General features: G+C 71.5%; 85 protein-coding genes, 1 tRNA gene, 2 pseudogenes and 3 riboswitches (1 of these 91 only partly in view). Of the genes and pseudogenes, 50 read left to right on the top strand and 38 right to left on the bottom strand.

All coding sequences use genetic code 11. The features are described from left to right. Positions 1-33 precede the first annotated feature (33 nt). From cmtR to CWN80_RS06130, 8 genes are all read left to right on the top strand, one after another. Complete coding sequence (gene cmtR, locus CWN80_RS06165) at positions 34-414, top strand: Cd(II)/Pb(II)-sensing metalloregulatory transcriptional regulator CmtR (RefSeq protein ID WP_007926778.1); 381 nt, start codon at positions 34-36, stop codon at positions 412-414. Positions 415-416: 2 nt separating this feature from the next. Beyond that, a complete protein-coding gene (locus tag CWN80_RS06160; protein ID WP_128277014.1) occupies positions 417-2,381 on the top strand; it encodes a heavy metal translocating P-type ATPase in 1,965 nt (654 codons plus the stop codon). Then, the gene (locus tag CWN80_RS06155) at positions 2,378-3,022 is read left to right on the top strand and encodes a DsbA family protein (RefSeq protein WP_007926780.1); all 645 of its coding nucleotides are present in this window, start codon (positions 2,378-2,380) and stop codon (positions 3,020-3,022) included. The genes CWN80_RS06160 and CWN80_RS06155 overlap by 4 nt, the downstream gene beginning before the upstream one ends. Then, entirely contained in the window at positions 3,003-3,635 is a 633-nt protein-coding gene (locus tag CWN80_RS06150; RefSeq protein WP_007926781.1) for a vitamin K epoxide reductase family protein, read from the top strand. The genes CWN80_RS06155 and CWN80_RS06150 overlap by 20 nt, the downstream gene beginning before the upstream one ends. A 144-nt stretch (positions 3,636-3,779) precedes the next feature. Then, positions 3,780-4,373 (top strand): TlpA disulfide reductase family protein, encoded by a 594-nt coding sequence (locus tag CWN80_RS06145; RefSeq protein WP_007926783.1) that lies wholly within the window; start codon positions 3,780-3,782, stop codon positions 4,371-4,373. Further along, complete coding sequence (locus CWN80_RS06140; RefSeq protein ID WP_128277013.1) at positions 4,370-5,128, top strand: cytochrome c biogenesis CcdA family protein; 759 nt, start codon at positions 4,370-4,372, stop codon at positions 5,126-5,128. The genes CWN80_RS06145 and CWN80_RS06140 overlap by 4 nt, the downstream gene beginning before the upstream one ends. A gap of 1,728 nt (positions 5,129-6,856) precedes the next feature. Further along, positions 6,857-7,474, top strand: coding sequence for a DUF305 domain-containing protein (locus CWN80_RS06135; RefSeq protein WP_128277012.1), 618 nt, complete (start codon positions 6,857-6,859; stop codon positions 7,472-7,474). A 197-nt stretch (positions 7,475-7,671) separates the two neighbouring features. Next, a complete protein-coding gene (locus tag CWN80_RS06130) occupies positions 7,672-8,109 on the top strand; it encodes a DUF411 domain-containing protein (protein ID WP_157986916.1) in 438 nt (145 codons plus the stop codon). Positions 8,110-8,879: 770 nt separating this feature from the next. Here CWN80_RS06130 and CWN80_RS06120 read toward each other — a convergent pair. Continuing rightward, positions 8,880-9,821 (bottom strand): GlxA family transcriptional regulator, encoded by a 942-nt coding sequence (locus CWN80_RS06120; RefSeq protein WP_040881704.1) that lies wholly within the window; start codon positions 9,819-9,821, stop codon positions 8,880-8,882. Positions 9,822-9,928: 107 nt separating this feature from the next. Between CWN80_RS06120 and CWN80_RS06115 the strand changes: the two genes are divergently transcribed. From CWN80_RS06115 to CWN80_RS06085, 7 genes and pseudogenes are all read left to right on the top strand, one after another. Continuing rightward, positions 9,929-10,240 carry a putative quinol monooxygenase gene (locus CWN80_RS06115; protein ID WP_007929439.1) on the top strand — a complete coding sequence of 104 codons (312 nt, stop codon included), beginning with the start codon at positions 9,929-9,931 and terminating at the stop codon, positions 10,238-10,240. 448 nt (positions 10,241-10,688) lie between these two features. Further along, positions 10,689-11,855 (top strand): glutathione-independent formaldehyde dehydrogenase, encoded by a 1,167-nt coding sequence (locus CWN80_RS06110; RefSeq protein WP_040881699.1) that lies wholly within the window; start codon positions 10,689-10,691, stop codon positions 11,853-11,855. 1 nt (position 11,856) lies between these two features. Continuing rightward, positions 11,857-12,417: a type 1 glutamine amidotransferase domain-containing protein gene (locus tag CWN80_RS06105; protein WP_007929437.1), complete on the top strand. Its 561-nt coding sequence runs from the start codon at positions 11,857-11,859 to the stop codon at positions 12,415-12,417. 5 nt (positions 12,418-12,422) lie between these two features. Then, positions 12,423-12,725 carry a putative quinol monooxygenase gene (locus tag CWN80_RS06100; protein ID WP_007929436.1) on the top strand — a complete coding sequence of 101 codons (303 nt, stop codon included), beginning with the start codon at positions 12,423-12,425 and terminating at the stop codon, positions 12,723-12,725. 141 nt (positions 12,726-12,866) lie between these two features. Next, entirely contained in the window at positions 12,867-13,997 is a 1,131-nt protein-coding gene (locus tag CWN80_RS06095) for an NAD(P)/FAD-dependent oxidoreductase (protein WP_192899843.1), read from the top strand. A gap of 67 nt (positions 13,998-14,064) precedes the next feature. After that, a pseudogene (locus tag CWN80_RS15950) lies at positions 14,065-14,181 on the top strand (LuxR C-terminal-related transcriptional regulator); the annotation flags it as partial. A gap of 34 nt (positions 14,182-14,215) precedes the next feature. Then, positions 14,216-14,554, top strand: coding sequence for a TraR/DksA family transcriptional regulator (locus tag CWN80_RS06085; protein WP_007929433.1), 339 nt, complete (start codon positions 14,216-14,218; stop codon positions 14,552-14,554). A gap of 74 nt (positions 14,555-14,628) precedes the next feature. Here the strand turns inward: CWN80_RS06085 and CWN80_RS06080 are convergent. Together CWN80_RS06080 and CWN80_RS06075 are read right to left on the bottom strand one after the other, a co-directional pair. Next, positions 14,629-15,375, bottom strand: a pseudogene (locus tag CWN80_RS06080) (aldo/keto reductase); the annotation flags it as partial. Between the two features lie 52 nt (positions 15,376-15,427). Next, complete coding sequence (locus CWN80_RS06075) at positions 15,428-17,518, bottom strand: heavy metal translocating P-type ATPase (protein WP_007929431.1); 2,091 nt, start codon at positions 17,516-17,518, stop codon at positions 15,428-15,430. Positions 17,519-17,659: 141 nt separating this feature from the next. On the opposite strand from CWN80_RS06075, the gene CWN80_RS06070 reads away from it, so the two are divergent. Continuing rightward, complete coding sequence (locus CWN80_RS06070; protein WP_007929430.1) at positions 17,660-20,944, top strand: DEAD/DEAH box helicase; 3,285 nt, start codon at positions 17,660-17,662, stop codon at positions 20,942-20,944. Positions 20,945-21,077: 133 nt separating this feature from the next. Here CWN80_RS06070 and CWN80_RS06065 read toward each other — a convergent pair whose 3' ends face one another. Continuing rightward, positions 21,078-21,419, bottom strand: a complete 342-nt coding sequence (locus tag CWN80_RS06065) for a DUF2200 domain-containing protein (RefSeq protein ID WP_007929428.1) — start codon at positions 21,417-21,419, stop codon at positions 21,078-21,080. Between the two features lie 336 nt (positions 21,420-21,755). Here CWN80_RS06065 and CWN80_RS06060 point away from each other — a divergent pair, with 336 nt between their 5' ends. After that, a complete protein-coding gene (locus CWN80_RS06060; protein ID WP_007929426.1) occupies positions 21,756-22,364 on the top strand; it encodes a TetR/AcrR family transcriptional regulator in 609 nt (202 codons plus the stop codon). Beyond that, positions 22,361-23,908 (top strand): MFS transporter, encoded by a 1,548-nt coding sequence (locus CWN80_RS06055; RefSeq protein WP_007929419.1) that lies wholly within the window; start codon positions 22,361-22,363, stop codon positions 23,906-23,908. The genes CWN80_RS06060 and CWN80_RS06055 overlap by 4 nt, the downstream gene beginning before the upstream one ends. 13 nt (positions 23,909-23,921) lie before the next feature. Here the strand turns inward: CWN80_RS06055 and CWN80_RS06050 are convergent, their stop codons facing one another. Then, on the bottom strand, positions 23,922-24,842 hold the full coding sequence (locus tag CWN80_RS06050; RefSeq protein WP_007929415.1) for a hypothetical protein: 921 nt from the start codon (positions 24,840-24,842) through the stop codon (positions 23,922-23,924). Continuing rightward, a complete protein-coding gene (locus tag CWN80_RS06045; RefSeq protein WP_007929413.1) occupies positions 24,839-25,369 on the bottom strand; it encodes a hypothetical protein in 531 nt (176 codons plus the stop codon). Before CWN80_RS06045 ends, CWN80_RS06050 begins: the two co-directional genes overlap by 4 nt. 139 nt (positions 25,370-25,508) lie before the next feature. On the opposite strand from CWN80_RS06045, the gene CWN80_RS06040 reads away from it, so the two are divergent. The 4 genes from CWN80_RS06040 to CWN80_RS06025 are packed head-to-tail and all read left to right on the top strand — an operon-like array spanning position 25,509 to position 28,924. Beyond that, complete coding sequence (locus CWN80_RS06040) at positions 25,509-25,883, top strand: hypothetical protein (RefSeq protein ID WP_007929411.1); 375 nt, start codon at positions 25,509-25,511, stop codon at positions 25,881-25,883. Positions 25,884-25,908: 25 nt separating this feature from the next. Continuing rightward, positions 25,909-26,682, top strand: a complete 774-nt coding sequence (locus CWN80_RS06035; RefSeq protein ID WP_007929409.1) for a HEAT repeat domain-containing protein — start codon at positions 25,909-25,911, stop codon at positions 26,680-26,682. A gap of 30 nt (positions 26,683-26,712) precedes the next feature. Further along, positions 26,713-28,605 carry an NHL repeat-containing protein gene (locus CWN80_RS06030; RefSeq protein ID WP_007929408.1) on the top strand — a complete coding sequence of 631 codons (1,893 nt, stop codon included), beginning with the start codon at positions 26,713-26,715 and terminating at the stop codon, positions 28,603-28,605. A gap of 10 nt (positions 28,606-28,615) precedes the next feature. After that, positions 28,616-28,924 carry a GNAT family N-acetyltransferase gene (locus CWN80_RS06025; protein ID WP_007929407.1) on the top strand — a complete coding sequence of 103 codons (309 nt, stop codon included), beginning with the start codon at positions 28,616-28,618 and terminating at the stop codon, positions 28,922-28,924. Positions 28,925-28,927: 3 nt separating this feature from the next. On the opposite strand, the gene CWN80_RS06020 is transcribed toward CWN80_RS06025, so the two are convergent. From CWN80_RS06020 to CWN80_RS06000, 5 genes are all read right to left on the bottom strand, one after another. Then, positions 28,928-30,337, bottom strand: coding sequence for a dihydrolipoyl dehydrogenase family protein (locus CWN80_RS06020; RefSeq protein WP_007929406.1), 1,410 nt, complete (start codon positions 30,335-30,337; stop codon positions 28,928-28,930). 43 nt (positions 30,338-30,380) lie between these two features. Then, positions 30,381-30,800, bottom strand: coding sequence for an ankyrin repeat domain-containing protein (locus CWN80_RS06015; RefSeq protein WP_007929405.1), 420 nt, complete (start codon positions 30,798-30,800; stop codon positions 30,381-30,383). A 19-nt stretch (positions 30,801-30,819) separates the two neighbouring features. Beyond that, the gene (locus tag CWN80_RS06010) at positions 30,820-31,797 is read right to left on the bottom strand and encodes an intradiol ring-cleavage dioxygenase (RefSeq protein ID WP_007929404.1); all 978 of its coding nucleotides are present in this window, start codon (positions 31,795-31,797) and stop codon (positions 30,820-30,822) included. Positions 31,798-31,902: 105 nt separating this feature from the next. Further along, a complete protein-coding gene (locus CWN80_RS06005) occupies positions 31,903-33,096 on the bottom strand; it encodes a winged helix DNA-binding domain-containing protein (protein ID WP_128277010.1) in 1,194 nt (397 codons plus the stop codon). Continuing rightward, a complete protein-coding gene (locus CWN80_RS06000; protein WP_007929754.1) occupies positions 33,093-33,746 on the bottom strand; it encodes a class I SAM-dependent DNA methyltransferase in 654 nt (217 codons plus the stop codon). Before CWN80_RS06000 ends, CWN80_RS06005 begins: the two co-directional genes overlap by 4 nt. A gap of 126 nt (positions 33,747-33,872) precedes the next feature. Between CWN80_RS06000 and CWN80_RS15520 the strand changes: the two genes are divergently transcribed. Beyond that, on the top strand, positions 33,873-34,886 hold the full coding sequence (locus CWN80_RS15520) for an excalibur calcium-binding domain-containing protein (protein WP_007929755.1): 1,014 nt from the start codon (positions 33,873-33,875) through the stop codon (positions 34,884-34,886). 76 nt (positions 34,887-34,962) lie between these two features. Continuing rightward, on the top strand, positions 34,963-35,601 hold the full coding sequence (locus tag CWN80_RS05990; RefSeq protein WP_007929757.1) for a class F sortase: 639 nt from the start codon (positions 34,963-34,965) through the stop codon (positions 35,599-35,601). 9 nt (positions 35,602-35,610) lie between these two features. Here CWN80_RS05990 and CWN80_RS05985 read toward each other — a convergent pair whose 3' ends face one another. The 4 genes from CWN80_RS05985 to CWN80_RS05970 form a co-directional block, all read right to left on the bottom strand. Then, complete coding sequence (locus CWN80_RS05985; protein WP_007929759.1) at positions 35,611-37,350, bottom strand: AMP-dependent synthetase/ligase; 1,740 nt, start codon at positions 37,348-37,350, stop codon at positions 35,611-35,613. Between the two features lie 104 nt (positions 37,351-37,454). Next, complete coding sequence (locus tag CWN80_RS05980) at positions 37,455-38,276, bottom strand: C40 family peptidase (RefSeq protein ID WP_007929762.1); 822 nt, start codon at positions 38,274-38,276, stop codon at positions 37,455-37,457. Then, positions 38,275-38,432, bottom strand: a riboswitch (cyclic di-AMP (ydaO/yuaA leader). It overlaps the preceding gene by 2 nt. Positions 38,433-38,747: 315 nt before the next feature. After that, entirely contained in the window at positions 38,748-39,509 is a 762-nt protein-coding gene (locus CWN80_RS05975; RefSeq protein WP_128277009.1) for a C40 family peptidase, read from the bottom strand. 6 nt (positions 39,510-39,515) lie between these two features. Beyond that, positions 39,516-39,684, bottom strand: a riboswitch (cyclic di-AMP (ydaO/yuaA leader). A 97-nt stretch (positions 39,685-39,781) separates the two neighbouring features. Continuing rightward, complete coding sequence (locus CWN80_RS05970; protein ID WP_007923839.1) at positions 39,782-40,462, bottom strand: GTP pyrophosphokinase; 681 nt, start codon at positions 40,460-40,462, stop codon at positions 39,782-39,784. 117 nt (positions 40,463-40,579) lie between these two features. On the opposite strand from CWN80_RS05970, the gene CWN80_RS05965 reads away from it, so the two are divergent. Both CWN80_RS05965 and CWN80_RS16000 read left to right on the top strand, forming a co-directional pair. Continuing rightward, a complete protein-coding gene (locus tag CWN80_RS05965) occupies positions 40,580-41,089 on the top strand; it encodes a DUF4919 domain-containing protein (protein WP_007923841.1) in 510 nt (169 codons plus the stop codon). Continuing rightward, positions 41,086-42,045 carry a GNAT family N-acetyltransferase gene (locus CWN80_RS16000; RefSeq protein ID WP_007923843.1) on the top strand — a complete coding sequence of 320 codons (960 nt, stop codon included), beginning with the start codon at positions 41,086-41,088 and terminating at the stop codon, positions 42,043-42,045. Before CWN80_RS05965 ends, CWN80_RS16000 begins: the two co-directional genes overlap by 4 nt. 3 nt (positions 42,046-42,048) lie before the next feature. On the opposite strand, the gene CWN80_RS05955 is transcribed toward CWN80_RS16000, so the two are convergent. Further along, positions 42,049-43,029: a WXG100 family type VII secretion target gene (locus tag CWN80_RS05955; protein ID WP_007923845.1), complete on the bottom strand. Its 981-nt coding sequence runs from the start codon at positions 43,027-43,029 to the stop codon at positions 42,049-42,051. A 124-nt stretch (positions 43,030-43,153) separates the two neighbouring features. Here CWN80_RS05955 and CWN80_RS05950 point away from each other — a divergent pair, with 124 nt between their 5' ends. Next, positions 43,154-43,648, top strand: coding sequence for a hypothetical protein (locus CWN80_RS05950; RefSeq protein ID WP_007923847.1), 495 nt, complete (start codon positions 43,154-43,156; stop codon positions 43,646-43,648). Here CWN80_RS05950 and CWN80_RS05945 read toward each other — a convergent pair. Beyond that, positions 43,635-43,901: a metal-sensitive transcriptional regulator gene (locus CWN80_RS05945; RefSeq protein ID WP_007923848.1), complete on the bottom strand. Its 267-nt coding sequence runs from the start codon at positions 43,899-43,901 to the stop codon at positions 43,635-43,637. The two genes, CWN80_RS05950 and CWN80_RS05945, sit on opposite strands and share 14 nt — an antisense overlap. 25 nt (positions 43,902-43,926) lie before the next feature. Continuing rightward, the gene (locus CWN80_RS05940) at positions 43,927-44,328 is read right to left on the bottom strand and encodes a DUF302 domain-containing protein (RefSeq protein WP_007923850.1); all 402 of its coding nucleotides are present in this window, start codon (positions 44,326-44,328) and stop codon (positions 43,927-43,929) included. 135 nt (positions 44,329-44,463) lie between these two features. Here CWN80_RS05940 and CWN80_RS05935 point away from each other — a divergent pair, with 135 nt between their 5' ends. From CWN80_RS05935 to CWN80_RS05925, 3 genes are all read left to right on the top strand, one after another. Next, a complete protein-coding gene (locus tag CWN80_RS05935; RefSeq protein ID WP_007923851.1) occupies positions 44,464-44,649 on the top strand; it encodes a rhodanese-like domain-containing protein in 186 nt (61 codons plus the stop codon). A 291-nt stretch (positions 44,650-44,940) separates the two neighbouring features. Next, positions 44,941-45,978: an NAD(P)-dependent alcohol dehydrogenase gene (locus CWN80_RS05930; protein ID WP_007923852.1), complete on the top strand. Its 1,038-nt coding sequence runs from the start codon at positions 44,941-44,943 to the stop codon at positions 45,976-45,978. 234 nt (positions 45,979-46,212) lie between these two features. Continuing rightward, positions 46,213-47,382, top strand: a complete 1,170-nt coding sequence (locus CWN80_RS05925; protein ID WP_007923853.1) for an endonuclease — start codon at positions 46,213-46,215, stop codon at positions 47,380-47,382. A gap of 3 nt (positions 47,383-47,385) precedes the next feature. Here the strand turns inward: CWN80_RS05925 and CWN80_RS05920 are convergent, their stop codons facing one another. After that, positions 47,386-47,793 (bottom strand): hypothetical protein, encoded by a 408-nt coding sequence (locus tag CWN80_RS05920; protein ID WP_007923854.1) that lies wholly within the window; start codon positions 47,791-47,793, stop codon positions 47,386-47,388. 102 nt (positions 47,794-47,895) lie between these two features. Here CWN80_RS05920 and CWN80_RS05915 point away from each other — a divergent pair, with 102 nt between their 5' ends. The 3 genes from CWN80_RS05915 to CWN80_RS05905 are packed head-to-tail and all read left to right on the top strand — an operon-like array spanning position 47,896 to position 50,758. Continuing rightward, the gene (locus tag CWN80_RS05915) at positions 47,896-48,738 is read left to right on the top strand and encodes a MerR family transcriptional regulator (RefSeq protein WP_007923855.1); all 843 of its coding nucleotides are present in this window, start codon (positions 47,896-47,898) and stop codon (positions 48,736-48,738) included. A 44-nt stretch (positions 48,739-48,782) separates the two neighbouring features. Further along, on the top strand, positions 48,783-50,039 hold the full coding sequence (locus CWN80_RS05910; protein ID WP_128277008.1) for a glutaminase: 1,257 nt from the start codon (positions 48,783-48,785) through the stop codon (positions 50,037-50,039). Next, entirely contained in the window at positions 50,039-50,758 is a 720-nt protein-coding gene (locus CWN80_RS05905; RefSeq protein WP_007923857.1) for an alpha/beta hydrolase, read from the top strand. The genes CWN80_RS05910 and CWN80_RS05905 overlap by 1 nt, the downstream gene beginning before the upstream one ends. 26 nt (positions 50,759-50,784) lie before the next feature. Here CWN80_RS05905 and CWN80_RS05900 read toward each other — a convergent pair whose 3' ends face one another. The 3 genes from CWN80_RS05900 to CWN80_RS05890 all read right to left on the bottom strand — a co-directional run bounded on the left by CWN80_RS05900 (position 50,785) and on the right by CWN80_RS05890 (position 52,588). Beyond that, positions 50,785-51,570: a GTPase domain-containing protein gene (locus tag CWN80_RS05900; protein ID WP_238148095.1), complete on the bottom strand. Its 786-nt coding sequence runs from the start codon at positions 51,568-51,570 to the stop codon at positions 50,785-50,787. 10 nt (positions 51,571-51,580) lie between these two features. Beyond that, on the bottom strand, positions 51,581-51,802 hold the full coding sequence (locus CWN80_RS05895) for a mycoredoxin (RefSeq protein WP_040880435.1): 222 nt from the start codon (positions 51,800-51,802) through the stop codon (positions 51,581-51,583). A gap of 108 nt (positions 51,803-51,910) precedes the next feature. Next, positions 51,911-52,588 (bottom strand): SprT-like domain-containing protein, encoded by a 678-nt coding sequence (locus CWN80_RS05890; protein WP_007923863.1) that lies wholly within the window; start codon positions 52,586-52,588, stop codon positions 51,911-51,913. Positions 52,589-52,709: 121 nt separating this feature from the next. Here CWN80_RS05890 and CWN80_RS05885 point away from each other — a divergent pair, with 121 nt between their 5' ends. The 4 genes from CWN80_RS05885 (at position 52,710) to CWN80_RS05870 (ending at position 56,182) form a co-directional block, all read left to right on the top strand. After that, positions 52,710-53,708, top strand: coding sequence for an LLM class flavin-dependent oxidoreductase (locus tag CWN80_RS05885; protein ID WP_007923865.1), 999 nt, complete (start codon positions 52,710-52,712; stop codon positions 53,706-53,708). 169 nt (positions 53,709-53,877) lie between these two features. Further along, on the top strand, positions 53,878-54,687 hold the full coding sequence (locus CWN80_RS05880; protein WP_007923867.1) for a M57 family metalloprotease: 810 nt from the start codon (positions 53,878-53,880) through the stop codon (positions 54,685-54,687). A 480-nt stretch (positions 54,688-55,167) separates the two neighbouring features. Then, positions 55,168-55,674 carry a hypothetical protein gene (locus tag CWN80_RS05875; protein ID WP_007923870.1) on the top strand — a complete coding sequence of 169 codons (507 nt, stop codon included), beginning with the start codon at positions 55,168-55,170 and terminating at the stop codon, positions 55,672-55,674. Between the two features lie 25 nt (positions 55,675-55,699). After that, positions 55,700-56,182, top strand: coding sequence for an ASCH domain-containing protein (locus CWN80_RS05870; RefSeq protein WP_007923876.1), 483 nt, complete (start codon positions 55,700-55,702; stop codon positions 56,180-56,182). A gap of 17 nt (positions 56,183-56,199) precedes the next feature. On the opposite strand, the gene recD is transcribed toward CWN80_RS05870, so the two are convergent. The 6 genes from recD to CWN80_RS05835 all read right to left on the bottom strand — a co-directional run bounded on the left by recD (position 56,200) and on the right by CWN80_RS05835 (position 67,309). Continuing rightward, positions 56,200-57,945 carry an exodeoxyribonuclease V subunit alpha gene (recD, locus tag CWN80_RS05865; RefSeq protein WP_007923878.1) on the bottom strand — a complete coding sequence of 582 codons (1,746 nt, stop codon included), beginning with the start codon at positions 57,943-57,945 and terminating at the stop codon, positions 56,200-56,202. Continuing rightward, a complete protein-coding gene (locus CWN80_RS05860) occupies positions 57,942-61,409 on the bottom strand; it encodes a UvrD-helicase domain-containing protein (RefSeq protein ID WP_083853570.1) in 3,468 nt (1,155 codons plus the stop codon). The genes recD and CWN80_RS05860 overlap by 4 nt, the downstream gene beginning before the upstream one ends. Beyond that, entirely contained in the window at positions 61,406-64,831 is a 3,426-nt protein-coding gene (gene recC, locus CWN80_RS05855) for an exodeoxyribonuclease V subunit gamma (protein WP_157986915.1), read from the bottom strand. Before recC ends, CWN80_RS05860 begins: the two co-directional genes overlap by 4 nt. A 182-nt stretch (positions 64,832-65,013) precedes the next feature. Further along, entirely contained in the window at positions 65,014-66,018 is a 1,005-nt protein-coding gene (locus CWN80_RS05845; RefSeq protein ID WP_007923891.1) for a threonine ammonia-lyase, read from the bottom strand. A 29-nt stretch (positions 66,019-66,047) separates the two neighbouring features. Continuing rightward, positions 66,048-66,677 (bottom strand): DUF305 domain-containing protein, encoded by a 630-nt coding sequence (locus CWN80_RS05840; protein ID WP_007923892.1) that lies wholly within the window; start codon positions 66,675-66,677, stop codon positions 66,048-66,050. After that, on the bottom strand, positions 66,674-67,309 hold the full coding sequence (locus CWN80_RS05835; protein WP_007923893.1) for a DUF3105 domain-containing protein: 636 nt from the start codon (positions 67,307-67,309) through the stop codon (positions 66,674-66,676). Before CWN80_RS05835 ends, CWN80_RS05840 begins: the two co-directional genes overlap by 4 nt. Positions 67,310-67,401: 92 nt before the next feature. Between CWN80_RS05835 and CWN80_RS05830 the strand changes: the two genes are divergently transcribed. Genes CWN80_RS05830 through CWN80_RS05820 form a run of 3 tightly spaced genes read left to right on the top strand, consistent with a single transcriptional unit; the run spans position 67,402 to position 69,322 of the window. Continuing rightward, positions 67,402-68,337 carry an alpha/beta hydrolase gene (locus CWN80_RS05830; RefSeq protein WP_128277005.1) on the top strand — a complete coding sequence of 312 codons (936 nt, stop codon included), beginning with the start codon at positions 67,402-67,404 and terminating at the stop codon, positions 68,335-68,337. 5 nt (positions 68,338-68,342) lie between these two features. Then, positions 68,343-68,708 (top strand): hypothetical protein, encoded by a 366-nt coding sequence (locus tag CWN80_RS05825; protein WP_007926475.1) that lies wholly within the window; start codon positions 68,343-68,345, stop codon positions 68,706-68,708. Next, on the top strand, positions 68,705-69,322 hold the full coding sequence (locus tag CWN80_RS05820) for a DUF998 domain-containing protein (RefSeq protein WP_007926474.1): 618 nt from the start codon (positions 68,705-68,707) through the stop codon (positions 69,320-69,322). Before CWN80_RS05825 ends, CWN80_RS05820 begins: the two co-directional genes overlap by 4 nt. Here CWN80_RS05820 and CWN80_RS05815 read toward each other — a convergent pair. Next, entirely contained in the window at positions 69,306-70,292 is a 987-nt protein-coding gene (locus CWN80_RS05815; protein ID WP_007926473.1) for a LysR family transcriptional regulator, read from the bottom strand. The two genes, CWN80_RS05820 and CWN80_RS05815, sit on opposite strands and share 17 nt — an antisense overlap. 86 nt (positions 70,293-70,378) lie before the next feature. Between CWN80_RS05815 and CWN80_RS05810 the strand changes: the two genes are divergently transcribed. Beyond that, positions 70,379-71,581, top strand: coding sequence for a Glu/Leu/Phe/Val dehydrogenase dimerization domain-containing protein (locus CWN80_RS05810; protein WP_051987923.1), 1,203 nt, complete (start codon positions 70,379-70,381; stop codon positions 71,579-71,581). Between the two features lie 59 nt (positions 71,582-71,640). On the opposite strand, the gene CWN80_RS05805 is transcribed toward CWN80_RS05810, so the two are convergent. After that, positions 71,641-72,306 (bottom strand): GntR family transcriptional regulator, encoded by a 666-nt coding sequence (locus CWN80_RS05805; protein ID WP_007926467.1) that lies wholly within the window; start codon positions 72,304-72,306, stop codon positions 71,641-71,643. Positions 72,307-72,369: 63 nt separating this feature from the next. Between CWN80_RS05805 and CWN80_RS05800 the strand changes: the two genes are divergently transcribed. Continuing rightward, on the top strand, positions 72,370-73,359 hold the full coding sequence (locus CWN80_RS05800; RefSeq protein WP_007926465.1) for a D-2-hydroxyacid dehydrogenase: 990 nt from the start codon (positions 72,370-72,372) through the stop codon (positions 73,357-73,359). Beyond that, positions 73,356-74,726, top strand: coding sequence for an amidase (locus tag CWN80_RS05795; RefSeq protein ID WP_007926464.1), 1,371 nt, complete (start codon positions 73,356-73,358; stop codon positions 74,724-74,726). Before CWN80_RS05800 ends, CWN80_RS05795 begins: the two co-directional genes overlap by 4 nt. A 511-nt stretch (positions 74,727-75,237) precedes the next feature. Here CWN80_RS05795 and CWN80_RS05790 read toward each other — a convergent pair. Beyond that, positions 75,238-76,479 (bottom strand): aspartate aminotransferase family protein, encoded by a 1,242-nt coding sequence (locus tag CWN80_RS05790; protein ID WP_128277004.1) that lies wholly within the window; start codon positions 76,477-76,479, stop codon positions 75,238-75,240. Between the two features lie 90 nt (positions 76,480-76,569). Between CWN80_RS05790 and CWN80_RS05785 the strand changes: the two genes are divergently transcribed. Together CWN80_RS05785 and CWN80_RS05780 are read left to right on the top strand one after the other, a co-directional pair. Beyond that, positions 76,570-78,051, top strand: coding sequence for an NAD-dependent succinate-semialdehyde dehydrogenase (locus CWN80_RS05785; RefSeq protein ID WP_007926462.1), 1,482 nt, complete (start codon positions 76,570-76,572; stop codon positions 78,049-78,051). 25 nt (positions 78,052-78,076) lie between these two features. Next, positions 78,077-78,409 carry a DUF952 domain-containing protein gene (locus CWN80_RS05780; protein WP_007926461.1) on the top strand — a complete coding sequence of 111 codons (333 nt, stop codon included), beginning with the start codon at positions 78,077-78,079 and terminating at the stop codon, positions 78,407-78,409. Between the two features lie 15 nt (positions 78,410-78,424). Here CWN80_RS05780 and ybaK read toward each other — a convergent pair whose 3' ends face one another. Both ybaK and CWN80_RS05770 read right to left on the bottom strand, forming a co-directional pair. Continuing rightward, the gene (gene ybaK, locus CWN80_RS05775) at positions 78,425-78,931 is read right to left on the bottom strand and encodes a Cys-tRNA(Pro) deacylase (RefSeq protein ID WP_007926460.1); all 507 of its coding nucleotides are present in this window, start codon (positions 78,929-78,931) and stop codon (positions 78,425-78,427) included. 12 nt (positions 78,932-78,943) lie between these two features. Beyond that, the gene (locus CWN80_RS05770; protein WP_007926459.1) at positions 78,944-80,404 is read right to left on the bottom strand and encodes a protein adenylyltransferase SelO; all 1,461 of its coding nucleotides are present in this window, start codon (positions 80,402-80,404) and stop codon (positions 78,944-78,946) included. Positions 80,405-80,588: 184 nt separating this feature from the next. On the opposite strand from CWN80_RS05770, the gene ppk2 reads away from it, so the two are divergent. The 3 genes from ppk2 (at position 80,589) to CWN80_RS05755 (ending at position 83,045) form a co-directional block, all read left to right on the top strand. Further along, the gene (gene ppk2, locus CWN80_RS05765; protein WP_007926458.1) at positions 80,589-81,479 is read left to right on the top strand and encodes a polyphosphate kinase 2; all 891 of its coding nucleotides are present in this window, start codon (positions 80,589-80,591) and stop codon (positions 81,477-81,479) included. 226 nt (positions 81,480-81,705) lie between these two features. Further along, positions 81,706-82,392: a membrane protein YczE gene (yczE, locus tag CWN80_RS05760; RefSeq protein ID WP_051987921.1), complete on the top strand. Its 687-nt coding sequence runs from the start codon at positions 81,706-81,708 to the stop codon at positions 82,390-82,392. 38 nt (positions 82,393-82,430) lie between these two features. After that, positions 82,431-82,545, top strand: a riboswitch (SAM riboswitch). Between the two features lie 32 nt (positions 82,546-82,577). Continuing rightward, the gene (locus CWN80_RS05755; RefSeq protein WP_007926456.1) at positions 82,578-83,045 is read left to right on the top strand and encodes an OsmC family protein; all 468 of its coding nucleotides are present in this window, start codon (positions 82,578-82,580) and stop codon (positions 83,043-83,045) included. A gap of 21 nt (positions 83,046-83,066) precedes the next feature. On the opposite strand, the gene CWN80_RS05750 is transcribed toward CWN80_RS05755, so the two are convergent. The 3 genes from CWN80_RS05750 to CWN80_RS05740 form a co-directional block, all read right to left on the bottom strand. Next, the gene (locus CWN80_RS05750; protein ID WP_040881008.1) at positions 83,067-84,962 is read right to left on the bottom strand and encodes a SelB domain-containing protein; all 1,896 of its coding nucleotides are present in this window, start codon (positions 84,960-84,962) and stop codon (positions 83,067-83,069) included. Next, positions 84,959-86,311, bottom strand: coding sequence for an L-seryl-tRNA(Sec) selenium transferase (gene selA / locus CWN80_RS05745; RefSeq protein WP_007926452.1), 1,353 nt, complete (start codon positions 86,309-86,311; stop codon positions 84,959-84,961). The genes CWN80_RS05750 and selA overlap by 4 nt, the downstream gene beginning before the upstream one ends. Positions 86,312-86,352: 41 nt before the next feature. Next, positions 86,353-86,448, bottom strand: a tRNA-Sec gene (locus CWN80_RS05740). An 81-nt stretch (positions 86,449-86,529) separates the two neighbouring features. On the opposite strand from CWN80_RS05740, the gene selD reads away from it, so the two are divergent. After that, on the top strand, positions 86,530-87,531 hold the full coding sequence (selD, locus tag CWN80_RS05735; RefSeq protein ID WP_007926451.1) for a selenide, water dikinase SelD: 1,002 nt from the start codon (positions 86,530-86,532) through the stop codon (positions 87,529-87,531). Then, positions 87,528-87,920, top strand: a complete 393-nt coding sequence (locus tag CWN80_RS05730; protein WP_007926450.1) for a rhodanese-like domain-containing protein — start codon at positions 87,528-87,530, stop codon at positions 87,918-87,920. The genes selD and CWN80_RS05730 overlap by 4 nt, the downstream gene beginning before the upstream one ends. 99 nt (positions 87,921-88,019) lie before the next feature. Here CWN80_RS05730 and CWN80_RS05725 read toward each other — a convergent pair whose 3' ends face one another. Next, positions 88,020-88,448 (bottom strand): hypothetical protein, encoded by a 429-nt coding sequence (locus CWN80_RS05725; RefSeq protein ID WP_007926449.1) that lies wholly within the window; start codon positions 88,446-88,448, stop codon positions 88,020-88,022. Positions 88,449-88,540: 92 nt separating this feature from the next. Continuing rightward, positions 88,541-89,003: the end of an L-lactate MFS transporter gene (locus CWN80_RS05720; RefSeq protein ID WP_007926448.1), read on the bottom strand. 809 nt of this gene lie beyond the right edge of the window; only the last 463 of its 1,272 coding nucleotides appear in the window; its start codon lies beyond the right edge, outside the window — the gene reads right to left on this strand; it ends in the stop codon at positions 88,541-88,543.

Genomic DNA, 89,003 nt, shown 5'->3' with positions numbered 1-89,003 from the left:
TAAACCCGGGGCGATCCAGTGTATGGTCACTGCATGCTGAACAGTGCTGCTCTCCTGGACGTGCTCAATCGCTTGGGTAGGGCGATGGCGGATCCGACTCGAGCGCGGATCTTGGTGTCGTTGTTGCAGGAGGCGAGCTATCCGGCCCAGTTGGCTCGTGATCTCGATCTGAGCCGCACGAATGTCTCCAATCACCTCGCGTGCCTGCGTGGCTGCGGGATCGTGATCACCGTGCCGGAAGGCCGTCGGACCCGCTACGAGATCGCCGATGCGCATCTGACTCGGGCGTTGGAGTCGTTGATGGACGTGGTCTTGGCGGTCGACGACGGGGTCCCCTGCATGGACGCGAACTGTGACGTGCCGTTGTGCTGCGGGACTACACCTGCGCTGGTTGCCGATGAGCAGAGGGTCTGACGATGAGTGATGTGTGCTGCGGAACGGACGGGCCCGTCGCTGAGGATCTCGCGCCGTGGTGGCGTGATCAGGGCTTGGCACTGCCAGCCGCCGCTGGAGTGCTGTGGCTGACCGGACTGCTGCTGGAATTCGGCGGCGCCGAGGGCCTGAGCGTGCTGTCCTACGCGATCGGCTTGGCTGCGGGTGCCTGGACGTTTGCTCCGGCAGCGATCCGCCGCCTAATCACGGGGCGTGGGCAGGGCCGGTTGGGTGTGGGCCTGCTGATGACGATCGCCGGTACAGGCGCCATCCTGCTGGGGCACGTGGGCGAGGCAGCAGCGTTGGCCTTTCTGTTCTCGATCGCCGAGGCACTTGAGGACCGCGCCATGGACCGGGCCCGTCACGGGCTGCGGGCGTTGTTGTCCCTCATCCCGGAAACCGCTGTCGTTTCACGAGCGGGAACGGACGAGCGGATCCCCGCCGAGCAGGTTCGGCGGGGCGATGTTCTTCTCGTCGGCGCTGGCGACCGGGTCAGCACAGACGGCGTCGTCGAGGCGGGTCACTCGTGGCTGGACACCTCGGCAATCACCGGAGAGTCGATCCCCGTCGAAGTCGCGCCCGGCGACGAGATCGCGGCCGGATCGGTCAACACCTCGGGCACGTTGCGCATCACAGCAGTCGCCGACGGGCGCGACAACTCCCTGACCCAGATGGTCGAGCTCGTCGAGCAGGCTCACGCGAACAAGGGCGATCGTGCGCGCCTGGCTGACCGCATCGCCCAACCACTCGTCCCATTGGTGCTGCTGGCCGCTGCTGCGATCGCGGCGTACGGCTTCGTCGTGGACGACCCACAGACGTGGATCGAGCGTGCGCTGGTGGTGCTGGTCGCGGCCTCACCCTGCGCCTTGGCGATCGCGGTCCCGGTCACGGTGATCTCAGCGATCGGCTCGGCCAGCAAGTTCGGGGTGATCATCAAGTCCGGAGCGGCCTTCGAGCAGCTCGGGACGATCCGCACGATCGCCTTCGACAAAACAGGCACCCTGACTCGCAACGAGCCCCGGGTGGTGGCCACTCACGCGGCCAACGGTCACACCGACGCGGAGGTGCTCTCCTTGGCAGCGGCACTGGAGGCCACCAGCACCCACCCCCTGGCGGCGGCGGTGGTCGCTGCCTCACCAGATCATCCTGCGGCGAGCGACGTCCACGAGCACGCCGGACACGGTGTCACCGGGTTGGTGGACGGACTCCGGGTACGCGTTGGCAGCCCCCGCTGGGTCGCCCCGACCGACCTGAGCGGGCAGGCCGACGCTATGGCCAGTCAAGGCATGAGCCTCATTGTGGTCGAGGTCAACGATCAAGCGTGCGGCGTGATCGGCGTCCGCGACGAGCTGCGCCCTGAGGCAGCCCAGGCCATCTCCGCCCTGCACCAGCAGGGGGTGTCCACCGTGATGCTCACCGGTGACAACGCACGCACCGCGCAGGCCATCGCCAGTGAAGCCGGCATCCGAGAGGTTCACGCGGAGACCCTGCCCCAGGACAAGGCCGACCACATACGCGCCTCGATGGCCACGGCCCCGACGGCGATGATCGGCGACGGCATCAACGACGCGCCCGCGCTGGCCACGGCCACCGTCGGTATCGCGATGGGCGCCAGCGGTTCCGCCGCCGCAGTCGAGTCCGCAGACGTTGCCTTCACCGGCCACGACCTGCGGCTGCTGCCACAAGCCCTCGCACATGCCCGCCGCGGACGAGCGATCATGACCCAAAACGTCGTCCTGTCCGTGGCCCTGATCGCGGTCCTCTTCCCGCTCGCCCTGTTCGGCGTGCTGGGTCTGGCCGCGGTCGTGCTGGTCCACGAGGTCGCCGAGGTCATCGTCATCGCCAACGGTTTGCGAGCCATCCGCACCCAGCGCCATTCCCAGCCTGAGGCCAGAATCGATGACTACTCTGCGCGCCAGCAGCGCCCTTCGATGATTGGAACCCGATGAGCAAGAGCCTGAAACTGTCCATGGCCATGATCGTGGCGGTTCTGGTGGCATTGGTCGCTGCGGTGACGTTCAGCCGGGCCGGCGAAGAAGCGGCACCCACGGGGTCCGGAAGCGGGGCGTCCGCGCCCTTGGTGCGCGATGACAGCCCCCGCCTGACCTCCGGCAAGAAGGCAGTGTTCGTGGAGTACCTCGACTTCGAGTGCGAAGCGTGCGGTGCAGCCCACCCCGTCATGACAGACCTGCGAGAGAAGTACGGCAAAGACGTGACCTTCGTGGTGCGCTACCTCCCCCTCCACGGAAACTCGATGAACGCGGCACTGGCTGCCGAGGCCGCCCGTGAACAGGACAAGTTCGAGGAAATGCACGACAAGCTCTTCGAGACGCAGGCCGAGTGGAGCCACTCTGAATCGTCCAAGGAGAAGACCTTCGAGGGATATGCCCAGGAGCTGGGGCTGGACATGAAGCAGTACCGCGCCAGCCTGAAGGACCCCGCCGCCGCGCAGCGCATCGAGCAGAGCAAGAAGGACGCCCAGACACTGGGCGTCACCGGCACCCCCACGTTCTTCCTCGACGGCGAAAAGATCGAGCCGACCACCATCGCCGACTTCGAGACCAAGCTTGATGCCGCAATCGAAGACTGAGCCGACCGTCGTCACTCCGGCGGCTGCATTCAACGCACGCGGACTGGGCTGGCTGTACCTCGTCGGGGGCCTGGTCGGGCTGCTCTGCGCCGTCGTGCTGCTCGTGGAGAAGATCGAGCTGCTCAAGAACCCGGACTACGTCCCCTCGTGCAGCATCAACCCGATCCTGTCCTGCGGCTCGGTCATGGTCACCCCTCAAGCCGACGCCTTCGGTATCCCAAATCCGCTTATCGGAGTCGCGGGGTTCGCAGCCCTTGCCATGCTTGGAGCAGTCCTGGTCAGTGCCACAAGCCTTCGTGCATGGTTGTGGGTGGCGACCCAGGCCGCGGTGACCCTCGCGGTGGTGTTCATTCACTGGCTGATCTTCCAGAGTCTGTACGTGATCGGCGCACTGTGTCCCTATTGCATGGTCGTGTGGGTCGTGACCATCGCCGTCTTCTGGCACACCACCATTCACAACCTTCGGCGTCACCGGGGCACCGTCGCTTCGCCCACGCGCCGCGGTGTGGCGATGCTCATCGAGTACCGCGCAGCGGTCTTGACCGCTTGGTACCTGGTGATCGTCGTGCTCATCGCTATCAGGTTCTGGGACTACTGGGTCACGCTCCTGTGATCACTGACCCGTGGACCGAATCGCCATCACGCCGAGAGGCCGAGCGGCATCCTCCAGCCGCCTCGGCGCTGACGAACGACGACCCCGATACCTCGCCGCGCATCCACGCACGCGCGGCGACGACCTCAGGAGCATGAGACCCGAATGACCGCACGCTGCCCCTCCCGCCGAAGTCTCCTCGCCGCGGCCGGTGCTGTCGCTGCCACCGGTGGTCTCGCCGCGTGCTCCTCATCCGGTGCCAAGGATGAGCAAGACCTCGGCTATCGATCCGGGGACGGCAGCGTGACCGCTTTCGACGAGACCCAGCGCGGCGAACCCGTCGAGCTCGCTGGTGAAACGCTTGACGGCCAGACGTGGGACAGCGCCGATCACCGCGGCCAGGTCGTCGTCGTCAACGTCTGGGCCAGCTGGTGCGGACCCTGCGCCAAAGAGGCCCCACACCTCGTCGCGCTCAACAAAGAGCTCAAGGGCGATGACGTGCAGCTCGTCGGGATCAACTTCCGAGAGTCCTCCGTGGAGACCGGCAGATCACAAGCCAAGACGTGGGGCTTCACCTGGCCCTCGATCTACGACAAGTCCGGCACCACCTCGATCGCCATGCAAGGCAAAATGACCACCCAGCCCTCCACCGCTGTCCTCGACCGCCAGGGTCGTATCGCTGCGGTTGTCCTCGGAGCGACCACGCAGTCGACCCTTCAAGGCCTGATCGAGGACACCCTCGCCGAGGAGGACCGATGATCGTCGCTTTCACGACCGGGCTCAGTGACCAGGTCGCCAGTGGGGCTCTGCCTCTCGCGGCGCTCGTCGCGGCCCTCGCGGGGCTCGTTTCCTTCGCCACGCCCTGCGTGCTGCCCCTCGTACCGGGCTATCTCGGCTACGTCACTGGCCTGTCCGACGTAGCACTGGAGAGGCGCAGCCGTGGCCGGATGGTCTTGGGTGCGTTGCTGTTTATCCTCGGCTTCACCATCGTTTTCGTTCTTGCCTCGATGTTCGTGGCCACCGCCGGCCGCGCGCTCGTGGAGCACCGAGAGCTACTGATGCGCATCGGGGGCGTAGTGGTGATCCTCATGGCCCTGGTCTTCCTCGGCGCCGGTTCGCAGCGGACCTTCCGCCTGACGATCAAGCCCGCCACTGGCCTGGCCGGGGCCCCTGTCCTCGGGGCCGTCTTCGGCCTGGGCTGGGCGCCCTGCATGGGCCCGACTATCGCCGCGGTCCTCGCGCTCAACCTCGCCGGCGACGCCTCGATCACCCGAGCTGTCGTTCTCGCCGTGGCCTACTGCCTCGGGCTGGGACTGCCCTTCATCCTCATCGCCGCGGCCTACGAGCGCTGGGCCCCGGTCTCGTCGTGGCTGCAACGACACCAGCGCGCGATCCAGGTCGTCGGCGCCACCCTGCTGATCATCGTCGGGACACTCCTGCTCACCGGCGGCTGGGATGCGATCGTCCAGCGGCTGCAAACCAGACTCATAAGCGACTGGGAAGTGCCCCTCTGATGTGAAGGAGCATGGCTCACTGCTGTCAGGGCGTGAGTCGGGTCCCGAGCGCTCACGGCCGTCGGCTGCGCAGGCGGCTCAAGTGCCTCGGCCCAGTGTCGGCAGCGCTCAAAATGAGGCCGAAAGTTCTGGCTCGGCTACTTTGCGCGACGCCCTCCCCAAGGCGAGGTTCGTGCAAAGTAGGCCGCGTGTCGTATGCAATCTGCGCTGCATCTCGACACTAGTGTCGAGAAGCGCCCTAAATCAGAGCAAGACGACTTCTATCTAAGATGCGAGGATCCGACGGCACTAGGACGCCAGACTTCTGGTGCTCGGACGCCGCGCGGGCAGGGGCTACTGCCGACCGCGTCTCCCTCGGTCTGCTTGCGGTACTGAAGCTCGAGTGGGGGGAGCGCTTGGCTGGCCGTAGATGGGCGGCTGTTAGTCACCGCTGGGTGAGGCTGGGTCGTCGTCGACTTGGCGGTCTGTCGCGTTCACGGTTGAGATTCGTCGCTCGGCCGACCCTCATCGACAATGGCGTTCAACTGGACTTTCGGGCGGATCGCCTCAGCCTCGTCGACCGCAGCGCGCTGCAATTACGACCTAGCCGCTGTGACTCCCACGGCCAAGACCGTCGCGACTCCAGCCCCCGCCACGAAAGCCTTCGGCATGGCCCTGAATGCTGCCGACCTCTCGATGCTCTCGATGAGCATATCAACGCCGCCCGCTTCCTTCGCGCGGACCACGATGTCTTCGTACGCGCCTAGGTTTCCCACTTGCCACTCCCATCTCGGGCGCGCTGGTCACGGGCCCGTCGACTGCATCGGCTGTTGATTCCAAGCTCGCCCGAATGAGGCTGGAATACCTGGGCTCCTGAGCTGTGCTGTCAAGAGGTGCCAAGGGGCGGGCCCGTGGTTCCTGACACGGAGGCGCGAAGCGTGAACTGTTGAGCGTGTTGCCAAGCACGATCGATGTAGGGCTTTTCGGTGGATATGTCGCATTCTCTAGTCTATTTAGTCTATCGATTCTTTCTGTTCAATTCGAGCGAATCCTGCGACATTGAGCGACGAAGCTCACTGAAACATCTTGTGCTCACCGGGACTGCTGCACGCGTAGGTGACATCTGATCTGGCTTGCCCGCAGCCTCCTCGCCGCGCCGACCACGTGCCGGCGCGGCGAGGGGTCCTGCCGCCGACATCCCACGACAGGCGACTCATAGAATGTGGGCCATGGCCCCCGACCACAGCGCGCGCACGCAGGTTGGTCGCACGCTTCAGCCTCCATGGGGCCTGCTGGTTCTGGGGCTGGCCACCGCGGTGGTCGCAGGCATACTTGCCATGCACGGATTCTCCGTCGGCCATCACATGCCGGGCGAGGTCTCCACGCAGCAGGTGGACTCGAGCACGAGCCACCACACGCATCAAGACCCAGCGAGCTCGGGCGCACATTCATGTCCGTCCCCCGGCTGCGACGAGCAAGGCTCAATGGCCGCGATCTGCTTGTTCATGCTGCTGTGGCTGGTGACCCTCGTGCCACGGCGCGGTGGCTCCTCGTGGCGATGGCAACCCCCGTGGGTGACCTGGCTCGCTGCCCAGTCACCACCCCCACCGGGGCACCTGTCACGCGTTTCGTTGATTCGGCTGTGCATCAGCCGAACGTGAGCATGCGTCTCGCGTCCGACCACGCCACACGGCGTCGCCGGACGCAGTCCTGCCCGATCAACACCAGACAAAGGAACCGCGATTTCGCATGCGCAAGAACACCATCACCAAGACATTGGCGACCGCCGCGGCAGCCACCCTCATCGTCAGTGGCTGCTCCCAAGGCAGTAGCAGCCACGGCTCCCACGGCGGCAGCGAGAGCGGCAGTAGCCAGGCGTCGGCACAGTTCAACGACGCCGACGTCACCTACGCCGAAGGCATGATCATGCATCACCAGCAGGCCGTGGAGATGTCCGACATCATCCTCGACAAGTCCGGGGTCAACCCCGACGTGGTGGAGATGGCCAAGCAGATCAAGAAGGCCCAAGGGCCAGAGATCAAGGAGATGCAGACCTGGCTCAAGGACTGGGGTCAGGACGACTCCGGCCACAAGGGCCACGGTGGTGACTCCGGCTCCGGAGACGAGATGAGCCATGACGGCATGGTCAGCCCCGAGGACATCAAGAAGCTCAAGGCGGCCGACGGCGAACAAGCCTCCACGCTGTTCCTCGACCAGATGATCGAGCACCACCAAGGCGCCGTGAAGATGGCCAAGGACCACCGCCGGGACGGGGAGAACCCCGACGCGGTGGAGCTGTCCAAGAACGTCATCAGCGACCAGAACGCTGAGATCAAGGAGATGCGCACCATGCGCGACTCGCTCTGACTGCTCCCAACGGGCCCGGCCGGCTGTGCGCCGGCCGGGCCCCCCCACACATCGAAGGTCCTGATCCAATGTTCACCAGTTCACGCACCCCCCAACAGATCAGCCGGCGCACCCTCCTCCTGGCCAGCATCGGGTCGGCGTCCTTGCTGACCGCCTGCGCGGACGAGGGCCCGGCGCCCACCGCGAAAGAGACGTCGATGCCCGCGAAGGTCGCCGACTACGGAGTCGACCCGGAACAACTGGTGATGACTGTGTACAAGGATGCCTCCTGCGGGTGCTGCGGCGGATGGGTCGCCCACGCCGAAGACAACGGGTTCACCATCACCACCGAGCACCCCGAAGCCCTCCACGAGGTCTGGGAACGCCATGACATCGCCTTGGACATGCAGTCCTGCCACCTGTCGCTCACCTCCGACGGAGACGTCTTCGTCGGACACGTCCCGGCACGATTCGTCCTGAAGTACCTAGCCGACCCACCGAAGGGCGCACGCGGCCTGAGCGTGCCAGCCATGCCTGTCGGGACGCCCGGCATGGAGCAGGAAGCCGAGTTCGACCCCTACAAGGTCATGCTGCTCACCGACGGCGAACCAAAGGTCTTCGCCGATGTGAGGAAGGCATCACAACAGCGGGTCTGACTTCCGACCGAAGGTGGCTCAGGAGGAAACAGTCAACGTCCCGCAACCACTCCTAGGTCGGGGTGGGCATGCCCACCAGGCAACCGTGATGGAGCCGAACGGCCGACGAAGTTGGGCAGGGCTGCGGAGGCCTACTTTGCACAGCCGTGCCATCAGGGGCGGTCTGTCCAAAGCGGGACGCGTGTCGTGGGCAATCTGCGCTGCTTCTCGACATCTAGTGTCGAAATGCAGCGAAGACTGCAGAGAGGGCCTTCGTTTGCAGCAAGAACCCAATGTTATGAGTTTGCATAATCTTCGCTTATGACTTCGGGTACGGAGCCCTGAATCGTGATGCCTCCGGGTTACCCCTCGCGGCATCAGCGAGCGAGGTATCCCGGCTCTTCCCCAGATGACGGTGTAGGTCGGCCGGGCGCGTCGGTCCGCAGATAGACGTCGAGATCTCCCGGCGAGGGAGGTTCCGACGCCATCCATCCGAAAGACCTCGACGTGACCGACGCTACCCCGCCGGCCGGCTTCGGCGGCCCTGACCTGACCGCCTTCGCGTCTTATCCCAATCGACTCTGATCGGGTCTGCTGATCCTCTCGACGAGAACGCAGCGACACCACAGCCACCCAACCCCGACCGTCCGGGAAGCCGGGACACGTCACACGGCCTGTGCGGCGGGCGTGTCGAGTGGGTCGTCCAGGGGCGACGCAGGAGCGTTGACGCGACGTGCTGAGAGGTGGTTCCAGTCGAGCACTAGCACACCGGCTACAGGCATGGCGAGAGGTCAGGAACGCCGTCGCTCCCTACGCAGGAGGGAGCGCAGAGTCTCGGCGTTCGCGTAGCCGACTCGTAGCGCGATCTCGGCGGAGGTGAGGTCCGTGGTTGCTGAGAGGTGCCGAGCTCGTTCGATGCGAAGCCGTTGGACGAAGCCGAGCGGAGTGAGGTTGAGCGCCGCACGGACTCGTCGTTCGAGGGTGCGCCGGCTGGTGCCAAGTGACTGCGCGACGAAGGCGACGTTGAACGGTTCGTCCAGGCGGGCGCGCACGAAGCGTTCGAACTCGACGACGATCGGGTCCTCGTGCCGGAGATGTTCGTAGGCGACGAAGGCCGCCTGCGACGGGCGCTCGTCGATGATGAGGAGCTTGGCGACATGTTGGGCCAGGTCGGGGCTGATCGATCGCACGAGTGAGAGCACGAGGTCGATGTGGGCGAACGCGGCGCCGGCGGTGACGAGGTTCCCGTCGGCCACGACCATGGTGTCGAGATCGAGGGCGACGGTTGGATAGCGCTTCAGGAACTCCGGCCCCAGGAACCAGCTGGTCGTCGCCCGCCGATGATGCATCCGTCCGGTCTCGGCGACAGCGAACACGCCGGTGCACGCCGCGGCGATCCGGGTGGTCGCCTCGTCGAGGCGCCCGAGCGAGGCGATGACCGAACGAGCATCTCGGCTCTGGAGGGCGTCGTTAGTAGCGGCGCCCGTAAGGGTTCCAAGCGCAGGGACGACGACCACGTCGAACTCTCCGGACTCCGACAGCGGGTGGTCCACCGACAGGGTCATCGATGCCGTCGTGGTCACTCGCCGTTTCGGTCCGAGGATGGCGAGTTCAATCGGGTCGATCCGCGGGTCGACATCGCCGCGGGCTCCGTCGGCCACCCGCACGATGTCGATGATCGACGCGATAGCCGAACCGAAGCAGCCGTCGATCGCGATCAGTCCGATACGCATGACGTAAACAATAGCAATACTGCCGTATACGCCACTCCCCACCGGCCCTCGCTCGTCATACGCTGAACTCGTCCCACGAAGAACCCCGATTTCAAGGAGAGTCCCTCATGTCCACACCCGCATCACTTCCGTATGCCTTCGTCGCCAAGATCGTCGCGGCCGATGGACAGCACGACGCGCTCGCCGATCTGCTCGCCGGCGCTGTCGCACTCGCCAACGAAGAAGTAGGAACGATTGTCTGGTTCGCGGTCAGGACCGACGCCGACACCTTCTGGATCTTCGATGCATTCCCCGACGAGGCCGCTCGCGACGCCCACGCCAACGGCGACATCGTCGCAGCCCTGATGGCCAACCAGCACCTCCTCGGCGCAGCACCCGAGATCCTGGCGGCCGACGTCCTCGCGTCCAAGCTCCCGTAGTCCGCCAACGCACGAGACGATCGCGCCCCGCCGAGCCGTCGCCAGGTCGCGACGCAACGCCATGCTGCGTAGCCGAGCGGTGCGAGGCCTATCGGCACACGGACAGGATGCCGGCCGCGAGCGTTCGGCCGGCGAGGGGTCCGTCGCAGAGGAGAGCGACGTCGGTGTCGGGCAGAGCCGTGAGGCCAGCGCATCGCGCGACCACCAGAACCGAACAGCCCCTGACCTGCATTTCCGCAGGTCAGGGGCTGTTCGCCGTGGCCGAACTATGCGATCTCGGCGACCACGACGACGGCGAGCACCATCGCGACCGCGGGGGCATGACGTGCCGCCGCCGCGGACAATCCAGATCATGTCGGGTTCGGTGACACGCGCTTGACTCGGCCGTGACGCACTGTGAGTGTGAAGGAGTCAGAAGTTCACCACGCACCACAATTGGAGACTCGCCATGAAGGCTGTTGTCTATCAGGGGCCCAGAGATGTCGCGGTCACGGATGTTCCGGACGCGAAGATCGAGCGCCCCACCGATGTGCTGGTCAGGATGACAACGACCAATATCTGCGGCTCGGACCTGCACATGTACGAGGGACGGACCTCCTTCGAGGAGGGCCGCACCTTCGGCCACGAAAACATGGGGGAGGTGGTAGAGATCGGTAAGGGCGTCGAGAAGGTCCAGGTCGGCGACCGGGTCGTGCTGCCCTTCAACATCTCGTGCGGATTCTGCAAGAACTGCGAGCGCGGGCTCACGAACTACTGCCTCACCACCCAGCCTGACCCGTCTGCCGCCGGTGCGGCCTACGGTTTTGCAGAGATGGGCCCGTACGGCGGCGGCCAGGCCGAGCTGCTCCGGGTGCCCTTCGGCGACCACAACGCACTGCGCCTGGGCGAGGACGCGGAGGAGAAGGAGAATGACTACGTCATGCTCTCCGACATCTTCCCCACCGGTTACCACGCCACCGAGATGGCTGGCGTGATCCCGGGCGACAGTGTCGTGATCGCTGGAGCCGGTCCGGTGGGTCTGATGGCTGCGCTGTCCGCGACGATCAAGGGCGCCGCGAAGGTCATGGTGGTCGATCGCCACCCCGACCGGCTCGCGCTGGCCGAGCAGATCGGAGCGATCGCCATCGACGACTCCAAGACCGACCCCGTGCAGGCTGTGCTGGACGAGACCATGGGGCTCGGAGCCGACCGTGGCTGCGAGTGCGTGGGCTACCAGGCCCACGACCCGCAGGGGAACGAAGACCCGGCTGCCACCTTGAACATGCTCATCAACTCGGTGCGTTTTACCGGCGGGATCGGCACCGTCGGCGTGTTCGTCCCCGAGGACCCGGGGGCCAAGGGCGAATTGGCCAAGCAGGGCAAGGCGGCCATCGACTTCGGCACCCACTGGTTCAAGGGACAGACCATGGGCAACGGTCAGTGCCCGGTCAAGAGGTACAACCGCCGGCTGCGTGACCTGATCGCGGCTGACAAGGCGAAGCCGTCCTGGATCGTCTCCCACGAGATCTCGCTGGACCAGGCCGCCGACGCCTACAGGAACTTCGACTCCAGGTCCGAGGGCTGGACCAAGGTCGTCATCAAGCCGGGTATGTCCGACGGAAAGAAGGCAAACTGACATGGCAGCAAATCTGCAGGGCAAGAGAGTCGCGATCCTCGCCGCGGACGGGGTCGAGCGCGTCGAACTCGAGCAACCCCGCGAGGTTCTGGACAAGGCCGGCGCTCGGACCGAGGTCCTCTCGCTCGATGAGGGCGAGATCCAGGCCCGCGAAAACGACCTGGACCCGGCGGGGACGTTCGGCGTCGACGGGCTGGTGGCTGAGGCCTCGGTGGCCGACTACGACGCCTTGGTGCTTCCGGGCGGCACGGTGAACCCCGACCAGCTCCGGGTCGACAAGGACGCTGTCGCCTTCGTCCGGGACTTCGTCGAGAGCGGCAAGCCGGTGGCGGCGATCTGTCACGGACCGTGGACGTTGATCGAGGCGGGCGTGGCCACCGGTCGCACCCTGACGTCCTTCCCGAGCATCCGCACGGATCTGCGCAATGCCGGCGCGAACGTCGTTGACGAAGAGGTCGTGGTCGACAAGAACCTCATCACCAGCCGCTCGCCTGAGGACCTGCCGGCGTTCTCCGCGGCGATCGTGTCCCAGCTCGAGGGCACCACGACGAAGGAAGAGTAGCAGTCATGAGTGTGACCAAGGGACTGCTGGTCAGGTTCGACGCGCTGCCCGGCAAGGAGGACGACGTGAAGGAGTTCCTTGACAGCGGCCGTGCGCTTGTTGGGGAAGAGCCGGCGACCACTGCGTGGTTCGCGATCCGCCTCGGGCCCTCCTCCTTCGGGATCTTCGACGTGTTCCCCGACGACGCCGGACGTGACGCTCACCTGTCCGGTGCTGTTGCGGCAGCTCTCGGCGAAAACACCGGCACGTTGTTCTCCGAACCGACGATCGAGAAGCTCGACGTGTTGGGCTTCAAGCTTCCCGCCTGACACGACAAACCGGGATTACTGACCCCGACATGAGGGGCCGCTGCGCGCGGTGACTTCGGGCTGACACAGTCCGTTGACGTCGTGGCAGCGGCCCCTTCTCATGCGGCCTATCGCACATCCCTAACAGATCGAGGAACCGCGATGACAGGAACTGACAACGACGTTGCCACGACGCGTTCACCCGAGGTAGCAGTGATCGGGGGCGGGATCGTCGGTCTGTCGACGGCGTACGCGCTGCGGGAGCAGGGCGTTCCGGTCCGCTTGTACGAGGCCGGTGTGCCCGGCACGGGTCAGTCCGCAGGCGAGTCGCGGATCTTCCGGCACGCCCACGACGACCCGCGACTCGTCGCTCTCGCGCGCGAAAGCCGCGGCGTATGGGATGAGTGGGCCGAACACTTCGACGTCGAGCTGGTCTCATCAGATGGTGTCGTGGCGATCGGCGACAGCGCCCTGGCGCGGCTGCGGGTGCTCGACCAGGTCGGCGGCGTGGAAGCGCACGAGATCGATGCCGCCGAGCTCGCCCAGCGAATGCCGCTGCTCGCTGGGTACTCGGGGCCAGCGGTGCTCGACGAGTCGGGCGGCGCGATCCGCACCCGCACCGCGATCACGGCACTCGCGGGTGGCCTCGCAGATGCCGTCACCACCTCAGAGGTCATCTCCATCGATCCCCGTGCCGATGGGACGGTCGAGGTGCGCAGCGTCACCGACCGGGCTGTCTACTCCAAGGTCGTCGTGTGCGCCGGCCGCGAAACCGCCCGCCTGGCCCGCAGCGTCGGCCTGTCGCTGCCGGTTCGCCTTGCCGCACACGTCCGGCTGACCTTCGACGTGAAAGCCGCCGCCCCGGCACGAGTCGCGTGCCTGCAGGACAGCAGCGGCGTCTTCGGCGAAGTCGGCGTGTACGCGACCCCGCTACCGGGTAACAGCAGTTATTCGGTCGGACTCAGCGAAACCGTCGGCGTCCGCGACGACGGAACGTTCATCGACCCTGCGGCGATTCGATCGCTGGACGAGCGCGCACGCGAATACGTGACACGGGCGCTGCCCGGTCTCCACCCAGAGCCGCGCGATTTCCTTCACTGCTGGGTGACCGACCTCCCGTGGAGCGAGGACGGCGTGGCCGTGTGGGAGGCAGGCTCTGTCTTTTTTGTGGCCGGTCACAATCTGTTCAAGCAGGCACCTGCGCTGGGTCGCGCTCTTGCCCGGGCTGCGACCGGCGGCGGTCTCAGGGGCGAGCTCACGCCCGACGCGCGCCTCGGCGAAGCCCAGGACTAGTGGCCGTTGACCCACGGATGCGACGCCAGCGCTAGCTGGGGCGAGGTGGTGGAGTTGGTCCGCGGGCAGGGGCAAGGCCACCATCGCCCACGAGCTGATGATCAGCCTCAAGACCGTGCGCAACCACGTCTCCAACATCTTCGCCGAGCTCCACGTCTCCGACCGCTCCGCCGCCATCGGTTAACTGCCCGAAACGAGGGGGGTGCCATGATGCGTGGATGCCTGACCCACGGACACTTCTCGACGCAGAGCGAAGGGAGACCCTCGCTCGTCTCGCGACCCTCACCGGTGACTTCGATGCGCTCGTCGAGGCCAGCGAGGGGAGCAACGCCGACGACGAGCACGACCCGGAGGGGGCGACGATCGCCTTCGAGCGCTCGCAGGTCGATGCGCTCGCTCGGCAGGCGCGCGAGCACCTCCGCGAGATCGACGCTGCTCTGGCCCGCCTCGACGCAGGCGACTACGGCACCTGCGAGCGGTGCGGTCGCCCCATCTCGGCGGGTCGGCTCGAGGCGCGACCCACGGCGCGGACCTGCATCGATTGCGCTGCCCGCTGATCGCAGGTGGTGCGGATCAAGGACATCCCGTGCGCGAGCACGCGGGATGTCTGTGTCTTGGGCCAAGCGTCCCATCATGCCTCCGGGATCTCCCGGCCAAAGCTCTCCAGCGTGATGTCCTCCGGCTCGGGGCCACCGCGCTTGCCGGTGTCGAGGCCGTCGATGGCGGCCAGCTCGGTCTCGGAGAGCTCGATGTCGAAGACGTCGAAGTTCTCGGCGATCCGCGCGGGGGTCACGGACTTCGGGATGACCTGGCGGCCCTGCTGCAGGTGCCAGCCGAGCATGACCTGCGCGGGCGTCCTGCCGTGTGCGTCCGCGATCGAGCGGATCGTCTCGTTCTCGAGTGTGCTCGTGTGGCCGGAGTCGCGGTAGAAGGTGATGCCGCCGATCGGGGACCACGCCTGGCTGACGATCCCGAGCTCGTTGTTGCGGTCGAGCAGCGCCGACTGGCGGAAGTACGGGTGCACCTCGATCTGGTTGACGGCCGGCACGACCTCGGTCTCCGCGAGGAGCCGGTCGATGTGCTCGTGCATGAAGTTCGAGACGCCGATGGCGCGCACCCTGACGTCGGCGAGCAGCCGCTCCAGCGCTCGGTAGGCGCCGATCGTCGTGTCGAACTCGCCCGGCAGAGCCTGGTGCAGGACCAGCAGGTCGATCTGCTCGACGCCGAGCTTGCCGGCGCTCTTGTCGAAGGAGTGCAGCGTCTCGTCGTAGCCGTAGTCGCTGATCCAGATCTTCGTCTCGACGAAGACCTCGTCGCGGGCGAGACCGAAGCGGCGGATCGCCTCGCCGACCTCGCGCTCGTTGCCGTAGGCGGCGGCTCGGGCTGGCCACGGGTGTGGCGCTCAGCCGCGCAGCTTCGCCGCGCTCCGCTCAGCCGCGCAGCTTCGCCGCGCTCCGCTCGGGTGCCAGGTCCAGCCGCCGCAGCAGTTGCGCGTTGAGCGCGACGACGATCGTCGAGAGCGACATCAGGATCGCGCCGACGCTCATCGGCAGGACGAAGCCGATCGGGGCGAGCACGCCGGCGGCCAGCGGCACGGACAGCAGGTTGTAGCCGGCAGCCCACCAGAGGTTCTGCTTCATCTTGCGATAGGTCTCGCGCGAGAGGTCGATGACCGACAGGACCGAGCGCGGGTCGGAGCTGGCGAGCACGACTCCGGCAGAGCCGATCGCGACGTCGGTGCCCGCGCCGATCGCGAGGCCGACGTCGGCCTGCGCGAGGGCTGGGGCGTCGTTGACGCCGTCGCCGACCATGGCGACCTTCCTCCCTTCGTCCTGCAGCTGCGCGACCTGGGCCGCCTTGTCCTGCGGACGCACGCCGGCGAGGACGCGGTCGATGCCGAGCTCGGCGCCGACGGACTCGGCGACCGCCTGCGCGTCGCCGGTGATCATGACGACCTGGGCGCCGACGGCGTGCAGGGCGTCGACGGCTTCGCGGGACTCGGGGCGGATCTCGTCGGCGAGGCGCAGCGCCCCGATCACGTCGCCGTCGGCGAGGACGTGGAGGATGATCGAGCCCTCCTCCCGCCAGGCGTCGGCGACGGGCAACTCACCGAGAGAGTGCTGCTCGAGCAGGTAGGGGCCGCCGACCTCGACGGTCTCGCCGCCGACCTCGGCCCTGACCCCGACCGCCGGCGACGAGGTGAAGCCGCTCGCGGACGGCACCGTCAGCCCGCGGCGCTCGGCCGCGCCGACGATGGCCCGGGCGAGCGGGTGCTCGCTGTCGGCCTCGGCGGCCGCTGCCAGCGTGAGGACCTCCCCTTCGTCACGCCCGTGGGCCTCGATGCCGGTGACCGTGGGCTCGCCGCGCGTCAGCGTGCCGGTCTTGTCGAAGAGCACCGTGTCGACCGTGCGCATCGACTCCAGCGCGAGCCGGTCCTTGACGAGCACGCCTGCGCGAGCGGCGCGCTCGGTCGCGATCGAGACAACGAGCGGGATCGCCAGGCCGAGTGCGTGGGGGCAGGCGATGACGAGGACGGTGATCGTGCGCACGACCGCGTCGTCGGGCAGGCCGATGAGTGTCCAGACGAGTGCGGTGATGATCGCCGCGCCGAGGGCGAACCAAAAGAGCCAACCGGCCGCGGTGTCTGCGAGGCGCTGGGCCCGTGACGATGAGGACTGGGCGTCGGCGACGAGACTCTGGATGCCGGCGAGCATGGTCTCGTCGCCGGTCGCGCTCACCTCGACCCGCAGGCCGGAGTCGGTGGCGACGGTGCCCGCGACGACGGTGTCGCCGACCTCGCGCCGCACCGTGCGCGACTCGCCGGTGACCATCGACTCGTCGATGCTCGCCGATCCCTCGACGACCCGCCCATCGGCGGGGACGGACGCGCCGGGCCGGACCACGACGACGTCACCGACCGCGAGGGACGAAGGGGGGACCGTCACGATCTCGTCGCCCTCCACGCGCTCCGCCTCGTCGGGCAGCAGTGCGGCGAGCGAGTCGAGGGCGGAGGTCGTCTGGGCCAGGGAGCGCATCTCGATCCAGTGGCCCAGCAGCATGATGACGACGAGGAGCGCCAGCTCCCACCAGAAGCTCAGCTCGTGGTGCAGCAACTCGAGGCTCGCGCCCCACGACGAGACGAAGGCGACGGTGATCGCCAGCGCGATGAGCAGCATCATCCCGGGCCTGCGAGAGCGGATCTCGTCGACGGCGCCGGTGAGGAAGGGGCGTCCGCCCCACGCGTACATCACGGTGCCCACGAACGGTGCGATCCACGTCGTCCAGCCGTGGTGCGGCAGGTCGTAGCCGACGAGGTCGGCAAACATCGGGTCGAAGCCGACGACCGGGACGGCCAGCACGAGCATGATCCAGAAGAGTCGGCGGAACTGCGCGACGTGGTCGCCGTGCCCCGCGTGCCCACCGTGGTCGCCGTGCCCACCGTGCCCGGCATGGGTGTCGTGCTCGGCGTGCTCGTGGTGCAGGTCCTCGTGCACGTCATGGTCCGGTTGGTCGGTGCTCATGCCCAATGAGGATACCCCATGTGGGTATAGTCTCAGCTGGCGGTTGTCCACAGCCGGTGGTCGTCGTCGGGCAGTGACGGGGGAGCGGCCTACGGTGGGGACATGCCGATCCTCCCTTCGCCCTCGCAACGGGGCTGACCTGTGGTCTGGGACGTCGAGGACGCCGCGTGGGTGCGCGGGCTGAGCGATGTCGCCATCGTCGAGGCGACCGACCCGGGGTCCTTCGAGCGGGGCGTCGACTACGCCGAGAGCGGCATGGTGCAGCAGGTCGCCACGCTCAACCGTGGCCGCGTCCTCGTGGCCCGGGTGTCCGGCTCGGGGCGCGAGGCCTACCAGACGATCGTCTCCCTGCGCGGGGACCCGGCCGACGCCGTCGTCGAGTGGGGCGCGCGCTGCAGCTGCCCCGTGGCGCAAGACTGCAAGCACGCGGTGGCCGTCGTGCTCAGCGTCCGCGACGCTCTCGGGGGCATCCAGCAGGTCGAGCCGAGCCGACCGTGGGAGGACGCGCTGGCCTCCCTCACCACCGAGCCGCCACCGGAATCGCTGGACCAGGGGTCTCCCGTCGCGCTCGTCGTCGAGCGGGTCCAGTCACCGGTGCACACGTGGGGGCATGAGCGCGCACCACGCGTGCGGGTGCGTCCGACCCGCCGCACCAAGGCGGGCCACTGGGCGAAGAAGTACTCGTGGAGCGAGCTCCTCCAGCCCAACTACTTCAACGCGGCGGCGGTCCGCGAGGACCACCGCAGTGCTCTCACCTCCCTCTTCACCCTCCACGAGGCGCGCACCGGCGCCCGCCGCTACTCCTACGGGTCGGGCGGCGACGTCCACCTCGACGTGCTCGGGCCCGATGTCTGGACGGCACTGCGGCGGGTGCGCGACGCGGGCGTCGCGCTCATCGCGAGCGAGGCTGGCGATGAGGTCGAGCTGCTCGACGAGGCGGTCGACGTGGTCCTCGACGTGACGGCCGTCGACGAGGGGCTCCTGCTGCGCCCTTCGATCGACGGTGCCGGCCCGGACGCCGGTGATCTCCAGCTCGTCGGCGAGCCGGCGCACGGAGTCGTCTGGACCGAGGCGGGCGACGACGGCGAGCGGGTGCGGCTGGCGCCCTTCGGTGCGGATCTGACACCCGAGCTGGGTGAGCTGGTCGCCGGCCGTGACATCCTCGTGCCCGAGGCAGATGTCGAGCGCTTCGTCGCCCTCTTCCTCCCCCGGCTGCGGGAGCGGGTCACGGTGATCTCCTCCGACGACAGCGTCGACCTGCCGCAGCCCGAGCCGCCGCAGCTGTACGTCCACGTGCGTCGTGACGGCCACGGCGTGCTGCTCGACCTGGGCATCGCCTACACGGCGGGAGAGCACACCCATGTCGTCGGTGCCGACAAGCAGGGGTCGCTCCTTCGCGATCGGCGGGCCGAGCGCGCCCTGCTGGAGGGCCTCGAGGCGCTCGCCGACCTGCCGGGCGCGAGGATCCGGTCTCAGCACGGCTGGCGACTGCGCTCGCCGATGCGGCTCCACGGGCCCGCGGCGGTTCTCGCCCTCACCGAGGTCGTGCCGCGGCTCGACGACGACCCGCGCTGCATCGTGGTCGTCGACGACGACGTGTCGAGCTTCGAGGAGCTGGACGCCGAGCCCGATGTGTCCCTCCACCCGGCGAGTGACGACGGCGGCTCCGACTGGCTCGACCTGCACGTGCGCGTCACCGTCGGCGACGTCGAGGTCCCCTTCGAGCCGCTCTTCGCCGCGCTCGTCGCCGGCGACGAGATCATGCAGCTCGAGACCGGTGAGTGGTTCCGGCTCGGCCACCCGGTCCTCGACGACCTGCGGGCGCTCATCGAGGAGGCGCGGGCACTCGTCGAGCCGGAGGCGGGCGAGGTGCGGCTGAGCCGCTACCAGGTCGACCTCTTCGACGAGCTCGCGGCGATCGCCGACGTCGAGGTCGAGCGCGAGCACGTCTGGCGCTCAGGTGTCGAGACCCTCCGCGAGATCGACAGCCGCCCGGTGCCCGAAGCGCCGGCCTCCCTGCAGGCGACCCTGCGGCCCTACCAGCTCGAGGGCTATCACTGGCTGACCACGCTCTGGGACGCCGGTCTCGGGGGCGTCCTCGCCGACGACATGGGCCTGGGCAAGACCGTGCAGACCCTGGCACTGCTCGCCCGCGCCCACGAGGCGGGCGAGCTCGACCGGCCGGTGCTCGTCGTCGCCCCCACGAGCGTCGTCGGCACGTGGGCCAGCGAGGCCGCGAAGTTCGTCCCCGACCTCGTCGTGCGCACCCTGCCGCACACCCACCGCCGCCGCGACGAGTCCGTCGCCGAGGCGGTCGACGGCGCCCACCTCGTCGTCACCTCCTATGCGGTGCTGCGCATCGACTCCGCGGAGTTCGCCGAGGTCGGCTGGCGTGGCGTGATCCTCGACGAGGCGCAGTTCGTCAAGAACGACCGCTCCAAGACCCATCAGGCCCTGAGGAGGCTGTCCACCCCCTTCGTCCTCGCGGTGACCGGCACCCCGCTCGAGAACTCGCTCATGGACTTGTGGTCCCTCTTCGCGCTCGCCGCGCCCGGGCTCTACCCGCGGCGGGACCGCTTCGGCGACCTCTACCGCAAGCCCATCGAGTCCGGCGAGCAGCCCGAGCTCCTCGACCGGCTGCGCCGCCGGATCCGCCCGCTCATGCTGCGTCGGACCAAGGAGGAGGTGGCGATCGACCTGCCGCCCAAGCAGATTCAGGTTCTCCCGGTGGAGCTCTCCTCGACCCACCGGCGCATCTACGACCGACACCTGCAGCGCGAGCGCAAGCGGGTGCTCGGGCTGCTCGACGACCCCGACGCCAACCGCGTGGCGATCCTTGCCTCGCTGACTCGGCTGCGGCAGCTGAGCCTCGACCCCGGTCTCGTCGACGGCGAGCACCGCGGCCAGGGCATCTCGGCCAAGCTCGACGTGCTCGTCGAGCACCTGGGCGAGCTGGCTGTGGAGGGCCACCGTGCACTCGTCTTCAGCCAGTTCACGAGCTTCCTCGCGATCGTGCGCGAGCGGCTCGAGGGCGAGGGCATCACGACGAGCTATCTCGACGGGGCGACGACCGACCGCGCGAGCGTCATCGACGCATTCAAGCAGGGTGAGCAGACCGCCTTCCTCATCAGCCTCAAGGCCGGCGGTGTCGGCCTGACCCTCACCGAGGCCGACTACGTCTTCGTCCTCGACCCGTGGTGGAACCCCGCCGCCGAGGCGCAGGCCATCGACCGGGCCCACCGCATCGGGCAGGACAAGCCGGTCATGGTCTACCGCCTCGTGTCGACCGGCACGATCGAGGACAAGGTCGTCGAGCTGCAGGAGCGCAAGCGAGATCTCTTCCAGCGGGTCGTCGACGACGGCGGCGAGCTGTCCGGGGCGATCACCGCTGCCGACATCCGCGCCCTCCTCGAGCCCGACGGGTGAGCCACCCCCCTGCAGGGGCTCACCTGTCGGTGGGGGCACGAGATCGCCTCCGACGTCGGGGACCCACCAGTCCGTATTGTCCTCGGCAAATGCGCGCGGGGTCCGTATTTCCCTAGGGAAATACGGGGCAGGGTCAGGCGCGCAGCACCTTGTCCATCGCCTTGCCCTTGGCCAGCTCGTCGACGAGCTTGTCGAGGTAGCGGATCCGGCGCATCAGCGGGTCCTCGACCTCCTGCACCTTCACCCCGCACACCGATCCGGTGATGAGCTCGGAGGCCGGGTTGAGCTGCGCCTGGTCGAAGAAGTCCTCGAAGGTAGTCCCCTCGGCCAGGTGCCGCTCGAGCGCCGCCTGGTCATAGCCGGTGAGCCAGCAGATCACCTCGTCCAGCTCGTCGCGGGACCGCCCTTTGCGCTCGACCTTGGTCACGTAGTGCGGGTAGACGTCGGCGACGGCGGTCGTGAAGATCCGGTGCATGTGGCCAGCCTAGGTCGGGATCCGCAGGGCAGCGGTGGTGCCGACCGGGTGGCGCGGTCGGCGTGAGGGCGCCACGCGCAGCCCGTCTGCAGCTGGCAAGGCCGGGCGTCGGGGCACGGTGAGTCGATCCGCTGGGGCCGGGCGGAGAGCCCCTCGGCCGCACCGCGGTCGAGCTCCCCGGTGGCCACGTCGAGTCGCTGGGTCAGCCCGTCGAAGGTCACCTCGACCTCGAGCTCGTGGTCCTCGTCGGCGGCGACGAGCACCGGGGTGGCGTTTCCCCCCTTCGATCCTGTACACATGTACATGTACGGATGTACAACAACGAAGGGAGGGGCCGTGGGCTCCACGCAGGACCGGCCGGCACCCGGGCGGCGCGACCCCGAGGGGCGGCGCCGCGCGATCATCGATGCGGCCGCAGAGCTGATCGTCGAGGGCGGCGCCTCCTCGCTCACCCACCGCGCCGTCGCGGCCCGCGCCGGGGTCTCGCTCGGCTCGACGACGCAGTACTTCTCCTCCCTCGACGAGCTGCGCGAGCTGGCCCTGCAGTCGCTCTCCGACCTCATCGACGCGGGCCTGGCCGAGGTCGAGGCGCAGCTGCTGCCGCTCGACGACGCCCCCGAGCGACTGGCGCAGGAGATGCACGCCTTCCTCAGCGACGAGCGGGCGGTGCGCGCCGACCTCGAGCTCGTCCACTCCGGGCTCGGCGACGACCCGAGACTGCGCGAGCTCGCGCTGCGCTGGACCGACCGGCTCGTCGAGATCCTCGCCCGTCACCTCGACCCCTACGTCGCCGAGGCGATCGGCCTCTACCTCGACGGCGCCACCCTCCACGCCGGGCTGCACGACGAGCCCGTCTCCGCCGAGACCCTCGCCCGGGTCTTCCGCGCCCTCATGTCCGCCCCCACCACAACCACCACCACGACCGAAGGGAGTGACCCCCGATGACCACGACCCCCACCTCGACCGACACCTCCACCCAGGTGTCGACCCGCCGCGCCTGGGCGGCGGTCGCCGTCCTCAGCGCGAGCCTGCTCGTCATCACGATGGACATGACGATCCTCAACATCGCGCTGCCGGACATGGCGGCCGAGCTGCGACCCACGGCCAACCAGCAGCTGTGGATCGTCGACGTCTACTCCCTCGTCCTCGCCGGGCTCCTCGTCCCGTGGGCGGCGGTCGCCGACCGATGGGGCCGGCGGCGCATGCTGCTGCTCGGCTACGCGATCTTCCTCGTCAGCTCGCTGCTCGTCCTCGTCGCCGACACGGCCGAGGCGGTCATCGTCCTGCGCGCCCTGCTCGGCATCGGCGGCGCGATGATCATGCCCAACACGCTCTCGCTCATCCGGGTGATCTTCACCGACGCCGCCCAGCGAGCCACGGCGCTGAGCATCTGGGCGGCGGTCTCCGGTCTCGGGGCGGCGGTCGGGCCGCTGGTCGGTGGATTCCTCCTCGAGCACTTCTCCTGGCACGCGGCCTTCCTCGTCAACGTGCCGCTGATGGTGGCGGCGATCATCGCCGGCCTGGTCGTGCTGCCCGAGTCCCGGGTCGAGGGAGCCGGACGGTGGGACGTCACGGCCGCCGTGCTCGCCCTCGTCGGCATGGTCGCCTTCGTCTGGTCGGTGAAGTCCTTCGGCAAGGAGGCGAGCTTCACCCACCCGCCGGCCCTGCTGGCCCTGGCGATCGGCGTCGGCGCGCTCACCGTCTTCGTCCGCCGCTGCCTGCGCAGCGACTCCCCGCTGCTCGACGTCGGTCTCTTCCGCAGCCGGCCCTTCTCCGCCGGCATCATCGCGGCGCTCGGCACCACCTTCGCCATGCTCGCCGCCATGCTCCTGCTCACCCAGTGGTTGCAGCTCGTCGAGGGCGCCAGCCCCATCGAGTCCGGCATCAAGCTCATCCCCGTCGCGCTCGCCGGTGCGGTCGCCTCGCTCGCCGCGCCGCCGCTGGCGCGGGTCGTCGGGGCCCGGACCGTGCTCGCCTCGGGACTGGGGCTGGCCGGGATCGGTCTGCTCGCCGTCGGGCTGGGGCCCGACGAGGTGACCTACCCGCTCGTGCTCACCGCCATGCTGCTCGTCGGTGCCGGTACCGGGTCGCTCGCCATCGCCTCGGCGATGGTCATGATGGGCTCGCCCGAGGACAAGGCCGGCAACGCCGGCGCCCTCGAGGAGACCTCCTACGAGCTCGGCGGCACCCTCGGCGTCGCGGTCCTCGGCAGCGTCTCGGCGCTCGTCTACCGCACGCACCTGCAGGGCTCCGCGGCGCTCCAGCAGGCTGGGCCCGAGGCCGCCCGGCACGCCGAGGACTCCCTCGGCGCGGCCGTGGCGACCGCCGACGAGCTCGGTCTGCCCCGCCTGGCCGCCGACGCGGGCGAGGCCTTCACCGCCTCGCTCCAGGTCGCCGGCGTCGCCGGGGGCCTGCTCATGCTCGCCGTCGCCGCCACGGTCTTCGTCCTCACCCCGCGGGGGACCGACATCACCGGCGCCGCCCACTGAGCGGGGTCGGAGCCTACTTCGACGCCTCGAGCAGCCGCTCGAGCTCCTCCGGGGTCATCCCCTCGACGAACTCCGCGCCCTCCTCACGAGCGTCGACCTCGACGGGCTGCTCGAAGTACCGGTCGTACTGCTCCTGCGCCGCCTCCGGGTCCTCCTCCCAGTCCTCCTCGCTCGGGGCGGACTCGTAGTCGTCGAAGTTGTCCTCCCACTCCTGGACCTCCTCCGGCGTCATCCCGTGGTGGTACTCCGGGTCCTCCCACCACCAGAAGGTGTCGGCGTCGTCGATCGCCTGGTGCTGGGCCGCGTGCCGCATCTCGTGGTAGACGGTGTGCAGGATCATCGGGTCGTCGAGGATGTTGGGGTTGATGTAGACCTCGTTGGCAAACCACCAGTCCTCGAGCCAGGCGCCGTTGCCGCTCATGTCCTCGTCCCAGTTGATGTCCGGCATCCCCGTGCCGTAGTGCTCGGCGCGCTCCTTGATGATCTGCTCGACGATCGCGCGCCGCTCGTCCTCGCTGTAGCCCTCCCAGGCCTCGCGGACCTCGGGCGGCAGGTCGCCATACTCCTCGGGGTCGCGCGACTGCCCCTCGTCGGCTGCGCCTCCGGTGCCCGAGCCTCGGGGCGGTGGGCCCGCGGGAACGCCGCTGCCGCCGCCGGTCCCTGCGCTGCCGTCCTCCTGCTCGCCCGCATTGCGCTCGGCGGTCGAGGAGACCTCTTCGAGCGTGCGGGCGGCCCGCTCCAGCCCCTGGGCCGCCGCGGGCCAGTCCGACCCGATGAAGTGCTCGCAGTCGGGGCCGGACCACACCTCGGCGAGGACCCGGGATAAGGCGTGCCCGGACGTCACCAGCCCGTCGAGGTCGCTGCTCGACCGCTGCAGCGACCGGGCGATCTCGTGCAGGCGTGCGGCGTCGGCGCCGTGGCTGACGGGGCTCATCTGGCGCCCGCCGGGTCGAGGACGAACCACGTGACCTGCCCGTCGGGGCTCTCGTGGCGGTCGAGGACGCGCCCCTCCTCACGACGGGTCGACTGGCTGCCGACGCGGACCTTGCGGGTGCGCAGGATGTCGTACTCGTCGGCGACCCGCAGGACCGACCACGGGCGCTCGTGGGAGCCGTCGCCGGTGGCGAGCACGCTCGACACCGACAGCCGCGACATCCGGGCCTCGCGCTCGGAGGCGGCGTGCTCGCCGAGCGCCGCGAGCGCGAAGGACAGCAGCCGGTGCGCCGACGGGTTGAGCGCCGCACCGGGCATCTGCTCGGTGATGCCCGTGACGACGGCCACGTGGTCCCCGCGGCGCAGCAGCGGCGCCATCGCCGAGTGCAGCTCGAGGTCCGGGTCGAAGCTGCTCGAGCGGGTGACCGCCTTGCGCAGCGCGTGCAGTCGCTCCTCGTCAGGGTGTCGTACGTAGTCCCTGACGAGGTCGCCGAAGGTCTGCGCCCCGGCCTCGGTGTCGTGGTCCATGGTGTCTCCCGGTGGTCGTCGTCGCGTCCCAAACTAGGGCGCGCCGACCCCGCCTGCCCAGGGGAGCACTCCCCGCTGCGGCGGACCGGAGCGTCGGCGAAGATGGTCGTGCCCACCCCGCCGACAGGAGGCTCCCGTCATGTCTCGCACTCCCTTCGCCCTGGTCGCCGTCATGCTGCTGCTCGCCCTCACCGCGTGCGGCGGCGCCGAGCCGGACGAGGGCGGGACGAGCGGGTACCCCTTCCGCCTGCGCATCGAGCCCGGCGCCGGCGGCGACCCGGTCAAGCTCCTCGCCGTGGAGGGCCAGAGCGTGGACCTCGGCGCAGGTGACGAGCCGCACACCCTCACCGTCGAGACCGTCGAGGGGGACACGGCGACCGTCACGACGAGCGAGCCGGTGACCTCCGACGGTGCCGAGGTCTCCCACGTCACCGTGACGAAGGGAGAGCCCGTCACCTTCACCGCCGGTGACGAGCAGTGGACGGTGACGTACGAGGAGATGTCGGTCGAGTAGCGCCGAGCCGGTAGCGTCGGTCGACGTGAGCGGCACTCCCTTCGACCAGGCCCTGCAGGCGGCGCGGCACGACGACCCCTCGGTGCGGCAGCGCGCCGCGCTGTGGCTCGGCACCCACGCCGACGAGACGGTGGCCGCCGACCTCGTGCGACTGCTCGTCACCGAGCCGGACTTCTACGTCCGCGAGACCCTGACCTGGGCCGTCGTCACCCGGCACACCTCCACCTACCCGTTGCTCGTCCAGGCGCTGCGCGACGACTCCCTCGCCGAGGGGCCCGGCCGGGTCCAGGTGCTCCACGCCCTGAGCAAGATCCGCCGGCCCGAGTCGGTCGCCGAGATCCTCCCCCTGGCCGACGACGAGGACGACGCGGTCGCGGCCAAGGCGTGGTGGGCGCTGGGCCGCATCGGCACCCCGGGCGCCGTCACCGCACTCGTCGACGCCCTGGGGGTGGAGGAGGAGTTCCGTCGCCGCGAGCTGACCCGCGCCCTCGAGCAGGCCGGAGAGGCCGCGGTCGAGGGCCTCGCCGGCCGCCTGTCCGACCCCGACAGCTCCGTGCGCCGGCACGCCGCCGAGGCGCTCCTGGGTATCGGTGACCCCGCGGCCCGCCCGGCCGCCCCGGAGCTCTTCCACGTCGTGGCGACGGACGACAAGGAGGTCGTGCTGCCCGCCGTCGAGGCCCTCGCCGCCCTCGATCTGCCCGAGGTCGACGACGTGCTGCGTCGGCTGCGCGACGGCGACGACGCCTGGCTGTCGATCACCGCTGGATGGTTGCTCACGGACCGGTCCGGGACCGCCTGAGCCGCCTGGGCTCACGCTTCAATGGGGCGCATGCGCTCCCGGACCCGACTCCTCCAAGCCTTGATCGGCCTGCAGGCCCTGCTCGTGGCCTCGCCGATCGCGACGATCGACAACCTGCTCACCTCGCCGCGGGCCGTCGGGGCCCAGGGCCGGCGCGCAGACCTGCCGGCGACGATCGCGTCGGGCCTCCCCTTCGTCGTGGCGCTGCTGCCCGTCGCCATGGTGGCGGTGGCCGTCGCCCTGCACCGGCGCACCACCGGCTCCCGCCGGGCCGCCGCCGTCCTCTCGGTCGTCGCCCTCGTCGTGGCCCTCGCGCCCGGCCAGCGCGGCATGACCACGGCGGCCCCGATCGTCCACGGCATCCCGCTCGCGGTCGTCGCCGCGGCGACCCTCCTCGTGCTCTGGCGTTCGCGCGCCGAGAGGACCCGCGAGCTCGGCCGCTCCCGCGCCGGTCGGGTCACCGTCGTCCTGCTCACCGTCTGGGTCCTCGTGCTCGCCGCGCTCGGGGCGAGCAGTCGCGCGATCCCCGTGGGGCCGCTGTCGAGCGCCCTGAGCACCGAGCTCGACGTCGATCGGGTCACCCCGCAGGGCGAGCTCGCGGGCGAGCCCGCCGAGCAGTCACCGCAGCTCGCGCCCAACCCCGACAGCAACATCCACGGCGACGCCGCGATGACCGACACCTACACCGACCGCGACGTCCTCGACCCGCGGCAGGCCCGGGTCATCCGACGTCACCTCGGCGGGGTGTGCGCCTCGGTCCTGCGCGACGAGCACGAGCGCCTCGTCGCGGTCTGTGTCAACGCCACCCGCGTGACGCTCAACGTGCTCGACCCCGACACCCTCGACGTGCTGGCCCGCGAGCACGTGGCCGACCGCCCCTTCCGGGCCGACTTCGCGACGAACTTCGCGGGCGGCGGCTACGCCGTCCTCGACGCCGACCAGCGCGTCGTCCTGCCGACCTCCGACGGTCGGATCACTCGGTGGCGGGTCGCCGACGACGCGGGCGACCCGCAGATCGCGCCCGTGGACGAGTTCGACATCAGCGACGGTCTCGCCGACGGCGAGGGCATCAACTCCGCCGTGCCCGGCACCGACGGACGGATCTGGGTCGTCGGGCAGCTCGGCTCGGTCGGTCTCCTCGACCCCGAGACCGGGCGCGCCGGGTGGACCCGGTTCGAGGCGGCGGACATCGAAAACTCCTTCGCCGTCGGCGCCGACGGCCGGGCCTGGGTCGTCACCTCCCGCGAGCTCGTCGCCCTGAGCGGGGAGACCGGCACACCGCGCGTCGTCTGGGAGCAGACCTACGACGCGGGGTCGCGGCGCAAGCCGGGGCAGACGAGCCGGGCCTCGGGCACGACTCCCACGCTCATGGCCGGTGAGCGGCACGTGGCCATCACCGACAACGCCGACCCGCGCATGCACGTCGTCGTCTACGACACCTCCGCCGGGGCAGGGGACAAGGAGGTCTGCCGCGTGCCGGTCTTCGCGCCGGACCGCAGCGCCGGTGACAACTCGCTCATCGCCATCGGCCGGTCCCTCTTCGTCGAGAGCAACTACGGGTACAACCTCTTCGACGCGACCTTCGGCCGGTCGACCCAGCCGGGCCTGACGCGCATCGACGTCACCGACGACGGCTGCGAGGTCGTGTGGGCCAACGACGAGATCCGCATCCCGTCGACGGTCTCCAAGGGGACCTCGTCCGGAGTCATCGCGACGTACACCAAGGAGGAGTCGGCCGCCGGCATCGACGCCTGGTACTTCACCGCGGTCGACGCGACGACCGGCGAGATCATGTGGCGTCGCCTGGCGGGCACCGGCTCGATGGTCAACAACCACTACGCCGCGACGTACGTCGGCCCGGACGGCTCGATGCTCGTGGGCGTGACCGGTGGGCTCGTCGCCCTCGTGCCCGAGCAGCCCTAGGCTGGCGAGCGTGGCCGACGTGCAGATCACCCACCGCCCCGACGAGACCCGTTTCGTCGCCGAGGTCGACGGTGCCCCTGCAGGCTTCGCCGAGTACCAGCTGACCGACGACCTCTACGTCTTCACCCACACCGAGGTCGACCGAGCCCACGAGGGCCTGGGGGTTGGTGGGGCGCTCGCGCGCGCTGCCCTCGACCACGTGCGGGCCGAGGGTCGCCGACGCGTGCTGCCGGTCTGCCCCTTCATCGAGGGGTGGATGGCGCGCCACCCCGACTACGCCGACCTCCACTTCAGGTCCCGCTCGACTGCCACCGACTGACGGTCAGGGGCGGCGCAGCCCCACGGGGAGAGCCTCGAGCAGGCGGAGCCAGATCTCACTCGCATCGGGGAAGCTCGGCACCGCGTGCCGCAGCACGTGCACGGGCACGGCGCCGGTGATGGCGATGGTCGCGGCGTGCAGCAGCTGGCCGGCGTCCGTCCCGACGAAGGTCGCTCCGAGGACCAGCCCGGTCTCCCGGTCGACGACGAGCTTGGCCCGTCCGGGCGCGTCGTCGCGCAGCAGCGCCGCGCCGCCGACCTGGGCGAAGGGGACGTCGCTCACCTCGACGTCGTGGTCGGCCTCGCGGGCCTCGGCCTCGGTCATCCCGACCCGGGCCACCTGGGGATCGGTGAAGACGACCTGCGGCACGGGCGCGTGCGCGGGCGCGGGTAGGGGGTCACGGCCGGTCGCGGCGGCGGCGATCGCGTCCCCCAGGACGCGAGCCCGGTACTTGCCCCAGTGGGTCAGCGGTGGCTCGCCGCTGGCATCACCGACGACGTGCAGCCACGGCGGCAGGTGCCCTGCGAGCACATCGTCCGCCGTGAGCCCGACGGCGTCGAGCCCCACGTCGTCGAGCCGGGGGCGGCGTCCGGTCGCGACGAGCACCTCGTCGGCCTCGACCGAGCCGCTGTCGGTGGCGACGGTGACCGGGCCACCGTGGATGCGTCCGACACCGGTGTCCTTCGCCGCCTCGCGGTGACAGGCGGTGACCGACGTGGAGAGGCGCACGTCCACCCCCTTCGCCTGCAGGGCCCGGCCGACCGCGGTGCCGGCGACGTCCTCCTGCCCGGCGAGCAGGCGCTCCCCGCGCACGAGCATCGTCACCCGGCTGCCGAGCGCCGCCATCCAGGTTGCGGCCTCGACCGCGACGACCCCGCCGCCGACAACGACGAGGCGGTCGGGTACCTCGGTCACGGCGGTCGCGTCGCGTGATCCCCACGGGTGCACGTCGGCGAAGGGAGCGGGCACGACCGGCACGCTGCCGGTCGCGAGCACCACCGCGTGCCGCGCCCGCACCCGGACCGGCCCGTCGGCGCCGGTGACCTCGACCTCGCGCTCACCCACGAGTCGTCCGTGCCCGCGGACCGGTTCGATGCCCAGCCCCTCGGCCCAGTGCACCTGCCCGGAATCGTCGAAGCCGCCGACCCACTCGTCGCGGCGGGCGAGCAGCCCGGCCCGGTCGACCTCGGCGGTCGTCACGCCGGCCAGGTGCGCCGTCGTGTCGGCGACGGCCACGGGGCGCAGGAGCGCCTTGCTCGGGATGCACGCCCAGTAGGAGCACTCACCGCCGTAGAGCTCGCCCTCGACGAGGGCCGCGGTCAGGTCGGTGCCCTCGATGGCGTACTGGGCGATGTTTTCGCCGACGGGGCCGGCGCCGATGACGACGACGTCGTACTCGCGGATCTGCGTCATGGGTCTCTCCCGGGGGCGTGGGGCAGGTGGTGCCGGTGTCGTCTCAGCGGTCGGGGAGCAGGTCGGTGCGACCGAAGGCCTCGGCCGTCGCCCGCGCCGAGGGCGCTCCGGCGTCGAGGTCGGCGCCGCGCTCGAGCAGTGCGGCCACGACCTCGGCCTCACCCTTGAAGACCGCGCCGGCGAGGGGCGACTGACCGCGCGCGTTGAGGGCGTCGACGTCGGCGCCGCGACGGGCGAGCTCGCCCACCAGGCTCGCCTGCCCGTGGTACGCGGCGAGCATGAGCAGGGTGTTGCCCGCCTCGTCGGCCAGGTCGACCGGGGCACCGGCGTCGAGGTAGGGCACGAGGCCGTCCACGTCGCCGGTCCGCGCGAGGTCGAGCAGGCGGTGGGCGAGCGCGACCGCCTCGTCCTGCGGCTGGTCGGCCCCTGTGGCCCGGGCGTAGGCGTCGTCGACGTCGCTCATGCGCCCAGTCTGCCCGGCGTCACCCCTGCGAGGGCGGCTGACCGCCCGACGGCGGCTGACCGCCCTGGCCACCCGAGGGCGGCTGGCCGCCGCCACCGCCCATGCCGCCACCCACGCTGGGCTCGGTCGTCGTGTCGACGTGGACCGCCAGGCTGGCGGTGTACCCCTTCGAGACGCTCCCGGTGATCGTGGCCAGCTGCTGGTCGAGGCTGTCGGCGAAGATCCCGTCGTCCTCGACCGAGCCGACGCCCTCGAGGTTGCGGGTCGACCCGTCGTACTCGTCGCGGGCGTAGACCTGGGTGAGCATGTCCTGCGGGAAGGCGACCTGCGAGGTCGCGATGACGTTGTCGACGTCGGTCGCGGAGTCGACGTCGGGGTAGACCTCGAGGTGGATGTGCGGCCACCGACCGGAGTAGCAGCCCGGCACGATGGTCGTGAAGCTCACCCGGCCGTCGTCGTCGGCGACCTGCACCCCGCGCAGCCAGGTCTGGTCCTCGACGCCCTGGGTGTACATCGAGTAGCGGCCCTGCGCGTCGCAGTGCCAGATGTAGACGGCCGCCCCGGCGAAGGGAGCCCCCTGCGCCATGTCGGTGACGGTGAAGTCCATCGTCAGCGGGACGCCAACGACGCGGTCACCGCCGTCGAGGCTCGTCGTGATGTCCTGCCGGACGATGCCCGACTCGGAGAGGACGTTGACGTCGTCGACGGTGCCGTCGGCGGGGTAGGGGCCGTTGGTCTCCTCGGGGATCTCCGTCGACGAGCCGGCGCTGCTCGTCGCGGACCCCGAGGTGGCGCTGCTCGTCGACGAGCCCGATCCGTCGGCACCGCACGCGGCGAGCGCCGCCGAGCCGAGCCCGAGCCCGAGGACGCCGAGCGCCCGACGGCGCGTGAGCAGGGTCGCGACGTCAAATCCGGCGCCCTGGTCGACGAGCTCGTCGTCGGGGCGGGGGAGGGCCCGGCCCTCGTAGGTGGGGCGGGTGCGCTGCTGGCGGGTCATGGTCGGCTCCTGACGTGGTGGTCGCTGCACGAGCAACACTCGCGGCTCGCACCGTGGCGGTGCTGTGGGCTCCCTGTGGCCCTCCTGTGGCGGGTCGGGAGCCGATCAGGGCAGGGGCTCGCCCTTCATGAGGCGGGACGAGTAGACGTTGGTGATCCGCACCCCGTCGAGCATGGCGGTGAGCCGCGCCGCCTCGGCGGCGAGGGCGGACCTCCCTTCGCCGGAGAGGTCGGTGCCCGGGCACTCGACAACCGAGACGACCCCGTCGTCGTCCTGGACCCAGGCGCCGACGATCCGCCCCTGCCACCACGCGGTCGTGCCGCCGTTGCCATTGCTGTCGAAGAGCAGGTCGCGGTGGGCGGGGTCGAGGTACCAGTCGCGGTGCTTCCACCCCATCGTCGTCGGGTCGAGGGTCGGCAGCAGCGCGGCCCACGGCCCGACCTCGTCGACCGGGTCGAGGTCGTCCGGCAGGAGCCACCCGGTGCGGCCGCCCTCGAGGTCGACCTCGACCGCGCCGACGTCCTCGAGGGCGGTGCGGGTCGCTCCCTTCGTCGCGCCGAGCCACCACTGGACATCGTCGAGCGTGCCCGGGCCGTACTGCTCCAGCCACCGCCGGACGAGCTCGGCGTAGCCGGCCGCGAGGTCGGGGACGCTGGGCTCCTCCCCGAGCCACGGGGCCATGAGGGTCCACGCGGGCTTCGACAGGCGCCAGTGGCCGGCATTGGGCCCGCGGGTGATCCGCCCTTCGGCGCCGAGCCAGGTGAGCACGCGGGGTGCGAGGTTGAAGGTGCCGCCGTAGCGCTTGCCCTCGTCGACCGTGATGGCGCCGGTGAGCTCGGGCAGCTCGGCGCGCAGCGTGGCGGCCGTGAGCGCCTCGCCGCCGGCCAACCGCCGCTCGACCGCCGCGCCCGCGGTCGCGAGCCAGGCCTCGCCGTCGTCGGCGATGCCGTGGCGGGCGGCGTCGCGCGAGACGAGCCGGTGCTGCTCGGGCGCGATCCGGCCGCGGGCGACGGCGAGCGCGGCGGGCAGCAGGTCGCGGGGGAAGGCGAAGAGCGTGCGGCGCATCGCCAGCTGCTTGACGATGCTGCGGTCGTCGTAGAGGGCCCCCTCGACGTCGGAGGGGGTGACCCCCGTCGTCCGTGCCCCCACCGCGAGGTGCACGGTGGCCGCCTCCGTCGCGTGCAGGCAGACGACCGCCCGGGCCGCAGCCACGACGTCGTCGGCCCGGTGCTCGGGGTGGAGCGCCTGCCGCGTCGTGAGGCGGGCGCGCCGCTCCGCATCGGTGACGAGCCGGGTCATGGGCGTCGGCCGACCGCGAGGAAGACCGGGTACCCGCGGCCTCCCTTGACGACCCGGCCGGCGTCACCGACGGTCACGTCGGCGAAGCCCGCGGACTCGAGCCGCGCGGCGACCTCGCTGCGGTCGAAGCCGTGGTGCCCGCCGAAGTCGTGGTCGTGGAAGCTGCCGTCCTCGCGGTCGAGGTCGGCGACCGCGACGTGCCCACCGCTGTCGAGGAGCTGGGCGAAGCCCGAGAGGACCCGGTCGAGCTCACCGACGTGGTGCAGGACGTTGGAGGTGACGACGAGGTCGAAGCGCTCCGGAGGCACCGGCTGGGCCTCGAGGTCGAGGCCCCACACGCGTGTCGGCGAGGGCAGCCTGCCGTCGGCGGCCTTGTCGGCGAGCACACGCCGCATCCCCGAGGAGCTGTCGACGAGCGTCACCTCTGCCTCCGGCAGGTGCGGCAGCAGCGCCGTGGTCACCAGCGCGGTGCCGGCGCCGTACTCGAGGAGCCGGACGCGCGGGCGAAGGGGGACCCTCGCCGCGATCGCCGCCGCCACCTCACCCGACTGCCGCTGCTTGTCCGGGTCGTCGTCCCAGGTCGCCGCCTTGTCGTCGAAGTGCGTCCCATCGCCTCGGTGCTGGTGGTGCCCCTCGTGAGTCTCGCCCATGGGCCCAGCCTGCCAGCCGCCACCGACGGCGGGGCTTCCCGGCTGACCCCGGGCGGGTATATCTTGCCGATCACCGGCGCGCCCGCGGGGGGAGCGCCTTGTCGCTTCGTCATGGGGAGAGCAGACGTGCGCACCATCGTTGCCAGGACCACCATCGCCGGACTCATCGCCTCGGGCGGCCTCGCGCTGACACTCGCCACTCCGGCGTGGGCTGCCGCGCCGACCGACCTGTGCACACCGGGCGCCAGCTTCACGCTCACGAGCGCCGAAGGGGTCGATCCCGCACTGGTGACCTCGGTGCGGGAGGCACTCACGGCGCGCGGGCTCTCGGTTGCGGCCGACGATGCCGACCTCACCGCGGTCATCGCCCCGGCGGCCGAGATCGTCGAGGGAGGCGATGCATCGGTCATGGCGGTCGCGCTGACTGCCGGCGAGCTTGATCCGTCGACGGCGGAGGAGGGCACCGACTGGGCTCCAGCGATGTGGACGGATGGTGCTACGCCGGTCAACGCGCTGCTGAATGCGTCGTGCGGCTCGCCCATGGCGGCCGACGAGCAGGACGGGTCCGGAGATGGGGTCGGCGAGGCCGCCGCCGCTCCCGCCGCCGCCCCTGCCACGGTGGCTGCCGCGCCGGCGACTCCTCCTGCCACGGCAGCCGCCGCCCCAGCTGCCCCGGCACGGGGCGCGGTGCCAGCGGCTCCAGCTGCCGCAGCGGCCCCGCAGGCGGCACAGGCTCCGGCTGCCGCTGCGGCACCGGCAGCTCCTGCCGCACCGGCCACAGCTCAGGCGCCTGCGGCGCAGTCGGCTCCCGTGGCCGCAGCTGCCCCGGCTCGGTCGACCGTCCCGATCGGTGACAAGGACTGCAAGGACTTCATCTCGCAGGCCGAGGCGCAGGTCTTCTTCACCAGCCAGGGTGGCCCCGCCGTGGACCCGCACCGGCTTGATGCCAACAACAACGCCGTGGCTTGCGAGGCCCACTTCGGTACCGACAGCTCCCAGGCGTCCCAGCGCAGTCAGGCCCGCACGATCAACGCCGGCGTCCCGGACGTCGCCGGCCCGAACGTGCTGGGTCTGCTCGGCGGCGGCCTGCTCGTCCTGAGCGGCCTCGGGGTCGCCGTGCGGGCCCGTCGCGCCGACTGACCGGGCGGGCCGCAACCTGAGACGCCTCGTCCTGCTGCTCGTCGCCTTCGGCCTCGTCGCCGGGGGCGCAGGGCTGGTGCGGTGGTCGCTCGCGGGGGGCGATGAGCCCGCCGCGGCGCCGGTCCCGAGCCGGACCTACGCGGTGGCGTCACCGACACCGGACACGACGCGTACGGCGACCGTCGACGCGATCCCGGACGACCCGGCCCCGGCGACGAGCGCTTCGTCCAGTGCGTCGAGCCCCGGCCTCGTCATGTCGCCCGAGCGGATGGGGCCCGACCGGCTCTATGTGCCGTCGCTCGGGATCTACGCCAGTCTCGACGGGGTGAAGTTCAGCGGCGGCTCCTTGGCCATCCCTCGGGAACCGTGGCGCGTGGGACGCGACGTGTGGTCGGCCCCACTGGGCGGCGGCGCGGGGACCACCCTGCTCGCTGGTCACGTCGACCTGTCAGGTACCCCGGGAGCTCTGGCCCGACTCAGCGAAGCTCGCGCCGGCGCACTCGTCTACGTCACCGACGGCGCAGGGAGGCGCTCGGCTTTCGTCACGACGAGTCTGCAACGCTACTCCAAGGTGTCGCTGCCTCGATCGCTCTTCGCCGTGGACGGTCCCCGCCAGCTCGCTGTCGTCACCTGCGGTGGCCCGGTGATGACGATCGACGGGGAGCAGCACTACCGGGACAACGTCGTGCTCACGGCCGTGCCGGCCGACGTCTGAGGCCGGCCGTCAGCGTCGGCTGTAGAGCCCCTCGATCACGTCGGCGCGCTGCTGGGTGATGACGTGCCGCTTGAGCTTTTGCGTCGCTGTGAGCTCGCCGCTCTCCTCGGTGAAGTCGTCGTCGAGGACCACGAAGCGCTTGATCCCCTCGGCCTTGGACACCAGGGCATTGGCCTCGTCGACGACCTGCTGGAGCTCGGCCTGCGGGTCGGCGGGTCGCTCGCGCTCGGGGTCGAGGGTGATGAGCGCGCCGACGAAGGGGCGTCCGTCGCCGACGACCATGGCCTGGGAGACGAGGGGGTGGGTGCGCAGCACGTCCTCGAGGGGGCCCGGGGAGACGTTCTTGCCGCCGGCGGTGACGATGATCTCCTTGGCCCGCCCGGTGATCGTCAGGTAGCCATCGTCGTCGAGCGTGCCGAGGTCGCCGGTGGCGAACCAGCCGTCGACGATCGCCTCGCGAGTGGCCTCGTCGTTGCCCCAGTAGCCGTCGGTGACGACGGCGCCACGGACGCTGATCGCCCCGTCGTCCGCCACCCGCACCTCGTTGCCGGGCAGCGGCCGCCCGACCGTGCCGACGCGCTGGACGCCCGGGCCGTTGACCGTGATGGCCGCGCAGGTCTCGGTGAGGCCGTAGCCCTCGTGGACGGGCACGCCGACTCCGCGGAAGAAGTGCCCGAGGCGCTCGCCGAGCGCCCCGCCACCGCTGATGACGTACTCCATCTCGCCGCCGAGCGCGGCGCGGACCTTGGTGTAGAGCAGTCGGTCGAAGACCGCGTGCGCGAGGCGCAGCGGCAGGCTCGGGCGACCCTCGCCCTCGCCGATGGCGCGGCTGCACGCGAGGGCGACCTGCTCCCCCTTCGTGAAGACGACGGCGGACACTCGCTGCCCCGAGGCCTGGCTGCGGACGCCGTCGTGGACCTTTTCGAAGACGCGCGGCACGCCGACGACCATGTGCGGGCGGAAGGAGCCGAGCTTGTCGACGATGCTGCCGAAGTCCGCCCAGAAGCCGACCGTCGCGCCGGACTGGGCGGCGATGTAGGCGACCGATCGGGCGAGGACGTGGGCCATCGGCAGGAAGATGAGGATACGCCGCCCCGGTCGGCCCACCGAGCCGATGGGGTGGTCGAGGCACCCGGCGACCTCGGCCGCGAGGTGACGGTGGGTGAGGACCACGCCCTTCGGCCGGCCGGTGGTGCCGGAGGTGTAGACGATGCCGGCGAGGTCGTCGAGGGTGACCGCGTCGCGACGCTCGATGACGCGCGCTTCGGGCACCTGCCGGCCGCGCTCGCCGAGGACCTCGAGGGCGTCCTCGTCGATGACGAGCACCTCGACGTCGAGCCCGAGGCCGCGGGCGGTCTCGGCCTGGTCGGCCGTGCCGACGAGCAGCAGGCGGGCGCCGGAGTCGCGCAGGATCCACTCGAGCTGCCCGGCCGAGGAGGAGGGGTAGACGGGGACGGTGCCCGCGCCGACGGCCCAGACAGCCTCGTCGAGCAGCAGCCACTCGTAGCGGGTGTCGGCCATGAGCGCGACCCGGTCGCCGGCCTCCACGCCGCTCGCGACGAGCCCGCGGGCGGCGGACGTCAGGGCGACGAGGTGGTGCCGTGCCGTGATGGTCTCCCAAGCGTCGTCGACCCAGCGGGCGAAGGACGGATGGGCGGGCTCCTCGTGCGCGCGACGCCAGGCGCGAAGGGGGAGCAGGTCCGCCTGGGTGAGCTCGAGCGGGCCTCCGGTGGCGTGGGTGCGGGTCACGGCCGGTCTCCTCATGGTGCGACTACAAGTGTAGAAGTCTAGTGTCTCACGACACGACGCAGGCCCACGACCGCTGGGGTCGGGGGCCTGCGTCATCGCATCGCTCAGAAGCGGCCGTAGGACACGTCGTCGGTCCAGATCTCGCGCTCGGTGACGCCCGTGCTCGAGTTGCCCGCGTCGAGGATCTTGCCGTCGCCGGCGTAGATCCCGTTGTGGTACGCAGGGTTGCCGAAGAAGACGATGTCGCCGGGCTGCGGGTCGGAGACCGGGGTGGCCGCCGCCTGCTGCTGGTCGGTCGTCCGCGGCAGCTCCTTGCCCGCCTTGTCGTAGACGTACTGGACGAAGCCGGAGCAGTCGAAGCCGGACGGGCTCGTGCCGCCCATGACGTAGGGCGAGCCGATGAGGCTGCGGGCGGTGCTGACGATCGAGGAGTCGGAGGTGCTCGCGGTCGAGATCTCCGCGGTGCCGCCGTCGGTCGAGGCCGCCGCGGTCGCCTGGCCGCTGGTGGAGCCGCTCTCGGTCAGGCCCATCTCGGAGCCGGTCTCCGGGCCCACGACGCCGTCGGCGGCCAAGCCGTGCTCGGCCTGCCACTGCGTGACGGCCTGCTCGGTCTCGGAGCCGAAGACGCCGTCGGCGCTCACGCCGACCTCGTCCTGGATCTGCTCGACGACACCGCCGGTGTCGCCGACGCGGACGATGTCGGTGAAGCTGCTGGAGCTGCTCGTCGAGTCGCTGCTCTGCGCGCCGCCGGCGGTCGAGGACTGCGTCGTCGGGGCCTGCGGCCCGCCGTTGGCGGAGGCGCTGCCGGCGAAGGCGGTCGAGGCGCCGAGGCCGAGGGCCGTGGCCGCGAGGACTCCGGCGCCGACGCGGGAGGCGGCGGCGCGGGCTCGGGGTGCGCCGTGACGCGGGGTGTGGAAGGTGATCATGCTGTGTCTCCTGGCGCCTGCGGAGTTAGCTGTCGGGTTGGGGTGGAGACCACCCCGTCCGATGGCTCGGCAGGGGCCGAGCCGGTGGACTTCACCCCGAGGCCTCGCGGCCAGAGGTTGGGTCCTCCGCTCCCACCGGTTCTGCAGGGGATCCGTCGGGGTGGTGGGACTCGGCGTGCCCCGACGGTGCCCGACATGCGTCCGGGCCGCGGTCGACCATAGATCACATGGTCACGGATTGGTAACGCGCCCCGGCTGCCCGCCCTCTCCTACCCCGCCGCTCCCACCCCGCATTTCCCTAGGCAGATACGGGCGGGGGTGCGCATTTCCCTAGGGAAATGCGGGCTGGGGTGGCCGTCAGGGGGGTGGGGTGGTCATTTCCCTAGGGAAATGCGGTGGGGTGGCATGACGAAGGGCGGTCCCGACCGTGGTCGGGACCGCCCTTCGTGGCGTACGGCTGGGCCGGTCGGATCAGACGCGGCCGTAGGTGACGGCGCTGGTCCAGATGGCGCGCTTGGTCGTGTCGACGCGCGAGTTGCCGGCGTCGTACATCTTGCCGTTGCCGGCGTAGATGCCCACGTGCCACGCCGGGGCGCCGAAGAAGACGAGGTCGCCGGCGCGGGGCGAGGAGACGCGGGACGTGGAGCGACGCTGCTGCTCGGCCGTACGCGGCAGGGTCTTGCCGTGGCGGGCGTAGACGTAACTGGTGAAGCCCGAGCAGTCGAAGCCGGAGGGCGTCGTGCCGCCGGAGCGGTACGGGGTGCCGACGAGGCTGGAGGCGGTCGAGAGGACCGAGCTGCTGGAGACCGAGCGGGTCGAGGTGCGCGAGGAGCGGGTCGAGGTCGAGCGGCTGCTCGACGACTTCAGGCCCATCTTGGTGCCCGTGCGCGGACCGACGACGCCGTCGGCGGCCAGGCCCTTGCGCTTCTGCCAGCGCTTGACGGCCGCCTTGGTCTTCGGGCCGAAGACGCCGTCGGCGGTCACGCCGACCTTGCGCTGGATCTGCTTGACGACGGTGCCGCGTGAGCCCTGCTTGACCAGACCGGAGAAGGAGGCCTTGGCGGTGGCCGACTGGGTCGACTGCGTCGCGGGGGCGGCGGTCGCGCTCTGCGCACCGGCGGTGGCGGTACCGAGGCTGACGGCCGCGACGGCGACCATGGTCGCGCCCGCACGCTTGCCGGTCTGGGAGGACTTGCTGGGGGCGCGGTGGCGCCCGGTGTAGAACATCGACATGGCGAACTCTCCTGCGCCTACGGAGTTAGCTGTCGGGTTGAGGTGGAGAAGCACCCCGCCCTTCCGGTCCGAAGACCGAGAGGACTGCACCCCAAGGCACGAGTGCCGTGGATCGGTGGGTCCCCCGCTCCTGCCGTGACGTGTCAGGGGCCATTCGGGCTGGCAGGATTCGGCGACCCGGTGGCAACCCCCGTGTGTGGGGTCGGGAGAAGAGTAGGGCATGTGGACACGAATTGGTAACAGGGCCTGTGGACGGGATGCCCGGGACCTGCTCAGTCCCCGTGCACCGCCCGGTGCAGCTGCGCCATCTCCTCGTCCATCCGGGCCGCCGTGCCGGCCGCGTCGGTGATCCGCTGCCGCAGATCGGCCGGGACGTCCCCTTCGTACTTGTAGAAGATCTTGTGCTCCGTGCTCGCCCAAAAATCCATGGCGACCGTGCGGAACTGCACCTCGACGGGCACCTGCACCGGACCCGAGGAGAGGAAGACGGGGATCTCGAGGATGACGTGCAGCGAGCGGTAGCCGTTGGGCTTGGGGTTGGCGATGTAGTCCTTGACGACCCGCACCGTGATGTCCGGCTGGTCGGTGAGCGCGGCCATGAGTCGGTAGACGTCGGCGACGAAGGAGCAGATGACCCGCACGCCGGCGATGTCGGTGATGTGCTCGCGCAGCTGCGGGATGTCGAGCTCGACGCCCTGACGCGCCGCCTTCTCGAGGATCGACTCGGGGGACTTCACCCGCGTCGAGATGTGCTCGATCGGGTTGTCGAGGTGCAGCTCGGTGAACTCCTCGCGCAGGATCTCCAGCCGGGTCGCGACCTGCTCCATCCCGAAGCGGTAGCCGAGCATCATCCGGGTGAACTCGTCGCGGATCTGCGCGAACCGTCGGATCGCCTCCTCGGGCAGCACGGCGGTCGGCTCCGTGGGCGGGGGCGCGGCGGTGGGCTCGGTCATGGCGTCTCCGGGATGGGGTGCGTGACAACCCTAGGCATCGTGTCTGGGAGCCAGCCGAGCGTGGCCTGCACTCCCGCGCGGCGGATACGGTCGGGGCAGACCACCCGAGGAGGGACGATGACCGAGGCCCACGCCCAGACGCTGCGCGAGCTCGTGACGCGGTACCTGACCGAGCAGACTCCCGCCAACCTGGCCGCGCTGCGCCACGCGGTGCGGTCCTCAGGCAGCTTCGACCCCGACGTCGACCTGCGGGGGGTCATCCCGCTGCTCGAGGCGGGGCGTCACCGCGAGGCGCTCGACGCGGTCCACGCCAAGATGCCCGGTGCCGCCCTCAACCCCCTGGCCCACCGCCTGCTCGCCGCAGCGCACGAAGCGCTGGGTGATGACGACGCCGCCCGTCGCGAAGCCACCCTGCACACGCTGTCCGTCGCGAGCGTCCTCGCCACGGGCGACGGCACGCAGGAGCGCCCGTGGTCGGTCCTGCGCGTCGCCGACGAGTACGACGTCATGCGAGCGAAGGGGGTCACCCCCCGTCGTCAGGCCACGCGCACCGTCGACGGTCGGGTCGTCGACGTGCACGAGGTCGTCGACGGCCCGGACGTGTGGTTCGTCCTCGACCCGGCATGACGGGTTCGACCTCGCTGCTGCCGATCACCACGGAGCGGCTGCTGCTGCGGCCATACACCCACGCCGATCTCGACGCCAGCCTCGCGTACTACGGCGACCCGCAGGTGGCGCATCACCTGCTCGAGCCCCCGTGGACCCCGGCCATCGCCCGGGAGCGCATCGCCGAGCGCGTCGAGCGGACCGGGCTCGACGGGCCACGACGGAGGCTGGCCCTCGTCGTCGAGCACGAGGGGCGAGTCGTCGGTGACGTCGCACTGTGGGCCAGGGACGCCAGCGGAGCCACGTGCGAGGTGGGCTGGGTCTTCCACCCCGACGACGCCGGGCGGGGTTTCGCGACGGAGGCCGCCGCGGCGGTGCTCGACCACGCCTTCGACCACCACGGCGTGCACCGCGTCGTCGCCGAGCTCGATGCCCGTAACCTCGCCTCGGCCGCGCTGTGCGAGCGCCTCGGCATGCGTCACGAGGCCACTCACCGGCAGGACCTCTTCAGCAAGGGCGAGTGGACCGACACCCTCGTCTACGCGGCGCTCGCGAGCGACCGGCCCCGTGAGGTCGGTGACGCGATCGTCGTCAGCGCCGTCGACCTGCGCGATGCCGGAGGGCGGGTGCTCACGGTGCGCAAGCGTGGCACCGCCGCCTTCATGCACCCCGGCGGCAAGCCCGAGCCGGGCGAGACCGCCGCGCAGTGCGCGCTGCGCGAGGTCGAGGAGGAGCTCGGCCTCGTGCTCGACGCGGAGCGCCTCGAGCTCGTCGCCGTCCACCGCACCGCGGCCGCCAACGAGGCGGGGCGACCGCTCATCGCGAGCGTCTTCCGGCACCCGCACCTGTCGCACGTCACGGGGCCGGTCGTGCACCCGGCCGCCGAGATCGACGAGGTCCGCTGGACGGCCGTCGACGAGCCGCTGCCGGACGACGTCGCGCCGCTGCTCCGCTGGCTCGTCGACCGGGAGACGTGAGGGTCAGCCGGACTCCGAGGCCTCGAGCAGCCGGTCGAGCTCCTCGGGGGTGAGCTCCTCGGCACGGCGACGCTCCTCCTCGAAGGCATCGGCCTCGAGCGGCTGGTCGACATAGCCCTGCGGGTCCTCGTCCCACTCGGTGTAGTCGCCCTGGTTGTCGTGCCACGCCTCCACCTCTTCCGGCGTCACCCCGTTGTCGTAGGTCGGCTCGATGCCGCGCCAGTCCTCCCACCAGCTCGTCGTGCCGTCCTCCACGGCCTGCTGCTGCATGGCGTGGCGGGTCTCGTGGGACGCGGTGTTGAGCACGTCGGGGTTGGCCAGGTCGGAGTCGTCGATGACGACCCGGCCGCGACCGCGGTTCCACAGGTTGGGGTCGTAGTACGCGCCGGCATCGCCGTCCGCATCACCGAACTTCACGAGCGGGGGTGGGTCGATCCCGTACTCCTCCGCCTGCTCGAGGACCATCTGCTCGAGGATCGCCCGGCGCTCGTCGTCCGTGTAGGTCTCCCACTGCGCGGCGACCTCGGGCGGGATCTCGCCGAGCTGCCCCTCGAGCGGGTCGTCGGAGGGCGGCGGGGGTGCTGCCGGTGCGGTGATCTCGTTGGCGAGCGGCAGGTCCGGCACGCCCAGACCGATCGGCGCCCGCGGTCCGGCGAGGGAGTCGGGCGCGCCCGTGCCGAGCGCGCGCCCGGTGCTCGCGCCCGCGCTGGCCCGCGCCGCGCTCCCGCGCTCCTGGTCGTCGGCCTGCTGCTGCAGCTCGGTCGCCATTGTGCGGCACGAGGTCTCTGCCCGGGCCAGGGCCGACCGGGCATCGGGCCACGCGTGCGCGAAGCCCTCCGCGTCGGGGCCCGACCAGCTCGCGAGCAGGAGGGCCAGCTGTCCGGTCCCGCGCTGGGCGATGTCGTGGATCAGGCCCGCGCTGTCGGCGAGCTGCCCGCTCACCTCGTGCATCCGCTGCGGGTCCCCGCCCTCCGTCACGGCCACGTCTGCTCCCTTCGTCGCGACGGACGCTATCGGACGGTCACGGCCGGTCTCGATGGGGAGCGCTCCCCACGGCGCGCGGCGCCCGCGCTGGCAGGGTGGGGCCCGACAGGACGAAGGGAGAGCCATGAAGGTCGTCGACCCCAAGGGCAGGACGTGGCGGGTCTCGAGGCGCTGGATGCCGTGGCGCCGCAGGTCGAGCATCGGGGACTGGTGGCAGGTCCCCAGCGGGTCGGGGCTCGGCGACGACCCGATCAGCATGATCATCGGTGTCCTGCTGCTGCTCCTCATCATCCCCATCGCCATCGTCGCGCTGGTCGTCGCCCTGGAGCTGCTCCTGCTGCTGCTCGTCCTGCCCTTCGCCCTGCTCGGCCGGATGGTCTTCGGGCGGCACTGGCACGTCGAGGTGCGTGAGGGCTGGACCTTCGTGTGGGAGACCGAGGCCGGCGGCTGGCGCAGCAGCGGTCGTGCCATCGAGCAGATCGCCGACGGGATGCAGCGCGGGCTCACCCCGTGGCAGGCCGCGGGTCCCGCTGCGGCGCAGGCCTCCCCGCACCCTCCGGGTGTGGGTGGGCCGCCGCCCGGTCAGCCGCCCCCGCCGCCGGGCGTCAGGCGAGGGTGAGGAAGAGCTTTTCCATCGCAGCGCGGTCGTCCTCGTCGACCCCGTCGGGCGAGGAGAGGCACTCTCGCAGGCCAGAGGAGACGATGGCGAAGCCCGCGCGGTCGAGGGCGCGGCTCGCTGCGGCGAGCTGGGTCACGACCTCCTTGCAGTCGCGCCCCTCCTCGATGAGGCGGATGACGCCGCCGATCTGACCCTGGGCGCGGCGCAGTCGGTTGACGACCGGGCCCATGTCCTCCATGTCGAGGGTGACCATGTCTCTCTCCTTCGGGGTCGGTGGGTCAGGAGACCCTGCTCGGCAGCGAGGCCAGAGCGGTGTCGAGGCGGGTGCGGGCGTCGGCTGCGACGTCCTGCAGCTGCTCATTGTCCGTCACCCCGACCATCATGTCGGGGTCGAGGGCCTCGACGACGGTGCGGACGTCGCCGTCGGCGCGCACGACGACATTGCACGGCAGTAGGAGCCCGATCGAGGGCTCGTGGGCCACCGCCTGCTGCGCCAGCTGGGGACGGCAGGCACCGAGGATGACGTAGGGGGGTAGGTCTGCGTCGACCTTCGCCTTGAGCGTGCCGGCGAGGTCGATCTCGGTGAGGACACCGAAGCCTTGGTCGGCGAGCGCCTCGCGCGTCGCAGACAGGGCCAGCTCGAAGGGGGCGTCCACGGTGGTCGTGATGCCGTACTGCATGTCCGTCCTCCCGTTCCGTCTGCGTGTCGTGACAGACGGAGTATACCCCGCGGGGTATCGGTGGGACTGAACTCACCCTCCCTTCGCCCAACCCACCAACGTTGTGCGCGCATGGCTGCCCGGAGAGGGGCAGCCATGTGGCAACAGCGACGCCTGGCCAGGTCTGCGACCGCCGAGCTGGGTTGGACAGATGCCCCCGGGGGTATTAACGTCCGTGCCCTGCGCATCGCGGCGAGCCTGCTGCGCTCGGTCGGCCACCCGGACGTCACCGACCTCGTCTGCGGGTACGCGGCCTGGGAGCAGCAGACCGTCGACGCGTGAGCGCCAGAGGTGACCTCACCTCGACCAGAGAGGTGGGGTGAGAGGCGGATGGTGGGCGGAGTGAAGGCCCTCTGTCGTCCCGTCTCGACGTCCTGGCGCAGTTGTCGACGATGGGCGCGGCAATGACCGCGTCCATCGTCGATATCCACGCCCAGGGGCGAGGGGGTGGCGCGCCCCGAGCCGTCAGCGCCCGAGGGGGCACGCCACCGGGCTCAGGCCGCGTTTGGTCCTCGCGGGGAGCAGGAGTTGACTGAGGGGGTTCCCCCTTCGTCCACTCGAGAGGAGCGCCCCGTGCGCACCGTGAAGGCCTGGGCGGCCCCGTCCGCCACCGAACCCCTGACCGCGACGACCATCGAGCGTCGGGACGTCGGCCCCAACGACGTCCTCATCGAGATCGCCTACGCCGGCATCTGCCACAGCGACATCCACACCGCCCGCGCCGAGTGGGGCGACGTGCCCTACCCCATCGTCGTCGGCCACGAGATCGCCGGCACCGTCGCCGAGGTCGGCTCCGAGGTGACGAAGCACGCCGTCGGTGACCGCGTGGGCGTCGGCTGCCTCGTCAACTCCTGCGGCGAGTGCGATGCCTGCCGGGCGGGCCACGAGCAGTACTGCCCCGACGCGATCGGCACGTACAACGCGACCGACCGCGACGGCACGACCACGCAGGGCGGCTACTCGACGCACGTCGTCGTCGACGCCGACTTCGCGCTGAAGATCCCCGAGGGCCTCGAGCTCGACGTCGCCGCCCCGCTGCTGTGCGCCGGCATCACGACGTGGACCCCGCTGCGCCGCTGGGGCGTGCGCGAGGGCTCCAAGGTCGCGGTCGTGGGTCTCGGCGGACTCGGGCACATGGGCGTCCAGCTGGCCGTCGCCCTCGGCGCCGAGGTCACCGTGCTCTCGCAGTCGCTGAAGAAGCAGGAGGACGGCGTCGCACTCGGCGCCACCGACTACCGGGCGACGAGCGACGCCGAGACCTTCACCGACCTGCGCGGCAAGTTCGACCTCATCCTCAACACCGTGAGCGCCGACCTGCCGATCAAGAAGTACCTGTCGCTGCTCGCCCCCGAGGGCACCCTGGTCAACGTCGGCGCCCCGGCCGAGCCCTTCGAGGTCCCGGTCTTCTCCCTCATCGGAGGCAGCAAGGCGCTCGCTGGATCCAACATCGGCGGGATCCCCGGCACCCAGGAGATGCTCGACTTCTGTGCAGAGAAGGGCATCGGCGCCAAGATCGAGGTCATCCCGGCCGACAAGGTCAACGAGGCCTGGGACCGCGTCGTCGCCTCCGACGTGCGCTACCGCTTCGTCATCGACGCCGCGACGATCTGAGGCACGCACCCCCGAGCACCGGAGGGCGTCCTGGTGCATCTCGTGGCGGCATCCGCCGTGAGATGCACCAGGGCGCCCTGGTGTGCACGCACAGAGGGTGCACGGCCAGCCGGCCGACGGTCTGGCTCGGACGAGGGGAAACCCGGACCGGGCCCTGACCTGCTGTTCACCCACGGGGCCCGGAGCGTCGCGAGCATGGGGGCGACCCCCTTCGCCCACCCGTGAGGTCCACCCATGTCCCGCACGATCCGCCGGCTCGTCGGCATCTCCGCCGCGGCCGCCCTCGTCGCCCTGCCGAGCCTGCCCTCGCAGGCGCTCACGGTCACCGCCGCCACCAGCCAGGCTGCCGCGACCCCGCTCACCGTCACCGCGGCCCTCGGTCAGCAGGACGGCGCGACGCAGACCGTCCGTGGCTACGTCGTCGGCCAGCCGACCGCGACCGACCGGGTCGTGACGAGCGGCTTCCCCAACGACTACGCCATCGCGATCGCGGCGACGCCGGGCGAGACGGACACCGGCAAGATGCTCTACGTGCAGGTCCCCTCGGCGCTGCGCTCGCAGTGGGGGCTGGCCAGCAACCCCGACCTCGTGGGACAGCAGGTCGACGTCACCGGCGCGCTCGAGGCCTACTTCTCCCACGCCGGGGTGACGGGCACCAGTGCCATCGCGCTCGCCGACGGCACCGCCCCCGAGGAGCCCGAGGATCCCGGCGAGCCGACCGACCCCGGCAGCTACTACGACGGCACCGCCGGCCTGACCGGCTCGGCCCTCAAGTCCAGGCTGCACGACATCATCAGCACGCACACCGTCCTGTCCTACGACCAGGTCTGGGACGGCATCAAGGACGTCGACGAGGACCCGCAAGACACCAGCAGCGTCGTCCTGCTCTACAAGGGCACTTCCTCGCCGAAGTCGAACAACGGTGGGGGAGTGGACAACTGGAACCGTGAGCACGTCTGGGCCAAGAGCCACGGCGACTTCGGCACGTCCAACGGCCCGGGCACCGACCTGCACCACCTGCGCCCCACCGACGTCACCGTCAACAGCGACCGGGGCAACCTCGACTTCGACAACGGCGGCAGCGAGAACGGCGAGGCTGCCGGCAACTACTCCGACAGTGACTCGTGGGAGCCGCGCGACGAGGTCAAGGGCGACGTGGCCCGGATGATCTTCTACATGGCGGTCCGCTACGAGTCGGGCGACCGGATCGATCTCGAGGTCAACGACCAGGTCAACAACGGCTCCAACCCCTACATGGGGCGGCTCTCGGTCCTCAAGCAGTGGAGCCAGGAGGACCCGCCCGACGCCTTCGAGCAGCGGCGCAACGAGCGGATCTTCGACAACTGGCAGGGCAACCGCAATCCCTTCATCGACCACCCCGAGTGGGTCGAGTCGATCTGGTGAGGCTCAGTCGGTGAGGGTCAGCTCGTAGGTCGTGCCCGCGTCCGTCGTCGGGGTGGCGAGCTCGAGCGGGGTCCCGCGATCGACGGTGAAGTCGTGCTCCGGGTCGAGCAGGTTGATCCCGCCGCCGTCGTTGACCGGCGACATCGCTTCGGTCGTGCGGATCTCGACCTCGCCGTCGTCGACGTCGGTGAAGGTGATCTCGAGGTCGTCGTCGACGCGGACGGTCTGGCCCTCGACCGCCTCGACGTCGGTCGTGGTGTCGGTGGACTCGTGGTCGGGGTCCCAGCCGTTCCAGTCGCTCGCGGTGATCGTCAGCGGGACGGGGTCCTGGTCTCGGTCGAGCACCCCGCATCCGCCGAGGGGCAGCGCGAGGGCGAGGGCCGTCGTGAGGGTGAGGTGCCGCCGGGTCATGGTCGCTCCTGTCGTCGCTGTCGGGGATGGGACGGGTCGGAGCCGGTCCCGGTTCCACTGCGTCCTTGACCCTCACACCGTGTGAGGCGACAGGGTGGGCCCATGACCGACACCCCGGACCTCATGTCGATCGGCGAGTTCTCCTCCCGGTCGCGTCTCAGCGTGCGGATGCTGCGCCACTACGGCGAGCACGGGATCCTCGTGCCCGCCGACGTGGACGCGGCCTCCGGCTACCGCCGCTACGCGCCCGAGCAGCTCGCCGAGGCCGCCCACGTGAGGCGGCTGCGCGACGTGGGCTTCACGGTGTCCGCCATCTCGGTCCTCCTCGCCGCCCACGGCACCGAGAGCTACCGGCAGGCACTCGCCCTGCAGCGGGAGTCCCTCGGCGACGAGCTGCGCGCGGCCCGGGAGCGGCTGGCACTCATCGACCAGCTCCTCGACCAGGAAGGCACTGCCATGTCCACCATCACCGTCACCCGTACGACCGTCCCCGCCCGCACCGTCGTCGCCCTGCGCGGCACCGTCCCCGCCTACGACCAGGAGGGTCGGCTGTGGGAGCGGCTGCTCCCCGAGCTCGAGCGTCAGGGGCTGGTCCCCACCGGTCCGTGCGGCGTCTTCGAGCACGACCCCGAGTACCGCGAGGCCGACCCGACCCTGTCCATCTGGTTGCCCGTGCCTCCCGGCACCACCGCGCAGGCGCCCCTCGAGGTGCACGAGCTGCCTGAGCAGGAGGTCGTCCTCGCTCGCGTCGAGGGGCCGTACACGCTGATCAGCGAGGCCCATGCCCGCATCGACGAGCTGGTCCGGTCCGAGGGGCTGACCCTCGCCCCGCGCTCCGGCCTCGACGACGACATCGCCGTCCTCGGCTTCAACTGCTATCTCGTCGACCCCTCGCAGGCCGCCCCGGAGGACCTCATCACCGAGGTGTGCGTGCCGCTGGGGTGATGCACGCTCGCCCCCCCTGCGTCCTCGCCTGACAGGATCGGGACATGCGCTCTCCCGTGCCCGACTACCTGACCGAGGTCGCCGAGGCCTGCTCCGCGCCGAAGGGGGGCGAGCCCGCTTCCTACATCCCCGAGCTGGCGAAGGTCGACCCCGACCGCTTCGGCATCGCGCTCGCGACGATCGACGGCGAGGTCTACGCCGTCGGCGACGCCGAGCACGAGTTCACGATCCAGTCGATCTCCAAGGCCTTCGTCTACGGGCTCGCCGTGCGCGACCACGGACTGGAGCAGGTCCTGGAGAGGATCGACGTCGAGCCGAGCGGCGAACCCTTCGACGAGCTCTCCCTCGACGCCAGTGGCCGCCCGCGCAACCCGATGATCAACGCCGGGGCGATCACCGCCCACTCCCTCGTCGGCGAGCCCGACACCGCGCCCCACGAGCGGGTCGAGCGGATCATCCGGCTCCTGTCCGACCTCGCCGGTCGTGAGTTGTCCGTCGACGAGGACGTGTGGCGCTCGGAGGTCGCCACCGCCGACCGCAACCTGGCCATCGCCCACATGCTGCGTAGCCACGGCATCCTCACCGACTCGGCGGAGGAGGTCGTGAGCGCCTACTCACGCCAGTGCGCCGTGCTCGTCACCGCGAGCGACCTCGCGCTCATGGCGGCGACCCTCGCCAACGGCGGCATGCAACCGGTGACCGGCAAGCAGGTCTTCACCGGCGCCCAGGTCCGCCACGTCATGTCGGTCATGCTCACCTGCGGCATGTACGACTCCGCGGGCGACTGGGTCTCCTCGGTGGGCATCCCGGCCAAGAGCGGCGTCGGCGGCGGCATCATCGGGGCGCTGCCCGGGCAGGCTGGCCTGGCGACCTTCGCGCCACCGCTCGACGAGCACGGCAACAGCGTCCGCGGCGTCGAGGCCTTCGCGCGGCTCTCGAGGGACATGGGCATGCACCTCATGCAGGTCGCGCCGCCAGCCCGCTCGGTGATCCAGTCGACGCGGGTCGTCCAGCGCGGCGGCGAGTCCATGCGCACCTACTACCTGTCGGGCACCATCGGCTTCAGCGGCGCAGAGCTCGTCGCGCGCCGGCTCTCGCAGGACCCGCCCGAGCAGCATGCCGTCGTGCTCGACCTCACCGGCGTGCACTCGGTGACCGACGTCGGCAGGCGGATGCTGCTCGAGACGGCGCGCCGGCTACGCCTCGACGGGCACGAGGTCTACCTCGTCGACACCGACGACGTCATACCCGATGCCGACCCCGGCGACGGGCGGCGCCTCCCGCTCCTGGCCGACCAGTGATGCTGCGCCGACTCATCTACCCCGTCCCCGCGTGGGACCCGGAGGGCGGCCTGCCCGTCGAGACGACGGCGGCAGGCACCCACCTCGTCCACGCGCCGGCCCCCGAAGGCGGTCGCACGATCGTCTACTTCCACGGCAACGGCTCTGATCTGGCCTCGATCAGCCCGCTCGCCGGGCTCTTCGCCCGGCACGGCCTCGGCTTCGCGGCCGTGGAGTACCCCGGATACGGCCCGGCGGCCGGGCGTCCGCACCAGGAGGCGATCCTCGCGGCCGCGCGCGACGGGCTGGCGCACCTCTCCCTTCGCGCGGAGCGGACGGTGCTCGTGGGTGAGTCGCTCGGCTCGTCGGTGGCCGCACACCTGGCCGCGGAGGGAGTCCTCCACGACGGAGGGGCCTCGAAGGGGAGCGGGCGTCTCGTCCTCGTCTCGCCCTTCACCTCGATGACCGCGATGGTGCAGCGGGTCGCGCGGGTCTTCCCGCGCCGGCTCGTGCCGGACCGGTGGGAGACCGACGTGCTGGTGGGCCGCATCGACGTCCCCACGCTGCTCGTCCACGGCGAGCGTGACGACCTCGTGCCGCTGGTGATGAGCGAGCAGCTGGCACGAGGGATCTCGTCGTCGCAGCGGGTTGTCGTGCCGGGGCGGACGCACAACAACCTGTGGGAGGCGCCGAGCACCTGCCTCGAGGTGGTGGCGGCCTTCGCCAGCGCAGGGGGCTGAGTCGTCCGATGCCGGTGCGGCGAGGCTCAGACGTGCCCGGACAGTTGGGCCATGCGCGACTCGAGGGCGGTGAGCATCGTGCTGCACCGCTTGTCGGCGTCCTTGCGGGCGGCCTTGGTGCCCCCTTCGGCCGGCTCGGTGCACATCGGCAGCACGTCGACGGACAGGCGGGCCCCGCCGGCGAGCGAGCGCAGCTCGTCGAGCTTGGCCGCGAAGGGGGAGCCGCTGCCCGGGCTGTAGTACCGGACCGCGTCGTCGACCTCGTCGGGGAAGAGGTCGGCCTTGGTGACGACGATGACGAGCCACACCGGTCGGTCGCGCCGCAGGGCCATGGAGGCGATGCGGTGGGCCGTGATCGTCCAGTCCTCGAGCTCGGCGGCCAGCTGCTCCTCACGGGTCGCGGCGGCGTCACCGCTCGTGCCGGCGGTGCGCCGTGGGGTCGCGTGCCCCCACGCGACGACGTGCAGGACACCGTCGACGGGGTCGTCGTGGAAGACCTCGTCCAGGGCGCCCAGGCGCGTGGCCGCGTTGTCACCGGGGACGACGCGGAAGCGGAAGCCCTTGCCCTTCGCCGAGCGCCGGGTGCGCCGCTCCATCGTCGCGGAGCCGACCTCGACGGTGCTCTCCGCGGTGGTGCGCCGGGCCAGCCGGTCGGCGAGCCGGGTCTTGCCGACACCAGTCATGCCGGTCACGGCGACGGCGGGGAAGCGCCCGCGGAAGAGGTGACCCAGCTGGTGCGGGGCCCCCGACAGCGCCGAGAGGGCGGTTCCGGCGAGGGTCGTGCCCATGGCAGTGCGGGTGGCGGAGGACATGCGCGCCATCTCAGCCCAGCGCCTTCTTCACGTCGGCGAGGGAGGGGTTGGTCGCGGAGGAGCCGTCGGGGTAGAGCACGGTCGGCACCGTCTGGTTGCCGGCGTTGATGACCTCGACGAGCTCGGCAGTGCCGGGAGTCGTCTCGATGTTGATCTCGGTGTAGCCGATGCCCTCGCGGTCGAGCTGGGACTTCAGCCGGCGGCAGTAGCCGCACCAGCTCGTGGAAAACATCGTGACCGTCCCGTCAGCGGGCAGGTCGACACCGGGGGGCAGGATCTCGCGAACGTTCACCCCTCCAGCCAACCACGAGTCGGCGCCCGGACCATCACTCGGGGCGGGTCAGGCGGCCTCGACGTCGTCGAAGGGGACGGTGAGCACCATGCCGCGACCACGGACGTGGTACCGGGAGCGGCCTCGTTTGGTGACGACGCCGACGAAGCCCTCGTAGCGGCCCGGCGTGAGGACCCGGACCCGGTCGCCGATGGCGACGGGGACGCTCGACGGGGACCGGGAGGCGCGGCGCTCGATGGTCGTCAGCTCGCGCTCGTAGGCCGGGCTCATCACGGCGGGGACCCCGTCGTGGGTCCAGGTGAAGACGGCATCCGCCGAGAACCCAGCACTGCACTCGCGGCAGGAGGTGACCCGCGACGGGCGGCGGTGCCGGTCCACGGTGTGCCCGGCCGGGCAGGTCCCCACCCAGGCGCCCGGGATCGTCGCAGCCTCCTCCGGCAGGCACCGTCGGGGGCTGGCCCCGATGCTCACGGCCATCGCCTGCCAGCGGGGGCCGTGCCCGTGGCGTGGGCCGACGAGAGCATGGGCGATCTCGTGCAGGACGGTGTCGCGCACCTGCTCCCGGTCGTGCAGGCGGGTCAGCGGCGCGCTCAGCCCGATCGACCGGCGACCCCAGCGGCAGACGCCGGCGCGCTTCTTGGCCCGGTCGAGCTCGAGCTGCCAGTCGTGCAGCCCGTGCTCGTCCATGAGCTCCCGCGCCATGCGCTGCGCCTCGCCGATGTCCATGGCAGGAGAGTAGGTCGTGCGGCCGACGGGCCGGCGCGGCCGCGACCACCTGTGGACCGCTCCCTTCGTGCGGTGCCGGGTGTGGAATACCTGCGCTCCGCACGGGGTTGCCGCCAACGTGATGCCGAAGCTCTCTCTCCTTGACCTGGCCACCGTGGGCCGCGACCAGCCCGTCCGAGACGCGCTCGCGGACACCGTCACCCTCGCCCAGCGGGCCGACGAGCTGGGCGCCTTCGAGCGTCTCTGGTTCGCCGAGCACCACAACATGGGCCGGATCGCCTCTGCCGCCACCTCCGTGCTCATCGGCCACGTCGCCGCCCGCACCGAGCGGATCCGCGTCGGCTCCGGCGGCGTCATGCTCCCCAACCACTCGCCGCTCGTCATCGCCGAGCAGTTCGGCACCCTCGCCGAGCTCCACCCCGGTCGCATCGACCTCGGGCTCGGCCGCGCACCCGGCACCGACGGCGCGACGATGCGCGCGCTGCGCACGGACCCGCGCGCCGCCGAGTCCTTCCCCCAGGACGTCCGCGAGCTGCAGGGCTACCTCGCCGACGAGTCGATCGTCGACGGCATCCACGCCTATCCCGGCCGCGGCACCCGGGTCCCCCTCTACATCCTCGGCTCGTCGCTCTTCGGTGCCCAGCTCGCCGCCGCCTACGGGCTGCCCTACGCCTTCGCCAGCCACTTCGCGCCTGACGCGCTCGAGCAGGCCGTGCAGGTCTACCGCGAGCGCTTCACCCCGAGCGAGCAGCTCGACGCCCCCTACGTCATCGCCGCGGCCAACGTCATCGCCGCCGACGACAGCGCCACGGCGACCGACGCCGCGGACCAGGTGCTGCGGGCCCGGGTGCGCATGCTCGCCGGCCGGGTGGGCGGCAGCGACTCCCGCCTCGACGACGACATGGTCACCGCCCTCCTCGACACCGCCGTGGGCGCGCAGGCCCGTCACATGCTCACCCACACGATCGTCGGCGACGCGACCCAGGTGGCCGAGGGGCTGCGCCAGTTCGCTTCTCTCGCAAGGGCGGACGAGGTCATGCTGACCAACCCGGCGCCTGCCCTCGACCTGCGGCTGCGCACCCTCGAGATCCTCGCCGGCATCCACACGGACGGCGACTGACGCCCCCTTCGGCCTCGCCCGCGACCAATGCTTGGTGGTCCTGACGAAGTCCTGAAGCGCCCTTCCGCATCCCTGACGCGCTGGGGATGGAGTCGAGGGACGGTGCGCGCATAGCGTCCAACCCACCGAGGCAACGCAATCGCGAGGCCGGAGATGAAGGGTGAAGCACATGAAGCGCACCACCAAGCGCGCTACCACCGTCCTGGCGCTCGCCGCCGTCGTCTCGCTCGGCGGGGCCGGGCTCGTCCAGGCGGACCAGGTCGACGAGCCGTCGTACTCGGAGTTCAAGTCCGGGACCTACCAGGACCCGACGGACGGCCAGTACATCGTCAACGGTGACATGCCGCTCAAGGGTGAGAAGCAGCTGCGCGACTTCTACCAGGACCTCGTCAACCCGCAGTACGAAAACCAGCTCATCGTCAACACCGTCTACGGCAAGGACGACATCTGGAGCGCCAGCCAGGCGCAGGATCTCACCTACTGCGTGAGCACCGACTTCGGCTCCGACCACGCGGCGATCGTCGACGCCATGGAGGCTGGCGGTAACCAGTGGGAGAGCGCGAGCTCCGCGGTCGACTTCACCTACGACTCCAGCCAGGACGCCAACTGCTCGACGAGCAACGACAACGTCCTCTTCTCGGTCGAGCCGGTGCAGGGCGCCAGCTACATCGCCCGTGCCTTCTTCCCGAGCACCTCGAAGTCCGCGCGCAACGTGCTGGTCAACACCGACCAGATCTTCTCGTCGGGCTCCTGGACGGCCGACAACGTCCTGGCGCACGAGCTGGGTCACGCGCTCGGCTTCCGTCACGAGCACACCCGCCCTGAGTCGGGGACCTGCTTCGAGGACAACAACTGGCGTCCGCTGACCCCGTATGACTCGTCGTCGATCATGCACTACCCGCAGTGCAACGGCTCGAGCGACGACCTGAGCATGACCGAGGCGGATCGCGAGGGTATCCGCTCGGTCTACGGTTCCTGAGCCTCCCTGGGCTCCGGGACCACCCCTGGAAGGGATGCCCCCTTCGCGCCGGACTTCCTCCCCGGACGCGAAGGGGGTTTCTCATGCCCGCGACTCGTCCCTGACCGGATAGCTGCTGGTCGGGCCCTGCCGCTGGCGGCGGCCGCGGTCAGTCGGTGGGCGGCACGCGGGAGGGGTCGGTGACGAGCAGGGGGTGGACCGCTGCGCACGCGCGTCGATGGCCTGCCACCCCGGGGCCGCGTCGTCGTCGACGTGCTCCTCGGGCTCGGGTTGCTCGTCCTGCCTCTACTTCTTGCCCCACCTGGACATGCGGCCAGTCTGGCAGTCCTCCGGCCCGGTGGGCCTGCGCCGGGCCGGAGGGCCGGCGACGATGAAGGGATCCTCACGAGCGACTCATGGTCACCTCATGGTGGCTCCCTAGCGTGCAGTCATCGGGGTCGGCCGCAGGGGCAGGCCCGGGACGTCGAAAGGCACGCCACCATGAAGCGCATCCTCTCCACCCTCGCCGCCTCCGGGCTCGTCCTCACCGCTGCCGTCGCGACCGCTCCGTCAGCCGCGGCCGGCGACCGCACCTGCCGCGGCACGATCGGCAAGGTCACCGTCGACGACGTCAAGGTCCCGAAGGGAGCCACCTGCACGCTCAAGGGCACCCGGGTCAAGGGCAACATCACCGTCGGCTCCAAGGCCGTGCTCAAGGGCCACAACATGCGCGTCGACGGCAACATCCAGTCCTCCGGTCACAGGTCGGTCGCCCTGGGCTACAACACGATCGACGGCAACATCCAGCTGAAGTCCGGCGGCAGCATGAGCATCCGCAAGAACACCGTCGACGGCGACATCCAGGTCTTCAGCAACAAGAGCGGCGCGAAGAACATCTACGACAACCGCGTCGACGGCAACCTGCAGTGCAAGAGCAACTCGCCCGCCCCCAAGGGCGCGCGCAACAAGGTCAAGGGCAACAAGGAGGACCAGTGCCGCCGCTTCTGAGGCACCGCGCTGGCACCATGGGCTGATGGATGACATCGAAGCCTTCTGGCAGCGGGCGCAGCAGCACGCCGACCTCGCCTCGGTGAGCTCGTACACGGGTGAGAACCCGCTGGCGCTGCTGCGTCCGCCAGCCTGGGGCTTCGGTGCGACGCCGGCCCAGGCGGACGAACTGCTCGACCTCGTCCTCGCGGGTACCAAGACCGCGACCGCCTCGTCGCAGTGGGAGTACGAGGCCGAAGGGGAGGAGCTGCCCTCGGCCGGCACGCTCGGCATCGTCGTCGACGGCTCGGGCACGCCCCGCGCGCTCGTCGTGACGACTCGGGTGCGGGTGCTCCCCTTCGACGAGGTCGACGAGGAGCACGCCCGCGCCGAGGGCGAGGGCGATCGCACCCTGCGCCACTGGCGCGAGGTGCACGAGCAGTTCTTCACCGAGCACGCGGGCGGGCGGGACTTCGCCCCGGACATGCCGGTGGTGCTCGAGGAGCTGCGCGTGGTGTACGCGGAGTAGCCCGGCTCCTCGGAGCCTCAGACCCGGTGCCGCAGCCCCGTCGCGCGCTGGGTGCGCCGCTCGACCGCGGCCCGCACCGCTGCCTCGGAGCCGACGAGGGTCACCGACTCCTGGGCCCGGGTGATCGCGGTGTAGAGCAGCTCACGGGTGAGCAGGCGTGAGTCGGCGTCGGGCAGGAGCACGGTGACCGAGCGCGCCTGGCTGCCCTGGCTCTTGTGGATCGTGAGCGCGTGGGCGGTGTCGACCTCACCGAGGGTCGAGGCGGCGTGGACGATCGGGGCATCGGGCTCGCCGAAGACCCCGACGACGCGGTGGTCGGCCCGCAGCGCCATGACGCCGGTGTCGCCGTTGAAGAGGCCCAGACCCCGGTCGTTGGTCGTCACGAGCAGGGGCCGGCCGACGACCTGGCGACCGAGGTGGTCGCTCGCCTCGGCGAGCCACCGCTCGACGCGGTCGTTCCACGGCCCCACGCCCCACGGTCCGTCCCGGTGGGCGCAGAGCAGCCGGTGTTCACCGAGCTCGCGCAGGGCGTCGGCGTAGCGGCCCGCGAGGGCGAGGTCGCGCAGCCGCTCGGCATGGGTGAGCAGCCGCAGGCGCAGGGCCTCGTCGGCCCCGATGACGTCGGCGACCGGCAGGTGCTCGACCGGGCCACCCGGGCGGGCCTGCGCGAGCAGCTCGAGCACGAGGTCCGCGTCGCCGACGCGCACGGCCTCGGCGAGCGTGCCGATCTCGTGGCCGAAGCGGTGCGAGGTCTGCAGGCGCGCCACCGGGCCGTCGTCGCCGTAGCCCGCGACGAGGTCGGCGAGCACGGCACCGGCCTCGACCGAGGCGAGCTGGTCGGGGTCGCCCACGAGGAGCAGCCGGGCGCCCGGGCGCAGGGCCTCGAGCAGGCGGGCGGTGAGCGTCAGCGACAGCATCGACGCCTCGTCGACGACGACGATGTCGTGGGGCAGCGGGTTGCCCCGGTCGCGCCTGAAGCGGTTGCCGCTGTCGGGCCGCCACCCGAGCAGACGGTGGACGGTGACGGCCTCGATGTCGGTGCCGAGGCGCTGTCGGTCCTGCTCGGGCATGTGGCCCAGGGAGCCGAGGACGGACTCGCGCAGCCGGGCGGCGGCCTTGCCCGTCGGCGCGGCCAGGGCGATCCGCGGCCGGTGACCGGTGGCCTCGGCCTGCTCGAGCAGCAGGGTGAGCAGGCCGGCGACGGTCGACGTCTTGCCGGTGCCCGGACCGCCGGCGAGCACGGTCGTCAGGCGGCCGGCGGCCGCCCGGACGGCGTCGCGCTGCTCGCCCCAGCCGTCGCGGGGGAAGACGCGCTCCAGCCCCGCCTCGAGCATCTCCTCGTCGATCTCGGGGGCAGGGGTCTGTGCCCTGCGCTGGAGGTCCTGCGCGATCTGGACCTCTTCGCGGTGGTAGCGGTCGAGGTAGACGAGGTCGTGCTCGACGAGCAGCACCCCGGCCTCGGCGAGTGCGCTGCCGCCGACCTGCTCGAGCCACTCGGGTGTCGGCGGCAGGGCGACGGGCGACTCCTCGAGCAGCTCGCGCGCGTGGGCCGGGTCGAGGCTGGTCGACCCCTCGCGGGCGGCGCGCACCACGAGCGCGAGCGTGACGCGGGCGAGGGGGTCCTCATCGTCCACCAGCGTCGCGAGACGGCTCGCGACGTGGACGTCGGCAGCCTCGATGACGCCTGCGGCGTTGAGGTCGGCGAGCTCGCCGGTGGCACTGCGGGCGACCCGGCGGTCGTAGCGGTCGAGCACCTCGGTCATCGGTCCACCCCTTCGCTCGTCGTCGCGCCCGTGCGGGCCCCGGCGCCCGAGCCCGGACCTGCGCCCGCACCCGCGGGTCGGCGCCCGTCGAGCAGGTCGGAGACACCGGTGACCAGGGCGACCGGCGGGGCCCAGGAGAAGACGCCGGTCGGGTGCCCGTCGACGAGCGGTGTCTGCTCCCCGGCCATCCCCCGGAGGTAGAGGTAGAGCACGCCGCCCAAGTGCCGGTGCGGGTCGTAGCCCGGCTGCCGCCACCGCAGGAAGCGGTGCAGCACGACCCCGTAGAGGATCGCCTGGAGCGGATAGCTCGAGTGCGTCATCGCCTCCCGCAGGGCGGTCGGGTCGTAGTGGGCCGTCGTCAGCGGGGTGTCGACGGGCCCGAGCCAGTTGGTCTTGTAGTCGACGACGAGGTGCCGCTCGCCGATCCGCAGGACGATGTCGACCGAGCCGGTGAGATAGCCGCGGAGCGTCTGTCCGCCGAGCACGGGGTCGTCGAGCACGTCGGCGAAGGGCAGCACCGGGTCGTCGGCCGGCAGGTGCTCGCGCATGAGGGCGGCGAGGTCGCCGAGCACGGCGCCGTCGTCGCTGGGCGGCGGGGCGTCGTCGCCACCGCCGAGCGGCAGCTCGAAGTCCATCTCGCACAGGCGGTCCCGCGCCCCGACGTCACGCAGCCGGGTGCCGGGGGCCAGCGGCCCGAGCGGGGTCTCGATGACCTCGACGAGCGCAGCGGCGAGGGCGTCGCGGTCGAGGTCGGGCACCGGCCAGGCGATGATCTGCTCCTCGATGTGCGCCCGCAGCTCGCCGAGCAGGTCCTCGGCCTGCGCGTCGGCCTCCTCGAGCACCGCGTGGACGAGCGAGCCGAAGCCCGCTCCGACGGGCAGCTGCGCCATGGGCGAAGGGAGATGCCCCTCGCCTCCCGCAGCCCCGGCCGCGTCGGCACGGCCCGTCGCATCGGTACGGCCCGCCGCGTCGGCTCCACCCGCCACGACGAGGTCGGCGGGACCCCCTTCGTCCTGACGGTCGGTGACCTCCGGCTCGCTGGCCACGAGATCCTCGGCACTGGCCCGGGGGACCTCGTCCAGGGGGCGGGTCAGCGCGGTGTAGGAGGTCCGGCGCCAGGCGTCGTCGACCGTGCGGGTGAAGTCGCGGACCGCCAGCTCGGTCACCGGCTGGGGCTGCGACATCTTCACGGGGGTGGGCTGGTCGACGTACTCGACCCGCAGCGCGCCCCGGCGCTCCCAGTCCGCGAGGCGGTCCTGCAGGGTCTCGTCGCCGGGCACCGGGTGCTTCGGCGGGACCTCGGCCTGCCCCTGGGTGCGGCCGAGGAGGACGCGGTGCAGCGGCGACGGTCCGGTGCTCTGCGCCGAGGGGAACCACCACGTGACGACCTGGCTCTGCGCGCGGGTCAGCGCGACGTAGAGCAGCCGCAACGACTCGCCGCTCTCCTCGGCGGCAGCCCGGGCCAGGCGGTCGGAGCGGCCGTCGTCGGAGGTGATGCCGATGTCGAGTGCCCGGGTGCGGTCGGCCCTGTGGAAGTGCAGCACGTCCGGCCGCGGCAGCCACCGGTCGCACACGAAGGGCAGCATGACGACGGGGTACTGCAGCCCCTTGCTCGCGTGGATCGTCGCGAGGTGGACCGCGTCGGCGTCGCTGTCGAGGCGGCGGGCGCGCTCCTCCTTGCGGCTGGCAGCCATGCGCTCGCGCAGCCACGCGGTGAGCGAGGCCAGGCCGTCGCCCTCGGTGACGACCCGCTGGTGGAGGGTCTCGCCGATGTGCCGCAGGTCGGTGAGCAGCCGCTCGCCGTCGGTGCGGCGCAGCACGCGGGCGTCGAGCCCGTCGGCGGTGGCGGCGGCGAGCACCGCGGCGACGCCGCGTCGCCCGAGCAGGGCGGCCCAGGTGCGCAGCCGGTGGGCGACCTCTTCGGTGAGGTCGTCGCCGCGGGTGTCGAGATCGGTGGCCGCGGCCCCGACGAAGGGGGTGAGCGCCGCCGCGCGCACCCGCTCGGCGCGGTGGGTCAGTTCCATCGCCTCGAGGAGGGTGAGCCAGTGCTCCGCGGCCACGGAGTCGTAGATGCTCTCGCTCGAGACGATGACCGAGCGCAGCCCGACCGCCGTGAGCGCGGAGCGCACGGTGTCGAGCTGCTTGCGGGTGTGGGCGAGCACGGCGATGTCGCCGGCCCGCAGCGGGCGCCCGTCGAAGGTCGTGCGACCGGCGAGCAGCCGGGTGATCTCCGCGGCGCAGTCGGCGGCGACGAGCGGGCGGACGGTGGCGATCGAGATGCTCTGCCCGGGCTGCTCGACGCGGGCGCTCGGCACCGCGCGCAGCCGCACGGGGGCGAACTGGCCGTCAGGGAGGCTGCCGTCGGCGGTCCTGAGCCGCGAGCCCTCACGGGCGGCAGTCACCTGGTGCACGACGATCTCCTCGTCGCCGAGCTGTGCCCCGCCGAGCAGGACGCCGAGGCTGCGCACGAGCGGCGCGTCGGAGCGGTGGTTGACCCCGAGGGTGTGCCGGGTGGTCGCCGACTCGGCGGCCGTGAGATAGGTGTCGACGTCGCCGCCGCGGAAACCGTAGATCGCCTGCTTGGGGTCACCGATGAGCACGAGTGTGCTGTGCCCGCTGAAGGCGCGGTCCAGGATCTGCCACTGGACCGGGTCGGTGTCCTGGAACTCGTCGACGAGCACGACCCGCCAGCGCTGCCGCATCCGCGCTCGGGCGGGGGAGTCCTCGTCCTCGAGTGCGATCGCGAGGTGCGAGAGCAGGTCGTCGTAGCCGAGCACGCCCAGGCGGCGCTTGCGTCGGTCGAGCTCCTCACGCACGAGCCGGGCGAAGCCCAGGCTCCGGGCGTCGGCGGAGCGTCCCTTGAGGGAGGCGGGCTCGAGCTCGGCATGCGGGTTGTCGGTGACGGCGCGGGCGATCTCGCCGGCGCGCTTGCGGGAGAAGGCGGCTGGTCCGCCCTGTGCGAAGCCGCGGACGTAGAGGTCGTCGACGACCTCGTCGCGCAGGTCCGACAGGTCCTCGACGAGGCGGGCGTGCTGGTCGGTGTCGCCGGCGACACCGAGCCCGCGCAGCACGAGCTGGCAGAACTGGTGCGTCGTCGCGATCGTCGCTGCGTCGAAGTGGGTCAGCGCGTCGCGCAGCCGCCGGGCCCGCTCGGCGACCTCGTCGGCGCTGCCCTGCCGCAGCAGCGCGACGACCTCGTCGTCGGTCGGCAGCTGGGGGTCGGCGACGAGCCGGTGGACGTGCCGCAGGTGCTCGCGGACCCGCTCGCGCAGCTCGCGGGAGGCGGCCCGGCTGAAGGTGATGACGAGCATGTCCTCGAGGCGCACCACGCCCTCGGCGACGTGCCGCGCGACGAGCGCGCCGATCGTCCACGTCTTGCCGGTGCCGGCGCTTGCCTCGAGCAGGACGGTGCCCGTGGGCAGTTCGCCAGCGATGTCGAAGGGGGTGAGTGCGCTCGCGCTCATGCCGTGCTCCCCACGTTGTCGAGCGCGGGCCCCCACACCCGCGGGGCGAGGGTGGCCAGGTCGCTGCCCGGGCCGGCGAGGGTCTGCTGCAGCACGTCGAAGGGGGCCTCCCGCCCGTGGACGAGGCGCCACCAGGAGTCGTCCCGCTCGCCGGGGATGGTGTCGCCGCTCTTGAGGAGCGAGGCCTCCCACTCCTTGGCGGCCTGCTGCTGCGCGAGCCGGGTGCGCGTGGGGTTGCGGCTGACCGCTTGGGCCCAGGCGTGGGCGGTCTTGACGGGCAGGGGCAGCGGCGCGGTCTGACCGAGGGCGAAGACGTCGAGCAGGGTCGTCAGGTGCGAGCGGGCGGCCTCGCGGGGCAGCACGCCGTAGCTCGTGCGCGCGACCTTGCCCCGAGAGCCCTTGCCGAGGGTCGAGGCCTGCCAGCCCTCGTCGTCGGTGCCGGCAGCGGTGAGCGCGAGCAGGCGGATCCACGCGCCCATGACCTGCTTGGCGCCCAAGCGGGAGTAGGTGACGTCGACGAGGTGCAGACCGCGGACGCCGTCGACGGTGCCGGTGAGGCGGCGGTCGCCGGGCAGCGTGACTTCGATGTCGACCGCGCGCGGGTCCTCTGGTGGCCCGAGTGCGAGCTGGCCCATGAGCTGCTCGACGGTGCGGCCGATCTCCTCGAGCGTCGCCTCACCGAGACCGGCGGGTGGCAGCGCGCCGCGCAGCAGCTCCGCCCGGTAGATCGAGCGCGGGTCCTGGCCGGCGATGCGGGCGCGCAGGGCGCGGTCGCCGACGGCCCACTTCTCCAGGGCGTCGAGGTCGACGGGCAGCCGGTCGCTCACCTCGTCGACGTCGTGGGAGACGCCCACCTGCAGCCGGTCGCGGAGGAATCCGCGGGCGGGGTTGTCGTAGAAGGCGATGAGGTCGGCCAGGCCGACATCGGCGACGGTCCGACCGGGCAGTGGGGCGGTGACCAGTCGCCCGGGCGGGGTGCGCTCGCCGACCGCGGCGCGGGCGGCGAGCAGTGCCGAGCGGTCGAAGCTGAAGGATCGCCCACCCCCGGGCCCCCCGACGGTGAGGTTGCGCGCGTCGAAGGGCTGCAGGGGGTGGTGGGTGACCTCGACCGGTGCCGTGGTCGTCTCGCGGGCGGCATCGAGGAGCTCGCCGAGCGGCACGGCGGGCGGGCAGGGCTCGCCGCTGTGCTCGTCGGCGCCGGTGTAGGCGATGACGAGCCGCTCGCGGGCGGCGAGCACGGCGTCGAGGAGCAGCTGGCGGTCCTCGCTGCGGGCGTCGCGCTCGCCGGTCATCGGGCGCCGCGCGAGCACGTCATCGCCGTCGATCGCCTGCTGGCGGGGGAAGGAGTCGTCGTCCATGCCGAGCAGGCACACGACGCGGTGCGGCACCGAGCGCATCGGGGTCATCGTGCACACGGTGAGGCCGCCGGTCCTGAAGCTCGCCCGGCTCGGGCGCCCGGCGAGCTGGTCGGCGAGCAGCACCCGCACGTCGGCGAGGCGCAGCGGCACGTCGTCGCTGGCGTGCCGGGCGGCGGAGCCGAGGGTGCGCTGGAGGTCGCCGACCTGCCAGCGCTCGCGCGGGGGCACGTCGGTCAGGGAGAGGACGGTCTCGGTGAGGGCCTCCATCCACTCGGTGGCCGGGCCGGCGTGCTCGAGCCGGTCGAGGCCCTCACCGATGCGGGCGAGCAGCTCGCTCACCCGGCCGACGAGGTCGACCGAGCCGCTGCCGACGTCGTCGAGGGGCATGACGCCGCCGACCTGCAGCGGGCCGTCGGCCGAGACGGTGACCCCGACGAGGAGTCGGTCGAGGCCGAACCGCCAGGTCCCCTGGGGCTCCACGTCGAGGGCGAAGGGGGCCCGCCCCGCCTGGTCGTAGCCCCACCGGATGCCGGAGTCGCTGACCCACCGGGTCATCGTCGCGAGGTCGTCGTCGTCGAGGCCGAAGCGGCGCCGGACCGGCCCGCTCGCCGCGAGGTCGAGCACCTCGCTCGCGGTGAGGCGCCCGCCGGCGAGGCCGACGACGCGGTCGGCGACGTCGAGCCGGGGGTTGGTGGCCCGCAGCGACCGGTCGGCCAGCCGTACCCGCAGCCGGTGGGCGGGGTGGGTGTCGACGCCGTCGGCGTCAGTGCCGTGCTCGCCGAGGCCGAAGGCCGCGCCGATGAGCGGCGCATAGGTCTCGACGTCGGGGCACATGACGAGCACGTCGCGCGGCTCGAGGGTGGGGTCGTCGTCGAGCAGCCCGACGAGCACCTCGCGCAGCACCTCGACCTGCCGGGCGGGCCCGTGGCACGCGTGGACCTGGATCGAGCGGTCGTCGGTCGGCACGGTCCGGGCGGTGCGCTCGCTCTCGTCGGGGACGTGGTCGTCGCGCAGATCGGCCTGCAGCCACTCGAGCACCGACCGCGCCTCCAGATCGCCCCCCGAGGAGGGCCCGTGATCGCTCCCTGCCCCTCGAGACGGCGCTGGCGCGCCTCCTCGGGAACCGGAGGTCGCCCCCAGCACCCGCACCAGCTCGCGTGAGTCCCGCCCCAGCGAGGCGAGCAGCGGGTGCCGGACGAGGTCGCTCGTCGCGTCGTCGTCGCGGGCCACCACACCCTCGGCGGCGAAGGGGGTCAGCCGCTCCCACAGGTCGGGCGAGGGCTGGGGCAGCCACAGGTGCACGTCGCGGCTGCCGGCCAGGGCGTGCAGCAGCTCGACCTCGGTGACCGCGAGCCGGGTGTGCCCGAAGAGCGAGAGCCGCTCCGGCAGCTCGAGCCCGCCGCCCGTGACGCCCCCGGTCCCTGAGGAGGTCGCCCCGCGACCGTCTCGAAGGGCAGCGACCGTCTCGGCGTGCCGCACGTCCGGCGGGGGCGCGTCGACGACGCCGACGAGGCGCCGCCACAGCTCGGCCTGCCAGACCAGGTCGTGGTCGAGGGGGCCGCCGGTGCCGTCGGTGTCACGCCCCTCGCGCCAGTCGGCGAGCATCGTCGGCCGGCTCTGGCCGTAGCGGTGGAAGAGCCGGGCCAGCCGCAGCGCGACCGAGTAGCGGCGGCCGGCGCGGGTGCCGTCGGGGTCGTCGGTGCCGTGCCCCAGGTGCCGGCTGAGCGCTGCGCACCACGGCTGCCCGAGCCCGGCGTCGATGACCTCGAGCAGCGGCCAGACGAGGTGCTGCGGCAGCCATGGATCGTCGTCGTCACGCCCGGTGAGCATCGTGACCAGGGAGCGCGGCCGCAGGAAGGTGACGCCGGCGCAGACCCCGTCGTGGCTCCCTTCGCCCGTGCCGAGGCGGTGGGACAGGCGCTGTGCCAGCCACCGCTCGATGCCCTGCTCGGGCACGACGACGACCTCCTGGGCGAAGGGGTCGGGCAGCGGGCTCGCCAGCAGTTCGCCGAGCTCGTCGGCGAGGGTGTCGGTGCGCTGCGCGCGGTGGAGATGGAGGGCCACGGTCAGACCGTAGCCGGACCCGGCGACAACGTGACGTGCGCCTGTGGATGAGAAGCAGCTGATGACGAACGGGCCCTCTCTCATGCTCGCCAGCCTGTGTTCGTCGTGTTCGTGTGATCACGGCTCGGACGCCGGCAACCCCGACCCCGAGGCCGTCCGGCTGGTCTACGCCGACCGCGAGCTCACCGCGGACGAGCGGGCCGCGATCCTGCAGGCCCAGCGCCCCCGAGCACCTCGGCCATGACCGGGGCGTCGACGTTGCCGCCGCTCGCCACGACGACGACGGTCTGCCCGGCGAAACGCTCCCTCTGGGCGATGAGCGCGGCCAGCGCCGCGGAGCCGCCGGGTTCGACGACGAGCTTGAGCGTGCGGGCAGCCTCGCGCATCGCGACCCGCGCCTGGTCGTCGGTGACCTCGAGCCCGGTCACCCCGTGCCGGGACAGGGCAGCGAGGGTGTGCTCGCCGACCGTCGGCGAGCCGATCGCATCGAGGAAGACCGGCACCGCCGGCACCTTCTCCACCCTGCCGGAGACGAGCGAGCGCGCCATCTTGGGGTAGCCGTCCCGCTCCACGACGAAGGGGGCCACCTCCGGGTGCGTGTCCCGCACCGCCGTGATGACGCCCGACGAGAGCCCGCCACCGCTGCACGGGACGATGACCGCGTCGGGGGCGTGGCCCCCTTCGCGCAGCTGGTCGACGATCTCGAGCCCGACGGTGCCCTGGCCGGACATCACCCGGGGGTCGTCGTAGGGGTGCACGAGGGTCAGCCCACGCTGCTCGACCAGCTCGCGACCGACGACCTCGCGGTCCTGGGTCGCGGGGTCGTAGAAGACGACCTCGGCGCCCCACCAGCGGCAGCCGTCGACCTTGATCTGCGGCGCGTCCTGCGGCATGACGATCGTCGCCGTCGCGCCGGTCATCCGGGCCGAGGCGGCGACGGCCTGCCCGTGGTTGCCGGTGGAGAAGGCGAGCACACCCGCCGCCCGCTCCGCCTCGGTCAGCGACAGCAGCGTGTTGAGCGCACCGCGGATCTTGAAGGACCCGGTGAGCTGCAGGGCCTCGGCCTTGACGAGCACCCTCGCGCCGCAGAGCTCGTCGAGCATCGGGGAGGAGAGCAGGGGCGTGCGCCGCACCCGGCCCTCGATTCGCTGCGCTGCCGCCCTGATCGTCTCGATGCCGAAGTCCATGTGGACATCCTGCCGCTACGCCCGCGAGATCACCCCGGCAGTGGCTTGGCGCCGCGCTCCTTGAGCATCTGGGTCATCGTCTCGACCTCGGTGGTCTGGCTGTTGATGATCGACTGGGCGAGGGTCTCGACGGCGTCATTCTGAGAGTTGTCACGCGCGGCCTCGGCCATCGGCACACCCGCCTTGTGGTGGCGGATCATCATCTGGAGGTAGTAGATGTCGGCCGCCTTGCCGCGCATCCCCTTCAGCTTGGTCATCTCGGCCTGGGTCGCCATGCCGGGCATCAGGCCGTCATCGCCGAGGGTCATCGTTGCGCCGTGCTCGTGGCCCAGGCCACGCATCCAGTCCATCTGCTTGCCGGGTCCGGTGGGCGAGAGCCCCCAGACCTGCAGCCAACCGGCCATCTGCCCCGACTGCGACTCCTGGGTGCGCGCGATGTCGTAGGCGAGGGAGCGCACCAACGAGTCGTCGGTGCGGTCGTAGATGATCCAGGACATCTCGACGGCCTGGTCGTGGTGCGTCTGCATGTCGCGGGCGAAGCCGGCGGCGACGCTGTCGTCACCAGGGAGGTCGTCCCCGCCGACGCGGCTGAGCGCCAGGCCGGCGACGAGACCGATCGCGAGCGCGACGACCGCGGCGAGGACGACCCGGGGGGTCACTTGACCAGGCTCGTCTCGGGGGTCACACCACCGGTGCAGGCCGCCCCGGGCTCGGGGGTCTGCTTGCCCTGCCGGTACTCCTTGATGAAGCCCTTGATCCGCGGGTCGTCAGCCGAGTCGACGCTCAGCTGGTTGCTCCAGGCCGACAGGACGATCTTGCCGGGCATCTTGCCCTCGTAGGGCGAGAGGATCGTGTAGGTGTCGGGCAGCGCGTCGTCCAGCTTCTTGACGTCGGCCTCAGGCAGGTCGGGGTCGTAGCCGATCCACACGGCGCCGTGCTCGAGGGAGTGGACGGCGTGCTCGTCGGGCACCGGCGTGTCGTAGGTGCCGCAGTTGAGCCACACGCCGTTGTGCTCGCCGCCCACGGGCGGCGACTCCTTGTAGTCGATCTTGCCCTCGACGTGGTTGCCGCCCGTGTAGTCGAAGGTCTTGGCCCCCGACAGGTCTCCCGCGGCCCGGCGGTCGTCGCGCTCGCTGACGATGGCATAGCCCACGGTGCCAGCGATGAGTGCGATCACCACGGCTGCGGCACCTGCCAGGAGGAGGGAGCGGCGACGCTCGGCGGACTGGGCCTTCTTGCGTGCCTCGGCGAGCTTGACCTCGCGGGCGGACATCGACTTCTTGCTGCTCATGGGTCCCTCGGGGTAGGCGGGGGCGGAATTGCCGGGATTATTGCACCGTCAACTGAAGGTCTACTGAGGGTGCTCGCCACTAGTCTGACTGCATGCGTTCAGAGACGACGACCATCACCTCCCCGCAGGACGGGTTGCCACTCTTCGTGCGCACCTGGCAGCCCGACGGCGAGGCCAAGGGCGTCGTCCAGATGGCCCACGGGATGGCCGAGCACTCCGGGCGCTACGAGCGCTTCGCGCAGGCGCTCACCGACGCCGGCTACGCAGCGTGGATGCACGACCATCGCGGCCACGGCGAGACCTCGACCGAGCAGGAGGACCGCGGCTACTACGCCGACGACCACGGCTGGGACACGGTCGTCGAGGACATGCACACCGTGACCCGGGCGATCGCCGAGGCCCACCCGGGACTGCCGCTCTTCTTCTTCGGCCACTCCATGGGTTCCCTGCTCGGCCGCGACTACATCACCCGCTACGGGCAGGACCTCGTCGGTGCCGTCCTGAGCGGCACGGCAGCCAACCCCGGCCTGCTGGGCAAGGTCGGCCAGGGACTGGCGAGCGTCGAGGCGCGCCTCCGCGGTCGCCGCCACACGTCCAAGCTCATGGATGCCATGACCTTCGGCGCGTACAACAAGCCCTTCAAGGCCGAGGGGGAGTTCGGCTGGCTCTCTCGTGACCGGGCCGAGGTGCGCAAGTACATCGACGACCCTCGCTGCGGTGAGGTCTTCACCTCCGGCTTCTTCGCCGACCTGCTCGGTGGCGTCAACCGGTTGCAGGGGCTGGCAGCCCGCGTCCCCCACGACCTGCCGCTCTTGGTGATCTCGGGCGAGCAGGACCCGGTCGGCGGCAAGGACGGCGCCGGCGTGCGGGCCGCGGCCGAGGCCTTCCGGGCCGGTGGCGTCGAGGACGTCACCCTCGAGCTCTTCCCGGGCGCTCGCCACGAGCTGCTCAACGAGACCAACCGCGACGAGGTCACCGACCTCGTCATCGGCTGGCTGGACGACCACCTGCCGACGAAGGGGGAGTGACTCCCGTGACCGATGACAAGCGAGACGCCCGCAAGGCGATCGAGGACCTCGAGCTCGACAAGCACCTCGCGGCCGCCGGGGCGGCCGCCTCGAGGCTGGCCCAGGAGGCGGTCAGCCTCGTCGGCACCTACGCAGACGACCACCGTGAGCAGGCCCACGGGCTGCTCGACCGGGCCGAGAGCGAAGCCGACCGGGTGACCGGTGGCCGCGCCACCGACCTGCTCGGCAAGGTCCGCTCCGGCCTGGCGGCCGGCGTCGACCTGGTCGCCGACCAGCGGCCCGACCCTGCGGCGGCTGCGTCCGAGTCGACCGACGCCCCGGGCTCTGACGCAGGCTCCGACGACCCGGGGCAGCCCCCTTCGGCCGGATGACCGCCCGACGACGGCTCGGCGGGGCGCTGCTCCTCCTCGCCGTCGCCTACCTGCTCGGCGAGGCCTGGGCCGTCGCCGGCTGGCGGGGTTTGCCCTACAGCTGGACCGATGACGCGATCAGCACCCTCGGCGTCCCCGAGGTCATGTGGACCGGCGAGGGCTCGCGCGAGTCGACGCGGTACGCGGCGATGAATGCGACCTTCGTCGCCTCCGGCGTGCGGGTGCTGCTCGCGACGGTGGTGCTCGCCCCCTTCGTCCCGCGGTGGCGGTGGCTCGTCCTGCCCCTCGCCCTCGCCCACGGGATCGGGACCGTCGTCGTCGGCTTCGTCCCCACCGGGCTGACCTCCGAGCGGGCCAACGGGCACGGCCTCGGCGCTGCCCTCGCCATCGGCGGCGGCACGCTCCTGCTCCTCGCGCTCACCGCGGCCCTGGCCGCTCGGCACCGGGGGCTCGCTGCCTGGACCGGGGCGTGCTCCGCGGTCTCCGTGCTCGGATTCGCGCTCGTCCTCGTCGGGGTGGGGGGCTTCGGGCTGGCGGAGCGGCTCGCCGTCGACGCCGTCATCATCTGGCAGATCGGGGCCGGCGCCGCGCTGCTGCTCAGCCGACCCCGGTGAGGCCCTGCTCCGCGGCTGCGGAGCGCACGGCCTCGACGAAGAGGTCGATCGACGGTCGCGGGGTGGAGCTGGCCCGCTGGGCGATGGACACCGTCCGCAGGATCGGTTCGTCGAGGGGGATGACGTCGACGCCCGGAGGCAGCAGCGTGAGCCCGAGGTCGGAGACCAGGGTGACGCCCAGGCCGCTCGCGATCATCGCCAGGGCAGTGAACTGCTCCTCGACCGTGTGCACGATCCGCGGGTCGAAGCCGTGGGCGTGGCACTCCACCCGCACCGCCCGGCCGAAGTGCGAGCGCGGCCCGGCGAGGATCCACGGGAAGTCGGCGAGCGCGGTGAGCGACACGCTCTCGCCCGGCAGGGCACCCTCCGGCGCCGCGGCGTGCAGGCGCTCGACGGCCACGACCGACCACTGCAGCGCCGGGTCGCGGTCGAGGGGGTGACCGGAGTAGTCGATGACGAAGGACAGGTCGAGCAGCCCGTCGCGCACCGCGTCGGCCGTCTCCTCGGGGGCGAGCTCGCTCGTGTGCACCCGGATGCCGGGGTGCTCGACGGCGAGGGAGGACAGCGCGCGGGGCAGCAGGCCCGAGGCCACCGACGCCCACACCCCGACGCTCAGCCGGGCGGTGATGCCCGACTGGGCCTGCTCGATCGCGGCGGTCGCGCGCTCGACCGAGCCGAGGATCTCCTCGGCGTGGTCGGACAGGAGCAGGCCGAGCTCGGTGAGCTGGACCCGCCGGCCGTGGCGCTCGATGAGCTTGACCCCGACCTCGCGCTCGAGCTGGGCGAGCTGCTGGGAGACGCCCGACGGGCTGTAGTGCAGGGCCTGCGCGGCAGCGGTCACCGTGCCGCGCCGGTGCAGCTCGCGCAGCATCTGCAGGCGTCGCAGGGACAGCTCCATCCGCCCACAGTAGGCCGCGGCCCGCTGCTGGGGCGGGAGGCGCGTGATCGTGCAGGCCGGGTGCACGATCACGTGCACCTTCTGTAACTGGACGTGAGGCGGGTCACGCGCTGACTCTGGCCGTACTGCTCCCCCTTTTCAGATTGGCGGTCATCACCATGACGGCGACCCACACGACCAACCCGGCACACGACTTCGTCGACCGCGAGCCCGCGCACCAGATCACCTGGGTCGACCCCGTGACGGGCGCGCAGGGGTACCTCGTCGTCCACACCCTCGTCGGCGGCATCGCCACCGGTGGCACCCGCATGCGGGCCGGCTGCACGATCAGCGAGGTCGGTGACCTGGCCCGTGGCATGGCCACCAAGACGGCGGCCTTCGGCCTGCCCGTCGGCGGAGCGAAGGGGGGCGTCGACTTCGACCCCAAGGACCCGCGGGCCTTCGGTGTGCTCACGCGATTCTTCACCGCGATGCGCCCGTGGCTCGACGGCCGCTGGGTCACCGCCGAAGACCTCGGCGTGACCCAGCAGCTCATCGACGACGTCTTTGCCGAGGTGGGCCTCTCGCAGTCCTTCCACGCGGCGATCTCGCGCTCGCCGCAGCCGGAGGCGACCCTCGCCCGGGTGCAGGCCGGGCTCGAGGTCATGACCGACGGCTACCCGCTCGGCGACGTCATCGGCGGCTACGGGGTCGCCGAGGCCTGCCTCGGCGCGGCCGACGGCTTCGGCTGGGCGACCCGGGACACGACGATCACGATCCAGGGCGTCGGCACGATGGGTGGCGGCGCGGCGTGGTACCTCCACGAGGCGGGTGCCCGGGTGACGGCCGTCGCCGACGCCCGCGGCACCCTCTTCGACCCGGCCGGCCTCGACGTGCCCGCGCTGCTCGACCTGCGCGACGAGTACGGCGAGATCGACCGGTCGCAGGTGCCGGCACACGTGCAGCAGCTGCCGCGCGACGCGATCGTCGGCATCGAGGCCGACATCTTCGTCCCGGCCGCCGTCTCCTACGCCATCCGCGAGGACAACGTCGACCAGGTGGTCGCGCGGGTCGTCGTGGAGGCGGCCAATGCCGCGACGACCTGGGGTGCCGAGGACACGCTCACCGAGCGCGGCATCGTCGTCGTGCCCGACTTCATCGCCAACGCCGGCGCTGCCGCCTGGGCCTGGTGGCTGCTCCAGGGGCAGGTCGGCTGCGACCCCCGGGACTCCTTCGACCGCCTCTCGGCCGAGATGCGCGCCAAGGTCGCAGTCCTCGCCGAGCGCTGGACCTGCGACCGGATCCCCATGCGGCAGAGCGGGTTTGCGCTGGCATCGAGCAACCTGCGCGCCCTTGAGGGGGCGCAGATCGTCATCCCTTGAGTCCCGCTCGGCTCGCTGACCGCCGGAGGCAGGTCGGTCGGGGCGGCCGGACGCGGCCGTCAGCCCCGCTTGGCGACGATCCGCTGCACGGCGTCGTCGAGGTGCGCCTGGAGGGCCGCCTTGGCGCGGGCCGGCGGCGCGGTGAGGATCGCCTGCCGCAGAGCCTCGTGGTCGTCGACCTGCGTCCAGAGGTCGCCGTAGGTCGTGCGCAGCTCCCCCAAGCACATGCGCGTCTCGACGATCAGGGTCCGCATGGCGCGGATGAGGCGGGGACTGGCCGAGGCCTCGACGAGCACCTCGTGGAAGTGCTGGTCCGCGTCCGAGACGGCGGGGCCGTCCCCCTTCGCCGCGGCCCGTCGCATCCGGGTGACGACGCGCTCGAGCTCGTCGGCCGTCGACTCGCGGCGTCGGTCGGCGATGACGATCTCGAGGGCTCCCCGCTCGATGACCGAGCGCGTGCGGTAGACGTCGCGGACGTCGTCGAGGGTGAGCTCGTTGACGAAGACGCCGCGATTGGTGATCGCCTGGAGCAGCCCCTCGGACACCAGTCGCTGCATCGCCTCGCGCACCGGGCCACGGGAGACCTCGAAGCGGGCGGCGAGGTCCGCCTCGCCCAGCTGCTCGCCCGGCTCCAGCCGACCGGACATGATCGCCTCGCGCAGCTCGTCGGCGAGGTACTCCACGGTCGAGCGGCGTGGGTGGGGCGTGAGATCGCTGACGGGCATGTCCCTGCCTTCGTGATTGCCAGATTGTTGACAATCTATGAACCCGGCTCCTACGTTGTCAACATGCCCAGCCAGCCCGTGGTCGTGGTGCTCCACGACGGACAACTCCCCGACGAGCAGGTCATGGCGCCGGTCGTCGAGCGCGCCCGAGAGGTGCGCTACGCGACCGCCGAGGAGCTGCCCGAGGCGATCGCCGGAGCCGAGGTGCTCTTCGCCTACGACTTCTTCTCCACCGCCATCCCCGACGCCTGGCCGGCCGCCGACGCGCTCGAGTGGATCCACGTCGCCTCGACCGGGGTCGACGCGATCCTCTCGCCGGAGGTGCGCGACAGCGACGTCGTGCTCACGAACTCGCGCGGCGTCTTCGACGCCTCGATCGCCGAGTACGTCCTCGCCCAGGTCCTCGCCTTCGCCAAGGACCTGCCGCAGTCGACCCGGCTGCAGCAGGCCCACCGGTGGGTGCACCGCGAGTCCGAGCGGGTCGCCGGCACGCGGGCACTCGTCGTCGGCACCGGCCAGATCGGCCGGGCGATCGCCCGGCTGCTGCGCGCAGTCGGCGTCGAGGTCTCCGGCTCCGGCCGACGTGCCCGTGACGACGACCCCGACTTCGGCACCGTGACCGCGCAGGAGGACCTGCACCACGCTCTCGCCGCTGCCGACTGGGTCGTGTGCATCGCCCCTCTCACCGACGCGACCCGGGGGATGTTCGACGCAGCGGCCTTCCGCGCAATGCCCGACCACGCCCGCTTCATCAACGTCGGTCGGGGGGAGTCCGTCGTCACCGACGACCTCGTCGACGCGCTGCGCTCCGGGACGATCGCCGGCGCGGCTCTCGACGTCTTCGACACCGAGCCTCTCCCGCAGGACCACCCGCTGTGGGACCTGGCTGGGGTGCACATCACCCCTCACAGCTCCGGGGACTTCATCGGCTGGCGGGACGAGCTCGTGCGCCTCTTCGCCGACAACTTCGCTCGGTGGGTCGACGACGAGCCGCTGCGTCACGTCGTCGACACCTCGCTGGGATACGTACCGACCGACGGGAGCACCGCATGACGCCCACCGAGATGACCGCCGTCGAGCTCCTCGCCGCCTACGGCGCCAAGGAGCTCTCACCGGTCGAGGCGACGACGGCCGTCCTCGACCGCATCGACGAGGTCGACGGGCAGGTCAACGCGATGTGCCTCGTCGACCGTGAGGGGGCCCTCGCGCAGGCCCGCGCCTCCGAGGCCCGCTGGCAGGCTGGCGCACCCCAGGGGCTGCTCGACGGGGTGCCCACCTCGATGAAGGACATCTTCCTCACCCGGGGGTGGCCCACCCTGCGCGGCTCGCGGTCGATCGACCCTGACCAGGCGTGGGACGTCGACGCCCCGGTCACCGCTCGTCTGCGCGCCGACGGCATGGTCCTCGTCGGCAAGAACACGACACCCGAGATCGCCTGGAAGGGCGTGACCGACTCGCCCCTCACCGGTGTCACGCGCAACCCGGTCGACCCCCGGATGACCGCGGGTGGTTCCTCCGGAGGTGCCTCCGCGGTGGTTGCCGCCGGGATGGCGCCGGTCGCCGTCGGGACCGACGCCGGCGGCAGCATCCGCATCCCGGCCTCCTTCTGCGGGATCGTCGGCTTCAAGCCGACGCACGGCCGGGTGCCGATGTTTCCGGCCAGCCCCTTCGGGCCCCTCGCGCACGCCGGCCCGATGACCCGCACCGTCGATGACGCCGCGCTGCTCCTCGACGTCATCTCGCAGCCCGACCCCCGTGACCCGACGGCGCTCGACGTGCCGTCGACGCCCTTCCGCGAGCAGGCCACCCGCGACGTCTCCGGGCTCCATGTCGCCTACTCGGGGACCCTCGGGTGGATCGACGTCGACGACGAGGTCGCTCGGGTGTGCGACGCCGCGGTGGCGGCGATCGACGCGGCAGGGATGCCGGTCACCGCGACCGACCCGGGCTTCGCCGACCCCTTCGACGCCTTCGAGCTGCTCTGGGGGGCCAGTGCCGCGACGCTCCTGCGGACCATGCCGGGGGCCCGCGAGACCATCGACCCCGGACTCGGTCGGGCCTGGGACCTCGGTGAGTCGGTGAGCGGCATCGACGTCTTCGAGGCCCGGGCCGTCGCCGCCCAGCTCGGCATCACCATGGGTGCCTTCCACGAGCAGCACCCCCTGCTCATCACCCCGACGATGCCGATCCCGGCCTTCGAGGCGGGGCACGACGTCCCGCCGGGCAGCGGGATGACGCACTGGGCCCGGTGGACCCCCTTCACCTACCCCTTCAACATGACCCAGCAGCCGGCGATCAGCATCCCCGTGGGGACGACCTCCGCCGGCCTGCCGGTCGGCCTGCAGATCATCGGCCCGCGCCACGCGGACGGCCTCGTCCTCGCCGCGGCGCGGTGGGTCGAGGGCGTGCTGGCCGGCTGACCCGGAGCCCGCACGGTCGGTGCCTCAGCGCACCTTGAAGGTGTAGAAGTACGGACGCTGCCGCGGGAAGGTGAAGTTGCCGTCGGCGTCGGCCTGCATCCAGCGCGTGAAGCACACGGTCCGCTCGTCGGGGCCGGGGTAACCGTCGGTGTCTGCGCCGGACCCGCCCCTGGCCCTCTGGACGTCCTGGACGTTGCGCCGGGTGTACGTCGGAAGGTCGAGCCCGCCTGGTAGCCGTCGCCGTGGTGGTGGCGGTCGTAGCCCCTTGGCGATCAGGCCCTTGTCGTGCGTGCGGACGGCCGGGTGGCTCTTGCCGAGGACGAAGGCGCCAGTGCCCGAGTAGCAGGCGGGGGGGCGCCCCCGCCGTCGCCGAGCTCCTCGGCGACCTCGCGGTGGAGCCGCTGGCCGCGACCGTCGACCCACTGCCCGATCGGCACGGTGTCCGGGACCCCGCGGCGCATCGGACGACGTCAGAGGGGGGGCCCGCGACGGTCTGACGGGCGAAGGGGGGTCAGACCTCGGCGAGGACCTTGCCCCAGATGTCGAGTGCCTCGTCGACCTGCTCGGCGGTGACGACGAGCGGCGGGATCATTCGCACGACGTTCATGTGGGCGCCGCAGGTGAGCAGGAGCAGGCCCTTCTTGGCGGCCAGCTGCTGCGCCGCCTGGGCGCGGGCCGTGTCGGGCGTGCCGTCGGCCGCGGTGAACTCGCTGCCGACGAGCAGGCCGAGGCCGCGCACGTCGCCGATCCCGTCGACGGCGGCGGCCTTCGCGCCCTCGAGCAGCTGGGTCCCGCGCTCGGCGGAGTTGGCGACCAGGCCCTCCTCCTCGATGACCTCGAGGGTGGCGACGGCCGCGGCGCACGCGACGGCATTGCCGCCGTAGGTGCCACCCTGCGAGCCCGGCCACGCCTTGCTCATCAGCTCCTCGCTCGCCGCGATGCCGGAGATGGGGAAGCCGGAGGCGATCCCCTTCGCCAGCGTGATGATGTCGGGCTGCACGTCGAAGTGCTGGTGACCGAACATCTTGCCGGTGCGGCCGAAGCCGGTCTGGACCTCGTCCATGACGAGGAGGATCCCGTGCTTGTCGGCCCGCTCGCGCAGACCCTGGAAGAAGGCGGTGTTGCCGGGGATGTACCCCCCTTCGCCGAGGACCGGCTCGACGATGAAGGCGGCGGTCTCCTGCGGCGAGGTGAGCGTCGCGAGGATGTAGTCGAGCTCCTTGAGCGCGAAAGCGGTGGCCTCCTCCTCGCTCCAGCCGTAGCGGTAGGCGGTGGGGAAGGGGGCGACGTGCACCCCGCCCATGAGCGGGCTGAAGCCGGCTGAGAAGCGGGTGCCGGAGGTCGTCATCGTCGCGGTCGCGACGGTGCGGCCGTGGAATCCGCCGTGGAAGACGATGACATTGGGCCGACCGGTCGCCTGGCGCGAGAGGCGCAGGGAGGCCTCGAGCGCCTCGCTGCCGGAGTTGGCGAAGAAGAGGCTGTCGAGGTGTGCCGGGAGCACCCCCTGCAGCTTGTCGACGAGGGCGAGCAGCGGCTGGTGCATGACGGTCGTGTACTGGCCGTGGATGAGCTTGCCGACCTGCTCCTGCGCGGCGGCGACGACCTTGGGGTGGCAGTGGCCGGTGCTCACGACGCCGATGCCGGAGGTGAAGTCGAGGTGGCGGTTGCCGTCGACGTCGAAGACCTCCGAGCCGAGGGCGTGGTCGATCGTCACGGGGGTGGCCTGCTTCAGCAGGGGGGACAGCGCTGTCATCGGGACCTCCGAGGTCGGGTTGTTCGTCTGATTGTTGACAATACGTCTACGGTTGGGGAGACGGCAAGGACGCTGACGAAGGAGCCTTCCATGACGACCACCGACACGCCACAGGTCACCCGCGAGCAGGAGCGCGAGGCCATCGCCTCGGTGCCCACCGGCCTCTTCATCGGGGGCGAGTGGCGCACGACCCGCGCGACGATGCCGGTCGACGACCCCTCGACCGGCGAGCACCTCGTCGAGGTCGCCGACGCCGACCCCGACGAGGCCGCTGCGGCCCTTGACGCCGCCGTCGCGGCGCAGGCGGAGTGGGCTCAGGTGCCGCCCCGCGAGCGCAGCGAGATCCTCACCCGGGCCCGTGACCTCATGCTCGCCGACGTCGACCGGCTGGCGCTGATCATGACCCTCGAGATGGGCAAGCCCGTGGCGGAGGCGAAGGGGGAGGTGGCCTACGCCGCCGAGTTCTTCCGCTGGTTCGCCGAGGAGGCCGTGCGCATCGACGGCGGCTACATGACCGCGCCGGCGGGCGGCTCGCGCTTCCTCGTCGCCAAGCAGCCGGTCGGCCCGTGCATCCTCATCACCCCGTGGAACTTCCCCATGGCGATGGGCACCCGCAAGATCGGGCCGGCCATCGCCGCAGGGTGCACGTCGGTCGTCAAGCCCGCCGCCGAAACCCCACTGTCGACCCTCGCGCTCGCCGACATCCTCGTGCAGGCGGGCCTGCCGACGGGTGTGGTCAACGTCGTGACGACGAGCAAGAGCGACGACGTCATGCGCCCGATGATCCTCGACCAGCGCTCGCGCAAGATCTCCTTCACCGGGTCGACCCCGGTCGGCAAGCACCTGCTCGAGCTCGCCGCGAAGACCGTCATGCGCACGTCGATGGAGCTCGGCGGCAATGCGCCCTTCCTCGTCTTCGACGACGCCGACCTCGACGTCGCCGTCGACGGGGCCATGGCGGCGAAGATGCGCAACATCGGCCAGGCCTGCACCGCGGCCAACCGGATCCTCGTGCAGCGTCCGGTCGCCGAGGAGTTCGCCCGTCGCCTGGGGGAGCGGATGGGTGCCCTGCCGATGGGGCGCGGTGTCGAGGATGGCGTCGTCGTCGGCCCGCTCGTCAACCAGAAGGCGGTCAACAAGGTCGACGAGCTCGTCCGCGATGCGCTCGACCGCGGGGCGACCGCGCAGCTCGGCGGCGCCCCCGCGGACCGCGACGGCTACTTCTACCCGGCGACCGTGCTCACCGGCGTGCCCGCGGAGGCGCAGATGGGCAGCGCCGAGATCTTCGGCCCGGTCGCGGCGATCACCGAGTTCGACACCGAGGAGGAGGCGATCGCGCTGGCCAACGACACCCCCTTGGGCCTGATCTCCTACGTCTTCACCCAAGGCCTCGACCGCGGTCTGCGGGTAAGCGAGGCGCTCGAGGCCGGCATGGTCGGCCTCAACCAGGGCGTCGTCTCCAACCCCGCCGCCCCCTTTGGCGGGATCAAGGAGTCCGGCGTCGGCCGCGAGGGCGGCTTCACCGGCATCGACGAGTTCCTCGAGACGAAGTACATCGGCATCAAGGTCTGACGTCCGACGCGGCAGGATGGGAGCCATGACCCTCCAGCACATCGCCCTCGAGTCCGACTGGCAGGCGGCGCAGTCCGCCGGCAGCTATCCCGTGTCCACGCGCGGGCGGACGATCGCCGAGGAGGGGTTCATGCACTGCAGCGGGTCGGCGGAGCAGCGCGACGGGGTGGTGGCCCGCTTCTACGCCGACGTCACCGAGCCGCTCCTCGTCCTGACGATCGACGAGGCCTCGCTCGAGGGGCACGGCCTCGACGTGCGCTACGAGCCGGCGGTCCTCGGTGGCGACGAGCTCTTCCCGCACGTCTACGGCGGTGACCTGCCGATCGGGTGCGTCAGCCAGGTCGACCGCCTCCGCTGACCGACGAAGGAGGAGTCAGCTCCCCTTTGCGATGGCGGCCGTGATCGCCCCGGTGACGTCGACGAGGTCACCCGGCGCGAGCTCCAGGTCCAGCCCCCGCCGCCCACCGCTGACGAAGACGGTGTCGTGGGTGAGGGCTGACTCGTCGAGCACCGTTGTCAGAGAGCGCTTCTGGCCGATCGGGCTGATGCCGCCGACGACGTAGCCGGTGGTCTTCTCGGCGAGCGCTGGGTCGGCCATGCCGGCCTTCTTCGCGCCGACGGCCGCGGCGAGGGCCTTGAGGTCGAGCTGGTGGTCGACGGGCACGATGCCGACGACGAGCCCGTGGTCGCGGGGCAGGTCGGTCTGTGCGAGCAGCGTCTTGTAGACCCGAGCGGGCTCGACCCCGAGCGCCTCTGCGGCCTCGAGCCCGTAGGACTCGGCCCGCGGGTCGCGGTCGTACGGGTGCTCGGTGAACTCGATGCCCGCGGCGGCCAGCGCTCGTGTGGCCGGGGTGGCGCCGCCCTTCGCCTTCTTGCCCATGGGCCCAGTGTCCTAGGTCCCGCAGTAGGTGATGTAGCCGCGGGTGAAGTCGGGGTCGGCCGGCTCGGCGTAGCGCCCCCACTCCTCCCGCTCGTCGAAGGGGGACCGTAGCGCCTCCAGCAGCTGCTCGAAGGGGGCGAGGTTGCCCGTGTGCGCCACGGCGAGAGCCTCCTCGACGAGGTGGTTGCGGGGGATGTGGACCGGGTTGGTCTCATCCATGATCGCGGCGCTGGCCGCGGGGTCCTTGCCCTCGCCGTGCAGGCGGGTCCGCCACCGGTCCTGCCAAATCTGCCACCGCGGCAGGTCCTGGATGCGGTCCAGGGTCGGCGTCGGCTCTTCGCGCAGCACCCGGGCGAGGTCGCGGAAGAGGCCGGTGAAGTCCAGCGCCTCCGCCGCCGCGACCTGCAGCAGGTCCTCGACGAGCCCGGTGTCCTCGGCGACAGCGCGGCTCAGGCCGAGCTTGCGCCGCAAGAGGTCGAGCCGGTGCTGCTCGTAGGCCGGGGTGAAGGCCTCGAGCCGCTCCTGCGCCTGCGTCACGAGGTCGTCGGCCTCGCCCTCGGCGAGCGGGATGAGGCACTCGGCGAGCCGCGCCAGACCCCACGTCGCCATCGTCGGCTGCGCGGAGTAGCGGTAGCGGCCACCGGTGTCGACGCTGCTGAAGAAGGTCTCCGGGTCGTAGGCGTCGAGGAAGGCGCACGGGCCGTAGTCGATCGTCTCGCCGGAGAGGGTCATGTTGTCGGTGTTCATCACCCCGTGGATGAAGCCGAGGGACATCCACTGCGCGACGAGTGCGGCCTGTCGCTCGACGACCGCGGACAGCAGCGCCATCGGGTCCCGCGGCGGCACGTCGGGGTGGTGGCGGGCGCGCGCGTGCTCGACGACGGCAGCGAGCTGCTCGCGGCTGCCCTGGCTCGCGACGAGCACGAGCGTGCCGATGCGCAGGTGCGAGGCCGCGACCCGGGTGAGGACGGCGCCGGGCAGGGGCCGTTCACGCAACACCTGCTCACCGGTCGCGACGGCGGCCAGGGCGCGCGTCGTCGGGACGCCGACCGCGTGCATGAACTCGGAGACGAGGACTTCGCGCAGCACCGGGCCGAGGGCCGCACGGCCGTCACCGCCCCGGGAGAAGGGAGTGCGCCCGGACCCCTTGAGTGCGATGTCGCGGCGTCGGCCGTGGGTGTCGACGACCTCCCCGAGCAGATGCGCCCGACCGTCGCCGAGCATCGGGGAGAGATGACCGAACTGGTGTCCGGCGTAGGCCTGGGCGATCGGCTCGCAGCCGTCGGCGATGGCATTGCCCGCGAGGACGGCCACCCCCTCTGGGGAGCGCAGCTCCTCCGGGTCGAGGCCGAGCTCGACGGCGAGGCCGTCGTCGAGCGCCAACAGCTCGGGGGCGCGCACGGGGACCGGGTCGACCCGGACCCCGAGCCAGCCGAGGTCGCGGACGAAGGTGTTGTCGCAGGGCCACCTCATGCCCCCACCATCGCAGACGCTCACGCGCGTCGAGCAGGTGGCCGGCCCAGTGGAGCGCTGCGTGATGACGTCGTCGGGCTGGCTGCCCCCTTCGGGTGGACGATGCCCTCCTGCACGGTGACCCACGGGGTTCGCGTCGTCTGGTGTCCACCTTCCGTCAACCTGACCTTGGTATCCATGACCCATGCAGCAGAACCTCCGCGAGTACATCGACCGGCTCACGGTCGAGGGCTACACCGTGCGTGACGACCAGGGCGACGACCCGATGCTCATCGCCCCCGACGGCAAGGCCGTCGAGACCTGGCGGGAGAACTACCCGTACGACGAGCTCATGGAGCGCGAGGAGTACGACGTCCAGAAGTACCTGCTGCAGATCGAGCTGCTGAAGTTCCAGTACTGGGCGCAGGACACGGGGCGCAAGTTCGTCGTGCTCTTCGAGGGCCGCGACGCCGCGGGCAAGGGCGGGACGATCAAGCGCTTCACCGAGCACCTCAACCCGCGAGGCGCCCGCGTCGTCGCCCTGACCAAGCCCTCGGAACGAGAGCTCGGGCAGTGGTACTTCCAGCGCTACATCCAGCACCTGCCGACGAGCGGCGAGATCGTCCTCTTCGACCGCTCCTGGTACAACCGCGCGGGCGTCGAGCGGGTCATGGGATTTTGCAGCGACGAGCAGTACGAGAGCTTCATGGACCAGGCCCCGAAGATCGAGCGGATGCTCGCCGACGCCGGGGTGCACGTCACCAAGCTGTGGTTCTCGGTGACCCAGCAGGAGCAGCGCACCCGCTTCGCCATCCGCCAGATCGACCCGGTGCGCCGGTGGAAGCTCTCCCCGATGGACCTCGAGAGCCTCGACAAGTGGGAGGCCTACACCGAGGCCAAGGAGGAGATGTTCCGCCGCACGGACACCCGCCACGCGCCGTGGACGGTCATCAAGTCCAACGACAAAAAGCGCGGCCGGATCAACGCGATCCGCTTCTTCCTCAACCAGTTCGACTACGAGGGCAAGGACTCGCAGGTCGTCTTCACGCCCGATCGCAAGGTCGTCTCCCGAGGCCGCAAGACCGAGGGCGACTGATGCCACCCGGTCCCTGAGCGGGTCCCACGTTCCGCGTGGGCGGTCGCTCAGCGACCGTCTCGAAGGTGGTCCCTGAAGAGGTCGCTCAGCGACCGTCTCGAAGGTGGTCCCTGAGGAGGTCGCTCAGCGACCGTCTCGAAGGTGGTCCCTGAGGAGGTCGCTCAGCGACCGTCTCGAAGGGCCGGCAAAGGTCGACATCGTGGCCGCCCGGGTGCAGGGTGACCCCGTGACCAAGGATGCTGCCACCCGCCTGCCCCACGGCCGGGCCCTCGCCGACATCGGCCCGATCGAGCAGCTGCGCGCCGGCCGCCTCGGCGTGCGCCTGCCGCTCCTGCTCGCCGGGCTCTTCCTCTACGGGGCGTCCATGGCGATGGTCCTGCGCGCGACCCTGGGGCAGATCCCGTGGGACGTGCTGCACGTCGGCGTCTCGCACCACATCCCGCTGAGCTTCGGCACGATCGTCATCGGCGTCTCGCTGCTCGTGCTGCTCGGCTGGATCCCCCTGCGGCAGAAGCCCGGTCTGGGCACGATCGGCAACGCCCTGCTCATCGGTCCGTCGGCCGACCTCGTGCTGTCGATCCTCGACGAGCCGTCCGGCACGGTCTGGCGGGTCGTCCTGCTGCTCGGCGGCGTGGTGCTCAACGGCGTCGCGACGGGCATGTACATCGGGTCGCAGTTCGGCCCCGGCCCGCGCGACGGTCTGATGACCGGCCTGGCTCGCATCACCGGTGGTTCGATCCGGGGCGTGCGCACCGGCATCGAGGTCGCCGTGGTCGCCGTCGGCTGGCTGCTGGGCGGCACCGTCGGGGTCGGCACGATCCTCTACGCCGTGGCCATCGGGCCGCTGGCACAGCTCTTCCTGCCGCTCTTCACGGTTGAGCTCGGGCGCCCCGTCCCACCCTCCAATACATAACTGGACATTATGGATCGGATCATGTCACGTTATGGGTAGGTCATGAGTCCCAGCGCGAAGCCCCGGCTGGCTGGGCGGCAACCCTCCTCCCTTCGGTGGGGTGCCCCGGGTGAGGACCTGGGCGCGGTCGACCGACCGGGCCAAGCGAGGGGCGTTGCCGCCCCGTGACCCACACAGGAGCACCCATGTCCGCCACCGCATCGACCGTCCTCACCTCGAGCGTGCAGGGCCGCCTCGTCACCGGGACCGAGGTCGCGATCACCTCCCGCCAGCACGAGTTCACCATCGACGAGCCGGAGAGCCTCGGCGGCGCCGACCGGGGCGCAAACCCGATCGAGCACCTGCTCGCCGCCCTCGCATCGTGCACCGTCATCAGCTACCAGGTCTGGGCCGGCAAGCTCGGCATCGCGGTCGACTCCATCGACGTCGACCTCGAGGGCACGATCGACCTCGCCGGGTTCTTCGGCACCGACGAGACCGTGCGCCCCGGCTTCCAAGGGATCGAGCTAGGAATCCGGGTCGCCGGCCCGGCGAGCGAGGCGGACTACCGCCGCCTCGAGCAGGCCGTCGCCGAGCACTGCCCCGTCCTCGACAACCTGACGCTGGGCGTGCCGGTCACGACGTCCCTCGAGGTGGCTCCCGCCGCTGCCTGAGGGCCACGCCGGGGCTACTTACTATCGCGCGACCTCGCGCAGCGATCCGTCGACCCGTCGGGTCCAGCCACGTGAGTCGAGGTGCTCGAGCAGCGGCACGGCCACCCGGCGGGTCGTGCCGAGCGCCTGCCGGGCGGCGCTCAGGGTGAAGGGCTGCTCCAGCCCCGCCAGCACCCGCATCGCCCGGGCCGGACCGTCGGGCAGCAGCACGACGTCGTCGGGCAGTCGCAGCAGCCGCCCGAGGCGCGCGGCCGCGGCGAGCTCAGCAGGCCCTAGGCCGAGGTCGTCGAGGTCGCCCCGTTCCGGTGCATCGAAGGGGGAGTCCCGCAGCCTCCCTTCGACCGCCGCGACCCCCACCCCCGCGGGACCGAGGCCGGCCGCGGACGGATCGTGGACCCGGCCGCCGGTGATCGTCAGGTCGGTGCCCGAGACGAGGCTGCGGACGAGCTCGGGGCCGAGCGGCGCAGGGAGGTGCTCCGGCAGCAGCAGTGCCCTGGCGGCCTCGGCGACGGGCATCCCTGCGCTCAGGCGATCGGCACCGTGGTGGGCGGCGACCGACTCGACGAGCTCGGCTCGCCATGACTCCCAAGCCCGGGAGTCGACCAGCCAGTCGCCCTGCCGCACAGCGGTGCTCGGCACCGGCAGGCCCAGTCGTTCGAAAGTGGCGACGCGATCTGCCGACCGGGAGCGCAGACGGGTCGTCGCGAGATCACCTCCGGCCAGGGCCTCGGTGCGGCGGGCGGCGGCACCGCGTCGGGTCAGCGGGAGCGGGTCGACGTCGAGGACCCGCACGGCCCACAGCCGCCGGCTGCCCGGGTCGCGCAGGATCGCCCGGTCGCCCACCCGCCACGGCAGATCTACGCGCGCCGACAGCCGGGCGAGGTCGTCACCGAGCGGCCGCACGTGCACCGGCACGTCGATCGACCCCACGTGCAGCGTCGCCTGCTCCGGCACCCCCGCGCCGTCCTCGAGGTCGTGCGCACCCTGTGGCATTTCCCTAGGGACATGCGTCCCCGGTCGCATCTCCCTAGGGAAATGCGTCTCCTTCCGTATTTCCCTAGGGAAATGCCGGCCAGGCGCGCCACCCACCTCGGTGAGCCGCACGTCGACGGTCGGGGCGAGCGCCCAGGCCCCAGGGGTGAGCAGGGCGGCCGTGCGCCCGACCTGATCGACGCGGCGCAGGTTGACGGCCGTCCGTGACACCGGCCCGACCTCGTCGCGGGCCTCGTCCTGGCTGTGCAGCCCGCGGACCGTCACCTCGCGGGTGGAGCCGTGGTCGAGCAGCAGCAGCCGGTCGCCGGTGCGGATCGTGCCGGCCCCGAGCGTGCCCGTGACGACGGTGCCCGCACCCGATACCGAAAAGGCCCGGTCGCACCAGAGTCGCACTGCCGCAGCGGGATCCGGCTCGGGCAGCCGGGCGGCGAGGTCGGCGAGCGCGGTGCGCACGTCATCGAGGCCGATCCCCTTCGACGCTGCCACCTCGACCGCCGGCACGTCGAGACCGGCCCCGGCCAGGCGCCGACCCGCCTCGCCACGGACCGCTGCAATGCGGTCGTCGTCGGCGAGGTCGCAGCGGGCGATGACGAGCAGCCCGTCGGTGATGCCGAGCGCCCGCACGGCCGCGAGGTGTTCGCTGCTCTGCGCCTGCCAGCCCTGATCCGCCGCGACGACGAAGACCACGGCCGGCGCCGGCCCCAGCCCCGACAGCATCGTCCCGACGAACCGCTGGTGCCCCGGCACGTCGACGAAGGCCACCTCGGCCCCGCCCGGCAGCGCCGTCCACGCATAGCCGAGCTCGATGGTCAGGCCGCGCTCCTGCTCCTCGGCGAGCCGGTCGGGGTCGCGCCCGGTGAGGGCGCGAACGAGCGTGGACTTGCCGTGGTCGACGTGGCCGGCGGTCGCGAGCACCCGCCTCATGACGAAGGGGGCCCCGCGCCGGTCGCGTCGTGGGCAGCGCTGTCGCCCAACGCCGCTCGTAGAGCACGCTCGATGTCGGTGTCTCGCTCGGGCGGCACGCACCGGAGGTCGACCAGGCCCCGGCCGCCCTCGACCCGGGCCAGCACGACGGGCACGTCGCCCGGGGGCCGCCGCAGCCGCTCGACCGCCTCGACGGGCACCTCGAGAGCCCAGCCGGGCAGCGGTACGCCGGGGGCACCGCCACCCCCGACGCGGCCGTCGACTCCGACGACGTCACGATGCAGCGCCGCGGCCAGGGCGTCGACCCTCGGCCGCAGTTCGTCGGCGGTCGCGCGCAGGGCTGCGGTGACCGGTGGCACTGGGCCACGCACGGTCGCCTCGAGCGCGGCGAGGGTGAGCTTGTCGACCCGCAGGGCCCGGGCGAGCGGGTGGCGGCGCAGCCGCTCGACGACCTCGGCGTCACCGAGGACGAGGCCGGCCTGGGGCCCGCCGAGCAGTTTGTCGCCGCTGGCGGTCACGATCGTCGCGCCGGCGCGCAGCCAGGTCGTCGCGTCGGGTTCGTCGGGTAGCAGTGGGTCGGGGGTCAGCAGCCCGGAGCCGATGTCGGCGACGACCGGCACCGGTGAGCCGTCGGGCCGGGTCAGCCCGCGCAGCTCCTCCAGCCCGACCGACGTGGTGAAGCCGTCGACGCGGAAGTTGCTCGGGTGCACCTTGAGCACGCACCCGGTCTCGGGGCCGATCGCGTCGGCGTAGTCGCGCAGGTGGGTCCGGTTGGTCGTGCCGACCTCGCGCAGGCGCGCGCCGGTCGAGGCGATGAGGTCGGGCAGACGAAAACCGTCGCCGATCTCGACCATCTCGCCGCGCGAGACGACGACCTCGCGGCCGGCGGCCAGGGCGGTCGTTGCGAGCACGAGGGCGGCCGCGCCGTTGTTGACCGCTAGCGCACCAGCCGCGTCGGGCACGGCCTCGAGCAGTGCGGCCAACGCGCCGGCACCCCGTCGGCTGCGCGCCCCGGTCGTCAGGTCCATCTCGACGTCGACGTAGCCGGCGGCATCGACGACGGCCTCGATCGCGCTGGGGGACAAGGGTGCTCGCCCGACATTGGTGTGCACCACGACGCCCGTCGCGTTGAGCACCGGCCTCAGGGACGAGGCCCGGGCCGGGAGCGACGCCAGCGCCGCACCGGCCACGTCCTCCGGCGGGATCTCGCCGGCCCTCGCCCGCTGCTGGGCCGCGACGATCGCCGCGCGCACCACCGGCCGACCGAGACGCTCCGCCGCCGCGACGAAGGGGGGATCCGCCAGCAGCGTGTCCGTGCGCGGGATCGACCGGCGCGGGTCCTCGCTCACGGGCGCTGCTCCCTTCGTCGGGCGTGGTGGTCGTGCAGATCTGGCGGAGGCGGACGGGAATCGAACCCGCCAGACCGAGATGCTCGGCCTCACCGGTGTTGAAGACCGGGGGGACCACCAGGAACCCAGACGCCTCCGAGGGACACCCTAGACAGTCGGACGCCCGCGATGCCGATGGCGACCGCGGCTCTGACGAGTCCTGGACCTACGGTGGGTCCATGGAGCCGATCCGCCTGACCCAGTACGCGCGCGGCGGAGGCTGCGCCTGCAAGATCCCGGCCGGCGAGCTCGAGCAGATCGTCGCCGGTCTGCACGCCACCGCACCGCCGGGGTCAGACGTCCTCGTCGGGCTCGACGACGGTGACGACGCGGCTGCCGTGCGTATCTCCGGTGGTCAGGCCGTGCTGTCGACGACCGACTTCTTCACCCCAGTCGTCGACGACCCCTACGACTGGGGGCGGATCGCCGCAGCCAATGCCGTCTCGGACGTCTACGCCATGGGTGGCGACCCGGTCATGGCGATCAACCTCGTCGCCTGGCCGCGCGAGCTGCTGCCGACCGACCTGCTGCGCGAGGTCCTGCGCGGTGGGCTCGACATCGCCATCGAGGCCGGCTTCCCCGTCCTCGGTGGCCACAGCATCGACGCCCCCGAGCCGATCTACGGCATGGCCGTCACCGGCACCGCCGACCCCGAGCGGCTCATGCGCAACGACGCGGCGGAGGCCGGTCTGCCGATCAGCCTGACCAAGCCGCTCGGCGTCGGCGTGCTCAACAACCGGCACAAGGCGACCGGCGAGCGGAGCGAGGAGGCGATCGCCTCGATGGTCACCCTGAACCGCGACGCCTCCCGGGCCGCCATCGCGGCGGGCATCCGGGCGGCGACCGACGTCACCGGATTTGGTCTGCTCGGCCACCTCTACAAGATGACTCGCGCCTCGGGCATCGCCGCTCGCGTCGACGCCGCGGCCGTGCCCTACGTCGCCGGTGCTCGCGCAGCCCTTGCCGCCGGGCACGTCCCCGGTGGGTCGCAGCGCAACCTCGACTGGGTGCGGCCGCACCTCGCGGCCGACGGCATCGGCGAGGACGAGCTGATCCTCCTCGCCGACGCGCAGACCTCCGGCGGCCTGCTTGTCGTCGGCGAGGTGCCGGGCGCCCCGGTCGTCGGCGAAACGGTCGCGGCCGGCTCCCTCGGTGACGGCGTGCTCGTACAGGTCTCGTGAGCGAGGTCGACCGGGTCCTCGAGGCGGCTCGGGCCAGCCTGACTCGGTTCACCCCGCAGCAGGCCCACGACGCGGCGAAGGGGGGAGCCCTCCTCGTCGATACCCGCACCTCCGCGCAGCGGGCCCGGCAGGGCGAGCTGCCCGGCGCGCTCGTCATCGACCGCACCGTCCTCGAGTGGCGGCTCGACCCGACCTGCCCGCACCGCATCCCCGAGGCGCTGCCCGGGACCCGGGTCGTCGTGCTGTGCCGACAGGGCTACAGCTCGTCGCTGGCGGCGCACTCTCTTCGCTCGCTCGGGGTGGACGCCACCGATGTCATCGGCGGGGTCGAGGCCTGGGCCGCCGCCGGCCTGCCCCTGCACACCGGCCCCGCCGACATCCGGGAGTGACCGGTCGAGACGCGAGGATGCCCTCCGTGACCTCGCGGAGCGTCACGGAGGGCATCGGCCGGAACCGGGGCCCGGACGTGCGGGCTGGCGGGCTGCGCCTCAGACGGGGACGTGCCCGATGTAGTAGCGCTGCACGTAGACCTTGGAGATGTAGACGCTGCCGGTCTTCGTGAGCTTGCTGGCCGTCGGGTACATGGTGGAGCCGTAGCCGGTCGGGGTACGCCAGCTCTTGGTGCACCGCGTCACGTACTTCGAGCTGTTGGTGAAGGAGGCGACGGTGCCGAAGGCCGTCGGCTGCAGGTTGGCCTTGGTGGTGCCCTTGCCGACGACGCAGTACCGGTAGGTGGCTCCCGGGACGGGCTTGAAGGAGCGGCCCAGCGTCGTCCACGAGGAGTACGAGAGGGACTTGCCGACGGTGGACGTCGACACGGTGCTCCAGCCGGAGGCGTTGGCGGGTGCAGCGGTGGTGCCGGCGATGCCCGCGGCCATGGCCACCGCCGCGGCCACGCCGAAGAGTCGAGTGCGCATGTGGAGTTGTCCCCTGATCTCGTGATGGTGGCCGACCCCGTGCCAGCCGGGTAGAAGACTGCCAGAGCCGCACCACCGTGCGCCAGAGGTGATCAGGCGTGCTGCGGCTTCCTTGTGATGACGGGGATGATCGCCCCCACGAGGGCGATGACGCCGACGACGGTGAAGGCGAGCGTGTACGCCTGGTCCTCGCCGATGAGCCACGAGATGAGCAGCGGGCCGACGACGCCACCGATCGACCAGCCGATGAGCATCAGGCCGTAGATCGCGCCGGAGTTCTTCACCCCGAAGAAGTCTCCGGCGGTCGACGGGAGGGTGCCGAAGGCCCCGCCGTAGCAGGTGTAGACGATCGCGCACAGCACGTAGAAGGCGACCGCCGAGCCGGCGTGGGGGATCGCGAGCAGAGCGAGCCCCTGCAGGCCGAGGATGCCGATGAAAGCCGGCATCCGCCCGATCTTGTCGGAGACCGCCGCCCAGAGGATGCGGCCGCCGCCGTTGAAGAGGCCCATGACACCGACGAGGGTCGCGGCCGCCGCAGCACTCATGCCGGCGACG

Origin of the sequence: Janibacter hoylei PVAS-1, from assembly GCF_004025845.1 — a bacterium.
In the GTDB taxonomy this organism is placed as follows: Bacteria; Actinomycetota; Actinomycetes; order Actinomycetales; family Dermatophilaceae; genus Janibacter; species Janibacter hoylei.
Note: the sequence above shows the minus strand (reverse complement) of the source record. Positions and strands in the feature narration are given on the sequence as shown.

What these genes read in the sequence shown, in the direction of transcription:
- cmtR (WP_007926778.1), top strand. Translation starts at nt 34, where the DNA reads ATGCTGAACAGTGCTGCTCTCCTGGACGTGCTCAATCGCTTGGGTAGG.
- CWN80_RS06160 (WP_128277014.1), top strand. Translation starts at nt 417, where the DNA reads ATGAGTGATGTGTGCTGCGGAACGGACGGGCCCGTCGCTGAGGATCTC.
- CWN80_RS06155 (WP_007926780.1), top strand. Translation starts at nt 2,378, where the DNA reads ATGAGCAAGAGCCTGAAACTGTCCATGGCCATGATCGTGGCGGTTCTG.
- CWN80_RS06150 (WP_007926781.1), top strand. Translation starts at nt 3,003, where the DNA reads ATGCCGCAATCGAAGACTGAGCCGACCGTCGTCACTCCGGCGGCTGCA.
- CWN80_RS06145 (WP_007926783.1), top strand. Translation starts at nt 3,780, where the DNA reads ATGACCGCACGCTGCCCCTCCCGCCGAAGTCTCCTCGCCGCGGCCGGT.
- CWN80_RS06140 (WP_128277013.1), top strand. Translation starts at nt 4,370, where the DNA reads ATGATCGTCGCTTTCACGACCGGGCTCAGTGACCAGGTCGCCAGTGGG.
- CWN80_RS06135 (WP_128277012.1), top strand. Translation starts at nt 6,857, where the DNA reads ATGCGCAAGAACACCATCACCAAGACATTGGCGACCGCCGCGGCAGCC.
- CWN80_RS06130 (WP_157986916.1), top strand. Translation starts at nt 7,672, where the DNA reads ATGCCCGCGAAGGTCGCCGACTACGGAGTCGACCCGGAACAACTGGTG.
- CWN80_RS06120 (WP_040881704.1), bottom strand. Translation starts at nt 9,821, where the DNA reads ATGCGTATCGGACTGATCGCGATCGACGGCTGCTTCGGTTCGGCTATC.
- CWN80_RS06115 (WP_007929439.1), top strand. Translation starts at nt 9,929, where the DNA reads ATGTCCACACCCGCATCACTTCCGTATGCCTTCGTCGCCAAGATCGTC.
- CWN80_RS06110 (WP_040881699.1), top strand. Translation starts at nt 10,689, where the DNA reads ATGAAGGCTGTTGTCTATCAGGGGCCCAGAGATGTCGCGGTCACGGAT.
- CWN80_RS06105 (WP_007929437.1), top strand. Translation starts at nt 11,857, where the DNA reads ATGGCAGCAAATCTGCAGGGCAAGAGAGTCGCGATCCTCGCCGCGGAC.
- CWN80_RS06100 (WP_007929436.1), top strand. Translation starts at nt 12,423, where the DNA reads ATGAGTGTGACCAAGGGACTGCTGGTCAGGTTCGACGCGCTGCCCGGC.
- CWN80_RS06095 (WP_192899843.1), top strand. Translation starts at nt 12,867, where the DNA reads ATGACAGGAACTGACAACGACGTTGCCACGACGCGTTCACCCGAGGTA.
- CWN80_RS06085 (WP_007929433.1), top strand. Translation starts at nt 14,216, where the DNA reads ATGCCTGACCCACGGACACTTCTCGACGCAGAGCGAAGGGAGACCCTC.
- CWN80_RS06075 (WP_007929431.1), bottom strand. Translation starts at nt 17,518, where the DNA reads ATGAGCACCGACCAACCGGACCATGACGTGCACGAGGACCTGCACCAC.
- CWN80_RS06065 (WP_007929428.1), bottom strand. Translation starts at nt 21,419, where the DNA reads ATGCACCGGATCTTCACGACCGCCGTCGCCGACGTCTACCCGCACTAC.
- CWN80_RS06055 (WP_007929419.1), top strand. Translation starts at nt 22,361, where the DNA reads ATGACCACGACCCCCACCTCGACCGACACCTCCACCCAGGTGTCGACC.
- CWN80_RS06050 (WP_007929415.1), bottom strand. Translation starts at nt 24,842, where the DNA reads ATGAGCCCCGTCAGCCACGGCGCCGACGCCGCACGCCTGCACGAGATC.
- CWN80_RS06045 (WP_007929413.1), bottom strand. Translation starts at nt 25,369, where the DNA reads ATGGACCACGACACCGAGGCCGGGGCGCAGACCTTCGGCGACCTCGTC.
- CWN80_RS06040 (WP_007929411.1), top strand. Translation starts at nt 25,509, where the DNA reads ATGTCTCGCACTCCCTTCGCCCTGGTCGCCGTCATGCTGCTGCTCGCC.
- CWN80_RS06030 (WP_007929408.1), top strand. Translation starts at nt 26,713, where the DNA reads ATGCGCTCCCGGACCCGACTCCTCCAAGCCTTGATCGGCCTGCAGGCC.
- CWN80_RS06020 (WP_007929406.1), bottom strand. Translation starts at nt 30,337, where the DNA reads ATGACGCAGATCCGCGAGTACGACGTCGTCGTCATCGGCGCCGGCCCC.
- CWN80_RS06015 (WP_007929405.1), bottom strand. Translation starts at nt 30,800, where the DNA reads ATGAGCGACGTCGACGACGCCTACGCCCGGGCCACAGGGGCCGACCAG.
- CWN80_RS06010 (WP_007929404.1), bottom strand. Translation starts at nt 31,797, where the DNA reads ATGACCCGCCAGCAGCGCACCCGCCCCACCTACGAGGGCCGGGCCCTC.
- CWN80_RS06005 (WP_128277010.1), bottom strand. Translation starts at nt 33,096, where the DNA reads ATGACCCGGCTCGTCACCGATGCGGAGCGGCGCGCCCGCCTCACGACG.
- CWN80_RS06000 (WP_007929754.1), bottom strand. Translation starts at nt 33,746, where the DNA reads ATGGGCGAGACTCACGAGGGGCACCACCAGCACCGAGGCGATGGGACG.
- CWN80_RS05980 (WP_007929762.1), bottom strand. Translation starts at nt 38,276, where the DNA reads ATGATCACCTTCCACACCCCGCGTCACGGCGCACCCCGAGCCCGCGCC.
- CWN80_RS05975 (WP_128277009.1), bottom strand. Translation starts at nt 39,509, where the DNA reads ATGTCGATGTTCTACACCGGGCGCCACCGCGCCCCCAGCAAGTCCTCC.
- CWN80_RS05970 (WP_007923839.1), bottom strand. Translation starts at nt 40,462, where the DNA reads ATGACCGAGCCCACCGCCGCGCCCCCGCCCACGGAGCCGACCGCCGTG.
- CWN80_RS05965 (WP_007923841.1), top strand. Translation starts at nt 40,580, where the DNA reads ATGACCGAGGCCCACGCCCAGACGCTGCGCGAGCTCGTGACGCGGTAC.
- CWN80_RS16000 (WP_007923843.1), top strand. Translation starts at nt 41,086, where the DNA reads ATGACGGGTTCGACCTCGCTGCTGCCGATCACCACGGAGCGGCTGCTG.
- CWN80_RS05950 (WP_007923847.1), top strand. Translation starts at nt 43,154, where the DNA reads ATGAAGGTCGTCGACCCCAAGGGCAGGACGTGGCGGGTCTCGAGGCGC.
- CWN80_RS05945 (WP_007923848.1), bottom strand. Translation starts at nt 43,901, where the DNA reads ATGGTCACCCTCGACATGGAGGACATGGGCCCGGTCGTCAACCGACTG.
- CWN80_RS05940 (WP_007923850.1), bottom strand. Translation starts at nt 44,328, where the DNA reads ATGCAGTACGGCATCACGACCACCGTGGACGCCCCCTTCGAGCTGGCC.
- CWN80_RS05935 (WP_007923851.1), top strand. Translation starts at nt 44,464, where the DNA reads ATGTGGCAACAGCGACGCCTGGCCAGGTCTGCGACCGCCGAGCTGGGT.
- CWN80_RS05925 (WP_007923853.1), top strand. Translation starts at nt 46,213, where the DNA reads ATGTCCCGCACGATCCGCCGGCTCGTCGGCATCTCCGCCGCGGCCGCC.
- CWN80_RS05920 (WP_007923854.1), bottom strand. Translation starts at nt 47,793, where the DNA reads ATGACCCGGCGGCACCTCACCCTCACGACGGCCCTCGCCCTCGCGCTG.
- CWN80_RS05915 (WP_007923855.1), top strand. Translation starts at nt 47,896, where the DNA reads ATGACCGACACCCCGGACCTCATGTCGATCGGCGAGTTCTCCTCCCGG.
- CWN80_RS05910 (WP_128277008.1), top strand. Translation starts at nt 48,783, where the DNA reads ATGCGCTCTCCCGTGCCCGACTACCTGACCGAGGTCGCCGAGGCCTGC.
- CWN80_RS05905 (WP_007923857.1), top strand. Translation starts at nt 50,039, where the DNA reads ATGCTGCGCCGACTCATCTACCCCGTCCCCGCGTGGGACCCGGAGGGC.
- CWN80_RS05900 (WP_238148095.1), bottom strand. Translation starts at nt 51,570, where the DNA reads ATGTCCTCCGCCACCCGCACTGCCATGGGCACGACCCTCGCCGGAACC.
- CWN80_RS05895 (WP_040880435.1), bottom strand. Translation starts at nt 51,802, where the DNA reads ATGTTTTCCACGAGCTGGTGCGGCTACTGCCGCCGGCTGAAGTCCCAG.
- CWN80_RS05890 (WP_007923863.1), bottom strand. Translation starts at nt 52,588, where the DNA reads ATGGACATCGGCGAGGCGCAGCGCATGGCGCGGGAGCTCATGGACGAG.
- CWN80_RS05885 (WP_007923865.1), top strand. Translation starts at nt 52,710, where the DNA reads ATGCCGAAGCTCTCTCTCCTTGACCTGGCCACCGTGGGCCGCGACCAG.
- CWN80_RS05880 (WP_007923867.1), top strand. Translation starts at nt 53,878, where the DNA reads ATGAAGCGCACCACCAAGCGCGCTACCACCGTCCTGGCGCTCGCCGCC.
- CWN80_RS05875 (WP_007923870.1), top strand. Translation starts at nt 55,168, where the DNA reads ATGAAGCGCATCCTCTCCACCCTCGCCGCCTCCGGGCTCGTCCTCACC.
- CWN80_RS05870 (WP_007923876.1), top strand. Translation starts at nt 55,700, where the DNA reads ATGGATGACATCGAAGCCTTCTGGCAGCGGGCGCAGCAGCACGCCGAC.
- recD (WP_007923878.1), bottom strand. Translation starts at nt 57,945, where the DNA reads ATGACCGAGGTGCTCGACCGCTACGACCGCCGGGTCGCCCGCAGTGCC.
- CWN80_RS05860 (WP_083853570.1), bottom strand. Translation starts at nt 61,409, where the DNA reads ATGAGCGCGAGCGCACTCACCCCCTTCGACATCGCTGGCGAACTGCCC.
- CWN80_RS05845 (WP_007923891.1), bottom strand. Translation starts at nt 66,018, where the DNA reads ATGGACTTCGGCATCGAGACGATCAGGGCGGCAGCGCAGCGAATCGAG.
- CWN80_RS05835 (WP_007923893.1), bottom strand. Translation starts at nt 67,309, where the DNA reads ATGAGCAGCAAGAAGTCGATGTCCGCCCGCGAGGTCAAGCTCGCCGAG.
- CWN80_RS05830 (WP_128277005.1), top strand. Translation starts at nt 67,402, where the DNA reads ATGCGTTCAGAGACGACGACCATCACCTCCCCGCAGGACGGGTTGCCA.
- CWN80_RS05820 (WP_007926474.1), top strand. Translation starts at nt 68,705, where the DNA reads ATGACCGCCCGACGACGGCTCGGCGGGGCGCTGCTCCTCCTCGCCGTC.
- CWN80_RS05810 (WP_051987923.1), top strand. Translation starts at nt 70,379, where the DNA reads ATGACGGCGACCCACACGACCAACCCGGCACACGACTTCGTCGACCGC.
- CWN80_RS05805 (WP_007926467.1), bottom strand. Translation starts at nt 72,306, where the DNA reads ATGCCCGTCAGCGATCTCACGCCCCACCCACGCCGCTCGACCGTGGAG.
- CWN80_RS05800 (WP_007926465.1), top strand. Translation starts at nt 72,370, where the DNA reads ATGCCCAGCCAGCCCGTGGTCGTGGTGCTCCACGACGGACAACTCCCC.
- CWN80_RS05795 (WP_007926464.1), top strand. Translation starts at nt 73,356, where the DNA reads ATGACGCCCACCGAGATGACCGCCGTCGAGCTCCTCGCCGCCTACGGC.
- CWN80_RS05790 (WP_128277004.1), bottom strand. Translation starts at nt 76,479, where the DNA reads ATGACAGCGCTGTCCCCCCTGCTGAAGCAGGCCACCCCCGTGACGATC.
- CWN80_RS05785 (WP_007926462.1), top strand. Translation starts at nt 76,570, where the DNA reads ATGACGACCACCGACACGCCACAGGTCACCCGCGAGCAGGAGCGCGAG.
- CWN80_RS05780 (WP_007926461.1), top strand. Translation starts at nt 78,077, where the DNA reads ATGACCCTCCAGCACATCGCCCTCGAGTCCGACTGGCAGGCGGCGCAG.
- ybaK (WP_007926460.1), bottom strand. Translation starts at nt 78,931, where the DNA reads ATGGGCAAGAAGGCGAAGGGCGGCGCCACCCCGGCCACACGAGCGCTG.
- CWN80_RS05770 (WP_007926459.1), bottom strand. Translation starts at nt 80,404, where the DNA reads ATGAGGTGGCCCTGCGACAACACCTTCGTCCGCGACCTCGGCTGGCTC.
- ppk2 (WP_007926458.1), top strand. Translation starts at nt 80,589, where the DNA reads ATGCAGCAGAACCTCCGCGAGTACATCGACCGGCTCACGGTCGAGGGC.
- CWN80_RS05755 (WP_007926456.1), top strand. Translation starts at nt 82,578, where the DNA reads ATGTCCGCCACCGCATCGACCGTCCTCACCTCGAGCGTGCAGGGCCGC.
- CWN80_RS05750 (WP_040881008.1), bottom strand. Translation starts at nt 84,962, where the DNA reads ATGAGGCGGGTGCTCGCGACCGCCGGCCACGTCGACCACGGCAAGTCC.
- selD (WP_007926451.1), top strand. Translation starts at nt 86,530, where the DNA reads ATGGAGCCGATCCGCCTGACCCAGTACGCGCGCGGCGGAGGCTGCGCC.
- CWN80_RS05725 (WP_007926449.1), bottom strand. Translation starts at nt 88,448, where the DNA reads ATGCGCACTCGACTCTTCGGCGTGGCCGCGGCGGTGGCCATGGCCGCG.